Raw genomic sequence first — 114,667 nt, forward strand, 5'->3', positions numbered from 1 at the left:
GAATGCCCGTAACCGTGGGCTCTCGGTGGACAGAAACACGTCGTGGCGGGCGCCCTCGATGGGCACGATTGTCGTACGGTCGCCCAGGCAACCGGCCCAGCGGGCAATCTGGCGGACGTCGAGTACGGCATCTGCGGCGTCTACGGCCGAGCTGTAACGACGGGAGAAATGCGTCACCTTCGAGCGAAGTATCAGCGAGGGAATGCCGATGTCGAGGCCTCGGTGCAGCTCGGCGTGTCCGTGGCGGACAGCGCGAATCCACCCGAAAGTGATGGGGAAGCCTGCCAACGGTTTCCAGTCGAGGTCGTAGTCCCATTCGCCGTTCTCCGAGGCAGCGAGCGACAACCCATACGTGTCGAGCCCACTGCCGGGGACCTTCTTCTTGGACCCGAACCGGCCGATCACGTTGATCGCAGCCGTCCCGACAGTGCGAATTGCGGGCGGGCCCTGGAGGTCGAACCATGGGCTGTTCAACACGACGCCTGCCAAGCCCAACCCCGCCGACCCGCCCTCCCGACGATTGAGGCGGTTCAGCCACAGCGGCAGCACGAGGCCGCCTGTCGAGTGCGCCATCAGCAGTATCGGCATATCCTCGCGCTCGGTGCGAACCAGGCTCAGCGCCTCGTTCAGTTCGGCGTCGTACAACGCCAGATCGGTCACGAAGTGCGCAGTCTGTCCCTCGCGGCGCGAACGCCCGCACTTACGCAGATCCAGAGCGTAGAACGCATATCCCTTCGCCGCGAAGTGCTCGGCGATGTGCCGCTGGAAGAAGTAGTCGGTGAAACCGTGGACGTAGATCACCGCGCGCTCGAAGTTGGCGGTGCCGGGCGGTTGATACCGCACGAGAGTGGCCTCGACCTGCCCTTCGCCGTCCGGATCGTTGCCGAGAGGAATGGTCGTCTGTTCGTAGCCGTCGCCGAGGACGTCGGGCACCCAGGTAGTCACAGATCACAACTGTAGTGGGCGCCGCAGACGTCGTCCGAGGAGCACAATCGACAGCGGGTTGACGTGGTGTCCGATGGGGTAGGCCCAGCTAGTAACCTGACCGCATCGGGTGAACAACCCTCGAACAGCAGAGTTCTCCGGTCGAGACCGCCACAGACAAGGAAGTCGATTCTCCAGTGTCCACAGAAGAGCAGGGTAAACGGATCAAGACCGACGTCGTTCTGGTCGGTGCCGGAATCATGAGCGCCACCCTCGGTGCGCTGCTCCGTCAGCTCGAGCCGAACTGGTCGATCGACGTCTACGAGCGGCTCGACGCGGCGGCCGCCGAGAGCAGCGACGCGTGGAACAACGCGGGTACCGGTCACTCGGCGCTGTGCGAACTGAACTACACCCCGCAGAACAAGGACGGCAGCGTCGATATCTCGAAGGCGCTCAACGTCAACGAGCAGTTCCAGGTATCGCGGCAGTTCTGGTCGCACGGCATCGAGGCGGGCGTGCTCTCCGACGCCAAGAACTTCATCAACCCCATTCCGCATGTGAGCTTCGTGCACGGAGCCGACAACGCGAAGTACCTGCGTGCGCGGTACGAGGCGCTCGTGGGCAACCCGCTGTTCGCCGGTATGGAATACATCGATTCGAAGGACGAGTTCTCGGCTCGACTGCCGTTGATGGCGAAGGGCCGTGACTTCTCGGATCCGGTAGCCCTCAACTGGAGCCAGGAAGGCACCGACGTCGACTTCGGTGCGCTCACCAAGCAGCTGCTCAATTACCTGTCGGCCGCGGGCGGCACCGTCCACTTCGGCCACGACGTCCGCAACATCACCAAGCAGTCCGACGGCACCTGGGACGTCAAGGTCGCCAACCAGCGGACGGGCGTGAAGAAGACCGTCAACGCCAAGTTCGTGTTCGTCGGGGCAGGCGGCGGCGCACTGCACCTGCTGCAGAAGTCCGGCATCGCGGAGATCAAGGGCTTCGGTGGTTTCCCGGTCAGCGGCGAGTGGCTGCGCTGCACCAACCCCGAACTCATCGCGCAGCATTCGGCCAAGGTGTACGGCAAGGCTTCGGTGGGCGCTCCACCCATGTCCGTGCCCCACCTCGACACCCGGGTGATCAACGGTGAGCAGGGTCTGCTGTTCGGTCCGTACGCCGGGTGGTCGCCCAAGTTCCTCAAGCAGGGCAAGATCACCGACCTGCCCGGCTCGGTCAAGCCCGGCAACCTGATGTCCATGCTCGGTGTCGGTGTGACCGAACTCGGCCTCGTCAAGTACCTCGTCAGCGAGCTGGCGCAATCGCAGGCCGATCGGGTGGAGACTCTGCGCGAGTTCGCACCCACGGTGATCGCCAAGGACTGGGAGCTGGTCACCGCTGGTCAGCGCGTCCAGGTCATCCGTAAGAAGGGACGCGGCGGTGTGCTCGAGTTCGGCACCGCTGTGGTCAACGCAGCGGACGGCACGATCGCCGGCTTGCTCGGAGCCTCGCCCGGTGCGTCCACCGCGGTCCCGGCCATGCTGGACGTACTGCAGCGGTGCTTCGGCGACAAGTACGACGCCTGGCAGCCCAAGCTGAAGGAAATGGTCCCGTCACTGGGGGTCAAGCTCGCCCAGAACAGCTCGTTGTTCGACGAGGTCTGGGCCTGGACCTCGAAGACACTGGAGCTGGAAAATTCGCGTGAGCTCGCACAGCCCACGGGTGTGTGATAGCAAAAGGTATGAATACGCAAGCAGCAGCTCTCAAACGATCATGGGCACTAGACCTGTCCAACAACACGTTGTACGACCTGTTGAAGCTGCGCGTCGAGGTGTTCGTGGTGGAGCAGGCATGCGCGTATCCGGAATTGGACGGGCGCGACCTGCTGACCGAGACACGACACTTCTGGCTCGAACGAGACGGGGAGGTGGTGTGCACGCTCCGTCTGCTCGAGGAGCACGACGACGGCGAGAAGGCGTTCCGTATCGGCCGCCTCTGCACCCAGCGATCGGCCCGAGGACAGGGCCACACCACGCGGATCCTGCGGGCAGCGCTCGCTGAAGTGGGCTCCGCGCCGTGCCGCATCAACGCTCAGAGCTACCTCGTCGACATGTACGCCAAGCATGGCTTCCTGCCCGACGGTGAGGAAGTTCTCGAGGACGGTATTCCGCACACCCCGATGCGTCGGGGTGGCGGCACCGCCTGGAGCGAGGCCTGACCTCCTGCACGACTCGATATTCGGTGAGGTCGTTCCGTAGGCTCCACTCCCGGAACGAATGCCACACACGGACCTACCGTGTGTGGCATTCGTTCGTTCGGCGGTAGTGTTCCGTTCGAAGTCGGTTGCGGAGAAGTCCTGTACGAATCAGGCGCGGTCCCGCCACTGTGTTCAGGAGTTCCTTCGTTCAGCAGTTTCTCCTGTCAGCCAGATCGCCGCCCGGCTTCGCTTTTATACCGAACGCCCGGCGCGGAACTCCGGGCACGAAGGGACATAGCTGTGCAGCAAGGTGGAAGTGTTCCCGAACCGGGATATCCGTTCAGTGCGATCGTCGGTCAGGACCAACTGCGCCTGTCGTTGATTCTGTGCGCCGTGCATCCCGGCATCGGAGGTGTGCTGGTCCGCGGCGAGAAGGGCACCGCCAAATCGACGGTGGTGCGTGCGCTCGCGACGCTGCTGCCGGCAGTGGACGACGAGGACGGATCCCGACCGGCAAAGCTCGTCGAACTTCCGGTGGGAGCCACCGAGGATCGAGTGGTCGGGTCCATCGACCTCGAGAAGGTGCTGCGTGACGGCGAACGCGCCTTCCAGCCCGGCCTGCTCGCAGCTGCGCACCGCGGAGTTCTCTACGTCGACGAGGTCAATCTGCTGCACGATCATCTGGTCGACGTACTGCTCGACGCGGCCGCAATGGGCCGCGTACACGTCGAGCGTGACGGTGTATCACATTCGCACCCAGCACAATTCGTCTTGGTCGGCACGATGAACCCCGAGGAGGGTGAGCTGCGACCGCAGCTGCTCGACCGGTTCGGTCTCGCAGTGGACGTGACGGCCTCGCGCGATGTGGATGTTCGGATGAACGTCGTCCGCCGCCGGATGAACTACGAGCGCGATCCGCACGCGTTCGCCGCCCAATTCCGCGACGACGACATCGCGGTGGCCGAGCAGATTCTGGCCGCCCGGAAGATCCTCGACGATGTGGAGTTGAGCGACAAGGAACTTCGGCGCATCGCGGCCCTGTGCGCGTCCTTCGACGTCGACGGCATGCGCGCCGATTTGGTGCTGGCACGCACTGCGGCCGCACATGCCGCGTGGCGGGGTGCGAGCGAGGTGACCGAGGAGGACGTGCGGGTCGCCGCCGAACTCGCGCTCCCGCATCGGCGCAGACGTGATCCGTTCGACGAGCCGGGCATCGACGACAAGCAGTTGGACGACGCCATGCGCGATGCTGCGGAACAGGCCGAGCAACAACCGGATCCAGATCCCGACCCGACGCCCGACGGCGACGGGGGAGCGCCGGCGCCGGACAGTGCCGAAGGGACCGAGAGTTCGGAGTCGTCCCCGTCGTCGCCCGACGCCGAAACTACGGGTGCTCCTGAGCCGCAGGCCTCGGGCGCGGGCAAGAACAAGCAAGCAGGAACTCCGGGTGCTCAGTTCAAGGCTCGGTTGCTCGAGGTTCCCGGAGTGGGCGAGGGTGCGCCGGGTCGACGCTCGCGGTCCCGCTCCTCACACGGTCGGTCGGTACGGCCCACAACCGAGCGAGGCACAGGGCTGCATCTGGTCGGGACTCTGTTCGCCGCCGCCGAGCATCAGGTCGTCCGCGGCCGCACGTCCGGCCGGTTGATGCTGGAGCCTGGGGATCTACGGGGCGCGATCAAGGAGGGCCGAGAGGGCAACTTGATCGTCTTCGTCGTCGATGCCTCGGGATCGATGGCTGCCCGAGATCGACTCTCCGCGGTGACCGGTGCGGTGCTGTCGCTGTTGCGCGATGCGTATCAACGCCGTGACAAGGTCGCCGTCATCACCGTGCGCGGCACGGAAGCCGAGACGGTATTGCCGCCGACGTCGTCGGTGGATGTGGCCGTGACCCGGTTGCGCAACATGAAGACCGGCGGTCGGTCTCCTTTGGCGCAGGGATTTGTGAAGGCGCGGGATCTGGTTCTGCGAGAACGGGTTCGTGACCCGCTGCGTCGTGCATTGGTGGTTGCCTTGACCGACGGCCGAGCGACCGGAGGCACGGACCCCGTCGGCCGAGCACGCATTGCCGCAGCCCGTATAGCGTCGGACAAGATCGCCTCGGTTGTCGTCGACTGCGAATCGGGAATGGTCCGCCTCGGCCTGGCCGCCGATTTCGCGGCCCGTCTCGGTGGCGGCTACGTGGCGCTGGAAGATCTGTCTGCCGAACAGGTCACCGCCGTCGTCCGAGCAGCGGCGTAGGGGGCCCGAGATGCCTCAGGGTGTACCCGCTCCCGGAACCGTTCCGCAGGACGGACTCACGACGCGTCAGCGCCGCAATCTGCCAGTCCTCGCCGTCCACACCGGCCCAGGCAAGGGGAAATCGACCGCAGCGTTCGGCATGGCGTTGCGGGCGTGGAACCAAGGGTTCGACGTAGGAGTGTTCCAGTTCGTCAAGAGTGCCAAGTGGAAAGTCGGCGAGGAAGCGGCATTCCGGACTCTCGGCGATCTGCACGAGAGCACCGGTGTCGGCGGAGCCGTCGAATGGCACAAGATGGGCGAGGGCTGGTCGTGGACTCGCAAGAAGGGCAGCGACGTCGATCACGCCGAGGCAGCGGCAGAGGGCTGGCGGGAGATCGCCCGGCGGATCGAACAGGAGTCACACCGCTTCTACGTGTTGGACGAGTTCACCTATCCGCTCAAGTGGGGTTGGGTCGATGTCGCGGAAGTGGTGGAGGTTCTGACCCATCGACCGGGCAACCAACACGTCGTCATCACCGGACGGGACGCGCCCCCCGAGCTGATCGAGGCCGCGGATCTCGTCACCGAAATGGACAAGGTCAAGCATCCGATGGATGCCGGCCGCAAAGGGCAGCGAGGAATCGAATGGTGAATCCGTCGTGCCCCGCCGTGGTCATTGCGGCCCCCGCGTCGGGCAGCGGTAAGACGACGGTGGCCACCGGGCTGATGGGCGCACTACGTGCCGCAGGCCGAAAGGTCGCACCGTTCAAGGTGGGTCCGGATTACATCGACCCCGGGTATCACGGTCTGGCAGCCGGGCTGCCCGGACGCAATCTCGATGCGGTCATGGTGGGTGCCGATCGAATCGGGCCGCTGTTTCGGCACGGCAGCCGGGGCTGCGACATCGCGGTCGTCGAAGGCGTCATGGGACTGTTCGACGGCAAGATCGACATGACCGGGCCCGGGGAGGCGTCCGCCGAGGGATCGACCGCACGGGTGGCGGCGATGCTCGGTGCTCCGGTGATTCTAGTGATCGATGCCCGTGGCCACAGTCAGTCGTTGGCGGCTGTGCTGCACGGGTTCTCGACCTTCGACCCCAGCGTGCGCATAGGCGGTGTGATCCTCAACCGGGTCGGCAGCGAACGCCACGAGGATGTTCTGCGTCAAGCATGCGAGCGGGTGGGTGTGCCGGTGCTCGGCGCGTTGCCGAGAATGAGCGAACTGGTCGTGCCGTCACGACATCTGGGTCTGATCACTGCCGTCGAACACGGTGGGGCCGCCACCGAAGCGGTCGACGCGATGAGCGCACTGGTGGCGCAGTTCGTCGATGTCGAGGCAGTGAGCGCCTTGGCGCGCTCGTCGATACTCGCACCGGAGTGGAATCCGGCCGACGAGGTTCGTAGGTCCGAGGGATCGCCGGTCGTCGCAGTCGCAGGTGGTCCCGCATTCACCTTCGGCTACACCGAGCACGTGGAACTTCTGCGCGCCGCCGGCGCCGACGTAGCGGTGTTCGACCCCCTTCGCGACGGATTGCCGACCGGCACAGCAGCAGTCGTGCTGCCCGGCGGATTCCCAGAGGAGCACGCGGCCGCGCTGGCGGCGAACGAACTGTTGCTGGCCGATATCAGGACGGCCGCGGCCCGCGGTCTACCCGTTCATGCAGAATGCGCCGGATTGCTGTATCTGGCGACACAATTGGACGGTCATGCAATGGCGGGAGTCGTCGACGTCGACGCGGAATTCGGGAACACGCTCACCCTCGGGTATCGCGACGCGGTCGCCCTGGAAGCGTCGCCTCTCTTCGACGCGGGAACCCGCGTCACCGGCCACGAGTTCCATCGCACGAAGCTCGTCGCAGTGCGCGAGGCCGCCTCGGCGGCCTGGGGTTGGCATCGGCAGCGACCGGACGGCAGAACCGCCGCTCGCGAAGGCTTCGTCCGCGGCGGAGTTCACGCGTCCTACCTGCACACGCACGCCGCGGGCAATCCGGAGTCCATCACCCGATTTGTCTCTGCTGCAGTCGATTACGCACGCGTATAGAACTCGTCGGCGATGCGGGTGGTGGTCGGAATCGGGGCCCGAAAGGGAGTCACGGCCGCTGAGGTGGTGCGGGTGATCGCGACTGTGCTGCAGCCGGACTGGTGGGTCGAGGCCATCGCGTCGATCGACCGGAAAGCGGATCTGGTGGCGGCGGTGGCGTCGAGCATGGGGGTTCGGGGGGTGACGTACTCGGCGATGGAATTGTCGACCGTGGTGACCCCCACCGTGTCGGTTCGCGTGCTCGATGCCGTCGGAAGTGCCAGCGTCGCCGAAGCCGCGGCGCTTCTGGCCGGTCGTTCTACGGAGTTGACGGTACCCAGGTTCGGTCTCCGAGGTGTCACCGTTGCCGTTGTCGAGCTCTGCCTTGACGGTGGACAGGGGGTTCGGGCCATCCTGTAGGTATGACCGAGACGATGAAAGCCGTTGCCTACACCCGCTCGCTTCCGATCGACGATCCCGCCAGCCTCACCGATGTGGTCATCGACGTGCCCAGCGTGCGACCGAGGGACATATTGGTAGACGTCAGAGCGGTGTCGGTGAACCCCGTGGACGTGAAGGTTCGTGCCGGCAACGATCCGCACGGTGTCCCGAAGGTTCTCGGGTTCGACGCCGCCGGTGTGGTGCACGCCGTCGGTGCCGACGTCACCTTGTTCGCACCGGGGGACGAGGTCTACTACGCGGGAGACATCGGCAGACCCGGAACCGACTCGCAGTTTCATGTGGTGGACGAACGCGTCGTGGCGAAGAAGCCGACCAGCCTCGATTTCGCCGAGGCCGCGGCATTGCCGCTGACTGCGATCACTGCCTGGGAAGGGTTGTTCGACAAGCTGCGCATCACTGCCGAGACCACCGGAACATTGCTGATGGTGGGGGCCACTGGAGGTGTGGGATCGGTTGTACTGCAGCTGCTTCGGGCCCTCGTCCCTGGCGTGCGCGTGATCGCGACGGCCGCCGACGAGGATGCGGAGAAGTGGGTCCGTTCTCTCGGTGCAGCCGAGGTAGTGAATCATCGGCGCGATCTTCGGGGCGAAGTACGCCGAGTCGCACCGGACGGCATCGATTACGTGTTCACCGCTCATTCCGAAGGGCAGGTCGAGATCTATGCGGATCTGTTGACGCCGTTCGGGCAGATCGTGGCAATCGACGACCCCGAGACACTCGACGTTCTCCCGCTCAAGTCGAAAGCGCTGTCCTGGCATTGGGAGTTCATGTTCGCACGTCCGATGCACGACACTCCGGATCTTGTTCGCCAGCACGACTTGTTGACCAGGGTGGCCGAACTCGTCGACGCAGGTTCGGTCCGGACGACCGCCTCGACCGTCCTTTCTCCGATCGATGCCGAGCAGCTACGCGAGGCGCATCGGTTGATCGAGACCGGGCACGTACGGGGAAAGGTCGTGGTCGCGGCCCGCTCGTGAGGGCGGATCCGCGCCACTGACTGGCGAAAGCGGGCCGACGCGGGCAATGTGGATCCAATGACTTCCGACAGCCTTGTCCTGCTCGGCCCGATCGTCCGGTACGTCGGCACCGAGACTGCGACCCTGTGGTTCGAGATGGCCGAATCGACGACCGTCACTGTTGTCACCGATGCCGGCGTCCGCGGCGCAGAACGAACCTGGGGTGTGCACGGCCACCACTACGCGTTGGTTCCACTCGAAGGGCTGCCCGCCAATTCTGCGGTGCACTACGAGGTGTTCGTCGACGAGCGGAAGGTGTGGCCGCGTGAAGGTCATCGGGCGGCCATCCACACTGTCGACGCTCAGGGGCCCGTCACATTGGCGTTCGGATCGTGCCGGCGAGGCGACAACTACAGCGACGAATCTCTGAAACAGATCGGGGCCGACGCGCTGGCCGGACTGGGCAACGCGCTGATCGAGGAGGATCCGAGCCGGTGGCCACAAGCATTGCTGCTTCTGGGTGATCAGGTTTACGCCGACGATCCGTCGCCGGAGATCGTCGAACGGCTGCAGGCTCGGCGTCGATCCGGCGAGGGCCCTCGAAGTGCCGTCGGAACCGACGCGGAGAACGAGATCTGCGACTTCGAGGAGTACTCCTGGCTGTACCGGGAGTCGTGGGGACTCGAGCCGGTACGGACGCTGATGGCGAGTATCCCGTCGTGCATGATCCTGGACGACCACGATCTACGCGACGACTGGAACTCGTCCGCGTCCTGGCGTCGGGACATCGAAACTCGGCCGTGGTGGAACGAGCGCGTGATCGGCGCGTACTCGTCGTACTGGGTGTACCAACACCTGGGCAATCTGTCGCCGAAGGAATTGGCGCAGGACGAGATGTACGCCGCAGTCCGGTCCGCTGCAAGCGACGCGGATCGAGAGAAGTTGTTGGCCGACTTCGCATTACGCATCGACCGCAATCCCGAGACAGGGCGCTGGAGCTTCTATCGCGATTTCGGGGACACCCGTCTGATCATGATCGATTCGCGGTGCTCGCGAAATCTGGATCCCAACAATCGAGAAATGGTGGACGAGAAGGAATGGGCGTGGGTACGCGAGCGCGCGCTCGAAGCCACTCCACGACACCTGCTGTTCGGTTCGTCGCTGCCCTATCTGATGCTGCCCGCCCTGCACTACCTCGAACAGTGGAACGAGGCCGTGGCGCAGGGGAGTTGGGGTGCCATGCCGGCCAAGGTGGCCGAGAAGATGCGCATCGGTCTCGACCTCGAACACTGGGCCGCCTTCACCAATTCGTTCAACGACATGGCGGCATTGACGCGTGAGCTCTCTCGCGGGGAGAACAAGCCCGCCTCCATCATGTGGCTGTCGGGCGACGTGCACTGCTCCTACGTGGCCAACGCGAACTTCGGCGTCGGTGGGCGAGATGTCCCTGCCACCTATCAGCTGACCATGTCTCCGTTCCGCAATCCGCTCGATCTTCCCATCCGCGCGGTGAACAAGCTGGCCATCAAACGTCCGGCCGCCCGGATCCTGTCGAAACTCGCCCGAGCCGCGCACGTGGGTCCGTCCGGAGTCGAGTGGGAAGCCGAGGCGGGACCGTGGTTCGACAACGGCGTCATGTTGCTGACTCTGCACGGTGATTCGGCGCGGCTGCAGGTGCGGCACGCTCACGTCGACGATGCCGGCGAGCAGGTGCTGACCGAGACATCGACCCTGGCCCTCGCCTAGAGAAGGTTCGGCCCTCGCCTAGAGAAGGTTCGGCCCTCGCCTGAAAGACAGGCGCAGTCGTAAACGATTGGCCATCGAGGGGCCGATGAGGTTGGCTGGTTCGTTGTGGCCCACCTCGAACTCAACGACATCGTGTACTTCCTGCCCGACGGTCGGCAGCTGTTGAACGGAGTCGGATTTCGCGTGGGCGACGGTGCCAAGACGGCGTTGATCGGCCCGAACGGAACCGGAAAGACGACACTGACGCGGATCATCGCCGGCGACGAGACCCCCGACGAGGGCTCGGTGTCGAGTTCCGGCTCGCTCGGAGTGATGCGGCAGTTCGTCGGTCAATTACGCGACGACTCGACCGTGCGTGACCTGCTTCTCTCTGTTGCGTCGCCGGCCGTCCGCACGGCGGCTGCGGCACTCGACGATGCCGAGAACACGATGATCGAGATCGACGACGAGAAGACCCAGATGAGGTACGCCCAGGCACTGTCGGATTGGGGTGACGTCGGCGGTTACGATCTCGAGCCGTTCTGGGACAAGGTCACCACCGCCGCACTCGGCATGCCGTTCGACCGGGCCAAGTGGCGTGCCGCGTCGACGCTCAGTGGCGGTGAACAGAAGCGTCTGGTGCTCGAAGCGCTTTTCGCCGGACCCGACAACCTGTTGCTTCTCGACGAGCCGGACAACTATCTGGACGTGCCGGGCAAGCGTTGGCTCGAGGCGACCATTCGAGACTCCGACAAGTCGGTGCTGTTCATCAGCCACGATCGCGAGCTGATTGCCAACGCCGCGAACCGAATCGTGACCCTCGAACCAGGCGTCAGCGGTGCGACGTCCTGGGTGCACGGCGGGGGATTCGCGACCTATCACGCCGCACGCGAGGACCGGAATGCTCGGCTGGACGAACTCCGGCGGCGGTGGGACGAGGAACTGGTCAAACTTCGGGCGCTGGTGTTGCGACTGCGTGAGAAGGCGAAGTTCAACGACGGAGTGGCCGCGCGCTATCACGCGTCCCAGACCCGCTTGGCCAAGTTCGAGGAGGCCGGCCCGCCGGAAGCGGTGCCGCTGAAGCAGCACGTCACGGTTCGGCTGCGTGGAGGACGGACGGCCAAGCGTGCGTTGGTGTGTACGTCGTTGGAACTGACCGGCCTGATGAAGCCCTTCGACACCGAGATCTGGTACGGAGACCGCGTTGCGGTGTTGGGGTCCAACGGTTCCGGCAAGTCGCATTTTCTGCGGCTGCTCGCCAACGGTGGTACCGACCCGGAGAAGGAGCACAAGCCGGTCCAGGAACTGGCACTGGACCCGGTGCCTCATACCGGCACTGCGGTTCTCGGTGCGCGAGTGCGGCCGGGCCTGTTCGCGCAGACCCACACTCGCCCGGATCTCGCGGGCAACACGCTGCTCGACATCCTGCACATGGGCAACGAACACCGTGACGGCATGGGCCGGGAAGCCGCGGGCAGGGCATTGGACCGGTACGGTCTGGCCCGTGCTGCCGAGCAGTCCTACGACAACCTCTCGGGAGGTCAACAGGCCCGCGTGCAGATCCTGCTTCTCGAACTGTCGGGTGCAACGCTGTTGCTGTTGGACGAGCCGACCGACAACCTCGACCTCATGTCCGCCGACGCCCTGGAAGACGCGATTGCAGCGTTCGAGGGCACTGTGATTGCAGTCACTCACGACCGCTGGTTCGCCCGTAGTTTCGACCGGTTTCTGGTGTTCGGCAGTACCGGGCAGGCGTACGAATCCGGTGAGCCCGTATGGGACGAAAGGCGAGTGCAGCGCGCGCGGTAGCGTTTCTTCCCGTGAACGCGACTGACTCTCCCTATCTGGTGGGCCTGAATCTGGACGGTCGACGCGTCGTCGTGGTCGGAGGCGGCACCGTCGCGCAACGCCGATTGCCGCTGCTCATCTCGTCCGGTGCCGTAGTGCACGTCATCACGCGCGACGCCACCCCTGCTGTCGAGGCAATGGCGACCGCAGGCCAGGTGACGCTCGAGTTGCGGGACTACCGCGAGGGTGACCTCGCCGACGCCTGGTACGCCATCGCCTGCACGGACGAGGCCGACACCAACGTCGCGATCGTCGCCGAGGCCACCGCGTCCAAGATCTTCTGCGTCCGAGCCGACATCGCCAAGGACGGAACGGCGGTCACGCCGGCCTCCGCCGAGTGGGACGGCCTGACGCTCGGTGTGCTCGCCGGTGGCGAGCATCGCCGTTCCGCGGCGGTACGCAATGCCGTGATCGAGGCTCTGCAGTCCGGGGTCGTCGCCGACTCGGCCCACGCGCCGATGACCGGCGTCGCGCTGGTCGGGGGAGGCCCGGGCGATCCGGATCTCATCACTGTCCGAGGTCGCAGACTGCTTGCCTACGCCGATGTCGTGGTCGCCGATCGCCTTGCTCCCCCCGAGCTGCTCGCCGAATTGGGACCGCACGTCGAGGTCATCGACGCCTCGAAGATTCCGTACGGCCGTGCCATGGCGCAGGAAGCGATCAATCGGGCCTTGATCGACGGCGCGAAAGCCGGCAAATTCGTCGTTCGGCTCAAGGGCGGTGACCCCTACGTGTTCGGTCGGGGATACGAGGAGCTCGAAGCGCTGGCCGCCGAGGGAATCCCGGTGACCGTGGTTCCGGGCATCACCAGTGCCATCTCGGTGCCCTCGTCCGCAGGAATTCCGGTGACGCATCGCGCCGTCACTCACGAGTTCGTCGTCGTCAGCGGTCACGTGGCACCGGATCACCCCGATTCGTTGGTCGACTGGGACGCGCTGGCCAAACTCAAGGGCACGATCGTGTTGCTCATGGCCGTAGAGCGGATCGGCAAGTTCGCCGACGTACTGATCGCAGGCGGCCGGGCGTCCGACACTCCGGTCATCGTCGTACAGGAGGGCACCATGCGCACTCAACGTGAAGTTCGAGCGGATCTGAGCACTGTCGCCGAGGCCGTGAGCGAAGCAGGCATCAGGCCTCCTGCCATCGTGGTAATCGGTACCGTTGCCGGTTTTTCCGTGAACGCCGGTAACGTGAACGCTCGTGCCTGAGTCATCGATGTCCGAAACGTCCGCCACCGAGATCAAATATCCGGTGACGACCCGAGCGTTCGGGATGGCGATCATCGTCCTGAGTGGCCTGCAGCTGATGGTGGTGCTCGACGGCACCGTCGCCAACCTGGCCTTGGCGCCGTTGCAGGCGGACCTCGGATTGTCCGACGCGGGTCGCAACTGGGTGCTGACCTCGTACGCCTTGGCGTTCGGTGGACTGATGCTGCTCGGCGGTAGGCTCGGCGATGCGTTCGGCCGAAAGAAGATGTTCCTGGCCGGCGTCGTGCTGTTCACGATCGCCTCGCTGCTGTGCGGTCTCGCGGTCAACGAAGCCACGCTCGTGGCGGCCAGGGCCCTGCAGGGCGTCGGAGCCGCGGTGGCGTCGCCCACGGCGTTTGCGCTGGTCGCCACCACCTTTGCGCCCGGCCCGGTGCGAAATCAGGCGATTGCGATTTATGCGGCCATGACAGGCGTCGGCTCCATTGCCGGGCTCATCATCGGCGGCGCGTTGACCGAGGTGTCCTGGCGCTGGATCTTCCTGATCAATGTCCCGATCGGCGTGGTCATCGTGGTGCTCGCGGTCGTGTCGCTGCAGGAGACGGTAGGCGCGAGATTGCCCCTCGACGTTCCCGGCGCGATTCTGGCCACACTCGGCTGCACCGGCGTGGTCCTGGCTCTGAGCGAGGGCACCGAACTGGGCTGGACCAACCCGATCGTCATTGTCTCGCTGATCGCCGGGTTGCTCTTTCTCGGGTTGTTCCTTCTGGTCGAGCGTCGTGCCGACAATCCACTGCTGCCGTTCTCGCTGTTCCGCAACCGGGATCGGGTCGCTACCTTCGTGGCCATATTCTTCGCCGGCGGAGTGATGTTCTGTCTGGCCGCGTACGTGGCCCTGTTCGTCCAGGACATCCTGGGATACAGCCCGCTCAATGCCGGCTTGGCGTTCGTGCCGTTCGCCTTCGGACTCGGTGCCGCGGCGTTCCTGGCGTCGCAACTGGTGACCCGAATCGCTCCTCGTTGGTTGATTCTGAGCGGCGCGGTCATCATGGTCGGCTGGCTCATGGTGTCGGTCGCGACGATGAACGCGGATTCGTCGTACTTCCCCGGGTTGTTCTTTCCCGTCATCGGCATCGGCTTCGGTGTCGGGCTGACGGTGGTCCCGCTCCCGCTGTGCGCCATCGCCGGGGTGAGCCCCACCGAGATAGGGCCGTTGACGGCGATCTCCCTGGTTGCCCAAACACTCGGTGGCCCGTTGGCCCTGGCCGTCATCGGCGCGCTGGTCACCTCGCGCACCCTGTCGCTGGGTGGAATATCGGGGCCGGCGACACTGATGAACGAAAGCCAACTCGATGCCCTGAGCTCGGGCTACATGTTCGCTCTGTTCTGCTGCGCCGTCTGCGCCGTGATAGCAGGCTTCGCGGCCCTCTTCATCCGATTCACCCCGCAGCAGGTCGCCCAGGCCCAGGCAGCTCAGGAAGACGCCCAAAAGGGCTGATCCCTCAGCGTTCGCTCACCAATTATTCAATTGTGCACCTGTACAGGTGGGGAGCTGAATATTCGGCGGGCAGACAAGGTGTGGTACTCGCGTCCCACTATTCATCCACAGGGGCCGAGTTGTCCACAATTGCCGTTCGGCTCAGTTTTCGGAGTCGTTGTCGGTGCACGATCGGTGCATGCATCCTGACGCCAACGGTCTGATTTCCCGCGCCACAGCGTTGAGGGCCGGCTACACGAACACAGATCTGCAACGGCTGTGCGCCCGAGGCGAATTGGTCCGGATCATTCCCGGAATGTATGCACAGCGGCAGTTGTGTTCGACACTCGATCCGCAGGGAATTCATCGTCTGACGACCATCGCCTCCCTGGCGACCAATGCCGACGCCGCAGTGGCCAGCCATGTCTCCGCCGCTGTTCTGCACGGACTCGACCTGTGGGACACCGATCTCGGGCGCGTACATCTGACGATCCCCGGCGGGAAAGGCCGCACGACAGCTCGATTGCACGTCCACTCGACACCTCTACCGAACGAGTTCGTGACCACGGGGCTGGGAATACCAGCGACCTCTCCGGAGCGCACCGTGGTCGACTGTGCGCGGCTGCTCGATCTCGACCATGCAGTAGTCATAGGAGATTCGGCGCTGCGATCGAAGAAGGTGTCGATGGATCGGCTGCGAGCAGCGTTGGAGGTATCTGCTCGCATGAACGGTATCGGCGCGGCCCGGCGGGCGATCGCGGCAATGAGTGGGCTGAGCGAAAGCCCGGGAGAATCCATCAGCAGACTGCGGATGAAGGAGTACGGTTTCCCGGATCCAGTACTGCAGCAGGTACTGCGGGTGGGATCCCAGTTCCTCGCCCGAGTCGACTTCTACTGGAGACGATGGCGGCTGGTAGGCGAATTCGACGGCATGGGCAAGTACGAGACCGGTCGGACGTTGACGCAGGAAAAGTTTCGCGAGGATCGACTACGGGACCGAGGGCTCGAGGTCTTCCGGTGGACGTGGAAAGACCTATGGCAGTTCGACATGGTGCGCGAGCGATTCGATCGTGCGTGCGCCAGGGCTGAGCGTCGACGTGAGTGTGCCGACAGGATGTTCAGATGACCACCTGTACAGGTAGGCAGCTGAATATCCGGTGGGCAGGTGTCAGCGCGAGAGATCGGCGCGATCCGCAGCCGCCTGGCCCGAGTCCCAGCCTTCCGCGTCCAGACGCGGACCGCGCATCGGCCTCGCCGTCGGGAACAACCTGTCGAATTCGGCTTCGACGGCGACGGTCTGCGCCGCCAATATAGGGAGTAGATCACCGGATTCGTGGCGCGCTTCCTCGAGTGCGTGCGCATCGGCGTCGGTCAGGCGATCTCCGATTCGTATCGCATACGCATACAGGAAGGCCTTGCCGAAGGCAGCCGAGCCGGCTTTCTTGCGCTTCTTCGCTTCCGGTGAATGGCCGAGGGCTCGGGTTGCCTGAACCAGTAGCGAGGTGAACAGCAATTCGGTCTGTTCCACATCCACTGGGGCACCCACCAATGTCGCCACGGCGAACTCGGAGTCCCAGATGGCCTTGACCCGGTTGGCGCTCCCGACGACGTGCAGCAGTTGCGCTTTGGCTGGTGCATGGGGGCCGTCGACATGTACCCGCCGGCCGTGAATGTCGATGTGGCCCTGGGAGAGCAGCATGGTGTCGATCGAGTAGCGCGTCATCAGCTCCTGCGCCTTGGCCGTCAACGTCTCGGCCTCCTCCTCGAAGTCCGTGGCGTCGGCTTTGGCCAACAGACCGCGAATCTTGCTCAGCATCTTGGTGTTCGGCGAGTCGGATCCGGAAACACCCTGCAGCGTGGGACGAACGCGCGGCCACTGGGACGGCTTCGGTCCGAGCTGAGGCCACCGGGGGAGTGTCTGCCATTGACCGAGCAGGGTCAGCACGTCGAGCCACTGATCACTGGCAGCGATGTAATCGGTCTTACCGGAAGAGGTCAGGTACGCGGTCAGGAAGTCGGGGGTGGACTCGACCCTCGCCGCGATTTTCGGAAACTGTTCGCAGATGGAGGACATCTGATCCACCCAGTCCTGCGGGGCCCGCGAATCCGCATCGGTCAGATCGGCTTGATGCAGCAGGGCCGCCGCCGCGAGGGTGGATACGGCGATCGTGTGTTGGCGCCGCACAACGTGCACCAAATCCAGCGGTTGCCAACCGTTTTCGTACAGGGTCTCGATCATGTTCGTCAGCGCCCGCGTGCCGACCTCGGTCGCGTCCATCGACACCAGCCGGTCGGCGACGTCGTCGGCGACGCGTTGGCTCTTGGTCTTGCCCACGGACGCGTCGGCTCCCGTGCGGAGCAGACCGGGGATATCGCTCATTCGGTGAGCACGATCAGTTCGGTCGTCGACGCCACTTCGACTCGAAGACCCGCTTTCGATGCCACGCGCGCAACGGCTTTCACGTCTTTCGGCTCGGCGGTGGTCAGGGTCAATGCACGTGCCAGCAGTCCCTTGTGATGCTTGTTGAAGTGGCTCACTACCGAACGCGTTCCATTCGGCTTCTCGGTGAGGACCGTCGCGGTGATCGCGCCCGGAACGGGACCGAGCTGTTGGTAGGTGCCGGAGCGAAGGTCGACGACGATGCCTTCGTCTTCGGCGAGGATCGCGTCGGACAGTTCCGGCTTCCAGTGCGATCGCAGGGTGCCGAAGTTCGGAATCGTCGATCCGCCGGAGAGCCTGTAGGACGGAATCGGATCGGCGGCGCGGACGGCCCCGAACAGCGCTGATCCGATCCACAACCGCGCATGGGCTCGGGCGCGACCGGCTCTGGTGAACGACTGCGCATCGAGTGCGTCGTAGAGCACGCCGGTGTACCGCTGCAGCGCGGGCGTGGTGGGGGAGGTCCACAATCGGGCGTTGCGTTCGATCTCGTCGACCTGGGTAGGGCCGAGGCCGAGTGCGGTGACGGAGGCGTCGACGTCCCCGGAGAGCTCTACCAGCGCATCGGCGAGTTTTCGGCGAAGAGGCAACAACGACGGCAACGCCAGTCGGTCCAGATCGAGAGGTGCTCCGGAACCACCATCGGACTTCGTCTCGGAGGGAGGAAGCAGAATCAGCACGATAGTCAAGGCTACTCACTGCACGGCCACCTGCTCACAGGTGCTGCACAACCGACTAGTCTGACAACCCGTGATCACCCGTCTTTCGCAGCTGTTCCTCCGTACCCTTCGCGACGACCCGGCCGACGCCGAGGTCGACAGCCACAAGCTGTTGGTTCGCGCCGGCTACGTTCGTCGTATCGCACCGGGTGTCTACTCGTGGCTGCCCCTCGGTTTGCGGGTCCTTCGGCAGGTCGAGCGCGTGGTGCGCGAGGAAATGAACGCCATCGGTGCGCAGGAGATCTCACTGCCCGCCCTGCTGCCGCGCGAGCCCTACGAGACCACCAATCGGTGGACCGAGTACGGCGACGCATTGTTCCGGTTGCAGGACCGCAAGGGCAACGACATGCTGCTGGGGCCCACCCACGAAGAGCTGTTCGCGCTCACGGTGAAGGCCGAGTACAACTCGTACAAGGATCTTCCGGTCACGCTGTACCAGATCCAGACCAAATACCGCGACGAGGAGCGTCCCCGTGCAGGAATTCTGCGCGGGCGCGAATTCGTGATGAAGGACTCGTACTCCTTCGACATGGACGAGGACGGACTGAAGAAGTCCTATGCCGCCCACCGTGAGGCCTACCAGCGCATCTTCGCCAGGCTCGGCGTCTCGTACGTCATCGTCGCGGCGACGTCCGGTGCCATGGGCGGCAGTGCATCCGAGGAATTCCTCGCCGAAAGCGACATCGGCGAAGACACCTATGTGCGATGCGTCGAGTCGGGCTATGCGGCCAACGTCGAGGCCGTCACGACGACGGCACCCGACCCGCTCCCCATCGAGGGGCAGCCGGCTGCCGTCGACCACGAGACAGGCGATACCCCGACCATCGCCACTCTCGTCGAGTGGGCCAACGGTGCCGATCTGGGCCGCACCGTCACCGGGGCCGACACTCTCAAGAACATTCTGCTCAAGGTCCGTAATGCCGAGGGGGAGTGGGAGTTGCTCGCAGTCGGGCTGCCCGGCGACCGCGAGGTCGACGAGAAGCGGCTCGAGGCATCGCTCGAACCCGCCGAGTTCGCCTTGCTGACCGACGCGGATTTCGCGGCCAACCCGTTCCTGATCAAGGGGTACATCGGACCGCGGGCGTTGCAGGCCAACGGAGTTCGCTACCTCGTGGACCCGAGGGTCGTCGATGGGACCTCGTGGATCACCGGCGCCGATATCAAGGGCAAGCATGTGGTGAACCTCGTGGCCGGTCGTGACTTCGTTCCCGACGGCACCATCGAAGCGGCCGAGGTACGCGACGGTGACATGTCTCCCGACGGTCGTGGTCCGCTCGTCAGTGCCCGTGGCATCGAGATCGGCCACATCTTCCAGCTCGGGTACAAGTACACCGACGCGTTCTCGGTCGATGTCCTCGGCGAGGCCGGTAAGCCCGTCCGCCTGGTACAGGGATCCTACGGCGTCGGTGTGTCGCGTCTGGTCGCCGTGATTGCCGAGCAGATGCACGACGACAAGGGCCTGCGGTGGCCGTCGGAGGTTGCACCGGCAGACGTCCATCTGGTGATCGCGAACAAGGACGACGCCGCCCGGGCAGGTGCGGAATCCATTGCAACGCAACTGGATACGCAGGGGATCGAGGTTCTGTTCGACGATCGCAAGGCGTCGCCGGGAGTGAAGTTCAAGGACTCGGAACTGATCGGCGTTCCGCTCGTGGTCGTACTCGGCCGCGGCTGGGCCGACGGCAAGGTCGAGATCCGTGACCGCTTCTCCGGTGAGAGTCGCGAACTGGACATCGATTCGGCGGTCGAGGAGATCGTGAAGGCCGTACGGCACACCCCGTAGGACTTCTCTCGCGATCTTTCTGCGCGGTCGTGTACCCGCTGGTAGCTTCGGGGCAACGACTAGGAGAGGTCACACCGTGGCTCAGTATGCGCTGTTCGATCCGACGACCTTTGACCCGACCGAACTCGACGAAGACTCCCGCCGACAGTTGCGCGCACTGATCGACTGGTTCGAGAGCCGCGGCAAAGGCAGGCTGTTGGCGGATGATCTCGACAGCGTCTGGCCCGCCGACTTCCTGGAATTCGTCGCCGAGCAGAAGTTGTTCGCAACGTTCTCCACCCCCGCCGCGTATGCCGACGGACTGCCGAACACACGGTGGGACGCCGCACGTAACGCTGCGCTGAGCGAAATTCTCGGGTTCTACGGGCTGGCGTACTGGTACACCTGGCAGGTCACCCTCCTCGGTCTCGGCCCGATCTGGATGAGTGCCAACGACGACGCCAAGCGCCGTGCAGCAAAGGAACTCGACCGCGGCGGAGTCATGGCGTTCGGCTTGTCCGAGCGGGCGCACGGTGCCGACGTGTATTCCACCGACATGTTGTTGACGCCCTGCACCGACGACGCCGACCTCGACTTCACCGCATCGGGGGAGAAGTACTACATCGGAAACGGCAACGTCGCGGGGATGGTGTCGGTGTTCGGTCGGCGCACCGATATCGAGGGACCGGATTCCTACGTGTTCTTCGTAGCCGACAGCGCGCATCCTGCCTACCGGTTGCGTGAGAGTGTCGTACACGGCCAGATGTACGTCAGTACGTTCTCGCTCGAGAACTATCCGGTCCGCGAGCAGGACATTTTGCACACCGGTGCCGACGCCTTCTCGGCGGCGCTGAACACGGTGAACGTCGGCAAGTTCAATCTCTGCACCGGTTCGATCGGGATCTGCGAGCACGCGTTCTACGAGGCGATCACCCACGCGAACAACAGAATTCTGTACGGCAATCGCGTCACCGATTTCCCGCACGTGCGCAGCGCATTCGTCGACGGTTACTCACGCCTGATCGCGATGAAACTCTTCAGCGCCCGGGCAGTCGACTACTTCCGCGCAGCCGGACCCGAGGACCGGCGCTACCTGCTGTTCAATCCGATGACCAAGGCCAAGGTCACCTCGGAGGGCGAAACCGTCGTCCGGCTGTTGCACGACGTCATCGCGGCCAAGGGGTACGAGAGGAACACGTACTTCCGCGAGGCTGCCCAGCTGATCGGAACACTTCCCAAGCTCGAGGGCACCGTGCACGTCAACGTTGCCCTGATGCTCAAGTTCATGCCGGCCTACATGTTCTCGCCCACCGACTACCCCGACGTCGGCACCCGAACCGAGCCGGTCGACGACAGTTTCTTCTTCGCACAGGGTCCGGCCAGAGGCGCGAGCAAGGTTCGGTTCCACGACTGGAATCCGGTGTACCAGAAGCACTCCGGTATCCCCAACGTCGGACGGTTCTACGAGCAGGCGCAGGCGTTCAGGTCGTTTCTCGCCGAGTGCGCGCCCGACGAAGCGCAGCAGAAGGACCTCGACTTCCTGCTCGTGGTGGGGCATCTGTTCTCACTCGTGGTCTACGGTCACCTTCTGCTCGAGCAGGCCGACGAGATCTCGAACGAGATGCTGGACCAGATCTTCGATTTCCAGATCAGGGACTTCTCCGGTTACGCCGTCGCGCTGTACGGCAAGCCGTCGTCGACCGAGGCTCAACAACAATGGGCGCTCGATGCCGTTCGCAAGCCGGTGGTCGATGCGAGCCGTTTCGAGACCGTCTGGAACGAGGTCGTCGCGTACGACGGTCGGTACGAGATGCGCCCCTAGGCGAGAGCGGTCACGGCTGACCGGGAAAGGCCGTCGACGAGGGTGTGACTCCCAGGATCTGTTGCCACATCGCGAGCCGAACCGCAGCATCGGTCAACGCCTGCACACCCATCTCGCGGGTGCCACCGGACTGGCTGCGTTCGATCAGCGAACGCCACGCCACGCACGTGTCGATCTCGGCCTGCGCTGCCAACCGAGTGGCCGAGACTGCGTCGGTCACCGGAAACGGTGATGCGTATGCCGGATCGGGAAGGGGCACGGTGACACTGGCCGCCTGGAGCGCATCGATGGTTGCGTCTCTGCGGGCACGATGGGCAGCTGTGTTCGATGCAACCAGATCGGCGCGCGTGGGGTTGGAGAACGCCGCGACGACGCCGTAAGCGAATACCGCCGCGTACTCGGCTTCGAGCGCGTCGACCAGCCCTTGCTGTTCCGGACCGAGATCACTCATGCCAGTACCACCAGAGCGGACACCGTGCACGACGCGCTGATCGAACCGAGAAGACCGGCCCGATAATCGCTTTCGTTTCGAGCCGCGTCTGCTGCACTGCGAGCCGACGCGGTCAACATCTCCCGCACCGCCGCGATATCCGGTGGCGGAGCGACGGGTGCGACGGTAGTCGTGATTGCCGACGGGGAGGTGTCTGTCGATGCACCGGTGGCGCGGGCGATCTCGGTGTCGAGCGCAGCCGCGTGCTCAGTTCGCTGAGCCGCCACGATGCCGAGCGCAGCTGCGTAGTCGGCTATCACCGTCGATGCCGCGGTGGCATCCGCTGCGTCGCTGCGGGCAGCACGCAGTTGTGCGGTCAGGGAATCGAGAGCTGGGCCGGAGATCTCGTCGTCGGCGCAGGCCGCAACGGTGGAGACGGTGGCCGCAGACAGCGCTGCGGCACCGGCGAGTCGGAACAACCCGCGGCGACTGAGCGCAAAGGGGGCGATCGGCGTGGGCACCCCGACATCGTGCCAGACCGCAGCACCTGCACGTGCCATGCCCGCGTGTCGTCGAGGCGTAGGTGGTCACGAGCAGTGTCTGCGGGGCGGTAGTCTGTTGGTTCGGCAAACGCAGTCCGGCTGCCGCTCGCCGGATCGCCCACAACTACACACGAGGAGTTCGCGACATGCCTGTTCCGTCCAAGGAGAGGGTTGTCGAACTACTCGGCGACCTCGTTCGAGAACGGGGCTACGACCTCGAAGACGTGAACGTCGTCGCAGCAGGCAAGCACAGCGCGGTGCGCATCATGGTCGATCGAGAAGAGGGCATCGACCTGGACGCGCTCCCGGACCTCAGTCGCGAGATCTCCGACGCCTTCGACGCCGTGCCGGATTTCGGTGAGGCGCCGTACACGCTCGAAGTCACCACTCCCGGAATCGACCGGCCGCTGACCGAGGCGCGGCATTGGCGTCGGGCACGTGGACGCAAGGTGCGCATCGAGTTGGCCGAGGGCAAGCTCGACGCTCGGGTCGGGGTACTCGACGGTGATTCGGTCACCGTGGTGATCAAGGAGAAGGGCATCCTGTCGACTCGGTCGATCCTTCTCAAGGATGTTATGAAAGCTGTTGTGCAGGTGGAATTTTCGAAGCCCACCGCCGAGGAGATGGACTTGGCGGGTGGTGTGGTCGGTAGCAGGCCGTCGCCTGCGAACACCGATGAAATCGTGGATGTGGAAGCACCGGAAGAAGGGTCTGACAAGTGAATATCGACATTGCCGCACTGCGGGCGATCGAGGCGGACAAGGGAATTCCGATCGAGATGGTCATCTCGACGATCCAGACCGCATTGCTGACCGCATACCGACACACCGAGGGGCACCAGTCCAACGCGTGGATCGATGTCGATCGCAAGACCGGCTCCGTTCGAGTGATGGCCAAGGAGATCGACGCCGACGGCAACGTCATCTCGGAATGGGACGACACCCCGGAGGGGTTCGGGCGTATCGCAGCCACCACTGCACGCCAGGTCATTCTCCAGCGCCTGCGCGACGCCGAACACGAGCGGTCCTTCGGTGAGTACTCCACTCACGAGGGTGAGATCGTCAACGGTGTCATCCAGCGCGACACGCGCGCCAATGCAAAGGGCACCGTCATCGTGCGCATCGGCAGCGACACCAACGGGGCCGACGGACTTTTGCCTCCCGCCGAGCAGGTTCCGGGCGAAACATACGAGCACGGCGAACGCATCAAGTGCTATGTCGTCGGAGTCGCCCGGGGCAACCGGGGTCCGCAGATCACGCTCTCACGCACACATCCGAATCTGGTGCGCAAACTGTTCGCCCTCGAGGTCCCCGAGATCGCCGACGGTTCGGTCGACATCGTGGCGGTCGCACGCGAGTCGGGTCATCGGTCGAAGATCGCTGTCGCCTCCACGGTGTCCGGCCTCAATGCCAAAGGTGCGTGTATCGGACCGATGGGGCAGCGGGTACGGAATGTGATGAGTGAACTGGCGGGCGAGAAGATCGACATCATCGATTTCGACGAGGACCCGGCCACCTTCGTGGGGAATGCACTCTCGCCGTCCAAGGTTGTGTCTGTGACGGTCGTGGATGCCGCTGCTCGTGCCGCGCGTGTGGTGGTTCCGGAGTACCAGCTTTCTCTCGCGATCGGTAAAGAAGGACAGAATGCTCGACTGGCCGCCCGACTGACCGGTTGGCGTATCGATATCCGCAGCGATGCGGCGGCACCCGAGACGACCAGCGCATAGGGCCGGAATGCGGAGTTCGAGGCAATACAGCGGTAGAGTGGTCGTTGGTTCGGTAACGAACTCTCTTCCCAGAAGCACGAATGCGAGTATCCGGTTGTGAAAGCCCGGCCGATTCGTACGTGCGTCGGGTGCAGGGAGCGAGTTCCGGCCGCCGATCTGTTGAGGATCGTGGTTCGAGAAGCTGGTTCGCACGAATTCGCTCTCGTCCCCGACGTCCGGCATTCGATGCCCGGCCGTGGTGCGTGGTTGCACTACAGCCGAGAATGCCTGCACAATGCGGAGCGGCGCCGAGTTTTCGGTCGCGCGTTTCGGATATCGGGAAATGTGGAATCGTCCGCAGTGTCAGCCGTGCTCGATGAGCGCGACCAGCTGCCGGTCGAGGACACGACAAGAGCAACACCCGTCGACAAGAACAGGCAACAGCACTGATGAGCACACCGTGAAGCACCAACGATGAACGTCCATCGGAGATAACCCGAGGTCGTGCGGGCACCAAGCCTCGCTCGGCCTCTCAGTGAGGAGAGCAGTGGCAGGCAAGGCCCGCGTGCACGAGTTGGCAAAAGAACTCGGTGTCACCAGTAAGGAACTACTCGCACGGCTCAAAGAGCAGGGCGAGTTCGTCAAGTCCGCATCATCCACAGTCGAGGCCCCCGTGGCTCGTCGACTTCGTGAATCCTTCCCGTCCCAGACTGCAGATGCGCCCGCACCCAACGGTCGCGCAGCAGCCGATCGCGCTGCCGGCAGCACCGCGAAGCCGGGCGCAGCAAAGCCCGGTGGACCCCGTCCGGGCCCCAAGCCTGCACCCCGCCAGGCAGAGCCGGAAGCACCCGCAGCCCCGGTCGTACAGGCTCCCGTCGAAGCAGCCCCGGCTGCTCCCGCTACTCCTGCACCTGCCGCGCCCGCCCCGCAGCCCGCTGCTCCGGCCGAGCAAGCACCGGCAGCACCAGCAGCGTCGGCCGACACCGCCGATGCAACACAGGCTCCGGCAGCACCCAAGCCCGCAGGTCCCGGCCCCAAGCCCGGCCCCAAGGCTCCGCGCGTCGGCAACAACCCGTACTCCTCGGCCCCCGTGGAACGACCGGCTCCGCGGCCGGCTCCCGGTGCCCCGCGCCCCGGCGGCGGACGTCCCGCTCCCGGACAGGGTGGGCCTCGTCCCGCCACACCGTCGGCCGGCAGTCGTCCAGCTCCCGGTCAGGGTGGGCCTCGCCCCGCTCCGGGCCAGGCCGGACCTCGTCCGAGCCCGGGCTCGATGCCTCCTCGGCCCAATCCGGGTGCCATGCCGACCCGTTCGGCTCGTCCGGGACCCGCAGCAGGACGCCCCGGTCGCCCCGGCGGCGCACCGGGCGGACGTCCGGGTGGCGGCGGCGGTGGTGGCTACCGCGGTGGTGGCGCTCCGGGCGCTCCCGGTGGTGCTCCCGCAGGCGGCGCTCCCGCAGGGGGCTTCCGTGGTCGTCCCGGTGGCGGTGGCCGTCCCGGTCAGCGCGGCGCAGCAGCAGGTGCATTCGGTCGTCCCGGCGGAGCAGTCCGTCGCGGCCGTAAGTCGAAGCGGGCGAAACGCGCCGAGTACGAGAGCATGCAGGCTCCCGCAGTCGGCGGCGTCAGGCTGCCCCGCGGCAACGGTGAGACCATTCGTCTCGCTCGCGGCGCATCGTTGTCGGACTTCGCGGACAAGATCGACGCGAACCCGGCCGCACTCGTGCAGGCCTTGTTCAACCTCGGCGAGATGGTCACTGCGACGCAGTCGGTCAACGACGAAACGTTGGAGCTGCTCGGCGGCGAGATGAACTACGTCGTTCAGGTCGTCAGCCCCGAGGACGAGGATCGTGAACTGCTCGACTCGTTCGACCTCACCTACGGCGAGGACGCCGGCGGCGAGGAAGATCTCGAACAGCGTCCCCCGGTGGTCACCGTCATGGGCCACGTGGACCACGGCAAGACCCGCCTGTTGGACTCGATTCGTAACACCACGGTGCGCGAAGGTGAGGCCGGCGGCATCACGCAGCACATCGGTGCCTACCAGGTGCTGACCGAGCTCGAGGGCAACGAGCGTCTCGTGACGTTCATCGACACCCCCGGTCACGAGGCCTTCACGGCCATGCGTGCTCGTGGTGCCAAGGCCACCGACCTCGCGATCCTCGTGGTTGCGGCTGATGACGGCGTCATGCCACAGACGGTGGAAGCCATCAACCACGCCCAGGCGGCCGATGTGCCGATCGTGGTCGCGGTGAACAAGATCGACAAGGAAGGCGCGAACCCGGACAAGATCCGGCAGCAGCTGACCGAATACGGTCTGGTCGCCGAGGAATACGGCGGCGAGACGATGTTCGTCGACATCTCCGCCAAGCAGGGCACCAACATCGATGCCCTCCTCGAAGCGGTACTGCTGACGGCCGACGCATCGCTCGATCTGCGCGCAAACCCGGACATGGAGGCTCAGGGTGTCGCCATCGAGGCGCATCTCGACCGTGGTCGTGGTCCGGTCGCGACTGTGCTCATCGCCCGCGGAACGTTGCGTGTCGGTGACTCGATCGTTGCCGGCGACGCGTACGGACGTGTCCGCCGCATGGTCGACGAGCACGGCGAGGATGTCACCGAAGCGTTGCCGTCGCGGCCCGTTCAGGTCATCGGCTTCACGTCGGTGCCCGGTGCAGGTGACAACCTCCTGGTTGTCGACGAGGACCGGATCGCTCGTCAGATCGCCGATCGTCGCAATGCACGCAAGCGCAACGCGCTCGCAGCCAAGAGTCGTAAGCGCATCAGCCTCGACGATCTCGATGCAGCTCTGAAGGAGACTTCGCAGCTCAACTTGATCCTCAAGGGTGACAACTCGGGAACCGTCGAGGCCCTCGAAGAGGCGCTGCTCGGAATTCAGATCGACGACGAGGTCGAACTGCGGGTCATCGACCGCGGTGTCGGTGGCGTCACGGAGACCAACGTCAACCTGGCGTCGGCATCCAACGCGATCATCATCGGCTTCAACGTTCGAGCGGAAGGCAAAGCCACCGAGCTGGCCAACCGCGAAGGCGTCGACATCCGGTACTACTCGGTGATCTACCAGGCGATCGACGAGATCGAGAAGGCCCTCAAGGGCATGCTCAAGCCGGTATACGAGGAGGTTGCCCTCGGGCAGGCCGAGATCCGTGCGCTGTTCCGTTCTTCCAAGGTCGGAAACATCGCCGGTTGCCTCGTCACCTCCGGTACGATCCGTCGCAACGCGAAGGCACGGCTCATCCGAGACAGTGCCGTTGTTGCGGAAACCGTCACGATCTCCTCGCTACGGCGCGAGAAGGACGACGCGACGGAGGTCCGTGAAGGATACGAGTGTGGTTTGACGGTGACGTATTCCGACATCAAGGTGGGCGATGTCATCGAGGCGTACGAACTCCGTGAAAAGCCGCGCGACTAGAACAGATGCGGAGCCTCCGGGCTCCGCATCCGGTCGCGTCGGCTCGGTGGTGAAGCCAGGGGAGTGACACTGCGCTCCGACTTTCGAGCCGGTGGTGGTACGACATCTGTACCGCCACCGGCTTTGTCGTCGAAGCCGATCGAAGGACGTCAGCGTGTATCTGGGTGCTCTGGAGTTGGACGTGTTGTTGGGGGACGTACGTTCGCTGGCCGAGAAGCGGTCGATGATGGAACCGGTTCTGGGTGATCTGCAGAGGTTGGGCGTCTCGGCGGCGGAAACCGGTGAACGAGAACGTATTCGACGGTCGTTGCTGGGGGTCGCCGCCGCAGGTACCGATGTGGACCTGCTGCACGACAAGCTGGACGAATGCGAGCGGCACGTCGCCGAACGCCACGATCTGGAATTGTTGGCAGTACGTCGGAGAATATTCGGACCCGAGGATTGATTCGGGAAGTCCTGTCGAGCACTGCTCGGCAGGCGTGAACATCGCAGCCGCCGGGATGTCGCACTTCGGTCGACGTCCGGCCATGAAAGAGGAGTGTGATTGTCGTGGTGGACCAGGCCAGGGCTCGTAAGTTGTCCAAGCGAATCGCTGCCATCGTTGCAACGGCGATCGATCACGAGATCAAAGATCCGCGGCTGGCGTTCGTGACCATCACCGACACCAAAGTCACCGCAGACCTGCACGACGCCACGGTGTACTACACCGTGATGGGTGAAGACCTCGATACTCCACCCGATCTGCAGGCTGCCGCGGCAGGCCTGGAGAAGGCCAAGGGTGTGTTGCGCTCGAAGGTCGGAGCCGGAACGGGTGTCCGATACACACCGACGTTGACGTTCGTGACCGACACGGTGCCCGACACCGCTCGGCACATGGAAGACCTTCTCGAACGCGCCCGCGTGGCCGACGAGGAACTGGCTCGTGCGCGTGCGAACGCCACACCTGCCGGAGACCCGGATCCGTACAAGGCTCCGCGCGAAGTGGCAGACGTCGAGCCCGCCGAAGCCGACTGACATGTCCGATGGTTCGGGGGCAGAGTCGCCGCAGGACGAGGATTTCGCACGGGCGATCGAGATGTTGGAACACGCATCGTCGGTGACCGTTCTGTGCCACGTCCAGCCCGACGCGGACACCATCGGTAGCGGGCTTGCGCTCGGTTCGGTACTCGAACGCCGCGGCACCGATGTGCAGGTGGCATTCGCGGCACCGGCATTTCTGCCCGAATCCATGAACGCGCTGCCGGGCCGGCACCTGTTGGTCGACGCCGACAAGGTGGCCGAAACTGTGGATCTGGTCGTCACTGTCGACGCCGGCAGCCGGGGTCGGCTCGGTTCGCTGGGCGATCGACTCGATTCTGCGTCGGCCAGCCTCGTCATCGATCATCACCGAAGCAACACCCGTTTCGGAACTGTCAACGTGGTGCATGCGTCAGCGGAATCGACCACTGCTGTGATCGCGCGGCTGTTGGACCAGTGGGGTGTCGAGATCGATGCAGATCTGGCGCATCTGCTGTTCGCCGGCCTGGTCACCGACACCGGTTCGTTCCGTTGGGTTCGCCCGGGTTCGCATCTGCTGGCCGAGAGACTGTTGGCGACAGGTATCGACGGCGCACACATCGCGCGCAAGCTGCTCGATACTCACCCGTTCGATTGGCTGCCGATGCTCGGGTCGGTGCTCGGTTCGGCATCGCTGATTCCCGAGGCGGCCGACGGGCGCGGATTGGTCTACGCGGTCATCCGGAGCGAAGACTCGGCCGGGTTGCGCTCGGAGGAGATCGAGAGCGTTATCGATATCGTCCGCACCACGTCCGAAGCCGAAGTGGCCGCGGTGTTGAAGCAACAGGACTTCGGCGCGGTCTGGGTGGTGTCGTTGCGGTCCAAGACCGAGGTCGACGTGTCCGCCGTGGCGTGCGTCCTCGGCGGTGGCGGACACCGCAACGCGGCCGGCTACACCGCAACCGGTGAGCTCGCCGACGTGATCGACGCTCTGCGCGGGGCCCTGTCCACGTCGTGAGTGCCTCGCCGGTCACCGCTCGTCGAATTCTCGGCCTGTCCCTTCCCTCTCTCGGCGTGCTCGCCGCCGAGCCCCTCTATCTGCTGTTCGATGCCGCTGTCGTCGGCCGACTCGGTGCGCTTGCGCTCGCCGGCCTGGCGATCGGTGGTCTGGTACTGGCGCAGGTCAGCACCCAGTTGACCTTCCTGTCCTACGGCACGACGGCGCGAGCCGCACGTATGCACGGTGCCGGGCGCGAACACGACGCCGTGGGTGAGGGAGTCCAGGCAACCTGGTTGGCATTCGGACTCGGGGTCGTCATCGTGGCGGTCGTGCAACTCGCGGCCGGGCCTGTGGTGTCGGTCCTGACCGGAGGTGGGGACATCGCCGCCGAGGCGATCGCGTGGCTGCGTGTCGCGCTGTTGGGTGTGCCGTTCATCCTGATCTCCTTGGCCGGAAACGGGTGGATGCGCGGTGTCCAGAACACCGTGACACCGCTACGTTTCGTTGTGCTCGGCTTCGGTGTGTCGGCGGTTCTGTGCCCGCTTCTGGTTCACGGATCGTTCGGATTCCCGCGGTTGGAGCTGGTCGGGTCGGCCGTGGCAAATGTGATCGGTCAGGGCGTCGCCGGTGCCTTGTTCGTGCTCGCGGTCGTTCGGGAAAACACCGGACTGCGTCCGAGATGGTCGGTGATGCGTGCGCAGTTGGTACTCGGTCGCGATCTCATCGTGCGTAGCCTCGCTTTTCAGGCCTGCTTCCTCTCCGCCGCCGCGGTCGCGTCGAGGTTCGGGGCTGCCTCGGTTGCTGTGAACCAGGTGGTGCTGCACATGTGGAACTTGGTGTCACTCATGCTCGATTCGTTGGCAATTGCGGCGCAGACCCTCGTCGGGGCTGCGTTGGGAGCCGGCCGGACCGAGGATGCCCGCGCACTCGCATGGCGCTTGACCGCATGGTCGACGGTATTCGCCGTGGTCCTGGCCGGCGTGTTCGCCGTCGGACGCTCGTTCGTCCCAGGCCTGTTCACCAACGATGCGTCGGTCGTCGATCAGATGCATGCGATCTGGTGGATCTTCGTTGCGATCATTCCCATTGCCGGCGTGGTGTTCGCGTTGGACGGAGTGCTGCTCGGCAGTGGCGATGCAGCATTCCTACGGAACGCCACCATGGCATGTGCCGTCGCGGGGTTCCTGCCGTTCATCTGGTCCGCTCTGGTCTTCGACTGGGGGTTGGTGGGAATCTGGATCGGACTCGGCGTCTTCGTCTCCCTGCGCATGTTCGCGGTGGCCGGGCGGGTGCTGTCCGGTAAATGGCTGGTGATCGGCAGCGATCGTCAATTACGGGGATGACGGCAACGCTGGATGCAATGCCACCTCGAGGCTCTTCACCACGAAGTACACGCTGCGCCCCGGCTCGAGCTCGAGATCGGAGACCGCAGCGGGGGTGATGTCGGCGGCCATGCCGGGCGAGCCGTCGGGATGCGGACGGGACCGAACGCGAATGCCGGAGCCCTGCACCTCCATCTCGTCGATCACTACTTCGAAGACGTTCCGCGGACTGGCGTGGGGGGCTGTCGGGTGCACCGAGACCGCGGCGGGGGAGAAGACTGCGACCAGCGAGGTTCCGGCGACGTGTTGCCCTGACCCGTGGACCGTCAGGCCCCAGCTCGTGGTCAGCGCGGTCGTTCCGTGATCATCGGCCGCGCGGCCTGAGAGCAGGTTGACTCCGGCGATGCGAGCACCGAATTCGCTTCGCGGAGCGGCGAGTACCTCCGCAACCGACCCTCGCTCGACCACGCGCCCGCCGTCGACGATCGCGACGGAGTCGGCCAGCGCGACGACGTCGAGCAGATCGTGAGTGACGATCAGCGCCGTACGAGAGCGTTCGCGCAGTACCGAGCGCAGCACTCTGCGGATCGCCGGCGCGGTCTCGACGTCCAGCGCCGCAAGGGGTTCGTCGAGCAGTAACAGCCGCGGATCGGCGGCGAGGGCACGCGCGATCGCTATGCGTTGGGACTGGCCACCGGACAATTGGCCCGGGCGACGACCGGCGAGATGAGAGGCTTCTACCGCGGCCAGCCACCTGTCGGCCACAGTCTTCGAGGACTCTCGACTCGCACCCGCGCTCCGCGGCGCGAAGGCGACATTCGTTCGAGCGTCCATGTGGGGAAACAGCAGCGCGTCCTGCGCGAGGGTGGCGACTCCTCGTGCGTGTATCGGGACGAAGGTTCTCGTCGACGTGTCGGTCAACATGTCCTCGCCGAGTCGGACAACACCGTCGTCCGGTCTCACCGAGCCCGATACGAGCTGCAGCAGTGTCGATTTACCGGCCCCGTTGGGTCCGAGGATGGCAACGGTCTCGCCCTCTTCGACGTCGAGTTCGAGATCGATGCCACGGACATCGAGAGTGGCACGCACGTGCAGCGAGCTCACAGCGACGACGATCGAGTACCGCGCGCGGTGACCACGACGAGGGCCGCAACCAGGATCAGCACCAGCGACAGAGCCACCGCGGCATCCGGATCGGCCTCGCGCTGCAGATAGATCTCCAATGGCAAAGTCCGGGTTACTCCTTCGAGCGAGCCGGCGAAGGTCAAGGTCGCTCCGAATTCGCCGAGTGCGCGGGCGAACGCGAGAACGGTACCGGAGATCAATCCGGGCAAGATCAGGGGAACGGTGACGCGTCGCAGAACGGTGGTCGGAGTTGCCCCCAGAGTCGCCGCAACCACGTCGTAGCGACTTCCGGCCGTACGCAGTGCGCCTTCGACGCTCACGACGAGAAACGGCAGCGACACGAACACCTGCGCCAACACGACGGCGGAGGTGGTGAACGCGATTCTGATACCGAACGCATCGAGATGTTCGCCCAGCAATCCCTGGCGTCCGAAGGTGTAGAGCAGCGCGATGCCGCCGACGACCGGCGGCAGCACGAGGGGGAGTACGACGAGAGAGCGAAGCACCGAGATTCCTCGAACAGCGCTGCGCGAGAGCACGAGTGCCATCGGCACGCCCAGCAGTAAGCACACCACGGTGCTGGCTGTGGCCGTCTTCAGGCTCAGGATCAGCGCTGCGACTGCAGACTCCGAGGTGACGAGACCGACGAAGTTCGACCAGTCGATCCGGGTGAACATCGCGGCCAGGGGTGCCACGACGACGAGCGCGCCGACGGCCGCCGGAACGAAGATCCACAGCGGTACCCCGACCGCCGACCGCCCGCCATCGGCGGCGCGCACGGTCACGGAGCGGCGAAGCCGGCTCGGGCGAGGACGTCTCGGCCCACCGATCCGGTGACGAACTCGGCGAACGCGCGAGCGGTGGCCTCGTTCTCGGACCCGCTCAGGGTCGCAATCGGATAGGTGTTGACGGCTTCGCTCGATTCCGCGAACGGCACGGCGGTCACGGCGTCACCCGCCCCTGCTGCGTCGGTGACGTACACCAGCCCGGCATCGGCCTGACCCGACGTGACTTTGCCCAGTACGTCGGTGACGGACGATTCCTCGCTCACCGCCGGGATGTCTGTGCCGGTTGCAGTTTCCACGGCTGCCGTCGCCGCACCGCACGGCACCTGAGGGGCACAGATCACCGTCAGAAGGTCGGTATTCGCCAGATCGGCGAAGGATGTGATGCGATCCGGGTTACCCGGCGCGGTGACGATGGTCAGGGTGTTGGAGGCGAAGTCGACGGGATCGCCCGCGACCACGCCGGCATCGACCGCCTTCGTCATGTTCTTCGTATCAGCCGAGGCGAAGACATCGGCCGGCGCTCCGGCGATCAGCTGCGTGACCAGGTCGGAGGATCCCGCAAAGCTGAACTCGACCGAGGTACCGGGATGCTCGGCCTCGAAGCGCGGACCGAGTTCGGTGAACGTTGCGCGCAGCGATGCAGCAGCAAAGACGGTGATGTCACCCCCGATGGCAGCACCGGTCGCGGCCGTATCGGAGGCACCGGATTCGGACGCCCTGTCGCATCCGGCGAGGACAAGAGCGACGGCACCGAGAGCCGCGAGTACCGGTCCGAGTTTCTGCACTGAAATCTCCTGCGATCTAGGGTGTCTCGACGATGACGGTGGTGGCCTTGACGACCGCGACGGTCACCTTGCCGGGCTCGAGGCCGAGTTCACGAACGGACCCGGTACTCATCAGAGACACGATGGAGAAGGGCCCACATTGCATGGTGACCTCGCTCATCACCGTGTCCGAGACGACCTCGGTCACCAGCCCGACCAGTCGGTTACGGGCGGAACTACCGCCGGACGCCACTTCGGGTGGGGGCGCGGCATGCTGGCGGGCATAAGCGGCGAGGTCATGCCCGGCGATCACCTTGCGCCCGGTCTCGTCCTCGAACGAGGCGAGTGTGCCGCTGTCGATCCACCTCCGCACGGTGTCGTCACTGACGCCGAGAAGTGCAGCCGCGTCTCGGATACGGACCGGGGGCACCGTCATCGTTGCACCTGAGATGCCACGTAAGTCCGCAAAAAAGTCATGAGAGGCACCATATACCCGAATCTGCGGTTGCATCGACAGATTACTTCCAGGGTGGCCAGAACCGACGGCCATGACAGGGCTATCGCGTCACCCCGCCTGGATGCACCGCGGAATCTCCGTGGAGGATTGAGCGTTGATACGTTCTCGGGCGGTTCGGCGACTCGACGTCGACGGCCCAACGGATCGGAAGGGGTCATCAGTGGCAGCGAAGCTGTGGGCAGTGAGCGACATTCATGTCGGACATCGGGGCAACAGGCCCGTCACCGAGGACATCTTCCCCGAGTCTCCCGAAGACTGGCTGATCGTGGCCGGAGACGTCTCGGAGAAGACCGACGACATCAAGTGGGCGCTCGAACTGCTGCGTAGTCGTTTCGCGAAGGTCATCTGGGTTCCCGGAAACCACGAGCTGTGGACGACGGTGAAGGATCCCGTCCAGATCCACGGAGCGGCCCGATACGAGTATTTGGTCAACCTGTGCCGTGAGATCGACGTCGTCACTCCGGAGGATCCGTACCTGCTGTGGGAGGGGGAGGGTGGTCCGGCGACGATAGTGCCGATGTTTCTGCTGTACGACTACACCTTTCTGCCGCAGGGAGCGCGGGACAAGGAGCACGGGCTGGCGATCGCACGAGAGAAGAACGTCGTCGCCACGGACGAATTTCTGCTGTCCTCGCAGCCGTACGCCACACGTGACGCCTGGTGCCACGCGCGTATCGAGACCACTCGCGAGCGTCTCGATGCCCTCGACACCACCGTTCCCACGGTGCTGATCAACCACTTTCCGATGGTCCGTCAGCCGACCGAGGTGCTCTTCTACCCGGAGTTCGCGCTGTGGTGCGGGTCGACTCTCACGGCGGATTGGCACACCAGGTACAACGCGATCTGCTCGGTGTACGGGCACCTGCACATTCCGCGGACCACCTACTACGACGGCGTCCGCTTCGAGGAGGTGTCGGTGGGATATCCACGCGAGTGGCAGCGCCGTGGATTGCCGAAAAATGTTCTGCGACAAATACTTCCGGTCCCCGAGTATCCGCCGGGTTCGTTGAACAAATGGGGCGGACATTTCACCGTGACCCCCGAGATGGAGGCAGAAGTAGAGAAGATGAGGGCGGGCAAGTGATCGAATCCATACTTCCGAACGGTGTGGTCTCCGCCGAACTGTTCGCCGACCCACCGGACCTGGTGCCCCACCCGCTCGAAGCGCCGCTGGTCGCCAAGGCGGTGGACAAGCGCAAGCGTGAGTTCACCTCGGCTCGGCACTGTGCTCGCGTCGCCATGGGGAAGTTGGGTGTGGAGCCCGCACCGATCATGCGGGGCAAATCCGGTGCGCCACAGTGGCCGAAGGGTGTGGTCGGATCGTTGACGCACTGCGACGGTTATCGGGGTGCCGTGTTGGCCTACTCGATGCAGGTGCGATCGGTGGGTATCGACGCCGAGCCGCACGGGCCGCTACCCGACGGTGTGCTCGAGGCAGTGAGCCTGAAGGCAGAGCGAGACTGGCTCGCGACGGCGGGCCGTGAGGACGTGCATTGGGATCGAGTGTTGTTCTGCGCCAAGGAAGCCACGTACAAGGCCTGGGAACCGCTGACCGGGCGGTGGCTCGGTTTCGAGGATGCGCACATCACCTTCGAGCGCACCGGCTCCGGTGACGACATCTCCGGGACGTTCCGATCCGAACTGCTGGTGCCCGGCGATACCGTGTCCGGGCCTCCGCTGACGTCGTTCGAGGGTAGATGGATGGTGGCCGGCGGGCTGGTGATGACGGCGATCTCGGTGATGTGACGACCGGCTCGTCCCGCCTGGCACAATGCTCTCTCGTGAGTGCTCGCGAAAAGATTTCGTCCGGTCTCGTCGGTGCCGGCTTACTGGTGGTCGACAAGGGACAGGGCGTGACGAGTCACGATGTGGTGGCGTCGTGTCGAAAGCTGTTGCGCACCAGAAAGGTCGGCCACGCAGGAACTCTCGATCCGATGGCTACCGGCGTACTGGTGCTCGGTGTGGAGCGGGCGACCAAGATGCTCGGCCTGCTCTCGCTCACCACCAAGTCGTACACCGCGACGGTGCGGCTCGGCCGTAACACGACGACGGACGACGCCGAGGGCGACGTGCTGACGGACGTCTCGGCCGCGCACCTCGCCGATTCGGACATCGCGACCGCGATCGCCGCGTTGACCGGTGACATCGAGCAGGTACCGGCGAGCGTCAGCGCCATCAAGGTCGACGGACAGCGAGCACACAAGTTGTCTCGCGCCGGCGAGGAGTTCACCCTCGCCGCCCGGAAGGTCAGTGTCACCCGATTCGACGTGACGGCCAGGCGTGATGTCGTCGAACACGACGCCACCTTCGTCGACCTCGATGTCGAGGTGGACTGCACGTCGGGGACGTACGTGCGGGCTCTGGCCCGTGATCTCGGTGCAGCACTGGGTGTCGGCGGTCATCTGACCGTGCTGCGCCGCACCCGCGTAGGTCCCTTCACGCTCGAGCATGCCCGGACGCTCGAGGAGTTGGCCGAGAATCCGGCCGTCAGTCTGGATATCGACGAGGCCGCACGTACCGCTTTTCCGCACCGACAGATCGATGCAGGCGAGGCGGAATCACTGAGCCAGGGGCGCTGGCTGGACCCGATCGGAATCGACGGGGTGTACGCGGCCGTCGATCCGACCGGTCACACCATTGCTCTGCTTCAGGAGAAGGGCAAGCGCGCCAGCTCGGTCATGGTCGTGAGGCCCGCGACGTTGCGCGGGCACTGAAACATTCGGCACGGGTGCGGCACGGACCCGAAGATCAGTTCGTTGGAACCATCCAGATCGCCTCGGCGGCGCGATGGCCGAGGTCGATGGAATCGGTGGTGCCGGTGCGAGCCAGCTCGATGGCGACGGTGCCGGCGTAGTCGCGTCGTTCGACGACCGTGATCGGCAGATCCAGCGTGATACCGACGGAATCGAAGTATCGGAGCATCGCCGGGTCGGAGTCGGAAATTCTGGCGACTCGGCCGGATTGTCCATCGAGGTACTCGCTCAGGCGGGTCGCGGACGGAGTTTCGATTGCGCCGTCGACCGAGGGAATCGGGTCGCCGTGCGGATCCCGTTCGGGGTGGCCCAGTTTGGCGTCGATTCGATCCATCATCAGATCCGAGACTGCGTGTTCGAGAATCTCCGCCTCGTCGTGCACTTCGTCCCAGCCGTAACCCAGTTCTCGAACCAGGTAGGTCTCGATCAGACGGTGCCGACGCACCATGCCGATGGCAGCCAGGCGACCTTTCTCGGTGAGCGAGATGGCTCCGTAACGGGCGTGGTCGACCATGCCCTGATCGGCCAGCTTGCGAATCGCCTCGGACACCGTGGAGGCAGAGACGCCGATGCGCTCGGAGAGCATCTTGGTGCTGACGGAGTCCTCGCTCCATTCACTGGCCGTCCAGATGACCTTGAGATAGTCCTGCGCAACCGCGGACAGCTGGACACCCTCGTCGGCCGGTGCGGGATCGGTTTTTTGTTGCGCCACGGTGCCGAGCTTAGGCAATCCAATGGAAAAAGACATCTCACCCGGCCGGAGCCACCGGCACCCGACCGCGCTGCCTCAGAGCGCGGGTGACGATGCCCTGCGAGGGGCTCAGCAGGTAGGCGAGCACGAAGACGAGCCCTTGGGTGAGTACGACGCTGCCACCGGAGGACACGTCGAGGTAGAAGCTGGCGTAGATCCCCACCAGCGCGCACCCGACCGAGATGAGTGGTGCCAGCACCAGCATGCGGCCGAAACTGTGTGTGAGCAGGTACGCGGACGCACCGGGAGTGATGAGCATTGCCACCACCAGGATGACGCCCACGGCCTGTAGTGCGACCACGGTGGTCAGCGCCAGCAGGGTCAGCATCACGGCCGAGATCACGGTCGGATTGATTCCGACGGCGCGTGCTTGGGTGCGGTCGAAGGCGAAGAGCGTGAAGTCGCGACGCTTGACGATCATGATGATCAGCGCGATTCCGCCGAGGACGAACACCTGCACCATGTCGGCCTGCGAGACGCCGAGCAGGTTGCCGAACAGGATGTGATTGAGGTCGATCTGGCTGGGAAACTTCGAGATCAATACCACGCCGAGCGCGAACAAGGTGGTGAAAACGACGCCGATCGCGGCGTCCTCCTTGACGATGGTGGTGTTGCGGACGACTCCGATGGCACCGACCGCGATGAGGGCGAACAGTAGCGCCCCGATCGCAAAGGGTGCACCGAGCAGGTACGACAGCGCGACACCGGGCAGAACGGCGTGCGAGACCGCGTCGCCCATCAGAGACCAGCCGATGAGGACGAGCCAACAGCTCAACACCGCGCACACGATCGATGCGGTGACCGTCACCAGGAGCGCCCGTTGCATGAAGGTGTATTCGAGTGGGTCCACGAGAAAGTCGATGACGTACACGGTTCAGCTCGCTTCCGCGGTTCGAGTTGCCGGTCGTGAGGTGCCCGCGCCCAGTTCGTCGATCTTCGACGGATCGATGCCGAAAGCCAGAGCGAGGTTCTCGGGGCGAAGTACCTCGGCGGGACTGCCGTGCATCAGGACCCGCTGCTGGAGCAGGATCGCCTCGTCGCACAGGTCGGGCAAGGCATGCAGATCGTGCGTGGACACGAGAACCGATGCACCGTGTGCGGCGAGTTCCCGCAGCAGCCGGGTGATGGTTGCCTCGGTCTTCTTGTCCACTCCGGCGAAGGGTTCGTCGAGCAGGAGCAACGACGCCTCCTGGGCAATGGCGCGGGCCACGAACGCGCGCTTGCGTTGGCCACCGGAGAGCTGGCCGATCTGTCGGCCCGCGAGATCGGCGAGGTCGACGCGGTGGAGGGCCTCGTCGACGGCGCGCCTATCGGCTGCTCGAGGTGTGCGAAGAAAATTCTGCTTTCCGTATCGCCCCATCATCACCACGTCCCGCACACTGATCGGGAACGTCCAGTCGACCGATTCCGCCTGGGGTACGTAGCTGACGGTGCCTGCCTTGCGCGCCTGGGCGGGGTCGCCGCCGAACACGGTGATCGAGCCGGAGTTGGGCTTGACCACGCCCATGACGGCCTTGAACAGCGTCGACTTGCCCGATCCGTTCATGCCGACCAGTCCGCACACTCGTCCCGGTGCGAGAGTGAGGCTGGCATCGACGAGAGCTACGACTTCGCGGTATCGCACGCTGACGGTGTCGACCGACAGCGCTGCTCCGTTCCCGTCGGGCTGGGTTCCAGGGTTTCGGGTCATCGGTCTCCTACCAGTGCGTCGGCGATCGACCGCGCGTCGTAGCGCAGAAGATCCAGGTATGTGGGAACGGGGCCGGCCGCATCGCTCAGCGAGTCGACGTAGAGCTTTCCTCCGAATCGAGCGCCGGTGTCCTCGGCCACCTGCAGCTGCGCCTTGTCCGAGACGGTCGACTCGCAGAAGACGGCGGGTACGGCGTTGTCGCGAACGAAATCGATGGTGCGCACCACCTGCTTCGGCGTTCCTTCCTGCTCGGCGTTGACCGGCCACAGGTACGCCTCCTGCAGGTCGAAGTCGCGGGCCAGATAGCCGAATGCACCTTCACAGGTGACCAGTGCGCGCTGACGTTCGGGCAATGCCGAGAGGTCGGCGTCGAGTTCGGCACCGACCTCGCGGAGTTGTCCGATGTACGCGACCGCATTCGCGCGGTAGTCGTCAGTGTTGGCGGGATCGAGCTCGACGAACGCGTCGGCGATGTTCTGCACGTAGGTCTCGGCGACGACCGGCGACATCCAGGCGTGCGGGTTGGCCTTTCCCGCGTAGGCATCGTCGCGAATGTAGACCGGTTCCACGCCCGCACTCACCACCTTGTGTGGTGCGGGAACACGTTCGACGAACTTCGCGAACCACGACTCGAGTCCGAGTCCGTTGTCGAGAATCAGTTCGGCTTGCTCGGCAGTGCGTAGGTCTCCCGGTGTCGGCTCGTAGCCGTGAATCTCGGCACCGGCCTTTGTGATCGATTCCACTCGCAGGTGTTCGCCGGCGACGTTCGCGGCCATGTCGGCGAGAACGGTAAACGTCGTCAGGACGAGTGGTCTGCCGTCGTCGGACGCAGCCCGATCGTCGTCGCCCACGGCGCGGGCGCAGCTGGTCGACGCCACGACCAGGAGGCCGGCCAGCACCCAGCTCAGCGCTACGCGTCGAGTGCGAAATCCACTCGGGCGAAGAAAAAAGTTAGGCACTCCGAAATATTTACCGTGGGGATACCTTTTTGTCCATAGCTGCCATTCGCGACACGCCTGGCCGAGGATGACCGAGCGGCCGTCGGGCCGTAGGCTTCGCGGTGTGCAGAGATGGCGAGGTCTCGACGATGTACCTGCCGACTGGGGTCGGTGCGTGCTCACGATCGGCGTCTTCGACGGCGTCCATCGCGGACATGCGCAACTGATCGGTCGGGCGGTGGCTGCAGCGAAGACGCGCGGCGTTCCCAGCGTGCTCATGACGTTCGATCCGCACCCGATGGAAGTCGTGCGGCCGGGGAGTCACCCTGCTCAGTTGACCACCCTGACGCGGCGAGCCGAACTCGCCGAGGAGCTGGGCATAGACGTGTTCTGCGTCATGCCGTTCACGCCCGAGCTGATGAAACTCACCCCCGAGCGATACGTACACGAGATCCTGATCGAACGTCTGCACGTCGCCGAAGTGGTCGTCGGTGAGAACTTCACCTACGGGAAAAAGGCACTCGGCACCGTACCCATGCTGCGCAAGATCGGTGAACGGTCCGGATTCGCAGTCGACGGCGTCAATCTGCTCGCCGAGCATGCCGTGACGTTCTCCTCGACGTACATCAGATCGTGCGTGGACGCCGGTGACGTGGCCGCAGCCACGGCCGCGCTCGGGCGACCGCATCGGGTCGAGGGCGTGGTTGTGCACGGGGACGGTCGAGGCCGCCAAATGGGTTATCCGACAGCCAATGTCGCGCCGCCCATGTACTCGGCCATTCCTGCCGATGGCGTCTACGCGGCATGGTTCACCGTGCTCGGGCCGGGTCCGATCATGGGGACGGTCACGCCGGGGGAGCGACATCCGGCTGCCGTGTCGGTGGGCACCAACCCCACGTTCTCGGGTCGTACCAGGACCGTCGAGGCGTTTGTGCTCGACGGTGAGGCAGACCTGTACGGGCAGCATGTGGCGGTCGATTTCGTCGAGCGGCTGCGCGGGATGGAGAAGTTCGATTCGATGGAGGCGCTCGTGGAGGAAATGGGCCGCGACGCCGACCGTGCCCGCTCCATTCTGGCGTCGAGCACAGCCTGATAGGCTGTCCCCTCGGTGCTCGCTGCGGTCCGTGGCGGCTGTACCGGCTTCGGTCCCGCTCGCTCGATCGGCGGGACGCGTTGCTTCCTTTCACGCGGACGTCATTGATCAGGAGTAGTACCAGTGGCATTGACCACCGAACAGAAGAAGGCCGTTCTCGGCGAGTACGGCTTGCATCCCACCGACACGGGCTCGCCCGAGGCGCAGGTTGCAATGCTCACCAAGCGCATCGTCGACTTGACCGAGCACCTCAAGATGCACAAGCACGACCACCACTCCCGCCGCGGCCTGCTGCTGCTGGTCGGACGTCGTCGTCGCCTGCTCAAGTACATCGCGAAGGTCGACGTCACCCGCTACCGCTCGCTCATCGAGCGTCTGGGTCTGCGTCGATAATTCGCAACGACGCGAGGATGTCACCTCGGCACGGTTCGACGCGCCGGTGTACACCCGACTCGCAGCAATAGTGCAGTAGCCAACGAGGCAGTGCTTAGACTGGTCCTCGTTGGCTATCTGTGTTTGTACCGCAAGAACAGTTTCGCCAGCACGACAAAAGCGGATGCACGGCATCCGCACACCGCCGTGTATGCCTGTCACGCCGTGGTGACGGTCTTCGGTAGTGGCCTCTCGGATACGAGATCCGGTGGGCTTCGATCGATGGCCGCCTCCGCGCAGCCGCGTCCCGAGAGAAGCTCGGAGATGGACGGCGCAGGTATGCCGCCACAGCCAGGAGGGCTCGTGGTGTGTCCACGCGGGCACGGCAAAGACGAGAGGACGAGAACAGAACACATGTCGGAAACCACAACCTTGGACGTCGAAGAAGGCGTCTACGAAGCAACCGCGATCATCGACAACGGCACGTTCGGCAAGCGGACCATCCGCTTCGAGACCGGCCGCCTCGCACAGCAGGCCGCAGGCGCAGTCGCCGCGTACCTCGACGAGGACACCATGCTGCTGTCGGCAACGACCGCAGGCAAGCACCCCCGTGAGGGATTCGATTTCTTCCCGCTGACGGTCGACGTCGAAGAGCGCATGTACGCCGCGGGCCGGATCCCCGGATCGTTCTTCCGCCGTGAGGGCCGTCCGTCCACCGACGCCATCCTCACCTGCCGCCTGATCGACCGGCCGCTGCGTCCGACGTTCGTCGACGGACTGCGAAACGAGATCCAGGTCGTCATCACCGTCCTGAGCCTCAACCCCGCCGACCTCTACGACGTCGTCGCGATCAACGCGGCATCGGCCTCGACACAGATCGCCGGCCTGCCGTTCTCCGGCCCGATCGGTGGCGTCCGCGTCGCTCTCATCGACAAGCAGTGGGTCGCCTTCCCGACCAACGAGCAGCTCGAGAAGGCCGTGTTCAATATGGTTGTCGCGGGCCGCATCGTCTCCGGCTCCGGTGCCGACGCCGACGTCGCCATCATGATGGTCGAAGCCGAGGCAACCGAGAACGTCATCGAGCTCATCGAAGGTGGCGCTACCGCACCCAACGAAGCCGTCGTCGCCGAGGGCCTCGAGGCTTCGAAGCCCTTCATCGCTGCCCTGTGCACCGCCCAGCAGGAGCTTGCGTCCAAGGCCGCCAAGCCCACCGGCGACTACCCGGTCTTCCCGGCGTACCAGTCGGACGTCTTCGAGGCCGTCGAGAACGCCGCGAAGATCCCGCTGAACGAGGCGCTGACCATTGCGGGCAAGGCCGAGCGCGAGAGCAAGCTCGACGAGGTCAAGGCTCAGGTTCTCACCTCGGTCGGAGACAGCTTCGCCGGCCGCGAGAAGGAGATCGGTGCCGCATTCCGTGCACTGACCAAGAAGTCGGTTCGCCAGCGCATCCTCACCGATCACTTCCGCATCGACGGACGCGGCATCACCGACATCCGGTCGTTGTCCGCCGAGGTCGCGATCATCCCGCGTACCCACGGATCGGCTCTCTTCGAGCGCGGCGAGACCCAGATCCTGGGCGTCACCACCCTCGACATGGTCAAGATGGCGCAGCAGGTCGACTCGCTCGGGCCCGAGACGTCCAAGCGCTACATGCACCATTACAACTTCCCGCCGTACTCCACCGGTGAGACCGGCCGCGTCGGTTCGCCGAAGCGTCGCGAGATCGGTCACGGCGCGCTCGCCGAGCGCGCTCTGCTGCCGGTGCTGCCCAGCCAGGCAGAGTTCCCGTACGCCATCCGCCAGGTCTCCGAGGCACTGAGCTCCAACGGCTCGACCTCGATGGGCTCGGTCTGCGCATCGACCCTGTCGCTGCTCAATGCCGGTGTGCCGCTGCGTGCCCCGGTTGCCGGTATCGCCATGGGCCTCGTGTCCGACGAGGTCGACGGCGAGACCCGTTACGTCGCCCTCACCGATATCCTCGGTGCCGAAGACGCGTTCGGCGACATGGACTTCAAGGTCGCCGGAACCAAGGACTTCGTCACGGCGCTGCAGCTCGACACCAAGCTCGACGGCATCCCCTCCAAGGTGCTCGCCGGCGCGCTGTCGCAGGCCAAGGATGCTCGCACCACGATCCTCGAGGTCATGGCCGAGGCCATCGACACCCCGGACGAGATGAGCCCGTACGCACCTCGCGTCACCGCGATCAAGGTGCCCGTCGACAAGATCGGCGAGGTCATCGGGCCCAAGGGCAAGATGATCAACTCCATCACCGAGCAGACCGGTGCCAACATCTCGATCGAAGATGACGGCACTGTCTACGTCGGTGCAGCGGACGGCCCGTCCGCACAGGCCGCGATCGACATGATCAACGCCATCGCCAACCCGCAGCTGCCGAAGGTCGGCGAGCGATTCCTCGGAACCGTCGTCAAGACAACGGCATTCGGTGCATTCGTCTCGCTGCTCCCGGGCCGCGACGGACTGGTGCACATCTCGAAGCTCGGTAACGGCAAGCGCATCAACAAGGTCGAGGACGTCGTGAGCGTCGGATCCAAGTTGCGCGTCGAGATCGCCGATATCGACAACCGCGGCAAGATCAGCCTCGTTCCCGTCGAAGACGACAACGCTGCTGCTCCCGCCGACGCTCCCGAGGCACCCGCCGAGGTCAGCGCTGAGTAAGAAGCAACCGAGCCGAACGGTACGTCCCTTCGGGTCGTACCGTTCGGCCGTTACGGACAACGTCGCCATGGATTCCGGAGTGCAGCGTACGACTCTGCCCGGCGGGCTTCGGGTCGTCACCGAGTTCGTGCCCGGCGTTCGCTCGGCCTCGGTCGGCGTGTGGGTCGGAGTGGGCTCACGGGACGAGCAACCCAGTGTTGCCGGAGCCGCCCACTTCCTCGAACATCTGTTGTTCAAGTCGACTCCCACCCGCAGTGCACTCGAGATCGCGCAGGTGATGGACGGTGTCGGGGGAGAGCTGAACGCGTTCACCTCCAAGGAGAGCACGTGTTTCTATGCGCACGTACTCGACGAGGACGTGGCACTCGCCATCGATTTGGTCAGCGATGTGGTGCTCCGCGGTCGGTGTAGATCGGCAGATGTGGACGTCGAGCGGCAGGTGGTTCTCGAAGAGATCTCCATGCGCGACGACGATCCCGAGGATCTGCTGGGAGATGCCTTCCTGGAAGCGATGTTCGGTGATCACCCCATCGGGCGTCCGATCATCGGATCCGTCGAATCCATCGAATCGATGACGCGTTCCCAACTGCACTCGTTTCACGTTCGCCGCTACACGCCGCAGCGCATGGTCGTTGCCGTCGCGGGCAACGTCGATCACAAGCAGATCGTCTCGCTGGTGCGCCGCGCATTCTCCGGCCATCTGGCGAAGGGCGAACGACCGGCCGAAAGGCGAGGTGGCACAGCGCGATTGCGCAATGCGCCCACGTTGAGTCTGACCACCCGTGACAGCGAGCAGGCGCATCTGTGCCTGGGCGTGCGGGCGTTCGGCAGACACGAAGGGCATCGCTGGGCGTTGTCGGTGCTCAATTCGGCTGTCGGCGGTGGCCTCAGTTCTCGCTTGTTCCAAGAGATCCGGGAAGAGCGGGGCTTGGCGTATTCGGTGTACTCCTCGGTGGACACCTTTGCCGACAGCGGCGCGTTCTCGGTGTACGCGGGATGTCAGCCGGAGAACTTGGGCGAGGTCACCACGATGATTCGCGAGGTGTTGGCCAAGGTTGCGGCCGAGGGCATCACCGACGCCGAGTGTGCTCGCGCGAAGGGCTCGTTGCGCGGCGGACTCGTTCTGGGCCTGGAAGATTCGGGTTCCCGGATGAACCGCATCGGTCGCAGTGAACTGAACTACGGCAACCATCGCGACATCACCGATACGCTCTCGCGTATCGACAGCGTCGGGAACGACGAAGTGCGCGAGGTCGCTGCCGTGTTGCTCGATCGTCCGTTCGGAGCCGCGGTGGTCGGTCCGTACAAGAACGTCCGCCAACTGCCGGCGTCGGTCAAGTCCCTGGTTCGGTAGCGTCGGCCATCGCATCGCGTACTGCGCGGCGGGTCAATTCCGTCACCGCTGGCGTGTCGATGATCGGCTCGAATGCGTGAGTGGAGTTGAGCGCGGCGATTCCGTGCACGGAGGTCCACAGTCGTAGGGCGGTGAACTGTGGATTCTCCGGCGCGACGGCAGCGAGTGTCGCGGTGAGAGCTTCGAACAGCTGTCGCGATTCTTGTCGCAGATTCTCACCGGAGCCATCGAGCAGGTCGTGCCTGAAGACGAGAGCGAACATCGCCGGCCGCTGTGCCGCAAACTGCACATAAGCGTACGCCATCGCATCCAGTGCATCTCGGGGTGAATCCGACTGTTGTGCAGCAGAATTCAGTGCGGTCGAGAGATCGACCAGACCGACTCGGGCCACGGCCGCGGCCAGTGCGTTCAGTGTCGGAAAGTACCGCCTGGGAGCGCCGTGTGAGACCCCGGCCTCGCGAGTGACCGCTCTGATGGTCAACCCTTCCGGCCCTTCGCTGTCGAGTAGGCGTACACCCGCGTCGATCAGTCGCGTCCTGAGGTTGTCCGGCACGTAGACATTGTCTACTCTCAGCCGTGACGATGTCCAGCCGAGAGGATCGATCAATGTGGTATCTGCTTTTCAAGTACGTGTTGATCGGACCGATTCTCCGAGTTCTCGGGCGTCCGTCGGTGGTCGGTCGAGGCAATCTCCCGACGACGGGACCGGTGATCATCGCCGGCAACCACCTCACCGTCGTCGACTCGTTCTTTCTCGTCCTCCTGGTTCGTCGCCGGGTCACGTTCATCGCCAAGAGCGAGTACTTCACCGGCGGAGGGGTCAAGGGGGCGGTGCTCCGCTGGTTCTACTCGGCTGCGGGTCAGGTTCCCGTCGATCGACGCGGTGCCGACGCGTCGGCTCCAGCGCTCGAGGCCGCGAAAAGCGTTCTGCGACAGGGAAAGGTGTGGGCGGTGTATCCGGAAGGAACTCGATCTCCGGATGGCCGGCTGTACAAGGGCAAGACCGGCCTGGCTCGAGTGGCAATCGAGACGGGTGCTTCGGTCGTGCCTGTGGTGATGCAGGGAACGCTCCGAGTCAATCCGGTCGGTTCTCGAATGTGGCGACCGGGAAAAGTGCGGATGGTCGTCGGTGAACCGCTGCATTTCACGAGATATGCTGGGGGAGAGAACAGTAGAGCCATTCTGCGGGCCGTCACCGATGAGGTGATGACGGCGCTGGCCAACCTGTCGGGGCAGGAATACGTCGACGTGTACGCCGCGACAGTGAAGGACGCGGCATGACCTCGGACGCGCAGGCACGCGGCAGAACAGTCCTCGTGACCGGCGTCGGTCGGCGCGAGGGAATCGGCTTCGCCATCACCCGACGACTGTTGCGTGACGAGAGCACGCGTGTCTTCGCGCACTCGTGCGATGGCTACGACGTCACCGAGCCGTGGGGAGTCGGCACACCGGGAGCAAGGGAGGTGTTGGCCGAGTTGTCGACCGCCTCGGACAGACTCGGCCACCTCGACATCGACTTCGTAGACCCGACAGCACCGGCGACCCTGTTCGACGCGGCCGAATCCAGGCTCGGCACCATCGATTCTCTGGTGGTCAATCATGCGCGATCGCAGCTGGGTGATCTGAATTCGACGACGGCGGAGTCGCTCGACCTGACCTGGGCGGTGAACGTGCGCGCGTCTCTGCTTCTGGTGCAGGAGTTCGTGCGGCGTTACGAGGATCATCCTGACGGTGGCCGGGTCGTACTGTTCACCTCCGGCCAGGACGAGGGGCCCATGCCGTCGGAAATTCCGTACGCGGTGAGCAAAGGTGCCATCGCGTCGATCACCCCGACCCTGGCCGATGCGGTGATCGAGCGAGGCATCACCGTCAACACGATCAATCCGGGACCCACCGACACCGGCTGGGCCGGCACAGATCTGAACGAATTCGTAGGACGCCACATGCCGCGCGGTCGGTGGAATTCACCGTCGGAGGCCGCGGCCGTGGTGGCGATGCTGCTCTCGCCCGATTCGGGCTCGATCACCGGTCAGGTCATCGGTGCCGAAGGCGGATTCAGACGCTTCACACCGTGATGGCCGCCGGTGCGTAGGTCACAGTTTCTTCTTGCCCAGCAACAATTTCCAGGGCACCAGGGCCGATTCGAGCTGTACCGACAGGCTCATCTTGGATTCGCCCTCGCTACGCTCCTCGAACGTGATCGGCACTTCGGCGAGCGTCAGTCCGTGCTTGACGGTCCGATAGTTCATCTCGACCTGGAACGCGTACCCGTTGCTCTCGACCGACGCCACGTCGATGGTGCGGAGAGTGCGCGCGTGCCACGCTTTGAATCCTGCAGTCGCGTCCTTGACGCCGAGTCGCAGGATCGTGTTGACGTAGAAGTTCGCCCAGGCGGACAGCGCCTTGCGGTGCCAGGGCCAATCTGCGGCAACCGCTCCGCCGGGAACGTATCGCGATCCGAGAACCACTGCTGCATCGGTGGTGTTCAGCTTGTCGATCATTGCCGGGATCACCTCGGTGGGGTGCGAGAGATCGGCATCCATCTGGATCACGATGTCCGCGCCTTCGTCGAGAGCCCGCGTCATACCCGCGACGTATGCGCGGCCGAGTCCGTTCTTCTCGGTGCGGTGGAGAACACTGATGTCGAGAGGGCCGTCGATGGCCAGTTTGTCCGCCAAGTCGCCGGTACCGTCGGGTGAATTGTCGTCGACGACCAGCACGCCGAGCCCCTCCAGCTTCAACCCGGCGAGCAACTCGACGAGCTTGGGGAGGTTCTCGCGCTCGTTGTACGTCGGTACAACGACGGTGGTCTTCGGGGCGACTCGTTCCGTACTCACCACCGTATGATCCGTGATCAGAGGTCCCGATCCAAATATCGGACACGATCGGCCGTGTCGAATGGGCGATTCAGCCCTCTGTCGAACCTGCGATCGTCCGTCGACGAGTGGCGTCGACGAACATTCCGTCGCGCACGATCGGAACGCAGCCACTCGAGCCGGTCTCGGCGGCGATCACCACGTCCTCGGGATGCCCCATCGCGATCAGCTCCTGTCCGGACGCGCATCGCCGCAGCTCGGAGGCCACATCCTGCTTCACGGCTCGCCACGCCGCCGCGGCCGCCACCGCTTCCGCAGACGCATCGACTGCCCCGGAATCGAGAAGTTCGGCGATGACCGCACCCGCACCCCACAGGTCCTCGACGGCGGGACGCATGGACGCATCGGGCCACCGTTCACCGGACGCTATGACGGCAATCACGGCGGTCGGGTTCTCGGCACGTATCCACTTCGCGACCGCCGCGGCATTTCTCAACGATGCGCCCACACACAAGTCTGCCCGGCTCGCGAGCTCGTGCGCGATGGTGGAGCCATTGGGTGACGGCAACACCAGACGGGCGGGTGGTGGACTGTTCCGGATACTGGCCGGGCACAGGCTGATCCGGCCCGGTGAGCCCACCGAACGGCCGACGGCGAGAACTGCGTCGAACTCTTCGGCCAGCTGCGAGGCTCGGTCATCGCGCCAGCGGGACGGAATCACATCGATACCCGCATCCATCGCCACTGTCAGCGTCGTCGTGAACGACAGGACGTCGACGATCACGGTGATGTCCGACCCGTCGACGATCGCATCGGCCCCCGAGAGACCCCACTCGAATCGGACTCCCTGTGCGCGCTGAGACAGTTCGGGGTCGACAAGCATTGCCGAACGGTAGCAAAGCAGGCGACGGTGCTACCTTCGGCGCGTAATCGAGTGGGGGAGTCGAAGATGCAGTTGGCGCTGGATACAAGGGTGATCGTCCTGGCGGCAGGTCTTCTGTTGCTCTGGGCTCTGGGGTTGGGGGTGTTGAAATACCGCCAGATGTCGACCTCGGCGGACGGGGCGGCGCATCGGTACGTCGACATCGCTCACCGGGCGGCGCTGATGTACTCGTTCGCCGCGCTGGTCTTGGCCGTTCTGGCGCAGTTCAGTGCCTGGCCGGTTCTGGTCGACCTGGCCGCCGCGTCGGTGGTGTTGCTGTTCTTCGTGGGTGCGATTGCCGGATACACCGTACATGGGGTCCGCCGGGATACCGAGAACCAGTTCGTCGATCCCGTCCCGGGGACGCATCTGTTCATGGTGGCGTTGATCGTCGGCGAAATCGGCGGTACAGCCGTACTGCTCACCGGTTTCGCAATCCAGCAGTTCGGTTCGAGCTGAAACCGAGAGCTACCGAGGGTCCAGATACAACTCGGCGGTCTCGGTGGCGACCGCGGACACCGCAGCAGCAAGACCCGGCTCCAGGTCCAGCGCAGCGGTGAGTCGTTCCCCTCGCAGTCCCTGCGTTCGCAGCAGCTCCCAGGCTTGTTCTACGAGGCGTACCGAGGTGGGGTGGTCCAATTCGGGGCGGTTGGAGCGCAGTGCAGTCGCAGCCCAGTCCGCGTCGAACGTCCCGTTGGGCGGACCGAACACACGCTCGCCTGACGAATAACTTCTCGGCTCCATATACCGACGCTAGCAGCATCGACCGTCGGTGTGATCGTGACCGAATAGCGTCGGAGCAGCACTACCGAACCGATCGGTTTGTTCGGTAGGTTACGGCGATGTACGAAGGTCACCACAGCAAGCCGGGTGCGTCCATAGCGGCCTGGTCACTGGTGGCTGTTGTGCTGACGGGCTGCTCCGGTACCGACGTCGCCACCGGGATCGACGAGGTCCCGGCCGGCACGAACTACACCACGGTCACGGGTTCTTTGGTGGTCGGAGACCCGTTCGCTGTTCCGGGTTCCACCGCCGCTCCAACGGCCGTGATTCCCTACGCCGACGAGCTTCCCCCGAATCTCGAAGGTGCCCGATACCCGGGAATGTCGCCGGTCGGTGTCGCCGATGTCGTGTTCGTGGGGTCCTCGGCCGTCGAATATCGGCTGGCGGGCAACGGTCCGGTGTCGTACACGGTTCGTTATGTCGACGAGGCGGTGCGATACGCCACGAGTGAACCCGTCGCGGTGCCGGGAAAGTCCGTACTGCAGGTCGATCTGTCCGGGACGTCGACAGAACCGAACGATGCCGTCCCGGCATACGCCGGGCCCGAGCGGATACGCAACGATGCGAATTCGGCCGTGGTCTCGGTTGACTTTCTGGCCGATCCCGGCGGAATTTCGCAATCGTTCATCGGGGTGGGTGCCGATCGGCCCGAATTCACGGTGACCACGACGGAAAGTCCTGCCGCAGTGATCGTCAGCATCGCATCCTGACGAACGCGTGAACGTCGAATGCACCTCGGCCCTGGCTGTTTCGGTCCGTCTGCGTCGGCCGAGCGGTAGCATCCCCGGTGTGTCCGACGCCACTGCGAGAGAGAATCTGCCGGCTCGACTGCGGGTGCTCGTCTACAGCAGCAATGCCGAGACTCGCACTCGGGTGAAGTCTGCCGTGGGAACGCGACCGGATCCGGTGCTCGGCGAGATCGACTACGTCGACATCGCCACGGCAGCTGTCGTCATCGAGCACATGGATGCCGGCGAAGTCGACTTGGCCATTCTCGACGGTGAGTCCTCACCCGTCGGAGGGCTCGGCTTGGCGAAGCAGCTCAAGGACGAGATCGATCCGTGCCCGCCGGTGCTGGTACTCATCGGCCGCCCCGACGACAGGTGGTTGGCGGACTGGTCACGCGCCGAGGCTGCCATCGCGCACCCGCTGGATCCCATACGTCTCGGGCGTGCGGTGGTGGATCTGTTGAGGCAACACTCGGTTCACGTCGACGGGGTCTCCCAACGGCGTTAGGTCAGACCGTCTTCTCCGATGCAGGCACCGTCAGCACGAACCGGTGGATCGAACCGGCGATGACGGCTCCGAGCACAGGGAACACCACGAACACCCAGAGTTGAGACAGTGCAGGACCGCCGGCGACGAGCGCAGGTCCGAAGGACCGAGCCGGGTTGACCGAGGTCGAGTCGATGCCGATGCCGAGCAGGTGAACCACGGTCAGGGTCAGGCCGATCGGGATGCCGGCCGCGACGACGGGGTGAACGGTAGGAGCCGTGGTGGCCAGTACGACGAGGACGAGTAGGCCGGTCGCGATCGTCTCGAACACCGCCACCGACATCAGCCCGTACGCTCCGGGCGAGGCGCTGCCGAACCCGTTGGTGCCCAGTCCGTCCGACGACATGTCGTACCCGGGGCGGCCGGACGCTACCGCCAGAACGATCAGCGCGCCGATCAGTGCACCGACGGCCTGGGCGGCGATGTAGAACGCAGCTTTGATCGGGGTGATTGCGCGAGCGATCAGCGCTCCGATCGTCACGGCCGGGTTGATGTGGCAGCCCGAGACAGGGCCGATCGCGTACACGAGGGCAAGCAGTGTCAGCCCGAAGGCCAGAGCGATGCCCGGGGTTCCGACGGTGTCGCCCGCTATGACGGCGGTGCCGACGCCGAAGATCACGAGCAGGGCAGTTCCCAGTCCCTCGGCGGCGAGCGCCGAGACGGAAATCGATTTCATCGTTTCTCCTTCTTGATCACGGCGGCCCGTGCTCGGGCGGCCGGCAATATTCGATGGTTTGTCGTCGACCGCTGCTCGGAGCGCATGCGATCGAGGTGGTGATACGGAACACACCGGCGGTGGCACTCGGGGACGGGCCGCCATGGGTGTCAACGGTGTAGGAAACTGGACCGCTCGAAATCCCGCGAGATTCGCACCGAACCCATACTGTGTGGTTCAGGTCACATTGGTACGGCCGTCGCATTTACTTCGCGTCGGCGCGGACGTCGATCGAGGGAGCGGATGCCCGAATGAACGCCTACGTTCCGATTCTCGTTCTCGGTGTCATTGCGATCGTCTTCGCGGTGTTCTCGGTGATGGTCGGCACCATGGTGGGGCCCGCACGATACAACCGCGCGAAATTCGACGCGTACGAGTGCGGTATCGAGCCCACGATGCATGCGCCTACGGGGCAACGGTTTCCGGTGAAGTTCTACTTGACCGCAATGCTCTTCATCATCTTCGACATCGAAATCGTCTTTCTCTATCCGTGGGCCGTCCATCTCGATGTACTGGGCGCGTTCGGGCTGGTCGCGATGGCGCTGTTCGTCGTCAACGTGTCGGTCGCGTACGTATACGAGTGGCGGCGGGGCGGACTCGGTTGGGATTGATTCGACGATGAACCGTGCTTGTTCTCATTTCTGCGGAAGCGAAAGAGCGTGATCGATGGGACTCGAAGAAAAGCTACCCAGTGGATTTCTGTTGACCACCGTCGAAGGGTTGGCCGGATACGCCCGTAAAGGTTCGCTGTGGCCGGCCACGTTCGGTCTCGCGTGCTGCGCGATCGAGATGATGGCCACCACGTCCGGGCGGTTCGACCTTGCCCGATTCGGTATGGAAGCGTTTCGCGCGTCTCCGCGGCAAGCGGATCTGATGATCGTGGCGGGGCGCGTCAGCCAGAAGATGGGTCCGGTGCTGCGGCAGGTGTACGACCAGATGGCCGAACCCAAATGGGTCCTGGCGATGGGGGTCTGCGCGTCCTCCGGCGGGATGTTCAACAATTACGCGGTGGTCCAAGGCGTCGATCACATTGTTCCTGTCGACATCTATCTGCCGGGTTGCCCGCCGCGACCGGAGATGTTGCTCAACGCAATTCTGGAGTTGCACAGAAAGATTCAGCAAATGCCGCTCGGGGTCAATCGCGAGCAGGTGCGCGCGGCCGCCGAAGCCGCGGCGCTGTCGTCCACCCCGACGATCGACCTCAAGGGCCTGCTGCGATGACTGCGCACGGGCCCCGCGGGATGTTCGGTGTCCAAGGCACCGGTGACACATCCGGCTATGGCCGACTGCAACCGCCGGTGGCAGCGATCGATACCGCCGTGCGGCCCTACGGCGGTTACTTCGATGCAGTGGTCGACCGGCTGGCCGCAGTTCTCGAAGCCGGTGCAGTGCCGTACGAGGACGCCGTCGAACGCGTCGTGAAGCATCGTGGCGAGTTGACACTCCATCTCACTCGACAGTTTGTGCCCGTCGTGGCGCAAACGCTGCGCGACGACGACGAGCTGCGATTCGAACTGTGCACGGGCGCATCGGGTGTGCACTATCCGGATCAGACCGGCCGCGAATTGCATGCGGTGTACCACCTTGTCTCCATCACACACGGACGTCGCCTGCGACTCGAAGTCGCCGTACCCGATGCGGATCCACACACGCCCTCACTGTGTGGGGTGTATCCCACCAACGATTGGCACGAACGCGAGGTCTACGACTTCTTCGGCATCGTGTTCGACGGCCATCCTGCATTGACGCGTATCGAGATGCCCGACGACTGGGTCGGTCACCCGCAGCGCAAGGATTATCCGCTCGGCGGAATTCCCATCGAGTACAAGGGCGCTCGGGTTGCGCCCCCGAACGAGCGCAGGTCGTACAACTGATGAGCGCAACAGACGAAACCATATATGCGGTATCGGGGCAGGATTGGGACGACGTCGTCGAACTGGCGCGCGGGTCCAGCACCGAACGGATCGTGGTCAACATGGGTCCGCAACACCCATCCACTCACGGAGTGCTGCGGTTGATTCTCGAAATCGAGGGCGAGACCGTTACCGAGGCTCGGTGCGGAATCGGCTACCTGCACACCGGAATCGAGAAGAACCTCGAGTATCGGAACTGGACTCAGGGCGTCACCTTCGTCACCCGCATGGACTACCTGTCGCCGTTCTTCAACGAAACTGCGTACTGCCTCGGTGTGGAGAAGCTGCTCGACATCACCGACGACATCCCCGAGCGCGCAACGGTGATCCGCGTGATGCTGATGGAGCTGAATCGCATTTCGTCCCACTTGGTTGCATTGGCAACGGGCGGAATGGAATTGGGTGCGGTGACGGCGATGCTGTTCGGCTTCCGCGAGCGAGAGCTGATCCTCGATGTCTTCGAGGCCATCACCGGGCTCCGAATGAATCATGCATACATCCGTCCTGGAGGGCTGTCTCAAGATCTCCCGGACAATGCGATCGACAAGGTGCGCGAGCTTCTCCGAGTGCTGCCAGGACGCCTTCGAGATCTCGAACTCATGCTCAACGACAACCCGATCTGGAAGGCCAGAACCGAGAACGTCGGCTACCTGGACCTCACCGGATGCATGGCCCTCGGCGTCACCGGCCCGGTGCTTCGGTCGACCGGGCTGCCCTACGATCTGCGCCGTTCCGATCCCTACTGCGGATACGACAGCTACGAGTTCGACGTGGTGACCGACACCGGAAGCGACTGTTACGGGCGCTATCTGATCCGGGTGGAGGAGATGAAGGAATCACTCAAGATCGTCGAACAGACCCTCGATCGCCTGCGACCGGGACCCGTCGTCATCGACGACAAGAAGATCGCCTGGCCTGCCGATCTGGTGTCGGGACCCGATGGCCTGGGAAACTCACAGGATCACGTGCGCACCATCATGGACACCTCGATGGAATCGCTGATCCACCACTTCAAACTGGTGACCGAGGGGATGCGGGTACCGGCGGGGCAGGTGCTGTCGTCGGTGGAGTCTCCACGAGGTGAGCTGGGCGTCCACATCGTCAGCGACGGCGGAACACGGCCGTACCGAGTGCATTTCAGAGACCCTTCCTTCACCAATCTGCAGGCAGTCGCCGCGATGTGCGAGGGCGGCATGATCTCCGACGTGATCGCTGCGGTTGCCAGCATCGATCCGGTGATGGGTGGGGTGGACCGATGACCGCGCAGTCGCACTCGGAGCCGGTTCTGATTCAACTCGGGGCCCGCCCGGACGAAGCGGTGCAACTGGCCGGGCCGGGTGCGCGAACGTCGTATCCCGCCGAGGTGCTCACCCGGCTGCGAGCCGACGCCGAGATCGTTGTCGCACGTTATCCGCAGGCACGATCGGCGCTGCTGCCGTTGTTGCATCTCGTGCAATCCGAGGACGGCTACCTCACCCCCGCCGGGATCGGATTCTGTTCCGACGTACTCGAACTGACCGGCGCGGAGGTCACTGCCGTCGCAACGTTCTATTCGATGTATCGCCGCGAGCCCACGGGGACGTATCGCGTCGGCGTGTGCACCAATACGCTGTGCGCCGTCATGGGCGGTGACGCCATCATGGAGACCCTGCGCGACCACCTCGATATCGACCACGGCGAGACAACCGGGGATGGCACCATCACCCTCGAACACATCGAATGCAACGCCGCCTGCGACTACGCACCGGTGATGATGGTCAATTGGGAGTTCTTCGACAACAGCACCCCGTCGTCTGCGCGGGATCTGGTCGATGCACTTCGATCCGGTGCTCAGGTCGCCCCGACGCGTGGAGCACCACTGTGCACGTTTCGTGAGACCGAACGAATTCTCGCCGGATTTCCCGACGACCCCCGCGATGCGGTCGAATCATGCAGTGGCGCAGGTGAAGCCACTCTCGCCGGTCTGCGCTACGCCCGCGAGCACGCCATGTCTGCCCCCGAGGTCGCATCGGACCCGGACGACGGGCACCCCGATGTCGAGACCCCCGATGTCGGAGCCGAAGCAGTTGCGGACACGGTGCGAGACAAGCCTGCCCCGGCGCCCTCGGCCACCGTGCCACCACAGCCGAACACCACCGAGACCGATCCATCGACGAAGGGGGAGTGACATGGCCCTGACGCCGGTCTTGAGCGAGTTCTGGGACGAAAAGGACTCGTGGACCCTCGACAGCTACCGAAGTCACGACGGATACGCGGGGCTCGAGAAGGCTCTCGCGATGGACCCCGACGACCTCATCGCCTTCGTCAAGGAATCCGGCCTACGAGGCAGAGGTGGTGCGGGCTTTCCTACCGGAACGAAGTGGAGCTTCATACCCCAGAACGACGGCAAAGAGCACTATCTGGTGGTCAATGCCGACGAGTCCGAGCCGGGTACCTGCAAGGACATGCCGCTGCTGATGGCGAGTCCGCATACGCTGATCGAGGGAATAGTGATCGCCGCGTACGCAATTCGCGCGTCCCACGCCTTCGTGTATGTCCGCGGTGAAGTGGTGCCGGTGTTACGCAGGCTGCAGGCCGCGGTCGCCGAGGCCTACTCGGCGGGCTATGTGGGACAGGACGTTCTCGGATCGGGCTTCGACCTCGAGTTGGTGATTCACGCCGGGGCCGGCGCATACATCTGCGGCGAAGAGACAGCCCTGCTCGATTCGTTGGAGGGTCGGCGTGGGCAACCTCGGCTGCGGCCACCGTTCCCCGCAGTGGCGGGCCTGTACGCGCGCCCGACCGTGGTGAACAACGTAGAATCGATCGCCAGCGTTCCGGTGATCCTGCGCAAGGGAATCGAGTGGTTCCGGTCGATGGGCAGCGAGAAGTCACCGGGGTTCACGCTGTATTCCATGTCGGGCCACGTCTGCCGTCCGGGACAGTACGAGGCACCGCTGGGGATCACGCTGCGGGAGTTGCTCGGCTACGCGGGCGGGATCAGACCGGGACACGAACTGAAGTTCTGGACGCCGGGAGGATCCTCGACACCGATGTTCACCGGCGAGCATCTCGATGTCCCACTCGACTACGAAGGCGTCGGTGCCGCCGGATCGATGTTGGGTACCAAAGCACTGCAGATCTTCGACGACACGACGTGTGTGGTGCGAGCGGTGTTGCGGTGGACCGAGTTCTACGCACACGAATCCTGTGGAAAATGCACACCGTGCCGGGAGGGGACCTACTGGCTGGTGCACATCCTCAGGCGTCTCGACGGTGGTACCGGCACCGAGGGCGACCTGACCACGCTGCTCGACATCGCGGACGGTATCGCGGGAAAGTCCTTCTGCGCGTTGGGAGACGGTGCCGCGAGTCCCATCGTGTCCTCGCTGAAGTACTTCCGCGACGAATACATCCGTCACGTCACCGAGCAGGGATGCCCGTTCGACCCGCACCGATCGACCCTGATGGCAGAGGAGCTGACGTCATGACGCTACCCCCGGGTCGTTCCGCAGGCTCCACTCCTGAATCCCCGGGTCGTTCCGCAGGCTCCACTCCTGCACAGCCTGAGCAGTCGGTCACCGGAGTCGAGATGGTGACATTGACCATCGACGACCACGAGGTCAGTGTTCCCGAGGGCACGTTGGTGATTCGTGCTGCGGAATTGATGGGAGTGCAGATTCCGCGCTTCTGTGATCATCCGCTGCTCGATCCGGTGGGGGCCTGCCGGCAATGTCTCGTCGATGTCGAGGGGCAGCGGAAGCCGCTGGCCTCCTGTACGACGACGGTGGCCGACGGCATGGTCGTGCGCACACAGGTGACGTCGGAGGCGGCGAACAAGGCGCAACGAGGCGTGATGGAACTATTGCTCATCAATCATCCGCTCGACTGCCCGGTGTGTGACAAGGGCGGTGAATGTCCACTGCAGAACCAGGCAATGGCTGCGGGCCGCACCGAGTCCAGGTTCACCGAGACCAAACGTACCTATCCCAAGCCGATTCCGTTGTCGGCCGAGGTTCTGCTCGATCGAGAGCGCTGTGTGCTCTGCGCTCGGTGTACTCGTTTCGCGGCTCAGGTTGCCGGAGATCCCTCCATCGAGTTGCTCGAACGAGGTGCGGTGCAACAGGTGGGCATCTTCGGTAACGAACCGTTCGACTCCTACTTCTCGGGAAATACGGTTCAGATCTGTCCGGTGGGGGCACTGACGAACACCGAGTATCGATTCCGGGCCCGACCTTACGACCTGACCTCGTCGCCGAGCGTGTGCGAGCACTGCGCAGGCGGCTGCGCTCAACGTACCGACCACCGACGCGGCAAGGTTCTTCGACGTCTGGCCGGAGACGATCCCCAGGTCAACGAGGAATGGAACTGCGACAAGGGCCGCTGGGCGTTCCATTACGCCACCGGGACCGACCGCATCACCGCGCCGATGGTCCGTGACGAATCGGGCGTATTGGTCGAGACGTCGTGGTCGGCTGCCCTCGCGGCCGCAGCAACAGGATTGGCCGCGTCCATCGGTCGTGCGGCGGTACTCGTGGGTGGAAGATCGACCCTCGAAGACTCCTACGCGTACGCCAAGTTCGCTCGAACGGTATTGCATACCAACGATATCGACTTTCGTAACCGTAGCCACAGCGCAGAGGAAGCGGACTTCCTAGCCGGTCGCATCGCTGGGACCGGATTGGGAGTCACGTATACCGACCTCGAGAATGCCCCCGTGGTTTTGCTCGTCGGGTTCGAGCCCGAGGAAGAATCGCCGTTGGTGTTCCTGAGACTGCGCAAGGCACACCGAACTCGGGGCCTGGTGGTGGCTTCGGTCGCGCCCTGGGCCAGTAGAGGCCTACGCAAACTCGATGGCGTTCTGCTGCAATCGGTTCCAGGAGAAGAGCCGCAGTGGCTCGACGCCTTGCACGTCGGTGATCGAGGCACCGAATCGATTGCGCAACTCCTCCGCGAGCCCGGATCGATCGTTCTCGTCGGAGAGCGGCTCGGCGCTGTCTCGGGTGGACTGTCCGCAGCGTCGACGTTGGCCGACGACACCGGAGCGAGGTTGGCGTGGATTCCGCGGCGCGCGGGAGAACGTGGCGCGCTCGACGTCGGCGTGCTGCCGAATGTGCTGTCGGGCGGGCGGCCTGTGGCCGACGCGTCGGCGCGCGCCGAGGTGGCAGCCGTGTGGGGAGTGGCCGAACTCCCCGCAGACGTGGGCCGCGATACCGCCGCCATATTGGCGGACGCCGGTCCCGATCGCGTACTTATCACGGCCGGCATCGACCCTGACGATCTACCCGATCCGCGCGGTGCGCTCGCCGCGGTGGACCGATCGGCATTCGTGGTCAGTCTCGAACTTCGACACAGTGCCGTCACCGATCGCGCCGACGTGGTGTTCCCGGTGGCTCCGGTGGTCGACAAGCAGGGAACCTTCGTGGACTGGGAGGGACGACCACGCGCATTCGACACTGCACTCGGCGCAGGCGCGGTCTTACCCGACCAGCGCGTGCTCGATGCCATCGCCGAACAGATGGGGACAGAGTTCTCGCTGCCCGACGCGGCTGCAGCACGCGCTGAGCTGGCTCGCCTCGATGGCTGGAACGGATCGCGGATCCCCGTGCCCCGAGTGACTCCGCGTCAGGACACGCCACCGCTCGCGCCAGGGGAGGCGATTCTCGCCACCTGGCGGATGCTCATCGACTCGGGGCGGATGCAGGACGGCGAGGTCGATCTCGCGAAGACCGGTCGCCCGCCTACGGTCCGACTGTCCGCGGCGACTGCGTCGACGATCGAGGCGCAGGCCGGTGACTGGGTGCGGGTCGAGACGGACGGCGGCTCGATCACGCTGCCGCTCGACATCTCCGACCTACCCGACAACGTGGTGTGGGTGCCGATGAACTCGCCCGGTTCCTCGGTGTACCGCTCGCTCGGCGCAGAGTCGGGTGCGGTGGTGAAGATTCGCAGGGCACAGCCTGCGGAACGACCCGGGGGTGAAGCATCGTGATCGTCGCCGCACCGACCGATCTGTCTATGTTCGGCACCGACCCGTGGTGGTTGGTGATCGGCAAGGCCTTGGCGGTCTTCGTATTCCTGGTTCTCACACCGCTCGTGGCGATCTATGCCGAACGCAAGATCATGGCGTGGATGCAGATGCGCGTCGGGCCCAATCGAGTAGGCCCGTGGGGACTGTTGCAGTCGCTGATGGACGGGATCAAGCTCGCACTGAAGGAGGGAATCACTCCGACCGGCGTCGACAAGCCGATTTACATTCTGGCTCCGATCATTTCGGTGGTTCCTGCCTTCATGGCCTTCGCGGTGATTCCGTTCGGGCCCGAGGTGTCGGTGTTCGGTACCACGACTCCGCTACAGATGACCGATCTGCCGGTGGGGGTTCTGTACATCCTCGCGGTCACCTCGGTGGGTGTGTACGGGATCGTCTTGGCCGGTTGGGCGTCGGGTTCGACCTACCCGTTGCTGGGCGCACTGCGGTCGACGGCGCAAGTCATCTCCTACGAAGTTGCGATGGGTCTGTCCTTCGCTGCAGTCTTTCTGTACGCGGGGACCATGTCGACCTCCGGGATCGTTGCTGCGCAACAGAACACCTGGTACGTTTTCTTGCTCCTGCCGTCGTTCCTGGTGTACGTGACGGCGATGGTCGGGGAGACCAACCGCGCGCCCTTCGACCTACCCGAGGCCGAAGGGGAATTGGTGGGCGGGTTTCACACCGAGTACTCCTCCTTGCGTTTCGCGATGTTCATGCTTGCCGAGTACATCAACATGGTCACGGTGTCCGCGCTCGCCACCACGTTGTTCCTGGGCGGCTGGCGGGCTCCGATTCCGTTGAGTCTGTGGAGCGGTGCGAATTCCGGATGGTGGCCGGTGCTGTGGTTCGTCGTCAAGGTGTGGGTGTTCCTCTTCGTCTTCATCTGGTTGCGTTCGACGTTGCCGAGGTTGCGTTACGACCAGTTCATGAACTTCGGCTGGAAGATCCTCATTCCCGTCGCTCTGGTGTGGGTGATGGTGATCGCGACGGTTCGGGTACTCGGGGCCGGTCGATACGACGTGCCTGTGGTCACGTTCGTCGCGTCGACGATCTTCGCGGTCGTCGTTCTGGGTTCTCTGCTGCTCATGCTTCGGAAGCGGTCGCGTGTCCGGAACGTTCCACCGCCGGCGTCCACCGAGAAATTCGACGCTGCGGCGGGCGGATTCCCGGTTCCTCCCATCCACCCGCAGGGCACGAACATCGCGAGCCGGCATGCCGGAGCACGGTCACACCCGGCCAGGTCACTGAAGGAGAACGCCGATGCCTGAATTCCTCGGTCCCATAGCAGGATTCGGCGTCACCTTCGCCACCATGTTCAAGAAACCCGAGACCGAGCTGTATCCGGAGGAGAAGAAGCCGACCGAGGTTCGCTATCACGGTCGGCATCAGCTCAATCGGTACGCCGATGGCCTCGAGAAGTGCATCGGGTGCGAGCTCTGCGCGTGGGCGTGCCCCGCCGACGCCATCTACGTCGAAGGAGCGGACAACACCGAGACCGAGCGGTTCTCGCCCGGCGAGCGATACGGCGGGGTCTACCAGATCAACTATCTGCGGTGCATCGGCTGCGGATTGTGTGTGGAGGCCTGTCCGACACGGGCTCTGACGATGACCAACGAGTACGAACTCGCCGGTGACAACCGAGCAGACCTGATCTACGAGAAGGATTCGCTGCTGGCACCGCTGGAGCCGGACATGGTGGCGCCACCGCACGCGATGGCACCGGGGCGTTCGGCCGAGGACTACTACCGCGGCACCGTCACCGGTGCCGAGAGCGAGGCCGAAACCGATCGCGGTCCGGTTCGATGACTGCCACGGTGCAGCTGGCCCTCGAAGCAACCTCCACCGGTGAGGCCGTGCAATTCTGGACCCTCGGTGTTGTCGCGGTCATCGGTGCTCTGGGTGTGGTGATGAGCACGAAAGCTGTCTACTCTGCACTGTTTCTCGCCGCCACCATGGTGGTGCTCGCCACCTTCTATATGGCGCAGGGGGCGCTGTTCCTCGGTGTCGTGCAGATCGTCGTCTATACCGGCGCGGTCATGATGCTGTTTCTGTTCGTCCTGATGCTCGTCGGGGTGGACTCCTCGGAGTCGCTGACCGAGACATTACGAGGGCACCGTATCGCGGCCGTCGTCATCGGAATCGGCTTCGGGCTGTTGATCATCGGGGTACTACTACGTGACTCGGCCCGCGCCGGTCGACTCGATTTCGTCGGGCTCGACGCGGCCAACTCCACCGGTAACGTCGAAGGCCTGGCCGAGCTGATCTTCGTCGAGTACGTATGGGCGTTCGAGCTGACCGGAGCGCTGTTGATCACGGCCACCATCGGGGCCATGATCCTGGCGCACCGGGAAGCGCTGGGACCGGTGAAGGGTCAGCGAGAGATGTCGCAGGACCGGTTCCGTGACGGCTCGAGGGTGACTCCGTTGCCGAGTCCCGGTGTGTTCGCTCGTCACAACGGCGTGGATCGCCGGGCTCTGCTGCCGGACGGAAGCGAGTCGGAGTCGTCCGTCAATGCACTGTTCGCGGATCCACGGAGCCAGTACAAGGTGGACGGGGGTGACGAGCGATGAATCCCGAGAACTACCTCTACCTGTCGGTGCTGCTGTTCACGATCGGCGCAGCGGGAGTCATCGTCAGGCGCAACGCCATCATCGTGTTCATGTGCATCGAATTGATGCTCAACGCAGTCAATCTCGCGTTCGTCACCTTCTCCCGCATGCACGGCAATCTCGACGGGCAGTTGTTCGCGTTCTTCACCATGGTGGTCGCTGCTGCCGAGGTGGTGGTGGGCCTGGCGATCATCATGGCCATCTTCCGTTCTCGTCGCTCGATCTCGATGGACGAGAACTCTCTGATGAAGAACTGACGGGGGAGCAGAAACGATGTCGATCCTGTGGCTTCTCCCGGCTCTGCCGGCCTTGGGTGCAGCCGTCCTGCTGCTCGGTGGCCGGCGCTGCAACCAGTGGGGGCACCTTGCTGCGACAGCCGCAGCGGTGTCGTCGTTCGTCGTCGCCGCACTGGTGTTCGCCTCGATGCTCGGGCGTGACGAGCAGAACAGAGCGATCGCCGAGACTCTGTTCCGCTGGGTTCCCGTCGACGAATTGCAGGTCGACTTCGGACTGCGTGCAGATCAACTGTCGATTTGTTTCGTCCTGTTGATCACCGGAGTCGGGTCACTCATTCACGTGTACTCGATCGGATACATGAGCCACGACGCGGAGCGTCGGCGCTTCTTCGCGTACCTCAATCTGTTTCTCGCCGCCATGCTGCTGCTGGTGCTGTCCGACAACTTCCTCGGCCTGTATCTGGGTTGGGAGGGTGTCGGTCTCGCGTCGTACCTGCTCATCGGATTCTGGCAGCACAAGCCGTCGGCCGCCTCGGCAGCTCGAAAAGCGTTCGTGGTCAACCGCGTCGGCGATATCGGCCTGGCGATCGCCCTGATGATCATGTTCGTGAACTTCGGATCGGTGCAGTACGACGTGGTGTTCGCCGGAATCGGGGATGCGAGTGAATCGGTGGCCACCGCGATGGCGCTGATGTTGCTGCTGGCGGCCTGCGGAAAGTCGGCGCAGGTCCCGCTGCAGTCGTGGCTCGGCGACGCGATGGAGGGCCCCACTCCGGTCTCCGCACTGATTCACGCGGCGACGATGGTCACCGCCGGTGTGTATCTCATCGTCCGATCGGGGCCGATCTTCGAGGCCTCGCCGGCCGCCCGAGCAGCGACCGTCGCCGTCGGCGCAGTGACGTTGCTGTTCGGTGCCGTGATCGGTTGTGCGAAGGACGACATCAAGAAGGCGCTTGCAGCCTCGACGATGAGCCAGATCGGCTACATGGTGCTCGCCGCCGGACTCGGACCGGCCGGCTATGCCTTCGCCATCGTCCTGTTGCTCTCGCACGGATTCTTCAAGGCCGGACTGTTCCTGGGCGCCGGCTCGGTGATGCACGCGATGAACGACGAGACCGACATGCGAAAGTTCGGCGGGCTCCGCGCCGCGATGCCGATCACTTTCGTCACGTTCGGTCTGGGCTACCTCGCCATCATCGGCGTACCGCCGTTCTCGGGTTTCTTCGCCAAGGACCCGATCATCGAGGTTGCGTTCGCGGCCGGGGGAGTGACAGGTGCGGTGCTCGGCTGCGTGACACTGCTCGGTGCGGGACTGACCGCGTTCTACATGACTCGGGTGATGCTGATGACGTTCTTCGGGCCGAAACGGTGGGCAGCGCAGGCACATCCGCACGAGGCGTCGGCGACGATGACGGTGCCCATGATTCTGTTGGCCGTCGGCTCGGTGGCATCGGGAGCCTTCCTCGCGGTGGGCGGACGCCTCGAGACGTGGTTGGAACCGGTGGTCGGATCGGCGCACGAGGAACACGCGATACCTGCCTGGGTCGTCACGGTCGCAGTTCTGGGAGTGGTACTCGTGGGTGCAGGCGTCGCGTACCGGAAGTACATCGCCCGCGACGTTCCCCCGACTCCACCCGAGGACGTATCGGCGCTGACCAGAGCCGCACGCGCCGATCTGTACGGCGACGCCTTCAACGAGGCCGCGCTGATGCGGCCAGGTCAAAAGCTCACTCGCACATTCGTATACGCCGACAATGCGGGCATCGACGCCGTCGTGGACGGGGTGGGGAGATCGATCGGCGGAGTATCGACTCGATCTCGGCGGCTGCAGACCGGATTCGTACGGTCCTATGCGTTGGCGATGTTCGCGGGGGCCGTTCTCGTCGTGTTGATGGTGGTGGTCCTGTGACGTTCCCCTGGTTGACCGTCCTGTGGGTTCTGCCGATTCTCGGCGCGATTTTCGTCGCCCTCGTCCCGGCCGATCGTCCGACGATCGCGCGTGGCGTCGCCGTCGGGTTCGCGACCGGCACACTCGCGCTGTCGGTGGTGCTCGCGATCGCCTTCGACTCCGGTGGCGATCGCGACCAGTTCCTCGAAGATCATTCCTGGATAGCGGCATTCGGCGCGCGCTACACACTCGGCCTCGACGGAATCGGGCTCGTGCTCGTGTTGCTCACCACCGTGCTGACCCCACTGCTGCTCGTTGCGGGCTGGCACGACGGCAGCCGCGTCGCGAACTACGGATCGCGTCGGGTCTCGCACACCTACATGGCGTTGATCCTGGTGGTCGAGTCCATGGTGATCGTCTCGTTCCTCGCCTTGGACGTACTGCTGTTCTACATCTTCTTCGAGGCCATGCTCATTCCGATGTACTTTCTCATCGGTGGCTTCGGCGGCACCGAGCGCACGCGCGCCGCAGTGAAGTTCCTGCTGTACAACCTGTTCGGTGGCCTGGTGATGCTGGCTGCCGTCATCGGGTTGTACGTCGTCACCGCCCGGCCCGACGGTCCGTTCGACGGCGGCACGTTCGATCTACGCGCAATCGCGGATGCAGCGGCATCGGGCGGGCTCGGTGTGGATCCGGCAGTGCTCAACGCGCTGTTCCTCGGTTTCATGCTCGCGTTCGCGATCAAGGCACCCCTGTGGCCGTTCCATACGTGGTTACCCGACGCCGCAGTGCAGTCCACCCCGGCGACGGCAGTGCTGATGATGTCGGTGGTGGACAAGGTCGGCACCTTCGCGATGCTGCGCTTCTGCCTCGAGCTCTTTCCCGGTTCGTCGCAGACGTTCGCCCCGTGGATCATCACGCTCGCAGTGATCGGCATCGTGTACGGCGCGATACTGGCGATCGGTCAGACCGACATGATGAGACTCATTGCCTACACCTCTATTTCGCACTTCGGATTCATCATCCTCGGCATCTTCGCGATGACCGGCCAGAGTCAGGCCGGTGCCACGCTGTATATGGTCAACCATGGAATCTCGACCGCCGCATTGTTCTTGATCGCAGGCTTTCTCGTGTCCCGTCGTGGTTCACGAGCGATCGCCGACTACGGCGGCGTCCAGAAGGTCGCGCCGGTGCTCGCCGGAACCTTCCTGATCTCGGGTCTCGCTACGCTCTCGCTGCCCGGTCTCGCCCCGTTCATCAGTGAATTCCTGGTGTTGATCGGCACATTCGGGCGCTACGGTGTGGCCGCGATCGTGGCCACCGGTGCGCTCGTGCTGTCGGCGATCTACATTCTCTGGCTCTACCAACGAGTGATGACTGGGCCGGTCCGAGAGGGCAACGAGAAGATCTCCGATCTCGTTCCCCGTGAGGCGTTGGTGGTGGTCCCGTTGCTCGCGTTGCTGATCGTGTTCGGGGTGTACCCGAAACCGGCTCTCGACGTGATCACTCCGGCAGTGCAATCCACGATCGTCGACAGTGCAGGAGGTCAACCATGACCACTCCCGAGGTGCAGTACGGACTGCTGTCGCCCATGTTGATCGTCTTCGGTGTCGCGGTTCTCGGGGTCCTGGTCGAAGCGTTTGTGCCGGTGCGGGCACGTCGTGGCGTCCATCTCGGCCTTGCGCTGGCCGGTTTGGTGGTGGCTCTCGCGGCCGTTCTCGGGCTGGCCGGCACCGAGGCATATGCGATGAACGGGGCCGTGGCGATAGACGGGCCAACTCTGTTCCTGCAGGGAACCATTGTGCTGGTGTCGATTCCGGCAATCGCACTGCTTGCCGAGCGTACCGTCGCCGTCACCTCCACCGGTACCGAGCGCCGCATCGATTCGTTCACTCCGCAAGCGTCCACCACTCCGGGCAGCGTGGCGGAGAAGGAGGCCATCGATGCAGGCGTCGCTCAGACCGAGGTCTTCCCGCTGGCAATGTTCGCGATCGGCGGCATGCTGTTGTTTCCGGCGTCTACCGATCTGCTGACGATGTTCGTTGCGTTGGAAGTGCTGTCGTTGCCGCTGTATCTGCTGTGCGGACTGGCGAGACGACGACGGCTGCTCTCTCAGGAAGCAGCCCTCAAGTACTTTCTGCTGGGCGCGTTCTCGTCGGCGTTCTTCCTGTTCGGAGTGGCGTTCCTGTACGGCTACGCCGGGACGGTCCGGTTGGACGGAATCGCCGACGCAATCGCTGTAGACGGACAGGGCAAGTCGTTGGCACTGATCGGAACCGCCCTGCTGGCCGTGGGGTTGCTGTTCAAAGTCGGTGCGGTGCCCTTTCATTCGTGGATTCCAGACGTCTACCAGGGTGCCCCCACGCCGGTGACGGCGCTGATGGCCACCGTGACCAAGGTGGCCGCCTTCGGTGCGATCCTGCGGATCTTCGGAATGGCGCTACCCGGTCTCGAGTCGAGTTGGCGTCCGATGCTGTGGGTGATCGCTATCGCGACGATGGTGCTCGGTTCGGTTGTCGCGGTGACGCAGACCGACGTCAAGCGCATGCTGGCCTACTCGTCCGTGGCACATACCGGGTTCATTCTCACCGGAGTGACCGCGCTGGGTAGTGCAGAGGATTCAGGGGTTTCGGGCACGATGTTCTACCTGCTCGCCTACGCCTTCAGCACGCTGGGTGGATTCGCCGTGATCGGTCTGGCCCGAGACGAGCGCGGTGAGGTAGGCGACCTGGAACGGTGGGCCGGTGTCGGTCGACGCTCACCGCTGGTTGCCGCGGTGTTCGGGTTGTTCCTGCTCTCGTTCGCGGGTATCCCACTCACCAGCGGCTTCATCGGCAAGTTTGCGGTGTTCAGCGCGGCCTCCGGTGCCGGGGGAGCTGCACTGGTCGTGGTCGGAGTGGTGTGCAGCGCTGTTGCGGCGTTCTTCTACGTGCGCGTGATCGTGCTGATGTTCTTCACCGAGCCCACGGATCGGACCGTCACCATGGTGCGTCCTACCGCATCGGTGTCGTGCGCGATCGGGGTGTCGGTGGTCGTCACCGTGGCACTGGGAGTCTTTCCCCAGCCCGTTCTCGATATCGCCGCGCGAGCGGGGAACTTCCTCTAGCTCGTCAGGCGTGTTGGGCGGACTTCATTCGCTGCTTCCACGTGTGCGAGCCGGTGCCGACCGGAATCGAACCGATGGCTCCCGCGAGGCCGAACGGCGGCATGTTCACGTAGATCGCTTCACTGTTCTGCGCTGTTGCGGTGTAGGTTTCGTGCCATACGCCGACATTGCCGGTCGCAGCGACCGACCGGTTGAACGCGCGCCAGGCCGGTGCATGGGGTGCCTCGGGATCGGAGGCGAATCGCGTGAGGTCTTCCGCGTTGCGCCAATAGCTGACCAGCATGGTGGTGCGTCCCAACCATGAGTGGTAACCGAGCAGTCCTGAGGCAGGATCCTGTTCGAGATGGCTGAGCATCCGTGGCATCGCGCGCACCGCGGGAAGCCAGGAGCGAACGGCAAGGGGATTGTTGATACGCATCCCGATGAGAAAGACCGTGACAGTGTCGCGGTCGGCTTCGACCGTGCTGCGGCCGTCGATGATGGGTTGCATGACGTGTTCCCGTCTGTTCGGGGGTCGAGCATTGCTGTGACACTGTTATAAAACACCGTTGTGGTAAGTTTCGCAAGTGGCGAGACCGAGAATTCACGATGCCGAACTTCGTACCCGGCTACTCGGGGCCGCGGCGGAAAGCGTTGCCCAACACGGCGTCGACTCGCTGTCGCTACGTAAACTCGCCGCCGCGCAGGGCACCTCGACCACGGCCATCTACTCACTGTTCGGCGGTCGCGCGGAACTGCTGGTGGCTCTGTTCGCCGCGTCGTTCTCCAGTTTCGGTGACGCCCAGCGGCAGGTGCCGGTCACCAGCGACCCAGAGGTCGATCTGCGCGAACTCGGCGTTGCCTACCGGCGCTGGGCTCTGCAGAACCCTCATCTGTACGCCGTGATGTTCGGCGGCCTTCTCGGTTCGGTCGATGTATCCGAAGAGGCGAAACTTGCGGCTGCAGCGATGGATCCGCTCCGGGCGGCGGTAGGGCGAGCCGTCGCGGCCGGCACCATGAGCGGCGCATCGGTCGAGGTGATCAGCCATTCGTTCTGGGCGATCGTGCACGGGTTGGTGTCGCTGGAGTTGGCGATGCCGATGAAGTACGACGACGAAAGTCGACGTGCGGTGTTCGATGCCGGGACTGCGTCGGTGCTACGAGGGTGGACGCGTCAGTAGGTGCGCGGTATCCCGAGGATCTTGGTGGCATCGACGGTCATGCCCAGCCGCGCGGTTGGAGCGAGTGCAGGGAGTTCCGGAAGATCGTCGGGGGTAGAAGTCGCGGCGCCGATCACGTCGGAGCCGGCGATTTCGAAGTCCGATATTGCACGCCGCAGGTGACTGGGAGTCGTGGACAGAACCAGATTCTCGACGCCGATCTCCGCCGCCAGCGAGGTGGCGCGCTGCGCGTTCTGCACGGTCGAATTGGCGGTGGGCTCGGTGTGAATACGGTCCCCAGCGACCTTGTTGTCGATCAGCCATTTCTTCATCACGTCGGCCTCGGTGATGCCGCTCTGCGGATTTCCGCCGGTGACGATGATGGGCGATTCGGGGGAGCGCTCTGCGACAGAGACGGCAGAATTCAGTCGCTCCACCAATTCCGGGGCCATGCTGCCGTCGCCGTTCAGCCCCAGGCCGAGTACCACGATCGCGGTGCGGGGCCCGTCGGTGACCGGTGCGAAGTCGATCGTTTCGGTCGCGGCGTCGTCGATTACGGCAATGGCCCGCTCCACCGCATCGGCGAGCGAGGGAGACAGGGTGCGCAGGCGGGCCGAGTGCTGCGTGCGAGCGGCGGCATCATCGGTTGCGTTGGCGTAGAACGTCTGCAGCGCTGCCACATTGGCATCGTCCGGTGCGGCCGCGGCAACCGCGTCCAGTGCCGCGAACCCGGCGTCGTAGCGACCCTTGACCAAAGCGTTCTGCGCATCGTTGTACTGCTGCGCGTCGGCCGAACGGACTGCCTCGGTGACTGTTGCCGGGGCGTGCTGGGCCGTCGCCGCGCCCATGCCCGTGCCGAGGGCAAGTGCAGCCGCACAGGTGACAACGGCAACACGGATCATCGGTTGTGCTCGGCCGGATCGCACTGTCGGTTGCCCTTCTGAGCGGTGACGGGTTTCCGCCACCATAGCTCAGTTCGGTACCAGTGTGACTGGTGTGATCCAAGTTTCTCGAGTTACACCGATGTACTTCTGAGCAGGCAATTTCCGCTCGTCACAGGGTGACGGGGGCGCGTCCTCGATCGGCCGGTTCGATAGTGACCTCGGCGTCGGGGAGAAAAACGCGCTCGGTAGTCGTGGTGCCGTCGACGCCGTCGGTCACTGTCACCGCCACGTTCTCGGCAACCTGTCCGGCGCTTTCGATGAACCCGGTCGCAACGCCCTCCTCGATGAGGAGATGATCACCCACGAGCAAAAGGAGCTCGTCTGCCGTCACCGTTCGTCTGCCGCCCACATCTTCGATAGTCATGACCCCACCGTAATGCGCTGCGCTGCACGGTGCCGTCGCATGTTCGACAATCGCCGTATGAGCTTCACAGCGCCCGTGCCCGATCCCGTCGACGGTCCGCTCGTCGGTGACGAGAGACCGATTCTCGAGGGAGTGCTGCGCTGGCATCGAGCCACATTGCTGAACATCTGTGCCGGTGCCGATGCCGAACAGCTTGCGCGCCGCCCCTTCTCGCACTCGACGCTCTCCCTCCTCGGACTCGTCCGTCATCTCGCGAAGGTCGAACGTATCTGGTTTCGAGAGCGTCTGGCGTCGATGTCGTTCGAGCCGATGTACGACGCGGCCCTGGGGAAGGACTCCGACTTCCTGGGAGCGACGGCATCGAGCGCAGAGTCGGACTTCGCGCGATTCGCTGCCGAGTGTGCGGCCTCGGACGAGATCGCTGCCCGTCACTCGTTCGAGGATCCGGTCGACTGTCGAGGCGGGCCGATGTCACTGAGGATGGTCTACGTACACATGATCGGCGAATACGCGCGGCACAATGGGCACGCGGACATCATTCGCGAACAGATCGATGGAGTCACCGGCCGCTGAGGGCATAACGTAGACACACGATCAGGCCCACTCACGGAAGAAGGTGTTTCGGTGACCGACTCCGACGCAGGATTCGATCCGACCGCATTGCGCCCCTCGTTGTACGTCGACGGGCAGTGGCTGGGGTCCGGTGACGGTGGGACCCGCGACATCGTCGATCCGTCCGACGGCAGCACGGTGGCCGTCGTGGACGAGGCCACGCCCGACGACGCGTTGCGCGCGGTGGCCGCGGCGCGGTCCGCGTTCGACGACGGACCGTGGCGCTCGGTGACGGTGGGTGAGCGCAAAGACCTGCTCAATCGCATCGCAGACTTGCTCCAGCGCGACAAGGCGAAGTTGGCGCTCATCGAGACCCTCGATACCGGAAAGACGTTCGGCGAGAGCGAGATCGACATCGACGACGTCACGTCGGTGTTCCGCTTCTACGCCGATCTCGCGGTGGTGCAGGCAGATCGACTGATCGATGTCGACCGGCCCGAAATCCTCAGCCGCGTGGTGCACGAGCCGATCGGTGTGTGCGTCATGATCGCACCGTGGAACTACCCGCTGTTGCAGATCTCGTGGAAGATCGCCCCCGCTCTTGCGGCCGGTTGCACGATGGTTCTCAAACCGAGCGAAGTGACCCCGCTGAGCACCATCGCATTCACCAGGCTGGTCGAGGAAGCAGGTGTACCTCCGGGTGTGGTCAATCTGCTGCAGGGTAGCGGCGCGGTCCTCGGAGATGCGCTTACCAGGAACCGCGACGTCGACTTCATTTCCTTCACCGGTGGGCTCGCAACAGGCCGGCACATCCTGGCCGCGGCGGCCGAGAACGTCACCAAGGTGGCCGTAGAACTCGGCGGCAAGAATCCCCACATCGTGTTCGCCGACGCGGTGGCCGACGAGCAGTCCTTCGCCGACTCGGTCGACAACGTGCTGACCGGAGTGTTTCTGCATTCCGGTCAGGTGTGTTCGGCCGGTACCCGCCTGATCATCGAGGAATCCGTGGCCGACCGTTTCGTCGCCGCCGTGGCAGAGCGCGCGAAGACCATCGTGATGGGGCCGGGTATGGACCCGGCCAGCGAGACCGGACCGCTGGTGTCGCAGGCGCAGCGCAAGAAGATCGAAGGCTTCGTCGCGGGCGGCATCGACGAGGGGGCGACGTTGGTCATCGGTGGAACGAAACCGGACGATCCTGCTCTGGAGAACGGTAGCTACTTCCTCCCCACGATTTTCGATCATTGCACTCGGTCGATGAATATCGTGCAGGAGGAGACATTCGGGCCCATACTCACTGTGGAGCGCTTCGACACCGAGGCCGAAGCGCTGCTGTTGGGTAACGATACGAATTACGGTCTCGCTGCGGGAGTTCGGACGTCCGACGCCGCACGAGGCGAAAGAATGGTGCGTGGGCTCCGCCATGGAACGGTGTGGCTCAACGACTTCGGTGTCTACACGGCGGCCGCGGAATGGGGCGGCTTCAAGCAGTCCGGGAACGGCCGCGAACTAGGTCCGTCCGGTATGTCCGAATATCAAGAAGCGAAGCATATTTGGCACAACACCTCACCTACCGCGGCGGGGTGGTTCGGTACCCGATAGAGCACGATGGGAAAGGCCACAGGCATGGCAATACTGAACGACAACTCGAGCGGGATGGACGATTTCGGGTACAAGGAATCGCTCGACCGCAGTCTCGGCAAATTCGCCAGCTTCGCCGCAGGCGTCAGCTACATCTCCATTCTCACCGGCACGTTCCAGCTGTTCTACTTCGGTTTCGGCACCGCCGGGCCGGCGTACCTGTGGTCGTGGCCTGCGGTCTTCGTCGGTCAGCTCTGCGTGGCACTGTGCTTCATGGAGCTGGCCGCGAAATACCCGGTGGCGGGATCGGTGTACAACTGGGCGAAGCTGTTGGGCCGCAGGATCGTCGGTTGGTCGGCGGGTTGGTTGATGCTCACGGCATCGATCGTGACACTGGCCGCCGTTGCCCTTGCTCTGCAGCTGAACTTGCCACGCATCTGGAGCGGATTTCAGATCATCGGTGACGGTTCGGGTGCCACCGACTTCGCGGCCAACGCAGTGCTGCTCGGTGCGATCCTGATCGCCATCACCACCACGATCAACGCACTCGGAGTTCGACTGATGGCGATGATCAACAGCGCGGGTGTGTTCATCGAACTCATTGCGGCCGTACTCATCGCGATCCTGCTCGCGGCCAACATCACTCGCGGGCCCGAAGTGTTCTTCTCCTCCAACGGCTACGGTGCCGGTGAGAGCGGCGGTTACCTCGGTGCCTTTCTGGTCGCGTCGCTGGCGTCGGGCTACGTCATGTACGGATTCGACACCGCGAGCTCGCTCGGGGAAGAAACCGTCGAACCGCGACGCACCGCCCCCAAAGCGATCTTTCGCGCCATCCTCGCCTCGTTCGTCATCGGCGGAGCCATCCTGGTGTTCGCCGTCATGGCCGCGCCCGACCTGAACGATCCCTCCCTCGGGAGCCCCGACGGCAGCCTGCAGTCCATCGTCGAATCGGTGATGTGGGGCCCGCTGGGTACCGTCTTCCTCATCTGCATCGTCATCGCCGTGTTCGTCTGCTCGTTGGCAGTGCACACCGCGGCAATCCGGCTCACGTTCGCCATGGCGCGAGACAACGCGTTGCCCTTCGGCGAGAGCCTGGCCAAGGTGAATCCCAAGACCCAGACCCCTGTGGTGCCCGCGGTGACCATCGGCGTGCTGGCCATCGTCATTCTCGTCGTCAACATCGGTCAGCCGCAGATCTTCACGGTCCTCACCTCGATCGCGATCATCATGATCTATCTCGCGTATCTGATGGTCACCGGACCGTTGCTGGTCAAACGCATCAAAGGCGAGTGGCCGCCGGAGGATCTGAAACCCGGTGGATATTTCACGATGGGTAAGTTCGGGCTGCCGGTCAACATCGCGGCCGTGGTGTGGGGTGCCGGAATGGCAATCAATCTCGCCTGGCCACGAGAGGCCGTGTACGGAACCCCCTGGTACAACACCTTCGGTGCGTTCGTCTATATCGGAGGCATCTTGGGCGTCGGCCTGCTGTGGTACGCAGTCAAGGGGCGCAAGCACATCGGCACTCTGAAATCACATGCCTCCACGGGCAACTAGAAGGAGCCTGCAGTGACAGACACCCAGTTCGATTACGTCGTCGCAGGAGGGGGCACGGCGGGATGTGTGCTCGCCGCGCGACTGAGCGAGGATCCCTCGGTCAGCGTCTGCCTTGTCGAAGCAGGGCCGACCGATGTCGGTGACAAGGCGATTCTCGAACTGGCGGAGTGGATGCATCTGCTCGACTCCGGCTACGACTGGGACTATCCCGTCGAACCTCAGGAGCGGGGCAACAGCTTCATGCGGCACGCGCGCGCGAAAGTGCTCGGCGGCTGTTCGTCGCACAACTCCTGCATCGCTTTTCATCCGCCCGCCGAAACCCTCGACGATTGGGCTGCAGCCGGCGCGACCGGATGGGGCGCGTCGGACATCCTTCCTTTTGTCGCCCGCGTGGAGAACAACGACACCGGCCGTGGACAGGACGGCCCCGTGCGAATCCGCGACGTGCCGCCGAACGATCCCTGCGGTGCAGCAGTGCTCGAATCGGCGGCCGGAATAGGGCTTCCCACCGTCGCGTTCAACCGCGGGACGCCGGTACTCAACGGTGCGGGTTGGTTTCAGATCAACGCGGGAGAAGACGGCTCGCGTATGTCGACCTCCCATGCGTACCTGCACCCGATCATCGGCTCACGGCCGAACCTGGAGGTGCGCACCGACTGCTGGATCAGTGAGATCCTGATCGACGAGTCGCTGACCGCGACGGGTGTGCGGTATCAACGGCCCGACCTGACCGGCTACGACACCGTGTCCGCGCGTCGCGAGGTGATTGTCACCGCCGGTGCCATCGACACGCCGAAGTTGTTGATGCTCTCCGGAATCGGGCCGGCGGCTCAGCTGCAGGAGATGGGAATCACGGTGCGAGTCGACTCGCCCGGCGTGGGCGAGAACCTCGACGACCACGTCGAAGGGCTGGTGTTCTGGGAGGCGAGCAAGCCCATGGTCACCACCTCCTCGCAATGGTGGGAGATCGGAGTGTTCGCCCAGACCGACTCGTCGCTGAACTATCCCGACGTCATGATGCATTACGGCAGTGTGCCGTTCGACATGAACACCCTGCGGTGGGGCTATCCGACCACCGACAACGGCTTCTGTCTGACGCCCAACGTGACCCAAGGTCGCTCGCGCGGCACGGTTCGATTGCGCAGCAGGGACTTTCGCGATCGCGCCAAGGTGGATCCGCGCTATTTCACCGACGCAGACGGCCATGACGACGCGGTGATGCTCGCCGGTTTGAAGCTTGCTCGTCGGATCGCGTCGGATGGTCCGATGGCCGGCTGGATCGAACGTGAACTCGCGCCCGGGCCCGAGGCCGTCACCGACGACGATCTACTCGACTACGTGCACAAGACGCACAACACGGTGTACCACCCGGCCGGTACCGCCCGGATGGGATCGGTGGACGACGCGATGGCCGTGCTCGATCCCGAGCTTCGCGTGAAAGGAATATCACGTCTGCGCGTCGTCGACGCGTCGGCGATGCCGAAGCTGCCATACGTCAATCCGAACATCACGGTGATGACCATGGCGGAGAAATGCGCCGACCTGATCCGTGGCGGATAGACCGGCGCTCACCGAGTTCCTCGGCGCACACCCACCGTTCCAAGGCGCGTCACCTGCGTTACTGACCGACATCGCCCGAGCAGCTGTGGAACGCGACTATGCCGGTGGCGCATGGGTTGTGGGCCCGACTCCCACGCCCGACGTGGCCGACACCGTATGGGTGGTGCGTACCGGTCGAGTGGTGATCGTGCACCCCGACGACACCTCGCCCGCCGACCGGCCGATCGACACCATCGGTCCAGGTGGGGTCTTCGGTTTCTCGGCATTGCTCGCCGGCGGGACGGTCGAATTCTGCGCGCGCGCCACCGAGCCGAGCACTGTCCTTCGATTGCCCGGGGAGCTGATCCGACCGCTGTTCGCAACGCCGACCGGGCTGGCGTTTCTGGCCGATGCCGTCACCTCGGCCACCACGCATCGCGGTGGGGCGGCCGAGGGTAGTTCCGGCCGTGCCGTCGGCGAACTGCTGTCGGCACCGCCGGTGTTCACATCCGCAGGTACTTCTGTCCGAGATGCGGTTCGGCACATGACCGAACAAGGCAGCTCGTACGTCCTGGTTCCGCTGCGCGGTTCACGCTACGGAATATTCACCGACCGTGACCTCCGAGTGCGTGTTGTCGCTGCCGGAATCGGCGTCGACACCCCGGTCGAGCGGGTCATGACGACGCCGGCCGAGACGGTCACCGCGGACCGGTCGGTCGGCACCGTACTGATGGACATGCTCGAGCTGGGGCTGCGGCACATGCCCGTGGTGTCCAGCCGAGGTGAGGTTCTCGGCGTCGTCGAGGATTCCGATCTGCATGCCGCGTCCACCCGTCGGAGCTTCGTGGTTCGTCGTGCGGTGACCTCGGCGTCGACTTCGGCCGAACTCGCCGACGCCGGAAAGCTCGTTCCGGGATTGGTGGCGGACCTGTTCCGGGGCGGGACCGACGCCGTGGCGGTCAGCGCGATCCTGTCCGTCGTGGTCGACAGCCTCGTCCGCCGTGCCGTCGAGATCGAATGGTCGGCGCGGCCGGAAGTGCCGCGCGACCGGTTCGCCTGGATCACCCTCGGCAGTGTGGCGCGTCGGGAAGCCATGCCGTCCTCGGACGTCGACAGTGCATTGACCTGGTCCGACACCACCGCGGACCCCGGCTCGCGAGGGAAATCGAGCGCGGTGTCGAGAACCCGCGACGAGGCGCTGATGGACTTGGCCGCTCGTGTCCACGTGAGCCTCGACGGTGCCGGGCTACCATCGGACACCAACGGGGCGGTCGCGAGCTCGCCTCGATTCGCACGCTCGGCCGGGCAGTGGCAAAGCGCCGCGGCTCACTGGCTCAGCAACCCCTTCGGTGAACGTGGCAATCCGGCTGGGGACTCCGGTCTCATCATGTCCTCGCTGATGATCGACGGCAGGGTGGTGTGGGGCCCACGAGAGCTGAACACCGTGCCCGAGGCGTATCGCCGGCTCCTGGTCGACAACCCCGATGCACTGCGGCTGCAGCTGCGGGATGCCCTCGCAGGCCGGGCCCGGTTGCGCTCCCTGCGAGACGTGCTGGCTCGGCGCGGCGGGACGTTCGATCTCAAGGCCCATGCCCTGACGCCCATCGTCAACCTCGCTCGGTGGGGTGGGTTGTCGGTCGGCATCGCCTCGTCCTCCACCCCCGCGCGGCTCGCGGCGGCGTCGGGCAACGGCATGCTCTCCGAACGCGATGTCGCCACTCTGACCGAGGTGTTCGAGATGCTGCAGCGTCTGCGACTGTCGCATCAGATCGATCAGATCACGGCAGGGCATCGGCCCGGTGACGTGCTGGTCATGGCCGATCTGTCACCCCTCGAGCGCAGTCTGCTCACCGACGGAGTCCGAGAGATCGCCGCGGTGCAACGCCGGGTCGGCTACCTGGCTGCCAATGTCGGCGTGCATCGCTGAGCGTCAACCACCAGACTGTGTGCCGTGACCACCAATCCCGTGAGCGTCCCTACCCCGTCCACCGTCGAGCACTCTCGGTTGGCGGAATCGCCCGGCGTCAGCGGCCCGTGGCGCCAGTGGGGGCCGTACCTGGCAGGACGGCAGTGGGGCACGGTGCGCGAGGACTACTCCGAGGACGGGAACGCGTGGGCGTCGTTCCCGTTCGATCAGGCGCACAAGCGGACGTACCGCTGGGGTGAGGACGGAATCGGGGGAATCTGCGATCGTTTCGGGTTCCTCAATTTCTCGTTCGCACTGTGGAACCGCAAGGACCCGATCCTCAAGGAACGGCTGTTCGGTCTCGCCAACGAAGAGGGCAATCACGGCGAGGACGTCAAGGAGTACTTCTGGGCGGTCGACGGAACACCGACGCACAGCTGGATGCAATGGCTCTACCGCTACCCACACGCGGAATATCCCTATGCCCAACTGAGGGAAGAGAATGCCCAACGCGGCCGTGACGACCGTGAGTACGAGCTGGCCGACACCGGGATCCTCGACGAGAACAGATTCTTCGACGTCCAGGTCACGTATGCGAAGGCATCACCCGACGACATCTGCATCACCATCTCCATCACCAACCACGGACCGGAGGCAGCGTCGGTCGATCTGCTGCCGCACCTGTGGCTGCGCAACACGTGGTCGTGGGGCCGCGACGACCGCGGCGGTGTCCTGGATCGGTTGACCCCACCGGACCTACTGGCCGGTGGTCTCGAAGCCATTGCCGTCGACCATGGATTTCTGGGACGCTACTACCTGAGCGCCGAGGGAACGCCGTCACTTCTGTTCTGCGACAACGAAACCAACGCTCAGGCGCTGTGGGGTCAGGAGAACGTCTCGGCCTATCCCAAGGACGGAATCGGGCGGCGAGTGGTCGACGGTGACGTGGATGCCGTCAACCCCGAGCAGACCGGAACGAAGGCCGCATTCTGGTATCGGTTCGACGACATCGCATCCGGTGCAACGGAATCGGTCAAACTGCGCCTGTCGCCCAACCGGCCGGACGAGCAGACGTTCGGGACCGGATTCGACGCGGTCACCCTCGATCGTCGAGTGGAGGCGGACGAGTTCTACGGTGCAGTGATCGGTGCGGAGCTCACCGACACCGATCGGCACGTGGCGCGGCGCGCGTACGCGGGACTGTTGTGGACGAAGCAGCTCTACCGGTACGACGTCGAAGAGTGGATCGAAGGCGACAAGGTGGGGGCACCGGCCCCGGATTCGAGGCAGGACCCGCGCGGTCGAAACGCGCACTGGCGTCACCTCGCGTTGGCCGATGTGATCTCGATGCCCGATGAGTGGGAGTACCCCTGGTTCGCAGCCTGGGACTTGGCATTTCACGCGATTCCGCTGGCGCATGTCGACGCCGATTTCGCCAAGGAACAGTTGGTTCTGATGTGCCGAGAATGGGCCATGCACCCCAACGGTCAACTCCCGGCGTACGAATGGGAATTCGGTGACGTCAACCCGCCGGTGCACGCGTGGGCGGCATGGCACGTGTATCGAATCGACGGCTATCGGGATCGCGAATTTCTGGTTCGAGTGTTCACCAAGCTGCTACTCAACTTCGCGTGGTGGGTCAACCGCAAGGACTCGGAGGGGTCCAACATCTTCGAGGGCGGCTTCCTCGGAATGGACAACATCGGATTGTTCAATCGTTCCGCACCGCTGCCCCCGGGGTTTCGCCTCGAGCAGTCCGACGCAACGAGTTGGATGGCGTTCTACTGCCAGCAGATGTTCAAGATCGCCTTGGAGCTCGCGCGGCACGACAGCGCCTGGGACGACGTCGCAACCAAGTTCTTCTCGCACTTCCTCTCCATCGCGAAAGCGGTCAATTCATTCGGTTCGCAGCACATTTCGCTGTGGCACGAGGAAGACGGGTTCTTCTACGACGTCCTGGTTCAACCCGAGGGCGATGCGGTACCGATGCGGGTGCGATCCATGGTCGGACTCCTTCCCATTCTCGGTGCAACGGAAATTCCGCCCTGGGTCGAGGCCGAATGCCCGGATCTTGCCGCGCGGCTGCGGTGGGTGCAGCATCGTCGGCCCGAAATGGTCTCGCCGCTGCTGGCGCGGCGAGAAGGCAACGAGGTGCGTCTTCTGCTGACGCTCGTCCAGCCCGAGCGTCTGAAGCGGATCCTGGCGCGCATGTTCGATTCGGAAGAGTTTCTGTCGGAGTTCGGAATTCGATCGCTCTCGGCCTCGTACCGCGAGCCGGTGACCTTCGACGTCGATGGCCGCAGTCTGTCCATCGAGTACGAACCGGGGGAGTCGCGAACCGGAATGTTCGGTGGCAATTCCAACTGGCGTGGCCCGGTGTGGTTCCCGGTGAACGTGCTGCTGGCCGACAAGCTCCGCGCCTACGGTCGGTACTACGGCGACTCTTTCACCATCGAGATCCCCACCGGATCGGGCAACCACCGCACTCTGACCGACGCGGCCGACCTGATCGACAACGGTCTCGCCGGACTGTTCCGGCCGATCGATGGCAAGAGGCCGGCGGACGGCAACCGGATCGAATCCAGTGCCGACCCACTGTGGAGCGAGCATCCCAGCTTCAACGAGTACTTCGACGGCGACACCGGAGAGGGACTCGGGGCCACGCACCAAACCGGGTGGACGGCGCTGGTCGCGCACCTGCTCAGGCCACGTTTGCCGCTGTGAGGGCCTGCGGCCCACGTGCACGGAAATTCGTAGCCCACTACGAAGTTCCGCGCACATGCGGCGTAGCCGCATAGTCTGGCGGGATGAAGATTCGCGGCGCAGTACTCGAAGAAATCGGCCGATCACGTCCCTTCGCGGACTCGCATCCCATTACGGTCTCCGACCTCGAGCTCGGCTCGCCGGGTGACGGCGAACTGCTGATCAGAATCGAAGCCGCCGGCCTGTGTCACTCGGACCTGTCGGTAGTCGACGGCAATCGAGTGCGTCCGGTCCCGATGTTGCTCGGCCACGAGGCCGCAGGCCGCGTCGAGGAGGTGGGCGCGGGTGTCGAGGACATCGAGGTCGGGACCCGTGTCGTCATGACATTCCTGCCGCGCTGCGGTGACTGCGCAGGGTGCGCCACCGACGGCCAGATGCCCTGCGTCGTGGGAAGCGCGTCGAACAATGCCGGCACGTTGCTCGGCGGAGGCATCAAATTGCACCGCGACGGTGCCGAGGTCAAGCATCACCTCGGAGTGTCCGGATTTGCGACACACGCGGTGGTCAGCCGAAAGTCGGTGGTCCCGGTGGACGACGACATCCCGGCCGATATCGCAGCCGTCCTCGGGTGTGCGGTACTCACAGGCGGCGGTGCAGTCCTCAACGCGGGAACTCCGAAGCCAGGGCAGTCGGTGATGGTGGTCGGCCTCGGCGGAGTAGGAATGGCGGCGGTCCTGACGGCGGTGTCGGTCGGTGCCGGTGAGGTGATCGGGGTCGACGGTGTCGCGGACAAGCTCACCACCGCAACCGATCTCGGCGCAACTCAGGTCTACTCGCCCGCCGAGGTCGCCGAGAATGGCATCAAGGCCGACATCGTCATCGAGGCCGCAGGTAATGCCCGCGCCTTCGAGACTGCCGTCGCGGCAACCGCTCCCGGTGGTAAGACCATCACCGTGGGACTCCCCGCACCCGACGCGCGGTCGTCCATCTCGCCCTTGGGGCTGGTGGCGGAAGCGCGCACGATCATCGGCAGCTACCTGGGCTCGGCCGTCCCGGCACGCGATATTCCGACGTACGCCCAGATGTGGCGCGAGGGTCGACTCCCCGTCGAGAAGCTGATCTCCTCGCGTATCACGTTGGACGAGATCAACCGCGGCATGGACGAATTGGCCGACGGTAACGCAATCCGTCAGGTCATCGTCTTCGACTGAGCATCAGCTCTGCGAGGCCGTCGCCACCCAACGGCCACGTTGCTTCGAGATCTCGATGGGATGGTCGAAACAGGCACTGATGTTGTCGGTGGTCAGCACGGTGTCGACGGTCCCTTGCGCCAGCACTTGTCCGTCGCGGACCAAGAGTGCATGAGTGGTCGAGACCGGAATTTCCTCGAGGTGGTGCGTTCCCAGGATGCTCGCCAGGTCCGGGTGCTCGGCTCGCAGTGCGTCGAGCGCGGTCAGAAGTTGTTCGCGGGCAGCGAGATCGAGCCCCGTGGCAGGCTCGTCGAGCAGCAACACCGCAGGATCGGGGAGCAGGGCGCGCGCGATGAGCGCTCGGCCACGTTCTCCCTGCGAGAGCGTGTGCCAGGACGCTTCCGCGCGATGGGTGACGCCGAGGGACTGGATCAGCCGGTGCGCTCGGGTGATCTGAGTCTCGGTGGCCGACCACCTCGGGATCAGGTCTGGAGTGTTGGTCAGACCGGTCAGCACCACCTGGAACAACGTCAGTGGAGCGTCGATCCTCAGCCGTGGATCGACGTGCCCGATGTGCGTCCGCAACTCCCGCATGTCCACCCGGCCGAGGCGATGACCCAGAACGTGGACGGCCCCGTGGGTGGGATGGACGACGGCACCCAGCAAACTGAGCAGGGTGCTCTTACCGGCTCCGTTGGCACCGAGCAACACCCAGTGCTCGCCTTCGTCGACCCTCATCGTTGCATCGCTGAGCAGGTATCGGCCCCCGCGGACCAGATCGACTCGGTCGGCGAACAGAACAGTGGACGTCACCGGACGACCGTAGCTGCCGGTGTGGAGCGCGGGGAAAGTAGGCTCTGAGGTCGGTAAGGCCTCGAGACGACGAAGAAACGAGTGTGGGTACGACGTGAGTGCAACGGCACCTGTTCGAGTAGGGGTACTGGGATCGCGCGGCAAGGTCGGGCAGGCTATCTGTGCTGCCGTCGACGCAGCCGACGACCTCGAGCTCGTGGCCACCGTCGACCAAGGCGATCCGCTGGCAAACTTCGTCGATTCCAGTGCGCAGGTGGTGGTCGATTTCACTCACCCGGATGTGGTGATGGACAACCTGCAGTTCCTGATCGAGCACGGCATCCATGCCGTTGTCGGCACCACCGGTTTCGACGAGCCGCGGCTCGAGCAAGTACGGGAATGGCTGGCCGGATCGCCGGACACGGGAGTGCTGATCGCCCCGAACTTCGCCATCGGTGCTGTGTTGTCGATGCGATTCGCTCAGCAGGCCGCTCGGTTCTTCGACTCGGTCGAGGTGATCGAACTGCATCACCCCAACAAGGCCGACGCGCCGTCGGGCACTGCCTATCGCACTGCTGCGCTGATCGCCGAAGCACGCGCCGCGGCAGGCAATGCGCCCAGCCCCGATGCGACGACGACCGAATTGGACGGTGCACGCGGTGCAGACGTCGACGGGGTTCGGGTGCATTCGATCAGGCTCGCGGGACTCGTTGCGCATCAAGAGGTTCTGCTGGGGACGCAGGGCGAGACGCTGAGCATCCGGCACGATTCGCTGGACCGTACGTCGTTCGCTCCGGGCGTGCTTCTCGGAGTCCGAGAGATCGCCGCTCGACCGGGTTTGACCGTCGGTCTCGACCCGCTACTGGATCTGTGAGCTGATCGACTGTGAACAAAGCGACCAAAGTTCTCGCCATCATCGCGGTGATGGTGCTGATCCTCGGCTTCTACTTCTTCCTTCTCGGCCAGCGCGGAGTGACTCTGATCCAGAACGGTGGGGTAGCCAGTATTGCCCTGGGTATCGGGGTCATCCTCCTGCCGATCGTCGGATTGTGGATCGTGTGGGCGACGCTCAAAGCGGGGTTCGACCATCAGCGGCTGGCGTCACGGATGCGGGAGGAAGGGCTCGAACTCGACGTCGACGACCTCCCGCGGATGCCGTCGGGACGGATCGAACGCTCTGCCGCGGACGAGATGTTCCAGCAGATCAAGGCCGAGTGGGAAAAAGACCCGGACAACTGGAGAAGCTCGTACCGGCTTGCGCGTGCCTACGACTACGCGGGCGATCGCGGGCGAGCTCGCGAGACCATGAAACGCGCTGTGGCACTGGAACGGGCAGAGAGCTGACGGCCGATGGCGCGCACTCTGCTGGTGGTTCATCACACTCCGAGCCCGCTCACTCGCGAGTTGCTCGAGGCCGTTCTCTCCGGCGCGCGTGATCCGGAGATCACCGGTGTGGACGTCCGCAGCGTTCCGGCCCTGGGTGCGACGGTCCCGGATGTACTCGACGCAGACGGTTTCCTCTTCGGCACGCCGGCGAATTTCGGCTACATGAGCGGGGCGCTCAAGCACTTCTTCGATACCGTCTACTACCCGTGCCTGGACGCCGTCGCCGGAAAACCCTATGCCGCATGGATTCACGGGAACAACGACACAGTGGGTGCCGCACGCGGTGTCGAGGCCATTACCTTGGGATGGGGACTCGAGAAGGTGTTCGGCACCCTGCACCTCGCAGAAGGAGGCAAGGCTGCTCGCGAGCGGTGCTACGAACTGGGCGGCACGGTCGCGGCGGGACTGTCCGACTGACGGAGTCAGTCGGAATCGGCGGGGGAGTGGGGTCGCAGCACGTCGTCGGCCGGGATCGACAACGGAATTTCCAGAAGCCGTTCCGGCCAGCTCGGGTACGCGGGTCTGATCCACACTCGGTTGTCGTCGAGTTGCGTCATCAGCACCCGACGCCACTGCCAATCATCTTGCGGGGTGAGGAGATCGGTCTCGAGCTGCAGAGGCAGCGGGGCTTTTGTCCAGTGCGGCAACGACAGTGATGCCAGTCCACGTTCCTCCAGGGCGGAAATCGCGTCTTCCAACGACACACCCTGTGCAACAGTGATTCCCACCGGATTGACGGCATCGACCAGATATCCCTCGTCGTACTCGTCCTGTGGGTTCGATTCACGCGAGCTGTGGGCGACGGTCCAGCCGATCACCTCACCGTCCGAGGCTCGCTTCACCGGCAATCTGCTACGCCACCGTTCGATGTCCACTGTCCCTAGAATACGCGGCCTCGAGGATACGCGGCTCGAGGTAGTGAGTTCGGTGAAAGAACTATGTCCGGTTGTGAGCAGGCAGGGCGGTCCTCGTGTTTGACTGCATGGGTTAGTTGATCTTTGTACCGCTCTCCATACCAAGGGATTTCGATGACCCTCCCCATTCTCGACCGCTCCAGAATCGTTGCTACGCCCGAGTGGAGTCGCTGGTTGATACCACCGGCAGCACTGTCGATCCACCTCGCGATCGGGTCTGCATACGCATGGAGCGTCTTCAAGAACGCCATCTCACAACCCGACGCGCTCGGACTCAGTGGAACCGTCACTGCTATTCCGTTCCAGCTGGCCATCGTGATGCTCGGCCTGTCTGCCGCAATCTTCGGGACCAGAGTGGAGAAGAACGGTCCGCGCTGGGCGATGGCCGTTTCGTTGGTCTTCTTCGTATCCGGCCTGCTCATCTCCGCCCTCGGCATGGCCCTCGGCCAGTTCTGGCTGGTGATCTTCGGTTACGGGTTCGTCGGCGGTATCGGCCTCGGAATCGGATACATCTCGCCCGTGTCGACGCTGCTGAAGTGGTTTCCCGACAGGCCGGGAATGGCCACCGGCATCGCCATCATGGGCTTCGGCGGTGGTGCGCTCATCGCGTCACCGCTCACCAGTCAACTGATGGTGAACTTCGGCGGCTTCACCGATGGTTCGATCGCCAAGACGTTCCTCACCTTGGGCGTCGGCTACGCGGTGTTCATGGCGCTGGGGGTCGTGCTCATCAGAGTGCCCGCCGAAGGGTGGACACCGGCAGGATGGACCCCGCCCGCCTCGTCGGCGATGATTTCCACGCACAACGTCTCGGCCGCGAATGCCGTCAAGACACCGCAGTTCTGGTTGTTGTGGGTCGTGTTGTGCTTCAACGTCACCGCCGGCATCGGAATCCTCGAGCGAGGCTCGGGTATCTATCAGGACTTCTTCCCCGACGCGACCTCGCCCCAATCTCTGGCTGCTGCGGCCGCCGGTTTCGTTGCCTTTCTCTCGCTGACCAATATGATCGGACGATTCGTCTGGTCGTCGGTCTCCGATGTGGTGGGCCGCAAGAACATCTACAGGATGTACCTGGGCGTGGGCGCGCTGCTTTATCTCTACATCGCGCTGTTCACCAATACGAACAAGATCCTCTTCATGGTCGCGGCACTGTTGATCCTGTCGTTCTACGGCGCGGGATTCGCGACCGTTCCGGCCTACCTCAAGGACCTCTTCGGCACGTACCAGGTGGGCGCAATCCATGGACGACTGCTCACCGCATGGTCGGTGGCGGGTGTTCTGGGACCACTGATCGTCAACGCCATCGCCGACGCCGGAGAGCCGGGAACCACCGGCCGATACCTCCCGGCCTTCTACGTGATGATCGGATTGCTGGTCGTCGGGTTCCTGGCCAACGAAGCCATCAAACCGGTGGCATCGAAGTACCACGAATCCGATCACACGGATTCTGCAGCCACCACGGGAGCGAAGGCATGAGCGGCGCACAGAAGCAGGTCACGATGGCGGTCGCATGGGCGTGGGTTGCCGTGCCGTTCGCCTACGGACTGTTCGAGCTGATTCTCAAGGCGAAGAACCTCTTCAGCACCTGACACCGTGTGTCGGTGACTCGTGACAGGGTGGATCGATGCGAGACATGAGCGCTGCGATGGCGCGCCGCACTGCTTTGGCCGCCCAAGGTCTGGCTTCGCGTCGTAGCAGGAGCGCCCCTGCCGGCCGAGCGGCAGTGCATGACGCGATCGACACAACCGGGCTGTTGCAGATCGACTCCGTGTCGGTGGTGGTGCGCGCGCACTACGCGCCGGTGTTCTGTCGCGTCGGTGCCTACGACAGGAAATTCGTCGACGACGCCGCGTGGACCGACACCACCCGGCGTCCCAGGCGATTGGTCGAATACTGGGCGCACGAGGCGGCGTTGCTGCCGGTGGAGGACTGGCCGCTGATGCGCTGGCGCATGGAGTTGTATCGGCACGGTCGATGGGGCGGAGCCGCTCGCATTCTCGACCGAGAACCGACCCTGGTGGACGATGTTCTCGCTGTGATCGGAGATCACGGTGCATCCAGTGCGGGTGAGATAGAGACGCATCTGGACGTCGAGAAGCCCGGGCGCAAGGGTCCATGGTGGGATCGAAGCGACGTCAAGGTCGTCTGCGAGCAACTCTTCGCTGCCGGGGTGGTGAGCGTACCGGCACGCTCCGGGTTCGTCCGGCAATACGAGCTCAGCGAACGGGTGCTTCCCGACGCCGTTCTGCGCAGACAGATCGACGAACCGGATGCGGTGCGGGCTCTGATCGAAAAGTCCTCTCGTGCACTGGGAATCGGGACTGAGCCGGACCTGCGAGATTACTATCGGCTGTCCCAGAAGCAGTCCAAGGCAGCGATCGCCGACTTGGTGGAAGACGGTGTTCTCGAGCAGGTGTCGGTTCGAGGATGGAATGCGCCGGCCTACATGCATCGAGACGCCAGAACACCGCGAACGGCCACCGCGGCCGCCCTGCTGTGCCCGTTCGATCCGATGATTTTCTTCAGGCCTCGGGTGGAGCGGATCTTCGGCTTCCACTACCGCATCGAGATCTACACCCCGCAGCACAAGCGGGTTCACGGCTACTACGTCTTCCCGTTTCTGCTCGACGGCCATTTGGTGGCACGTGTCGACCTGAAGGCGGTGCGCGCCCTGTCCGAACTCCACGTCATTGCGGCCTACGTCGAGGGGGACCGCGACGCCCGCGACATCGCCCCACGCCTGCGTGATGTTCTCCGAGAGATGGCCGACTGGCTCGAACTCGAACGTGTGGTGGTGGGGGAGCGCGGCGACCTCGTAGCAGCGTTGCGCTGAATTCTGCCCAGGTGCGCCAATTCTGCCGAAGTGCACAGTTCTGCCGAAGTGCACGTCGACAGAATCGGTGCCACTATTTCCAGTGTGACTTCGCGCCGGACAGACACCGACTCCGAACTTCCGCCCCAGGTCGTCGTGCTGTTCGGCGCGACGGGGGATTTGGCCAAACGAAAACTTCTGTCCGGAATGATGCACTTGGCATTGTCCGATCTCGCGCCGAACATCCGCGTCGTCGGTACATCGCTCGAAGAGATGTCGACCGATGAATTCCGCACTCTCGCTCGCGAATCGATCAACACCTATTCGAGTCGTAAAGTCGGCGACGATCAATGGAGTCGCTTTGCTTCACGTCTGACCTACGTGTCGCAGAAGGCAGGACCGGCGGCGCTGGGGGAGGCCGTGGCAGAGGCCGAGATCGAACTGGGAGGAAGCGCCAAACGGCTGCACTACCTATCCGTTCCACCGAGAGCTGCTCTCGCAGTGGTGGATACGCTCGCATCGGCAGACCTGGTCAAGCGTTCCCGGATCATCATGGAGAAGCCGTTCGGCACCGACCTCGACAGCGCGATCGCCTTGAATGCACGGGTGCACGAAACGTTCGACGAGGACCAGATCTTCCGGATCGATCATTTTCTCGGGAAGGAGCCGGCGCAGAACATCCTGGCGTTTCGTTTTGCCAACGGCTTGTTCGAGCCGATCTGGAACCGTAATTTCATCGATCACGTGCAGATCGACATACCGGAGAAACTCGCCCTCGACGGTCGAGCAGGGTTCTACGAGTCCACCGGCGCGTACAAGGACATGGTCGTCACCCATCTGTTCCAGGTGCTGGCTTTCATGGCGATGGAACCGCCGACGGCACTCGAACCCCGCGCGATCAGTGAAGAGAAGAACAAGGTTTTCCGATCGATGGTGCCGCTGGAACCGAAAAACGTTGTGCGAGGTCAATACACGGGATATCGATCGGAGGAAGGCGTGGCACCGGATTCCGACACCGACACCTTCGTGGCCCTCAAATGCGAAATCGACAACTGGCGCTGGGCCGGGGTGCCGTTCTACCTCCGTAGCGGGAAACGTCTCGCCGAAGGCCAACGCATCATCTCGATAGCGTTCCGAGAGCCACCGAAGAGCATGTTCCCGGCGGGTTCCGGGGTCGGCGCCCAAGGCCCGGATCATCTGACCTTCGACCTGGCGGACGCATCCAAGGTGTCGCTGTCGTTCTACGGCAAGCGGCCCGGGCCCGGGATGCGCCTGGACAAACTCAGTATGCAGTTCGCCATTCACGAAACCGAACGCGCCGGCGACGTACTCGAGGCCTACGAGCGGCTCATTCTCGACGCCATGTACGGCGACCACACACTGTTCACCACAGCCGAGGGCATCGAACGATTGTGGCAGGTATCGGAGCCGTTGCTGGCGGATCCACCTCCGGTGCGACTGTATTCACCGGGATCGTGGGGCCCCAACGCAATTCATCAACTCATTGCGCCGCACGCCTGGCGGCTCCCGTTCGAGCGGGAGTGGCGCGAGAAGAAGTAGCGCTCCTCAGTTGTTCCAGCCGCGATCCTTGCGCATCTGATCGCGCAGAGCGCCCTGAACCGCTTGTGACAACCACGAATTGAGAGATACGCCGCTGTTGTTGGCCGCATCTTCGGCGCGTTCCTTGATCTGTTCGACCAAGCGAAGCGTCACCCGTCGTACTTCGCCGGACACGTCGTCCATCGTCGGGTAGTCCTCGGCTTCGGGTGCGTCGGTCACGCCCATGTCCACGATCGGGGTGTCGTGTCGAACGTCGGCGTGCGCCTGCGTCCCGTCCAGTCGGACGGTAACGGTGTGGCCGTCCAGGTCGTTCGACACCTCGGCCGCAAAATCCGACAGCGCGGTCAGCAGCATCAATCTGGCCGAGGCCTCCGCGGTCTTTCCGAGCGCCTCCGCCGTCTGCCGGGTGTGCTCGTCTCCCAGGGCCGCAGCCGCAAGAAGATCGGTCCGTAGCGACTCGGTGTACTTGTCCAGTTCCATGACGCCAGTGTGGCGTCATAGATGACGTCAGTCAAGGCGCTTCTGTGGCGTCGATCGATCCGTGATGACGTCACGCGTCGCCGAATGCCGTGGACCGCACTTAGTGTTGTGCGGTGTCATCAGAAATCGAACGTAGAGCGGTGCCCCGAACGGTCGCGCTGAAAGTGCAACTCGTTGCTCGGACCGAATTCGTCCCACCGGCGGACATCCCGTGGGATACCGACGCCGACGGCGGACAGGCTTTGGTCGAGTTCGCTGGACGTGCGTGCTACCAGAGTTGGTCCAAACCCAATCCCAGGACGGCCACCAATGCGTCGTATCTGCGCCATCTGCTCGATGTCGGCCACCTGTCGGTGCTCGAGCACGCGAGCGTGAGCTTCTACATCACCGGTATTTCTCGGTCGTGCACGCACGAGCTGATTCGCCACCGACACTTCTCGTATTCCCAGCTCTCGCAGCGTTTCGTTCCCGAGCACGACGCCAATGTCGTTCTGCCACCTGCGATCGAAGGGGACCCTGAGCTCGAAGCGCTGTTCGCGTCCGCGACCGAGGCCAGTCGTGCGGCGTACACCGAACTGCTCGGTGCCCTCGAAGGCAAGTTGGAATCGGTCACCAATGCTGCGCTGCGCGGCAAGCAGGCGCGGCAGGCAGCAAGATCGGTACTCCCGAACGCGACCGAGACGCGCGTGGTGGTGAGCGGAAACTACCGCGCATGGCGTCATTTCGTGTCGATGCGTGCCTCGGAGCATGCGGACGTCGAAATTCGCCGCGTCGCCGTCGAATGTCTGCGTAAGCTCGTGGCAGTGGCCCCGGACGTGTTCGGGGACTTCGAGATCTCCACGTTGCCGGACGGTACGGAAGTGGCCCGCAGCCCGTTCGTGACCGAGGTGTAGAGGCAAGGTTCGGTTCGGGCCTGAACCGGGTACACCCGTGAGGTGTCAGCCGGGAGTCCCGCTGCGCGAGAGTGGGTAAAGCACCGGGTAATCTGCTGCCATGACCTACGGTGACGCCGCTCCTTCCGTTGCGCCTGTGTTCGGTACGGTGCTCACTGCGATGGTGACCCCGTTCACAGCGGACGGAAAGTTGGATATCGACGCCGGTGTTCGCCTGGCGCATCACCTCGTCGAGCAAGGCAACGATGGGCTGGTTCTGGCCGGAACGACGGGCGAATCACCCACCACCACAGAGAACGAGAAGCTCGAGCTGCTGCGCGCCGTGATCGCCGCGGTAGGTCACCGAGCTCGCATCATTGCCGGAGCCGGAAGCAACGACACGGCGCACAGTGTGGAATTGGCCCGCGATGCCGCTCGTGCAGGTGCGCACGGTCTCCTTGTCGTCACCCCGTACTACTCCCGGCCACCTCAGGCCGGGTTGTACGCCCACTTCACCGCGGTTGCGAACGCCACCGACCTGCCCGTGATGCTCTACGACATCCCTCCCCGCTCCGTCGTTCCCATCGAGACCGAGACCTTGCGCAGACTGGCCGAGCACCCCCGGATCCTCGCGGTCAAGGACGCCAAGGGAGACCTCAATGCAGGCGCGGAACTGATCGCCTCGACGGGCCTGCAGTTCTATTCGGGCGACGACCCACTGAACCTTCCGTGGCTTTCGGTCGGGGCGACGGGCTTCGTCAGTGTCATCGGCCACCTCGTCCCCGCTCGGCTCCGCGAACTGCACACCGCCTTCATGATGGGCGACATCGCGCGGGCGCAGGCAATCAACGTCAGCCTCATTCCGGTCATTCGCTCGGTCGCACGCCTCGGCGGCGTCAGCGCCTCGAAGGCCGGCCTCCGCCTCATCGGAATCGATGTCGGCGAACCACGACTTCCCCAGGTGCCACCGAGCATCGATCACATCGAATTGCTCGCAGCGGAGCTGCGGGCGGCAGGAGTTCTTGTATGACACGACCGAACAGATCGCGCGGACGCGCAACCCGAAACGCCGGACCGCCGTCCGAGCGGCCGGCTCCTACGCAGGGCCGGCCGTCGGGTGCCCGGCAGGGTAAGCCGATGGTGCAGAATTTGGCGCGGACTCAACGTCCCGACAAGCGCCGTGAATTCGACCCGACACAACGACTCGGCACTCCGCCCAAGGCACCGTTCAAGGGCCTTCGAGTGGTTGCGCTGGGCGGTATCGGCGAAATCGGCCGCAACATGACCGTGTTCGAGCACCAGGGCAAGTTGCTGATCATCGACTGCGGCGTGCTCTTTCCCGAGGACCAGCAGCCGGGTGTCGACCTGATCCTGCCCGATTTCCGCCACATCGAGAACCGTATGGCCGATGTCGAAGCAGTGGTGCTGACACACGGTCACGAGGACCACATCGGAGCGGTCCCGTTCTTGCTGCGCCTGCGGCCCGATCTCCCCGTCGTCGGATCCAAATTCACGCTCGCACTGGTCGCTGCGAAGTGCCGTGAGCATCGGCTACGACCGAATCTCGTCGAGGTCATCGAGGGACAACACACCCAGCACGGTCCGTTCGACTGCGAATACTTCGCGGTGAATCACTCGATTCCCGACGCATTGGCCATTGCCATCAGGACCGACGCCGGTCTCGTCCTGCACACCGGGGACATCAAGCTCGATCAGCTGCCGCTCGACGGTCGTCTCACCGACCTCGCCGGTTTCTCGCGTCTGGGCGACGAGGGTGTCGACCTGTTTCTGGTCGACTCCACCAATGCCGAGGTGCCCGGATTCGTCACGCCCGAACGTGAGATCGGCGGAGTGCTCGACACCGTCATCGGCAAGGCGAAGCAACGCGTCATCGTGGCGTCGTTCGCCAGTCACGTGCACCGCATCCAACAGGTCATCGACGTCGCCGAGCGATACAACCGTCGTGTCGCGTTCGTCGGACGCTCGATGGTGCGCAACATGCAGATCGCCCAGGATCTGGGTTATCTGCGGGTGCCCGACGGCCTCGAGGTGACTGTCGACACCGCCGCAACACTTCCCGACGACCGGTTGGTGCTCATCTCCACCGGCTCGCAGGGCGAGCCGCTGTCGGCGCTGTCCCGGATGGCTCGGGGCGAGCACCGCCAGATCAACGTCAAGGCCAACGATCTCGTCGTTTTGGCGTCCTCGCTCATTCCCGGCAACGAGAACTCGGTATTCGCCGTCGTCAACGGCCTCGCCAAGCGCGGCGCGACCGTCGTGACGCAGCAGAACGCGAAGGTCCACGTCTCGGGACACGCGTCGGCGGGAGAACTGCTCTACCTGTACAACGCGGTTCGACCGACCAACGCCATGCCGGTGCACGGCGAGTGGCGTCACCTGCGCGCCAACGCCGCGCTGGCGAAGGCAACCGGTGTACCCGAGGACCGCGTGGTGCTCGCAGAGGACGGCGTGGTGGTCGACATGGTCGACGGCCTCGCCGAGATCGTCGGCCAGGTCCCGGTCGGTCACGTGTACGTCGACGGCCTCTCGGTCGGTGATGTCGGCGATTCGACGCTGTCGGATCGTCTCGTACTGGGCGAGGGCGGCTTCATCGCGATCAGCGTCGCCGTGGATTCGGCCACCGGCCGTGCAGTGACCGCGCCCGAGGTGTCCGGTCGGGGCTTCTCCGACGATCCGGCGGCCCTCAAGGAGGCCGGACAACTCGTGGAGGCCGAACTGCAGCGGCTTGCCTCGGACGGGGTCTCCGACACTCATCGCATCGCACAAGCAGTGCGCCGAGTCGTGGGTCGGTGGGTAGCGGACAAGTATCGCCGCAAGCCGATGATCGTTCCGACGATCATTGCGGTCAAGCCGCAACCGCAGTCGAGCTAGTTCATCTAGACCAGCAGTCGCCACAGTCCGATCAGTCCGAGGACGACGATGGCACCGCGTAAGGCCGCCGGCGACAGCCGGCGGCCGTACCGGGCTCCGACGGCACCGCCGATCAGGGAGCCGACGGCGATCAGACCGGCGGCCTGCCAGCTGATGTCGTCGAATCGAAAAATCGTGAATGCCACTGCTGCAACGATATTGACCACGAGCGACAGTAAGTTCTTGGCTGCATTCATCCGCTGCATCGTCTCGGGGAGCAGGGCTCCCATAACGCCGATGAGCAGGATTCCCTGTGCTGCAGTGAAATAGCCGCCGTAGATGCCGACGAGCAGAGTGCCGATGGTTACCAGTGCCATTCGGCCGCGACCGATCTGGTTCGCCGCCTTTCCGGCCGCTTCCGACCGCCGCTTGGCCCAGGCTTGGATCTTCGGTTGTGCGACAACGAGAATCAGCGCACCGATGAGCAGAACCGGAACGACCGAGGCGAACACCTTTTCGGGCAGGTGCAGCAGCAGCCAGGCCCCACCGAGCGCTCCGAGAAACGATGCGGGCAGTTGCCATCGAAGTCGGTGCCATTGCCCGCGCAGTTCTCGGCGATACCCCCACGTGCCCGAGACGCTTCCCGCTACCAGCCCGATGGCGTTGGACATCGTGGCGACCACCGGGGGATACCCGAACGCGACCAGCGTTGGAAACGTGATCAACGTTCCGGAACCGACGACGGCGTTGATTGCACCGGCTCCGAGGCCGGCAAGCAGGATGACGAGGATTTCCGATACCGGCACTGTTGGGAGGTTACCCAGACAAAGGATGAGATCCTGCGGCAGGATGCCGCTGGTTCCGTCTGGCCGTAGCCTGGAGCGCGTGAGCCTTGCCCAGGATGAACGTTCCCAACTTGTTCAGACCCTTCTCGACGTGGGTCCCGATGCACCGACGCTGTGTGGTGAGTGGACCGCTGCCGATCTGGCCGCGCACCTCGTCGTCCGCGAGCGACGGCTCGACGCGTCGCCGGGGATCCTTCTGTCGCCGTTCGCCGGGTACACGGAGCGGGTCCAGCGTTCCGTCGCGAACCGACCGTTCGCGGCCGTGGTCGAGGATGTTCGCACCGGGCCGCCGATGTGGTCGCCGTTCGCGCTCCTCGATCCACTGATCAACCTCGGCGAGATGTTCGTGCACCACGAGGACCTGCGCCGCGCGACCGGGAGTTGGACACGACGACTGCTGCCGGCGGCGGTGGAGAAACGATTGTGGCCGCAGGTCCGGTTCATCGGGCGCGCAGGCCACCGCTCCGCGCCGATTCCGGTACACGCTCGCACTTCGGACGGCCGCTCGGCCACGTTCAAGGGCGGCTCCGGTGCCGGTGTGACGGTGGTGGGGGAGCCGTCCGAACTGCTCCTCTACGCGTTCGGCCGGGACCAGCTCGACGTCGAGTTCGAGGGTTCGGCGGACGACATCGCTGCGGTGAAGGCGCTCGATCTGAGCTTCTGACACACAACCTCTTCGCTGTTACTGGTGTTGCGGATGGTTTCGACGGGGCTGTTGCGACTAGCCTGGGTGCATGGCAGGAAAGACCAGCACCTCCACCGCCAGGGCCGGATCCAGCGGATCCGGTTCTTCGCGCGCGTCCGGCACCGCTCGTAAGTCCGGCACCGGCCGCACCGCACGCACAGTTACGACGCCGAAGAAGCCCACCGCGCCGCGCAACCCGGCGACCTCCCGGGCGAGCGCGTCGTCTCGCGGTAAGGGGCCGGCGAGAGGATCGGCGTCGCGTCGACCACCCACCAAGAAGAAGTCACGCGGTGCGCTCGACGCGATCGGCCGCGGAATCGCGTCCACGTGGTCGATGGCGGCGCGAGGTGTCGGTGCCACGACCAGGACGGTCGGTAAGGCCGCCGACATCGAGCACGGACACCGTCGCGACGGGATCGCGCTGGGGCTGATTGCCGTCAGCGTGGTTGTTGCCGCGAGCGTGTGGTTAAGCGCCGGCGGGCCAGTCGGTGAATGGATCGAGGTGGGCATTCGCGCCGTCATCGGAGAGGCCGGTTTTGTGGCCCCCGTTCTCGGTGTTGCCATCGCGGTCGTTCTCATGCGGTCCGAACCCCGTCCCGAGGTGCGCCCTCGGCTCGTTCTGGGCTCGATTCTTCTCGGCCTCCCGATCCTGGGCCTGTGGCACATGGCCGCAGGCTCGCCGACCGACGCTGCCGGCAGGTCCGAGGGTGCGGGCTTCGTGGGGTACGTGGCGGGCGGTCCGATTGCCGACGGTCTCACCGTCTGGTTGGCAGTACCTCTGCTTCTGCTCGCGGGCCTGTTCGGGGTGCTGTTGCTCACCGGTACCACCGTGCGCGACGTACCGGACCGGATGCGTGCGCTGTTCGGCACCGACAGTCGGGGTGACGAATACGAGGACTACGACCCGGCCGACTTCGGTTCCGAATTCGGAGACGAGGGCTACGGCGACTACGACTCCAACTTCGATGCCGACGGTTATCCGGTCCACGGCGGCGCGGATCCCTACGACAACTATCCGACCGAGGAGTACATCCCGGTCGCGAAGCCGCCGCGCGCCCGTAGGACCCCGGCCCCGGAGGCCGCGACCGAGGTCATTGCGCCTGCGGCTGCTGCAGTGCCGGTGCCGGAAGCGCCTGCCGCGCCTGCGCGGCCGAAGCCCAAGCCGATCGTCAAGGCGGCCGAACCGAAAGCGGCAGCCGAGGACGACAAGATCGTCGTCGACCGCGTCGTCGACGGGGATTACACGCTCCCGTCGTTGTCCCTGCTCATCGACGGCGACCCGCCCAAGACGCGGAGCCAGGCCAACGACGCCATGATCGAGGCCATCTCGGAGGTGCTCGAGCAGTTCAAGATCGACGCCGCGGTAACCGGATTCACCCGGGGCCCGACGGTCACCCGCTACGAGGTCGAACTCGGGCCGGGCGTGAAGGTCGAGAAGATCACTGCGCTCGCGCGGAACATCGCATATGCGGTGGCGACCGACAACGTACGTCTGCTCGCACCGATCCCCGGCAAGTCCGCGGTCGGTATCGAGGTACCGAACTCGGACCGTGAGATGGTCCGATTGGCCGACGTGCTGACTGCGCCGTCGACGCGAAAGGATCACCATCCGCTGGTGATCGGCCTCGGCAAGGACATCGAGGGCGATTTCGTCAGTGCCAACCTCGCGAAGATGCCCCACTTGCTGGTGGCCGGATCCACCGGTTCCGGTAAGTCGAGCTTCGTGAACTCGATGCTGGTGTCGTTGCTCGCGCGGGCGACGCCGGACGAGGTTCGGATGATCCTGATCGACCCGAAGATGGTGGAGCTGACGCCGTACGAGGGCATTCCACACCTCATCACCCCGATCATCACGCAGCCCAAGAAAGCTGCCGCGGCGCTGGCCTGGCTCGTCGAGGAGATGGAGCAGCGCTACCAGGACATGCAGATCAACAAGGTCCGGCACATCGACGACTTCAACAAGAAGGTGCGTTCGGGTGAGATCACCGCACCCCTCGGCAGTGAACGCGTCTACCGGCCCTACCCGTACATCCTCGCGATCGTCGACGAGCTTGCCGACCTGATGATGACCGCCCCGCGCGACGTCGAGGAAGCGATCGTGCGGATCACGCAGAAGGCCCGCGCCGCCGGTATCCACCTGGTGCTCGCCACCCAGCGACCCTCGGTCGACGTCGTGACCGGTCTGATCAAGACGAACGTCCCGTCGCGTCTTGCCTTCGCGACATCGTCGTTGTCGGACTCCCGGGTCATCCTCGATCAACCGGGTGCCGAGAAGCTGATCGGTATGGGCGACGCTCTGTTCCTGCCGATGGGTGCGGGCAAGCCGACACGTCTGCAGGGTGCGTTCATCACCGACGAGGAGATTGCGGCGGTCGTCGACTTCGCCAAGAACCAGGCCGAGCCGGAGTACAACGACACCGTCACCGCAGCGAAGGTCTCGGACAAGAAGGATGTCGACCCCGATATCGGCGACGACCTCGACGTGCTGTTGCAGGCGGTCGAACTCGTCGTGACCAGCCAGTTCGGTTCGACCTCGATGCTGCAGCGCAAACTACGCGTCGGCTTCGCCAAGGCCGGTCGCTTGATGGACCTGATGGAGAACCGCGGTGTGGTGGGGCCGAGCGAGGGATCGAAGGCTCGCGAAGTGCTCGTCAAACCGGACGAGCTCGACGGTCTGCTGTGGTCGATCAAGGGTGGCGACCCGGACGAGCAGCCTGCGTCGGACGAGTTCTAGGGCTCATACAGCGCTCCCGGTACGCGTGAATGGACCATTGCAGCCGTCTCGGCGGTGCAATGGTCCATCGACGCGGTCGGGGTGAGCGCGGTGAGAGGGGAAACTCAGGACGTGAACGTGCCCATCACCGGAGTCCATTCGTCGAACGTTGCCGACTCGATCAGGTTCTCGATCGCGAACGGATCCTGCGCGAAGAGCGTTTCGACGGTCGCGGCATCCGGCCCCTCGACCAGCAGCAGTGCCCCGCTGCCGTCGGCGTAGGGACCACTCGAGACCAGAGTCTTCTGCTCGAGCAGGTCGGCCAGCCATGCGCGGTGGGCTGCGCGATGGGTGTCGCGCCCGTCCGTGGTGGCGGGGGAGTAGGTGTACCTGACGGCAATGAGGGGCATGGAGCTCTCTTCCGAATTCGAGGGATGTCCGGAGGATTCTGTCAGAGAGACAGCAGCATTCGGGTGTTGCCCAGAGTGTTCGGTTTGACGTAGCTCAGATCCAGGAACTCCGCCACGCCGGTGTCGTACGACCGGCACATCTCCGCGTAGACCTCAGCGGTGACGGGCGTTCCCTCGATTTCCGCGAATCCGTGCCGGGAGAAGAAGTCCACCTCGAACGTCAACACGAACACTTTCTGCAACGCCAGATCGCGCGCGACCTCGACGAGTTTGGCGACGATGAGATGCCCGGCACCATGCCCTTTCGCGGCGGGATCGACGGCGACTGTTCGCACCTCACCGAGATCGGCCCACAGCACGTGCAATGCCCCGCACCCGATGACCTCGCCGTCACGTTCGGCGATCCAGAATTCCTGCACGGCTTCGTAGAGCGTCACGAGGTTCTTCTCGAGCAGAATCCGACCGGCGTAGATGTCTATCAATCGCTTGATCTCGGGAACGTCCGAGGTCCTGGCACGACGCACGGTGAGTGTTCCGTCGGGTGCGGAGAGGTGGTCCGTGGTCTCGTGGTGTGCGTCGGATTCGGGATTCGAGGTGTCGCGACTCGCCCGACTCGGCCCAGAAGTCATGGGGTGAACAGTAGTCAGTACCGCAACCGATAAACTTTTCGTGTGTCCTTCAGTGAGCTGTGTCCCCGTCTCGGCGGGTGGACGCTGCGCGAAGGTGTACCTACCGCCGGATCCGGCGCTGTCGGCTCGCGAGTTCCACGATGACCGGCCCGGTTGCGCCTGATCAGGGCGTCCCGTCGAGCAGTGGTAAGCCGAACGGCCGAGCCCCGGTCAGCGGTGCTTCGCGCTCCGGAAGCGGCGCGCGCAGTGCAGATCTGCCACACGGAAACGCAGTCCCCGGTGGTACGGACGAAGTGCCGTTGCTCAACATCGCCAACATCTTGACCGTCCTCAGAATCGCGCTGGTGCCGGTGTTCCTCGCGGCGTTGTTCGTGGGTGACGGCCATGACGCCACCTGGCGCCTGACAGCCACCGCGGTCTTCGCCGTTGCTGCCATCACCGACCGGATCGACGGCCAAGTGGCGCGCAAGTACGGTCTGGTTACCGACTTCGGGAAGATGGCAGACCCCATCGCGGACAAGGCTTTGATCGGTGCCGCGCTGGTCGGTCTGTCGATGTTGGGAGATCTGTCCTGGTGGGTGACCGTGATCATCGGGGTGCGGGAGATCGGCATCACCGCGGTGCGCTTCGCAGTCATCCGGCACGGCGTCATCCCCGCCGGTCGCGGCGGGAAGGTCAAAACTCTGGTACAGACGTTCGCCATCGGTGTGTACTTGTGCCCGCTGCCCACTGCGGTCGATCCGGTTGCGATGGGGCTGATGGCTCTCGCGGTGCTGCTGACCGTCTACACCGGAATCGACTACGTGGTGCAGGCCGTTCGGTTGCGCCGAGGTGTGTCCGCCTCGTGAGTGTGCCGGCGGGATACAGTCGTGGCAAACGTGTCGGAGCTGCTTCGGCGCGTGTTGGAGTGAACGGGCATATAGGGTCGGGAACCAATCGGACCGACTGGGACGTTGAACAACATGACGGCTCCGGACAAACGAGATATGAACGTTGTCGTCTCGACGGCTCGGCCGTCGGTACGGACACCAACGAGGAGGAGCGAGATGGCGCTGCTATTGCGTGAAGCACTCGGCGACAGTTTGCGGCGTACTCGCGTCGCACAGAGCCGAACCCTGCGTGAAGTCTCGAATACTGCACGCGTGAGCCTGGGGTATCTCTCCGAGGTGGAGCGTGGCCGCAAGGAGGCGTCGAGCGAACTGCTCGCCGCGATCTGCGATGCGCTGGCCGTGCCGCTCGCCGATGTGATGAGCGACGTCAGCGTGACACTGTCCGACGCGTCCATCGCAGCCGCCCGACTCGACGATGCGGCTGTCGCCACCCGCATCGACGGCGATACCCGTGTCGTGATTCCCGCACCTGCTGCCAGAGCTCTCGCTGCCGCCTAAGATCGGGAACGTACGCCGTTTCCACTCCTGACCCAGACCAGACACCCGACTTTTTCAGCACGGACAGGTTCATTTCGGTCACTGCGAGAGCAGCCGACCCGTACGCGGCCACCGCGGCGCAACAGATGGAGGCAGGACCACCCCATGGCTAATCCTTTCGTCAAGGCCTGGAAATACATGATGGCGCTCTTCAATTCCAAGATCGACGAGAAGGCCGACCCCAAGGTTCAGATTCAGCAGGCGATCGAAGATGCACAGCGGCAGCATCAGGCTCTGTCTCAGCAGGCTGCGTCCGTCATCGGCAATCAGCGCCAGCTCGAGATGAAGCTCAGCCGGCAGCTGGACGAGGTCGAGAAGCTCAATGCGAACGCCCGACAGGCAGTCACACTGGCAGATCAGGCCGCTACAGCGGGCGATATCGAGAAGGCCACGCAGTACACCAATGCTGCCGAGGCGTTCGCTGCGCAGTTGGTGACCGCCGAGCAGAGCGTCGAAGACCTGAAGGTTCTGCACGATCAGTCTCTGCAGGCCGCCACTCAGGCGAAGAAAGCCGTCGAGCAGAACGCGATGGCGCTGCAGTCCAAGGTTGCCGAGCGCACCAAGCTGCTGAGCCAGCTCGAGCAGGCGAAAATGCAGGAGAAGGTCAGCGAATCACTGCGTTCGATGGACAGCACGCTGTCCGCGCCCGGCAACACTCCGAGCCTGGACGCTGTCCGAGACAAGATCGAACGCCGCTACGCCGATGCTCTCGGTTCGGCGGAGTTGGCTCAGAACACCGTCTCGGGTCGCATGCTCGAGGTACAGCAGGCGTCGGTTCAGATGGCCGGCCACAGCCGGTTGGAGCAAATCCGGGCGTCGATGGCAGGCGACTCGCTGCCGTCCGGCGATTCCGCAGCCAAGCCGTCGATCGCCAAGTCGCCGAACGCAACGCCCGAGCCCCCGGCTCAGGCGTGATCGTCCAAACGAACACGCCCGTCGACTGACACCACTGTCGGCATGGGTAGGAAAGAACACGAATCGGGCCGGTCGCGTAAGCGGCCGGCCGTTTCGCTCGATCGGAACTCCATCGTAGCGGCGATCGCGGAGTCCGGAGCGGTGGTCAGGTCCCTCGCGGAATCCGCGCGCAGTGTCGGCACGTCTGTGTTCGATGCCGCCGGACGTCGAAAAGACCCGCGGGCCAAGCATCTGAGGAAGATTCGTCGAGCCAGGCGACGAGGAATCCGGTTCGGTGCTGCATCCACCACCACAGCAGCCGGCACAGCAGGACTGGCCGTACTGTCTGCTCCTGAGTGGTCGCTGTTCGTCGGCGGCGGAGGTGCCGCACTCATGGCCGTCCCGGCTGTATTCGCGGTCACCCGGTTGCGACGGCTTCGATCCCAACCGGTACCCGTGGGAATACCGGCACGACGCTTGTTGCCGGAACGCGGGTCTGCCGCCTACGAACCGATGGCCCGGCTGGCAGGAGCCGAGAAGAGTCTGTTCGAGCTGTTGGGAATCCTGGCGAGATCCGAGAGGATCGGGACCGACGAGGTCGAAGAGACGATCGGCGTCGCCTCGGAGGCAGCTCAGGGGCTCGAGGGCGTCGCCGTCGACATCGCCGCACTGGAACGAGCAGGCGCAGCAAGCCTCGCAACGCGAGAACACTTGCGCAACGGAATCGATTCGGCTGCAGCGGACCTCGCGGCCGGAGTCGATCAGTACGAACAACTCGTGGCAGCCGCCGCTCACATGACCGGACCGTCTGCCTTCACATCGTCGACGGTTGTGGATGTCCACCGCCGCGAGCTGGAGTCGGCCACCGACCGACTGCAAGGGTGGGCCGAGGCCCTCACCGAAATCGATCGGATCAGGGCGCGGCACCGCTGACACAATTCAGGGTTCACCCCGATGTGCTCGAAGCGCACCGATGTCAAGATCGATATACGCGACACGACACGGTGCGCGTCTACGGTTGGAGTTTCACATGTTCTGGAAAGTACTCGGATTCATCGTCCTGATCTGGATCGCGCTCGCACTGCTGGGCACCATCATCAAGGGTGTGTTCTGGCTGGTGGTAGCCGGTGCCATCGTGTTCGGACTCGTATGGCTGTACAAAGCGATCTCATCGAACAGTGACCACACTTCACTGAAGTACTGACACGTCGGTCGCTCACGCCCATGACGAGCGATCCCGGTCCACGAACACCCGCAGAGCACCAGGTACGGACTGCACGGTGACAGGCAGTTCACCGACGCGTTCACCGTCCGCATATGCGACGATTCCCTCGCACCTCAGGGTGACCCGCTCCGATGTGTACGTGTCGACCTCGGGCAGATCGATATGCGATCCCCGGTAGAGGGTAGGCGACATCCTGAGAAGTCGGGTTCGGCTCACTCCGCGCACGACGGTGATGTCGAGCAGACCGTCGTCGACCTGAGCAGCGGGGCAAATCGCCATCCCGCCGCCGTAGCAACGGCCGTTCCCGATGGCTACCAGCGTGGCGTCGACCCTGAGTTCGGCATCGTCCAATTCCAGGACGTACGAAAGGTTTTCGAGCGCGGCCAACTGCAGAATCATGGCCACGTTGTAGCGCAGGGGACCGCCGAACCATCGCAGTCGACCGGCTCTCTCGGTAACCAGGGAATCGAAACCGCTGGAGAGAACGGTCGCGAACCACCGGTCGCCGGCTCGGCCCAAATCGATTGTTCGAGTGAGATCGTCGACGACGAGGTCGGCTGCTCGGACTGCATCTTCCAGAGGTATCCCCAGATCGCGGGCCAGATCGTTTCCGGTGCCTGCAGGGATGAGACCCATCGGGGTCTCGGTGCCGGCGAGCACTTGAATCACGAGATTGACGAGCCCGTCGCCTCCGACGGCGACCACGGCGTCCGTTCCGCTGTCGACCGCTTTGTTCAACAATGCCAACGCGTCTCCCGGGGTACGGCCTTCGATCGCCGTGACGTGAATTCCGCGCTCGCGGAGTCGGGCCACGGCGCGCCGACCGGTCTGTGCTGCGCGCCCACCACCGGCCGTCGGGTTGGTCAGCACCGTTACCGATCGGGTCATGGTCGTCCGGATTCGTCGGTCACGTCGATCAGCTTGCCAGGGTTGACGATTGCAGTGTCGGTGACCGGCGCTATTCCCCGTCGACAGTCTTCGGCGTAGATTGCCGATTCATGTTCTCGCCGACTTCGGGACCGAATGTGACCGAATCCGTGAGGTACAGTAACGAAATTACTTGCTTCGGCCCGCGATTCAGATCTTCGGCCCATAGTGTGAAGGGTGGCACGTGACCGAGCGACCGGTGTCGAGTCCTGCCTCGTCTCAGTCCGCGCATCCGTCCGAGACGGACGCGCCGGAGAAGTCGATCGAAGACTCCGTGCTCGATGCGGCCAGATCGTGCATCCTCGAACATGGTGTCAGACGCACCACCCTGGCCGAAATCGCTCGCCGAGCCGAGGTCAGCAGGCCGACCGTCTACCGGAGATGGACGGACACACGAGCAGTGGTCTCCAGCCTTCTCACTCGCGAGATCGGCGCACTCATTCCGAGCTTCGATGCGACCGCGTCCGGCCGAGAGCAGATCGTGACCGCCGTGGGTCAGGCGGCCGACCGGATCCGAACTCACCCGCTGTTCGTGAAAATTCTCCGTTCCGATTCCGATGTGCTCGCCACGTACATCCTGCATCGGCTCGGAACCAGCCAGGCGCTGATCATCGATACCCTGACCTCATTGATCGTTGTGGGACAACGTGACTCGTCCATTCGTTCGGGAGATCCCACGGCGCTGGCAACCATGTTGCTGTTGATGGTGCAGTCGGCTGTCCAGTCCGCCGAGATGGTGTCCGAGCGCATCTCCGGTGCCGAAGTGATGCGCCAGATGACGTACGCGGTCGATGCCTATCTGCGTCCCCGGAGCGCGTGACGGGCGTTCCTTCACCTGTGGTGTTCTCGATACGCGTCGAGCTCGTCGAATCCGGTGTGGCACGCTGAGTCGGTGAGAGTTGCAGTGGTGGCCGGGCCCGATCCGGGGCATGCGTTTCCGGCCATTGCCCTGTCCCTGTTGTTTCGTGAGGCCGGTGACGAGCCGGTCCTGTTCACCGGAAGTCGATGGGTGCCCGACGCCCGTGCGCTCGGGCTGCGGGCCTTCCCGTTGGGCGGGCTGGCACCGAGGCCGGAGGACGACGATCTGGACGCCGGGCAGCGTATCCACTCTCGTGCCGCGTTCGTCTCCACCGAGTTGTTGCCCGACCTCGCTCGGGAGAACGTCGACCTCGTGGTGTCCGACATCCTCACTGCAGGGGGCGGTATGGCTGCCGAACGACTCGGTACACCCTGGGTCGAGCTCTCGCCCCATCCCCTGTATTCGCCCTCGAAAGGATTGCCGCCCATCGGAAGTGGGTTGGCTCCGGGCACCGGTCTTCGTGGCAGGCTCCGCGATACCGTGATGCGCGCGTTGACGGCGCGCTCGATCGCGCAGGGACGCACTCAACGTTCCCTCGCCAGGACGAGTATCGGTCTGCCGGCCCGGGATCCGGGTCCTAGCGCTCGACTGATTGCCACGATTCCCGCGCTGGAGGTGCCGCGTCCCGACTGGCCCGAGGACGCGCATGTGATCGGTCCGTTGCTGTGGGAGCCGACCGACGATCTGCTCGAGCTACCCGACGGCGAATCACCTGTGGTGATGGTCGCACCGTCGACGGCGTTCACCGGTGCCGAGGGAATGCTCGAGATGGCGCTGAAGGGGTTGGACGGCACTGGGGTTCGGGTAGTGGCGTCGGTTCTCGACGGGGTCCCCGACGCGTTGCCGAGGTGGGCGAATGCGGGCCTCGGTCGGCAGGACGAACTTCTGCGTCACGCCGACGTGGTGGTATGCGGGGGTGGTCATGGCATGTTGGCCAAAGCGCTCATGCACGGAGTTCCGGTGGTGACCGTGCCCGGTGGCGGTGATCAGTGGGAACTGGCGAATCGGGCTGCGCGGCAGGGGAGCGCCGTGATCGTGCGACCCCCGACGGCAGCCTCGATCGCCGGCGCGGTGGCCGACGTTCTCGCCGATCCTCGATTTGCCCTGGCTGCGGCCGAGGCGGCGGCCGGCGCGAAGTCCGTCGGGGATCCGGTGGCGGTATGTCACGAGGTCCTCGCTCGGAGCGCGCGCCGGACGGGGCGTTAGGGTTGTCGATGTGCGTCTGACCGAATTTCGTGAACTGCTCACCGAGGAGTTCGGCTCCGTTCGAGGCAATTCCCTGCTGACCGATCATGTGCTGTCCGGGATCGGACGAACCGGGGCACAGGCCATCGAGGAGGGCGTCGACCCGAGGGAAGTGTGGCGCTCGATCTGCTACGAGTTCGATGTTCCGAAAGAGCGCTGGTAGCTCTTCGCGGGTCGAATCCAGTTTGCTCGGCGTGTCGAACGCGGGGGTAGTTGACTCGAACACGTGTTCCCCTATGCTGGTGACAACGGTTGCTGAGCGGTCCAGAGAAACTTCTTGTCGGTACCCCGTTCTAGCGTTACCGACGACCAAGCTGATCGACACGACACAGCTGAACGACACGACACAGGGAGCTCACGATGGCTGCATACGATCGCGACAAAGCGCTCGATCTCGCACTCGCGCAGATCGACAAGAACTTCGGCAAGGGTTCGGTGATGCGCCTCGGTGACGAGGTTCGCCAGCCCATCGCCGTCATTCCCACGGGATCGATCGCGCTCGATGTAGCACTCGGCATCGGAGGGTTGCCGCGTGGACGTGTCATCGAGGTCTACGGCCCGGAATCCTCGGGTAAGACCACCGTTGCCTTGCACGCGGTGGCCAGTGCTCAGCGCGCCGGCGGCATCGCCGCCTTCATCGACGCCGAGCACGCACTGGATCCGGACTATGCGAAGAAGCTCGGTGTCGACACCGATGCACTGCTGGTCTCGCAGCCCGATACCGGTGAGCAGGCCCTCGAGATCGCAGACATGCTGATCCGTTCGGGCGCACTCGACATTCTCGTGATCGACTCGGTGGCGGCACTCGTACCGCGCGCCGAGATCGAAGGCGAGATGGGCGACAGTCACGTGGGTCTGCAGGCTCGCCTGATGAGCCAGGCGCTGCGCAAGATCACCGGCGCGATGAGCAATTCCGGCACCACCGTCATCTTCATCAACCAGTTGCGCGAGAAGATCGGCGTCATGTTCGGCTCTCCCGAAACCACCACCGGTGGTAAGGCATTGAAGTTCTACGCCTCGGTTCGCCTCGACATCCGCCGCATCGAGACCCTGAAGGACGGAACCGATGCCATCGGTAACCGCACCCGGGTCAAGGTCGTCAAGAACAAAGTCGCGCCGCCGTTCAAGCAGGCCGAGTTCGACATCATCTACGGCAAGGGCATCAGCCGCGAGGGCTCGTTGATCGACATGGGCGTCGAGCACGGCTTCATCCGTAAGTCGGGTTCGTGGTTCACCTATGAGGGCGATCAGCTCGGTCAGGGCAAGGAGAACGCCCGCAAGTTCATGCTCGAGAACCCCGATGTGCGAGACGAGATCGAGAAGAAGATCATGGAAAAGCTGCAGATCGGCGCGGACGTCACCGCGGAGGAGCCCGCAGCCGCTCCGGTCGACTTCTAACCTGGTGCCGCTGTGCAGCAGCGAGACGAGGGTGGCGGCACCGAGGCGCAGGCGAAAGATGTCTGCCTTCGGTTGCTGACCGACCGAGCGCGTAGCAGGCACGAACTCGAAACGAGTCTTGCCAAAAAAGGATTCACTGCCGAGATCGCGAACGCAGTTCTCGACCGGCTCGAGAAAGCAAAGCTCGTCGATGACGAATCCTTTGCTGAACAGTGGGTCCAGTCCCGGCACAAGTACTCGGGCAAGGGCAAACGCGCACTCAGCATGGAGCTGCGGAACAAAGGCGTCAGCAACGAGTTGGCCGTGAACGCCCTCGATCTGATCGATTCCGAAGACGAACTCCAACGTGCTGCGGAGTTGGTGCGCAAACGATTTCGATCGTTACGTCTGCCAGACCCGAACGGGCCCGACGCACGGGTCGAACGAGACAAAGTAGTGCGCAAGCTGGTCGGTATGCTGGCTCGCCGCGGATACTCGCAAGGAATGGCATTTGCGGTGGTCAAAGATCAACTCGACCGCGTAGGTGCAGACACCGAAGACTTCGACGGCCCCGACACGATGTGATCGTCCACCTCGAGTAGGAGGCGTCGAGAAACAGTAAGGCCCGCAACACCATCGGTGTTGCGGGCCTTACTTGTCGAGGGCCTCGACCAGTTTCAGTGTCGTGTAGTCAGGCTGCCTGGCCACCGTCGAGAGCCGGAACCACTTCAGTCGCGCCGGCCTTACGCTTGCGAGAACGCAGACGACGCTCGACCACGGTGGCCAGCTTGGTCAACAGCGAGTTGATGATGATCATGATCACGGCGACGATGATCAGCGACGGCAGGTAGTTGCTGTAGAACGCGCCCACCTGCTGCCCGGAACGGACGACCTCGACGTAGCCGATGACGTAACCCAGCGCCGAGTCCTTCAGTGCCACCACCATCTGCGAGATGATCGCCGGAAGCATGGCGGTGACGGCCTGGGGGAGCAGAACCAGGAGCATGACCTGGCTCTTGCGCATGCCCAGCGCCGACGCTGCTTCCCGCTGGCCCTTCGGCAACGAATTGACACCGGCACGCACGATCTCGGCGATCACCGAACCGTTGTACAGGGTGAGGCCGGTGACCACGGCGGCCAGGGCCAGGTACTTGACCTTGAAGACCTCGTAGTCGGCGTAGACCGCGTACAGGAAGATCATCAGGATCAGCACGGGCACTGCGCGGAACAATTCGACGATTGCACCGCTGACCATGCGTACCGCGCGGTGATCCGAGAGCCTGCCGATGCCCAGGACAGCGCCGAGGATGAGGGCGAACACGATCGACAGCGCGGCCGCCACCAGGGTGCCCTGGATGCCTGGTATCAGGTAGGTGGTCCAGGTCGTCGATTCGAGGAACGGGTCCCACTTCTCGGCGGTCAACTGCCCCTTCGAGTCGAGCGCCCGGTAGATCAGAAACGCGATCCCCAGCGAGACGACTGCAACGACCACGGTCAGAATGCGGTATCGCAGTACCGCTTTCGGGCCCGGGACGTCGTACAGAACTGCTACTGCATCACTCATCATGACACCGCCAATCGCTTGCTGATGTAGCCGAACAGCAACCCGGTCGGGAGCGTCAGGATCATGAAGCCGAGGGCGAAGATGCCACCGACGACGAAGATCGCGGCTTCGTTCTCGATCATGTTCTTCATCAGGAACGACGCCTCGGCGACTCCGATGACCGATGCGATGGTCGTGTTCTTGGTCAATGCGATCACGACACTGCCCAGCGGTCCGACGACGGCGCGAAATGCCTGTGGGAGAACGACGATGGAGATGTTCTGGGTGAATGTCATGCCGAGCGATCGGCCTGCTTCGGCCTGACCGACCGGGACCGTGTTGATGCCCGACCGTAGAGACTCGGCCACGAACGACGCGGTGTAGACACTCAGACCGAGGATAGCCAAGCGAAAGTTGTTGTCGTCGAGGAACGTCGACGACGACTCGGATGCCAGGGAGACGCCCATGGTCTGGTAGAGACCGAACGAGGTGAACAGGATGATCAGGGTCAACGGGGTGTTACGGAAGATGGTGACGTACGTCGCGGCTATGCCACGTGCGATCGGGATGGGGGACACCCGCATCGCGGCAATGATCGTTCCGATGACCAACGCGCCGACGAGTGATGCCAACGTCAGATAGATGGTCGAGAGGAACGCGTCGATCAATTGATCGCCGTACTTGCTCAATAGGTTCACGGTGCTTGTTGATCCTCACGGCTCGGCGAGATCGAACCGCCGTGTTCCGCGTGCACGCGCACGCGGAACACGACGACAGAGTCGATCAGTAGCGGTCGACGGTGGGCTCGGCGGGAAGCGGGTAGCCCGATGCGCCCACAGTGTCGTTGAACGCCTGCTCCCAGGCACCGCTCGACACCATCTCCTCGATGGCGTCGTTGATTTTGTTGCGTCCGTCGGTGTCGTCCTTGTTCAGGCCGATGCCGTAGTTCTCCGTCGTGAACGGCTCGCCGACCACCTTGAACTGTCCGGGTGACTGTGCGGCGTAACCGGCCAGGATGATGTCGTCGGTGGTGACGGCGTCGACGGTGCCGTTACGCAGGGCCTCCACGCACGCGGAGTAGGTGTCGAACGGCTGCAACTGAACGCCCGGGTACTCGTCGGCGATGTTCTGGGCCGGGGTGGAGCCGGTGACCGAGCACAAACGCTTACCGTCGTTGAGCGAATCGGCACCGGTGATGTCGGTGTTGTCCTCGCGGACGAGCAACGATTGACCCGCCACGAAGTACGGTCCGGCGAAGCCGACCTTTTCCTTGCGGGTGTCGGTGATCGAATAGGTGGCGACGATGTAGTCGACCTCACCGTTTTCGATCAGGGTCTCGCGCTGTGCCGAGGGGGACTCCTTGAACTCGATGTTCGCCTCGTCGACGCCGAGCTTGCCGGCGACGTACTTGGCGACCTCGACGTCGAATCCGCTGAAGGTGCCGTCCGGATTACGCAGACCGAGGCCGGGCTGGTCGAACTTGATGCCGACGATCAGGTTGCCGGATTCGGCGCTGCTCGAGATGGTGCGGGCTTCCTCTCCGCCGCCGCAGGCGGTGGCGACGATGGAGAGAGCGGCGATGGCGACACCGAAGCGAAGCGGTCGGGTGATTCTCACAGTGAATGTCCTTCGGGTAGGTCGTGCGTATGGAGACGAGCGGTGAATCGGGTCAGTGACCGAGGATCTTGCCGAGGAAGTCCTTGGCGCGTTCGGACTTCGGAGACTTGAAGAAGGTCTCCGGATCGGTGTCCTCGACGACGGCTCCGTCGGCCATGAAGATGACGCGGTCGCCTGCCTTGCGTGCGAAGCCCATTTCGTGGGTGACGACGAGCATCGTCATCCCCTCCTTGGCAAGCGAGGTCATGACGTCGAGTACTTCGTTGACCATTTCGGGGTCGAGGGCCGAGGTCGGCTCGTCGAACAGCATCACCTTGGGGTTCATGGCGAGAGAGCGAGCGATCGCGACACGCTGCTGCTGACCACCGGAGAGCTGAGCGGGGTACTTGTCGGCCTGGTTGGCGATGCCCACGCGTTCGAGCAGTGCCAACGCGCTTTTCTCGGCCTCGTCCTTCTTCTGCTTGCGCACCTTCATGGGCGCGAGCATGACGTTCTGCAGAATCGTCTTGTGCGCGAACAGATTGAACGACTGGAACACCATGCCCACGTCGGCACGCAGTGCCGCGAGAGCCTTGCCCTCGGCGGGGAGTAGATCTCCGTCGACCTCGATGGCACCGGAATCGATCGGCTCCAACCGGTTGATCGTTCGGCACAGGGTCGACTTGCCCGATCCGGAAGGACCCACGACGATGACGACCTGTCCGGCCGGCACTTCCAGGTTGATGTCCTTGAGGACGTGCAGATCACCGAAATGTTTGTCGACGGATTTGAGCGAGATCATCGAAGGTGCGCCCGGCGGGGGTGTCGATGCCGGCGCGTCGGTGGCGTGCGTCATAAGACGAAACCCTATGCGTAGTTTCCTCGCCGACCGGTGTTTTCGCCTGCCATCTTCGATTATGTAATGGAAACTTTACTGTCGGCTCGCATCGGCCCTGCACAGTCTGCGGTGGAGCCCGCGACCCCGGCGGGCCGGTCGGTGCGATGGACGTACCCTGGAGGGGTGCAGACGAGTGTTTTTCCGACCGTGGACGTGGCCGATCGCGGGAGTACCGATCCCGTATCGGTGACCGACCCGTCGGCGGCAGTTCCCCGTAGCTACGAGGTGCGCACGCACGGTTGTCAGATGAATGTCCATGATTCCGAGAGGCTGTCGGGACTGTTGGAGGAGGCCGGCTACGTCCCAGCGGACGCCGGCACCGATGCCGACCTCGTCGTCTTCAACACCTGTGCGGTGCGTGAGAACGCCGACAACAAGCTCTACGGCAACCTCGGCATGCTGCGGCCGGCCAAAACGCGAAACCCCAATATGCAGATCGCCGTCGGCGGCTGCTTGGCGCAAAAGGATCGCAATACCGTCGTGGAGAAGGCGCCCTGGGTCGACGTCGTCTTCGGCACCCACAACATCGGGTCGCTGCCGGTGTTGCTCGAGCGCGCCCGGCACAACGAGCAGGCGCAGGTCGAGATCCTCGAGTCGCTCGAGGCTTTCCCCTCCACCCTGCCCGCGAAGCGAGAGTCGACCTATGCAGGCTGGGTGTCGATCTCCGTGGGCTGCAACAACACCTGCACGTTCTGTATCGTGCCGGCGCTGCGCGGCAAGGAGATCGACCGCCGACCGGGCGACATCCTTGCCGAGGTGCAGGCTTTGGTGGACCAGGGTGTACTCGAGGTGACCCTGCTCGGCCAGAACGTCAATGCCTACGGTGCCTCGTTCGCCGATCCGGACATGCCTCGCGATCGCGGCGCGTTCGCATCGTTGCTGACCGCCTGCGGCTCGATCGAGGGACTCGAGCGAGTGCGGTTCACGTCTCCGCACCCGGCCGAATTCACCGACGACGTCATCGAGGCGATGGCGTCCACCCCGAACATCTGCCCGACCCTTCACATGCCGCTGCAGTCCGGATCGGATCGAATCCTCAAGGCGATGCGGAGGTCCTATCGGCAGACGAAGTTCATGGGCATCATCGACAAGGTGCGCGCGGCTATGCCGCACGCGGCCGTCACCACCGACATCATCGTCGGTTTCCCGGGCGAGACCGAAGAGGACTTCCAGCAGACCCTCGACGTGGTGCGACGCGCGAAGTTCGCCAACGCCTACACCTTCCAGTACTCGAAGCGTCCGGGCACACCGGCTGCCGACATGCCCGACCAGGTACCCAAAGAGGTTGTGCAAGAACGGTATCTGCGATTGATCGCGTTGCAGGAAGAGATCGTTCTTGCTGCCAATCAGGCAATGATCGGTACCGAGGTCGAACTGCTCGTCGCCACCGGTGAAGGGCGCAAGAATGCTGCGACGCATCGGATGAGCGGTCGAGCACGAGACGGTCGACTCGTGCATTTCGCCGTCGACGTCGACAGAGCGAGCGAGATTCGCCCGGGTGACGTCGTCACCACCACCCTCACCGCGGCCGCCCCGTACCACCTGATCGCCGATGCCGGAGTGCTCACGCACCGCCGCACGGCAGCGGGCGACGCGCACGAACGCGGCGTCATGCCGAAGACGGCACCGATCGGCGTCGGCCTCGGACTTCCCTCGATCGGCGCACCGGCGCCGCTTCCGGTTCAGACAGGATGCAACGCATGACCGAGAAAGACGGACCCGACCGCGTCGTATCCTCCCGATCTGCAGAGGAACTCGGACGAACAGAGAGAGCGGTGATGACCGAGTTGGACCCTGGCGCACGGGCCATGGTCGTGGCTGGGCTGGTGCTGGTCCTGCTCGTCACGTTCGCGTTGCCGCACACCGGATCTGCGAGCGGATTCGACGTGCTCTCGGGGAGCGACGCGGCAGTCGCCGAATCGATTGCACTGCCGTCGCGCATCTTCGTCGTGCTGGTGCTGACGTTCGGTGTGGTCATGTCCGTGCTCGCGCTGGTGACCCGCATGTGGGCGTTGGCCTGGGCGGCGCTCGCCGGTTGCGCAGTGTCGTCGGTGTTCGGGATGCTCTCGATCTGGTCGAGGCAGACCGTGCCGGACAACCTGCAGGGCGGCGGGCCGGGCATCGGTCTGATCGTCGCGTGGATCGCCGTGATGGCGTTGACATTCCACTGGCTCAAAGCAGTGTGGAACAAGACGAACGCGCAACTCGCCGCTCAGGAACAACGGCGCATCGCGGCCGCGTCGGGCGAGCAGAAGCTGCGCCTGTGGGACGGCCACTCGGCCCCGTAGACCGATTCGGCCACCTACCCAGGGTTCAGAAGGGCAGGCGGCCGGATCGGCTCGAGTTATCGAGTCACAACTCGTCGACGGCGCTCTCGGCGGCGTCGGCCCACTCACGCCACTGCTGGGCCTGGGCCAGCGCACGCTCGGCGTCCTTCGTCTTCCCTGCTGCGGTTGCCTTCGCCGCCTGGTCCTCGAACTGGGCCACCCGTTCGCGGAACTGAGCAGCGCGGGCGACGGCTTCCGGGTCGGAACGACGCCACTGCGACTCCACTGCGTCGTGGACGGACTTCTCGATCGCCCTCAGTTTGCCCTCGAGTTCCTGCATCTTCTCGCGCGGAACCTTGCCGATGGCATCCCACTTGTCCTGCAGATCGCGCAGTGCCGAACGGGCAGCATCGAGATCCTTGCTCGGATCGATGTGAGTCTTCGCCAGCAGGGCTTCCTTGGCTTCGGCGTTGGACTCGAACTCGGCATCCCGCTCGGACGCCGCAGCGTTGCGGGCAGCGAAGAACACGTCCTGGGCGGCCTTGAAATTCTTCCACAGCGCATCGTCGGCATCGCGTGGAGCACGACCGGATGCTTTCCACTCCACCAGGAGATCGCGGAACGCGGCCGCCGTGGGACCCCAGTCCGTCGACGAGGACAACGCCTTGGCGCGCTCGACCAATTCTTCCTTACGAACTTTCGCGGCCCCTCGCTCGCGATCGAGATCGGCGAAGTGCGCGCCGCGGCGGCGGTTGAAGTTCTCCCGAGCCTTGGAGTAGCGCTTCCACAGGGCATCGTCGATCTTGCGGTCGACCCCGCGAATAGTCTTCCACTCGTCGAGAATTTCTCGTAGCCGATCTCCGGCCTGCTTCCACTGCGTCGATTCGCCGCCGATCTGCTCGGCCTCGGTTGCCAGAGCCTCCTTGCGAGCCGTGTGCTCTGCTCGTTCGAGTTCTTTCTCGTGCTTGGCCACGGCCGCTGCGGCGTCGGAGTGCTCGATGACGGCGTCGAGTCGTCGAGCGAGCAGGTCGAGGTCGCCGATGACCGCCGCGGTCGGCAGACTCTCCAACAGTGCGGCGGCAGCGGCCTTCGTCTTCTTGGCATCACCGGTGCCAGAGGTCAATCGAGCCTCGAGCAGAGCGACCTCCGTGGCCAGGTCGTCGTAGCGCCGACCGAAATGTGCGAGGCCCTCGGTTGCATCGCCTGCCTGCCAGGAACCGATCTGTCGCTCGCCGTCAGCGGTCGTCACCCACGCGGTGCCGTCCTCGTCGACTCGGCCGAACTTGCTGGGATCGCTTGCCGGGGCCACCGCGGGGACCACAGTGGCGACGTGCGAGGACGCCGGGTGGGGCTTGGCCGCGGCGGAACCGCCGGGACGAGGAGAACCGGCACCGGGACCGCCGGGCCTGGGTCCGCCACCGGGTTTCGGCCCTCCGCCTGGCTTGGGGCCTCCGCCTGGCTTGGGGCCGCTACCGGCTGTCGAGGTGCCGGGCTGGGCGGCACCGGGGGTCGGGGCAGGTGCATCCCAGGATGTGGCCTCGGTGGGCGTGCCGGCATTCGGGTCGGTCATTGTTCCTCATCTCTGCCGCGCGTCACGGCTGCCTTCACTCGCGATCTGGACACCATTGAACTAGGTGACGACCGATCGGACCATTGAAACAGCTCAGACGACTCGAGGTGGACTCGTCCGC

At 64.3% G+C, this 114,667-nt stretch carries 113 protein-coding genes (1 of these 113 cut by a window edge); 80 read left to right on the plus strand and 33 right to left on the minus strand.

Annotation, left to right across the window (positions count from 1 at the left end; all coding sequences use genetic code 11):
• On the minus strand, positions 1-945 hold the 5' portion of the coding sequence (locus tag AC5WEY_RS13085; protein ID WP_495646173.1) for an alpha/beta hydrolase. The gene continues 96 nt to the left of window position 1, outside the view; 945 of the gene's 1,041 nt are visible here — the first part of the coding sequence; its start codon is at positions 943-945; its stop codon lies off the left edge, out of view.
• 176 nt (positions 946-1,121) lie between these two features.
• On the opposite strand from AC5WEY_RS13085, the gene mqo reads away from it, so the two are divergent.
• The 12 genes from mqo (at position 1,122) to AC5WEY_RS13145 (ending at position 16,144) form a co-directional block, all read left to right on the plus strand.
• The gene (gene mqo, locus AC5WEY_RS13090; protein ID WP_495646174.1) at positions 1,122-2,642 is read left to right on the plus strand and encodes a malate dehydrogenase (quinone); all 1,521 of its coding nucleotides are present in this window, start codon (positions 1,122-1,124) and stop codon (positions 2,640-2,642) included.
• 11 nt (positions 2,643-2,653) lie between these two features.
• Positions 2,654-3,130 carry a GNAT family N-acetyltransferase gene (locus AC5WEY_RS13095; protein ID WP_032377066.1) on the plus strand — a complete coding sequence of 159 codons (477 nt, stop codon included), beginning with the start codon at positions 2,654-2,656 and terminating at the stop codon, positions 3,128-3,130.
• A 273-nt stretch (positions 3,131-3,403) separates the two neighbouring features.
• On the plus strand, positions 3,404-5,347 hold the full coding sequence (locus tag AC5WEY_RS13100; protein WP_495646560.1) for a magnesium chelatase subunit D family protein: 1,944 nt from the start codon (positions 3,404-3,406) through the stop codon (positions 5,345-5,347).
• A gap of 10 nt (positions 5,348-5,357) precedes the next feature.
• Entirely contained in the window at positions 5,358-5,978 is a 621-nt protein-coding gene (gene cobO / locus AC5WEY_RS13105; protein ID WP_057477638.1) for a cob(I)yrinic acid a,c-diamide adenosyltransferase, read from the plus strand.
• A complete protein-coding gene (locus tag AC5WEY_RS13110) occupies positions 5,972-7,366 on the plus strand; it encodes a cobyrinic acid a,c-diamide synthase CobB (protein WP_495646175.1) in 1,395 nt (464 codons plus the stop codon). The genes cobO and AC5WEY_RS13110 overlap by 7 nt, the downstream gene beginning before the upstream one ends.
• Before the next feature lie 12 nt (positions 7,367-7,378).
• The gene (locus AC5WEY_RS13115; protein WP_495646176.1) at positions 7,379-7,765 is read left to right on the plus strand and encodes a cobalamin biosynthesis protein; all 387 of its coding nucleotides are present in this window, start codon (positions 7,379-7,381) and stop codon (positions 7,763-7,765) included.
• A 2-nt stretch (positions 7,766-7,767) separates the two neighbouring features.
• Positions 7,768-8,784 (plus strand): zinc-binding alcohol dehydrogenase family protein, encoded by a 1,017-nt coding sequence (locus AC5WEY_RS13120; RefSeq protein ID WP_495646177.1) that lies wholly within the window; start codon positions 7,768-7,770, stop codon positions 8,782-8,784.
• Between the two features lie 57 nt (positions 8,785-8,841).
• Positions 8,842-10,509 carry a DUF7800 domain-containing protein gene (locus tag AC5WEY_RS13125; protein WP_495646178.1) on the plus strand — a complete coding sequence of 556 codons (1,668 nt, stop codon included), beginning with the start codon at positions 8,842-8,844 and terminating at the stop codon, positions 10,507-10,509.
• 105 nt (positions 10,510-10,614) lie between these two features.
• Entirely contained in the window at positions 10,615-12,297 is a 1,683-nt protein-coding gene (locus AC5WEY_RS13130; RefSeq protein ID WP_495646179.1) for an ATP-binding cassette domain-containing protein, read from the plus strand.
• Complete coding sequence (gene cobA, locus AC5WEY_RS13135) at positions 12,264-13,544, plus strand: uroporphyrinogen-III C-methyltransferase (RefSeq protein ID WP_057477644.1); 1,281 nt, start codon at positions 12,264-12,266, stop codon at positions 13,542-13,544. The genes AC5WEY_RS13130 and cobA overlap by 34 nt, the downstream gene beginning before the upstream one ends.
• Positions 13,545-13,551: 7 nt before the next feature.
• Positions 13,552-15,039: an MFS transporter gene (locus tag AC5WEY_RS13140; protein WP_495646561.1), complete on the plus strand. Its 1,488-nt coding sequence runs from the start codon at positions 13,552-13,554 to the stop codon at positions 15,037-15,039.
• Between the two features lie 178 nt (positions 15,040-15,217).
• A complete protein-coding gene (locus AC5WEY_RS13145) occupies positions 15,218-16,144 on the plus strand; it encodes a type IV toxin-antitoxin system AbiEi family antitoxin domain-containing protein (RefSeq protein WP_495646180.1) in 927 nt (308 codons plus the stop codon).
• Between the two features lie 42 nt (positions 16,145-16,186).
• On the opposite strand, the gene AC5WEY_RS13150 is transcribed toward AC5WEY_RS13145, so the two are convergent.
• Both AC5WEY_RS13150 and yaaA read right to left on the minus strand, forming a co-directional pair.
• On the minus strand, positions 16,187-17,398 hold the full coding sequence (locus AC5WEY_RS13150; RefSeq protein ID WP_495646181.1) for a DUF2786 domain-containing protein: 1,212 nt from the start codon (positions 17,396-17,398) through the stop codon (positions 16,187-16,189).
• On the minus strand, positions 17,395-18,138 hold the full coding sequence (gene yaaA / locus AC5WEY_RS13155; RefSeq protein WP_495646182.1) for a peroxide stress protein YaaA: 744 nt from the start codon (positions 18,136-18,138) through the stop codon (positions 17,395-17,397). Before yaaA ends, AC5WEY_RS13150 begins: the two co-directional genes overlap by 4 nt.
• Positions 18,139-18,208: 70 nt before the next feature.
• Here yaaA and AC5WEY_RS13160 point away from each other — a divergent pair, with 70 nt between their 5' ends.
• On the plus strand, positions 18,209-19,960 hold the full coding sequence (locus tag AC5WEY_RS13160) for a proline--tRNA ligase (protein ID WP_495646183.1): 1,752 nt from the start codon (positions 18,209-18,211) through the stop codon (positions 19,958-19,960).
• Between the two features lie 76 nt (positions 19,961-20,036).
• Positions 20,037-21,761, plus strand: coding sequence for an acyl-CoA dehydrogenase family protein (locus tag AC5WEY_RS13165; protein ID WP_495646184.1), 1,725 nt, complete (start codon positions 20,037-20,039; stop codon positions 21,759-21,761).
• Between the two features lie 10 nt (positions 21,762-21,771).
• Here the strand turns inward: AC5WEY_RS13165 and AC5WEY_RS13170 are convergent, their stop codons facing one another.
• Both AC5WEY_RS13170 and AC5WEY_RS13175 read right to left on the minus strand, forming a co-directional pair.
• Positions 21,772-22,212, minus strand: coding sequence for a ferritin-like domain-containing protein (locus AC5WEY_RS13170; protein WP_057477651.1), 441 nt, complete (start codon positions 22,210-22,212; stop codon positions 21,772-21,774).
• The gene (locus AC5WEY_RS13175; protein WP_495646185.1) at positions 22,209-22,751 is read right to left on the minus strand and encodes a hypothetical protein; all 543 of its coding nucleotides are present in this window, start codon (positions 22,749-22,751) and stop codon (positions 22,209-22,211) included. Before AC5WEY_RS13175 ends, AC5WEY_RS13170 begins: the two co-directional genes overlap by 4 nt.
• 128 nt (positions 22,752-22,879) lie before the next feature.
• Here AC5WEY_RS13175 and rimP point away from each other — a divergent pair, with 128 nt between their 5' ends.
• The 8 genes from rimP (at position 22,880) to AC5WEY_RS13215 (ending at position 31,204) form a co-directional block, all read left to right on the plus strand.
• Positions 22,880-23,455: a ribosome maturation factor RimP gene (rimP, locus tag AC5WEY_RS13180; RefSeq protein ID WP_495646186.1), complete on the plus strand. Its 576-nt coding sequence runs from the start codon at positions 22,880-22,882 to the stop codon at positions 23,453-23,455.
• Positions 23,452-24,459 carry a transcription termination factor NusA gene (gene nusA, locus AC5WEY_RS13185; RefSeq protein ID WP_057477652.1) on the plus strand — a complete coding sequence of 336 codons (1,008 nt, stop codon included), beginning with the start codon at positions 23,452-23,454 and terminating at the stop codon, positions 24,457-24,459. Before rimP ends, nusA begins: the two co-directional genes overlap by 4 nt.
• 96 nt (positions 24,460-24,555) lie before the next feature.
• The gene (locus AC5WEY_RS13190; protein WP_495646187.1) at positions 24,556-24,888 is read left to right on the plus strand and encodes a YlxR family protein; all 333 of its coding nucleotides are present in this window, start codon (positions 24,556-24,558) and stop codon (positions 24,886-24,888) included.
• Positions 24,889-24,985: 97 nt separating this feature from the next.
• On the plus strand, positions 24,986-27,865 hold the full coding sequence (gene infB, locus AC5WEY_RS13195; RefSeq protein WP_057477653.1) for a translation initiation factor IF-2: 2,880 nt from the start codon (positions 24,986-24,988) through the stop codon (positions 27,863-27,865).
• Between the two features lie 154 nt (positions 27,866-28,019).
• Entirely contained in the window at positions 28,020-28,310 is a 291-nt protein-coding gene (locus tag AC5WEY_RS13200; RefSeq protein WP_032377081.1) for a DUF503 domain-containing protein, read from the plus strand.
• Between the two features lie 104 nt (positions 28,311-28,414).
• On the plus strand, positions 28,415-28,879 hold the full coding sequence (rbfA, locus tag AC5WEY_RS13205) for a 30S ribosome-binding factor RbfA (RefSeq protein WP_057477786.1): 465 nt from the start codon (positions 28,415-28,417) through the stop codon (positions 28,877-28,879).
• A 1-nt stretch (position 28,880) separates the two neighbouring features.
• Complete coding sequence (locus AC5WEY_RS13210) at positions 28,881-29,879, plus strand: DHH family phosphoesterase (protein ID WP_057477654.1); 999 nt, start codon at positions 28,881-28,883, stop codon at positions 29,877-29,879.
• Positions 29,876-31,204: an MATE family efflux transporter gene (locus AC5WEY_RS13215; RefSeq protein WP_495646188.1), complete on the plus strand. Its 1,329-nt coding sequence runs from the start codon at positions 29,876-29,878 to the stop codon at positions 31,202-31,204. The genes AC5WEY_RS13210 and AC5WEY_RS13215 overlap by 4 nt, the downstream gene beginning before the upstream one ends.
• Here the strand turns inward: AC5WEY_RS13215 and AC5WEY_RS13220 are convergent.
• Genes AC5WEY_RS13220 through AC5WEY_RS13235 form a run of 4 tightly spaced genes read right to left on the minus strand, consistent with a single transcriptional unit; the run spans position 31,193 to position 34,296 of the window.
• Complete coding sequence (locus AC5WEY_RS13220) at positions 31,193-32,287, minus strand: sulfate/molybdate ABC transporter ATP-binding protein (protein WP_156399514.1); 1,095 nt, start codon at positions 32,285-32,287, stop codon at positions 31,193-31,195. The two genes, AC5WEY_RS13215 and AC5WEY_RS13220, sit on opposite strands and share 12 nt — an antisense overlap.
• Positions 32,284-33,093 carry an ABC transporter permease gene (locus tag AC5WEY_RS13225; protein WP_200936581.1) on the minus strand — a complete coding sequence of 270 codons (810 nt, stop codon included), beginning with the start codon at positions 33,091-33,093 and terminating at the stop codon, positions 32,284-32,286. The genes AC5WEY_RS13220 and AC5WEY_RS13225 overlap by 4 nt, the downstream gene beginning before the upstream one ends.
• Positions 33,090-33,881, minus strand: coding sequence for a molybdate ABC transporter substrate-binding protein (gene modA, locus AC5WEY_RS13230; protein ID WP_495646189.1), 792 nt, complete (start codon positions 33,879-33,881; stop codon positions 33,090-33,092). The genes AC5WEY_RS13225 and modA overlap by 4 nt, the downstream gene beginning before the upstream one ends.
• A 16-nt stretch (positions 33,882-33,897) precedes the next feature.
• Complete coding sequence (locus tag AC5WEY_RS13235; RefSeq protein WP_057477789.1) at positions 33,898-34,296, minus strand: TOBE domain-containing protein; 399 nt, start codon at positions 34,294-34,296, stop codon at positions 33,898-33,900.
• Between the two features lie 241 nt (positions 34,297-34,537).
• Between AC5WEY_RS13235 and AC5WEY_RS13240 the strand changes: the two genes are divergently transcribed.
• Genes AC5WEY_RS13240 through truB form a run of 3 tightly spaced genes read left to right on the plus strand, consistent with a single transcriptional unit; the run spans position 34,538 to position 37,091 of the window.
• Entirely contained in the window at positions 34,538-35,461 is a 924-nt protein-coding gene (locus tag AC5WEY_RS13240) for a metallophosphoesterase family protein (RefSeq protein WP_057477657.1), read from the plus strand.
• A complete protein-coding gene (locus AC5WEY_RS13245; RefSeq protein ID WP_057477658.1) occupies positions 35,458-36,123 on the plus strand; it encodes a 4'-phosphopantetheinyl transferase family protein in 666 nt (221 codons plus the stop codon). The genes AC5WEY_RS13240 and AC5WEY_RS13245 overlap by 4 nt, the downstream gene beginning before the upstream one ends.
• 35 nt (positions 36,124-36,158) lie before the next feature.
• Complete coding sequence (gene truB / locus AC5WEY_RS13250) at positions 36,159-37,091, plus strand: tRNA pseudouridine(55) synthase TruB (RefSeq protein ID WP_495646190.1); 933 nt, start codon at positions 36,159-36,161, stop codon at positions 37,089-37,091.
• Between the two features lie 34 nt (positions 37,092-37,125).
• Here the strand turns inward: truB and AC5WEY_RS13255 are convergent, their stop codons facing one another.
• The 4 genes from AC5WEY_RS13255 to AC5WEY_RS13270 are packed head-to-tail and all read right to left on the minus strand — an operon-like array spanning position 37,126 to position 40,530.
• Positions 37,126-37,860, minus strand: a complete 735-nt coding sequence (locus AC5WEY_RS13255) for a metal-dependent transcriptional regulator (RefSeq protein ID WP_495646562.1) — start codon at positions 37,858-37,860, stop codon at positions 37,126-37,128.
• A 19-nt stretch (positions 37,861-37,879) separates the two neighbouring features.
• Positions 37,880-38,752, minus strand: a complete 873-nt coding sequence (locus AC5WEY_RS13260; protein WP_057477660.1) for a metal ABC transporter permease — start codon at positions 38,750-38,752, stop codon at positions 37,880-37,882.
• A 3-nt stretch (positions 38,753-38,755) separates the two neighbouring features.
• The gene (locus tag AC5WEY_RS13265; RefSeq protein ID WP_495646191.1) at positions 38,756-39,571 is read right to left on the minus strand and encodes a metal ABC transporter ATP-binding protein; all 816 of its coding nucleotides are present in this window, start codon (positions 39,569-39,571) and stop codon (positions 38,756-38,758) included.
• Positions 39,568-40,530 carry a metal ABC transporter substrate-binding protein gene (locus AC5WEY_RS13270; RefSeq protein WP_495646192.1) on the minus strand — a complete coding sequence of 321 codons (963 nt, stop codon included), beginning with the start codon at positions 40,528-40,530 and terminating at the stop codon, positions 39,568-39,570. The genes AC5WEY_RS13265 and AC5WEY_RS13270 overlap by 4 nt, the downstream gene beginning before the upstream one ends.
• Before the next feature lie 103 nt (positions 40,531-40,633).
• Here AC5WEY_RS13270 and AC5WEY_RS13275 point away from each other — a divergent pair, with 103 nt between their 5' ends.
• The 4 genes from AC5WEY_RS13275 (at position 40,634) to AC5WEY_RS13290 (ending at position 46,004) form a co-directional block, all read left to right on the plus strand.
• On the plus strand, positions 40,634-41,602 hold the full coding sequence (locus AC5WEY_RS13275) for a bifunctional riboflavin kinase/FAD synthetase (RefSeq protein ID WP_495646193.1): 969 nt from the start codon (positions 40,634-40,636) through the stop codon (positions 41,600-41,602).
• A gap of 123 nt (positions 41,603-41,725) precedes the next feature.
• On the plus strand, positions 41,726-41,995 hold the full coding sequence (gene rpsO, locus AC5WEY_RS13280; protein ID WP_027496764.1) for a 30S ribosomal protein S15: 270 nt from the start codon (positions 41,726-41,728) through the stop codon (positions 41,993-41,995).
• A 393-nt stretch (positions 41,996-42,388) separates the two neighbouring features.
• Complete coding sequence (locus AC5WEY_RS13285) at positions 42,389-44,650, plus strand: polyribonucleotide nucleotidyltransferase (RefSeq protein WP_032377091.1); 2,262 nt, start codon at positions 42,389-42,391, stop codon at positions 44,648-44,650.
• A 67-nt stretch (positions 44,651-44,717) separates the two neighbouring features.
• A complete protein-coding gene (locus AC5WEY_RS13290) occupies positions 44,718-46,004 on the plus strand; it encodes a M16 family metallopeptidase (RefSeq protein WP_495646194.1) in 1,287 nt (428 codons plus the stop codon).
• On the opposite strand, the gene AC5WEY_RS13295 is transcribed toward AC5WEY_RS13290, so the two are convergent.
• The gene (locus AC5WEY_RS13295; protein ID WP_495646195.1) at positions 45,985-46,557 is read right to left on the minus strand and encodes a TetR/AcrR family transcriptional regulator; all 573 of its coding nucleotides are present in this window, start codon (positions 46,555-46,557) and stop codon (positions 45,985-45,987) included. The genes AC5WEY_RS13290 and AC5WEY_RS13295 overlap by 20 nt on opposite strands.
• Before the next feature lie 53 nt (positions 46,558-46,610).
• Here AC5WEY_RS13295 and AC5WEY_RS13300 point away from each other — a divergent pair, with 53 nt between their 5' ends.
• Together AC5WEY_RS13300 and AC5WEY_RS13305 are read left to right on the plus strand one after the other, a co-directional pair.
• Positions 46,611-47,285, plus strand: a complete 675-nt coding sequence (locus AC5WEY_RS13300) for a lysophospholipid acyltransferase family protein (protein WP_495646196.1) — start codon at positions 46,611-46,613, stop codon at positions 47,283-47,285.
• Positions 47,282-48,079, plus strand: coding sequence for an SDR family oxidoreductase (locus tag AC5WEY_RS13305; protein ID WP_495646197.1), 798 nt, complete (start codon positions 47,282-47,284; stop codon positions 48,077-48,079). Before AC5WEY_RS13300 ends, AC5WEY_RS13305 begins: the two co-directional genes overlap by 4 nt.
• Before the next feature lie 18 nt (positions 48,080-48,097).
• On the opposite strand, the gene AC5WEY_RS13310 is transcribed toward AC5WEY_RS13305, so the two are convergent.
• On the minus strand, positions 48,098-48,841 hold the full coding sequence (locus AC5WEY_RS13310) for a polyprenol monophosphomannose synthase (RefSeq protein WP_495646198.1): 744 nt from the start codon (positions 48,839-48,841) through the stop codon (positions 48,098-48,100).
• A 70-nt stretch (positions 48,842-48,911) separates the two neighbouring features.
• Positions 48,912-49,703: a 2-phosphosulfolactate phosphatase gene (locus tag AC5WEY_RS13315; RefSeq protein ID WP_495646199.1), complete on the minus strand. Its 792-nt coding sequence runs from the start codon at positions 49,701-49,703 to the stop codon at positions 48,912-48,914.
• 66 nt (positions 49,704-49,769) lie between these two features.
• Here AC5WEY_RS13315 and AC5WEY_RS13320 point away from each other — a divergent pair, with 66 nt between their 5' ends.
• Positions 49,770-50,201: a hypothetical protein gene (locus AC5WEY_RS13320; RefSeq protein WP_495646200.1), complete on the plus strand. Its 432-nt coding sequence runs from the start codon at positions 49,770-49,772 to the stop codon at positions 50,199-50,201.
• A gap of 9 nt (positions 50,202-50,210) precedes the next feature.
• Here the strand turns inward: AC5WEY_RS13320 and AC5WEY_RS13325 are convergent, their stop codons facing one another.
• Positions 50,211-50,486: a hypothetical protein gene (locus tag AC5WEY_RS13325; protein WP_495646201.1), complete on the minus strand. Its 276-nt coding sequence runs from the start codon at positions 50,484-50,486 to the stop codon at positions 50,211-50,213.
• A gap of 98 nt (positions 50,487-50,584) precedes the next feature.
• Here AC5WEY_RS13325 and AC5WEY_RS13330 point away from each other — a divergent pair, with 98 nt between their 5' ends.
• The gene (locus AC5WEY_RS13330) at positions 50,585-51,235 is read left to right on the plus strand and encodes an AMIN-like domain-containing (lipo)protein (RefSeq protein ID WP_495646202.1); all 651 of its coding nucleotides are present in this window, start codon (positions 50,585-50,587) and stop codon (positions 51,233-51,235) included.
• Between the two features lie 79 nt (positions 51,236-51,314).
• Positions 51,315-51,761: a hypothetical protein gene (locus AC5WEY_RS13335; protein ID WP_495646203.1), complete on the plus strand. Its 447-nt coding sequence runs from the start codon at positions 51,315-51,317 to the stop codon at positions 51,759-51,761.
• 1 nt (position 51,762) lies between these two features.
• Here AC5WEY_RS13335 and AC5WEY_RS13340 read toward each other — a convergent pair whose 3' ends face one another.
• On the minus strand, positions 51,763-52,476 hold the full coding sequence (locus AC5WEY_RS13340) for an aquaporin (RefSeq protein WP_495646204.1): 714 nt from the start codon (positions 52,474-52,476) through the stop codon (positions 51,763-51,765).
• Positions 52,477-52,766: 290 nt separating this feature from the next.
• On the opposite strand from AC5WEY_RS13340, the gene AC5WEY_RS13345 reads away from it, so the two are divergent.
• From AC5WEY_RS13345 to nuoN, 14 genes are read left to right on the plus strand one after another with little or no spacing between them, the layout of a single operon-like run.
• Positions 52,767-53,126, plus strand: a complete 360-nt coding sequence (locus tag AC5WEY_RS13345) for an NADH-quinone oxidoreductase subunit A (RefSeq protein ID WP_057477794.1) — start codon at positions 52,767-52,769, stop codon at positions 53,124-53,126.
• Positions 53,127-53,181: 55 nt separating this feature from the next.
• Positions 53,182-53,736 carry a NuoB/complex I 20 kDa subunit family protein gene (locus AC5WEY_RS13350; protein WP_495646205.1) on the plus strand — a complete coding sequence of 185 codons (555 nt, stop codon included), beginning with the start codon at positions 53,182-53,184 and terminating at the stop codon, positions 53,734-53,736.
• On the plus strand, positions 53,733-54,389 hold the full coding sequence (locus AC5WEY_RS13355; RefSeq protein WP_495646206.1) for an NADH-quinone oxidoreductase subunit C: 657 nt from the start codon (positions 53,733-53,735) through the stop codon (positions 54,387-54,389). The genes AC5WEY_RS13350 and AC5WEY_RS13355 overlap by 4 nt, the downstream gene beginning before the upstream one ends.
• Entirely contained in the window at positions 54,389-55,687 is a 1,299-nt protein-coding gene (gene nuoD, locus AC5WEY_RS13360) for an NADH dehydrogenase (quinone) subunit D (protein WP_057477675.1), read from the plus strand. The genes AC5WEY_RS13355 and nuoD overlap by 1 nt, the downstream gene beginning before the upstream one ends.
• Complete coding sequence (gene nuoE, locus AC5WEY_RS13365) at positions 55,684-56,595, plus strand: NADH-quinone oxidoreductase subunit NuoE (RefSeq protein WP_495646207.1); 912 nt, start codon at positions 55,684-55,686, stop codon at positions 56,593-56,595. Before nuoD ends, nuoE begins: the two co-directional genes overlap by 4 nt.
• Position 56,596: 1 nt before the next feature.
• On the plus strand, positions 56,597-57,898 hold the full coding sequence (nuoF, locus tag AC5WEY_RS13370; RefSeq protein WP_495646208.1) for an NADH-quinone oxidoreductase subunit NuoF: 1,302 nt from the start codon (positions 56,597-56,599) through the stop codon (positions 57,896-57,898).
• Positions 57,895-60,399: an NADH-quinone oxidoreductase subunit G gene (locus AC5WEY_RS13375; RefSeq protein ID WP_495646209.1), complete on the plus strand. Its 2,505-nt coding sequence runs from the start codon at positions 57,895-57,897 to the stop codon at positions 60,397-60,399. The genes nuoF and AC5WEY_RS13375 overlap by 4 nt, the downstream gene beginning before the upstream one ends.
• 26 nt (positions 60,400-60,425) lie before the next feature.
• Positions 60,426-61,706 (plus strand): NADH-quinone oxidoreductase subunit NuoH, encoded by a 1,281-nt coding sequence (gene nuoH, locus AC5WEY_RS13380; protein WP_057477796.1) that lies wholly within the window; start codon positions 60,426-60,428, stop codon positions 61,704-61,706.
• Positions 61,699-62,244 (plus strand): NADH-quinone oxidoreductase subunit NuoI, encoded by a 546-nt coding sequence (gene nuoI, locus AC5WEY_RS13385; RefSeq protein WP_057477678.1) that lies wholly within the window; start codon positions 61,699-61,701, stop codon positions 62,242-62,244. The genes nuoH and nuoI overlap by 8 nt, the downstream gene beginning before the upstream one ends.
• The gene (locus AC5WEY_RS13390; protein ID WP_495646210.1) at positions 62,241-63,008 is read left to right on the plus strand and encodes an NADH-quinone oxidoreductase subunit J; all 768 of its coding nucleotides are present in this window, start codon (positions 62,241-62,243) and stop codon (positions 63,006-63,008) included. Before nuoI ends, AC5WEY_RS13390 begins: the two co-directional genes overlap by 4 nt.
• Positions 63,005-63,304 carry an NADH-quinone oxidoreductase subunit NuoK gene (gene nuoK / locus AC5WEY_RS13395; protein WP_008717020.1) on the plus strand — a complete coding sequence of 100 codons (300 nt, stop codon included), beginning with the start codon at positions 63,005-63,007 and terminating at the stop codon, positions 63,302-63,304. Before AC5WEY_RS13390 ends, nuoK begins: the two co-directional genes overlap by 4 nt.
• Positions 63,305-63,320: 16 nt before the next feature.
• Positions 63,321-65,192 (plus strand): NADH-quinone oxidoreductase subunit L, encoded by a 1,872-nt coding sequence (gene nuoL / locus AC5WEY_RS13400; protein WP_495646211.1) that lies wholly within the window; start codon positions 63,321-63,323, stop codon positions 65,190-65,192.
• Entirely contained in the window at positions 65,189-66,727 is a 1,539-nt protein-coding gene (locus AC5WEY_RS13405; protein ID WP_495646212.1) for an NADH-quinone oxidoreductase subunit M, read from the plus strand. Before nuoL ends, AC5WEY_RS13405 begins: the two co-directional genes overlap by 4 nt.
• A complete protein-coding gene (nuoN, locus tag AC5WEY_RS13410) occupies positions 66,724-68,277 on the plus strand; it encodes an NADH-quinone oxidoreductase subunit NuoN (protein ID WP_495646213.1) in 1,554 nt (517 codons plus the stop codon). Before AC5WEY_RS13405 ends, nuoN begins: the two co-directional genes overlap by 4 nt.
• 4 nt (positions 68,278-68,281) lie before the next feature.
• Here nuoN and AC5WEY_RS13415 read toward each other — a convergent pair whose 3' ends face one another.
• Entirely contained in the window at positions 68,282-68,767 is a 486-nt protein-coding gene (locus AC5WEY_RS13415; RefSeq protein WP_495646214.1) for a DUF4188 domain-containing protein, read from the minus strand.
• Between the two features lie 76 nt (positions 68,768-68,843).
• On the opposite strand from AC5WEY_RS13415, the gene AC5WEY_RS13420 reads away from it, so the two are divergent.
• The gene (locus tag AC5WEY_RS13420) at positions 68,844-69,437 is read left to right on the plus strand and encodes a TetR/AcrR family transcriptional regulator (protein WP_495646215.1); all 594 of its coding nucleotides are present in this window, start codon (positions 68,844-68,846) and stop codon (positions 69,435-69,437) included.
• Here AC5WEY_RS13420 and AC5WEY_RS13425 read toward each other — a convergent pair.
• Positions 69,431-70,318: a YdcF family protein gene (locus AC5WEY_RS13425; protein ID WP_495646216.1), complete on the minus strand. Its 888-nt coding sequence runs from the start codon at positions 70,316-70,318 to the stop codon at positions 69,431-69,433. The two genes, AC5WEY_RS13420 and AC5WEY_RS13425, sit on opposite strands and share 7 nt — an antisense overlap.
• A 151-nt stretch (positions 70,319-70,469) precedes the next feature.
• A complete protein-coding gene (locus tag AC5WEY_RS13430; protein ID WP_032398387.1) occupies positions 70,470-70,724 on the minus strand; it encodes a hypothetical protein in 255 nt (84 codons plus the stop codon).
• Positions 70,725-70,781: 57 nt separating this feature from the next.
• Here AC5WEY_RS13430 and AC5WEY_RS13435 point away from each other — a divergent pair, with 57 nt between their 5' ends.
• From AC5WEY_RS13435 to AC5WEY_RS13465, 7 genes are all read left to right on the plus strand, one after another.
• Positions 70,782-71,297: a DinB family protein gene (locus AC5WEY_RS13435; protein WP_495646217.1), complete on the plus strand. Its 516-nt coding sequence runs from the start codon at positions 70,782-70,784 to the stop codon at positions 71,295-71,297.
• Positions 71,298-71,384: 87 nt separating this feature from the next.
• Positions 71,385-72,875, plus strand: a complete 1,491-nt coding sequence (locus AC5WEY_RS13440) for an aldehyde dehydrogenase family protein (RefSeq protein WP_495646563.1) — start codon at positions 71,385-71,387, stop codon at positions 72,873-72,875.
• A gap of 24 nt (positions 72,876-72,899) precedes the next feature.
• Positions 72,900-74,411, plus strand: coding sequence for an APC family permease (locus AC5WEY_RS13445; protein WP_235581659.1), 1,512 nt, complete (start codon positions 72,900-72,902; stop codon positions 74,409-74,411).
• A 12-nt stretch (positions 74,412-74,423) separates the two neighbouring features.
• Positions 74,424-75,971 (plus strand): GMC family oxidoreductase, encoded by a 1,548-nt coding sequence (locus AC5WEY_RS13450; RefSeq protein WP_495646218.1) that lies wholly within the window; start codon positions 74,424-74,426, stop codon positions 75,969-75,971.
• A complete protein-coding gene (locus AC5WEY_RS13455; RefSeq protein ID WP_495646219.1) occupies positions 75,961-77,877 on the plus strand; it encodes a putative nucleotidyltransferase substrate binding domain-containing protein in 1,917 nt (638 codons plus the stop codon). The genes AC5WEY_RS13450 and AC5WEY_RS13455 overlap by 11 nt, the downstream gene beginning before the upstream one ends.
• 24 nt (positions 77,878-77,901) lie before the next feature.
• The gene (locus tag AC5WEY_RS13460; protein WP_495646220.1) at positions 77,902-80,580 is read left to right on the plus strand and encodes an MGH1-like glycoside hydrolase domain-containing protein; all 2,679 of its coding nucleotides are present in this window, start codon (positions 77,902-77,904) and stop codon (positions 80,578-80,580) included.
• A gap of 83 nt (positions 80,581-80,663) precedes the next feature.
• A complete protein-coding gene (locus tag AC5WEY_RS13465; RefSeq protein ID WP_495646221.1) occupies positions 80,664-81,770 on the plus strand; it encodes an alcohol dehydrogenase catalytic domain-containing protein in 1,107 nt (368 codons plus the stop codon).
• A gap of 3 nt (positions 81,771-81,773) precedes the next feature.
• Here AC5WEY_RS13465 and AC5WEY_RS13470 read toward each other — a convergent pair whose 3' ends face one another.
• Complete coding sequence (locus AC5WEY_RS13470) at positions 81,774-82,562, minus strand: ABC transporter ATP-binding protein (protein ID WP_495646222.1); 789 nt, start codon at positions 82,560-82,562, stop codon at positions 81,774-81,776.
• A gap of 94 nt (positions 82,563-82,656) precedes the next feature.
• Here AC5WEY_RS13470 and dapB point away from each other — a divergent pair, with 94 nt between their 5' ends.
• From dapB to AC5WEY_RS13485, 3 genes are read left to right on the plus strand one after another with little or no spacing between them, the layout of a single operon-like run.
• Positions 82,657-83,415, plus strand: coding sequence for a 4-hydroxy-tetrahydrodipicolinate reductase (gene dapB, locus AC5WEY_RS13475; RefSeq protein ID WP_495646223.1), 759 nt, complete (start codon positions 82,657-82,659; stop codon positions 83,413-83,415).
• Between the two features lie 11 nt (positions 83,416-83,426).
• Positions 83,427-83,885 (plus strand): OST5 family protein, encoded by a 459-nt coding sequence (locus AC5WEY_RS13480; protein ID WP_495646224.1) that lies wholly within the window; start codon positions 83,427-83,429, stop codon positions 83,883-83,885.
• A 6-nt stretch (positions 83,886-83,891) separates the two neighbouring features.
• Positions 83,892-84,344: a flavodoxin family protein gene (locus AC5WEY_RS13485; protein WP_495646225.1), complete on the plus strand. Its 453-nt coding sequence runs from the start codon at positions 83,892-83,894 to the stop codon at positions 84,342-84,344.
• Between the two features lie 5 nt (positions 84,345-84,349).
• Here the strand turns inward: AC5WEY_RS13485 and AC5WEY_RS13490 are convergent, their stop codons facing one another.
• A complete protein-coding gene (locus AC5WEY_RS13490; protein ID WP_495646226.1) occupies positions 84,350-84,802 on the minus strand; it encodes a hypothetical protein in 453 nt (150 codons plus the stop codon).
• Between the two features lie 153 nt (positions 84,803-84,955).
• Between AC5WEY_RS13490 and AC5WEY_RS13495 the strand changes: the two genes are divergently transcribed.
• The 4 genes from AC5WEY_RS13495 (at position 84,956) to zwf (ending at position 89,213) form a co-directional block, all read left to right on the plus strand.
• Complete coding sequence (locus AC5WEY_RS13495; protein ID WP_495646227.1) at positions 84,956-86,317, plus strand: OFA family MFS transporter; 1,362 nt, start codon at positions 84,956-84,958, stop codon at positions 86,315-86,317.
• On the plus strand, positions 86,314-86,430 hold the full coding sequence (locus tag AC5WEY_RS13500) for an MFS transporter small subunit (protein ID WP_442970944.1): 117 nt from the start codon (positions 86,314-86,316) through the stop codon (positions 86,428-86,430). The genes AC5WEY_RS13495 and AC5WEY_RS13500 overlap by 4 nt, the downstream gene beginning before the upstream one ends.
• 35 nt (positions 86,431-86,465) lie before the next feature.
• Positions 86,466-87,674: a winged helix-turn-helix domain-containing protein gene (locus tag AC5WEY_RS13505; protein ID WP_495646228.1), complete on the plus strand. Its 1,209-nt coding sequence runs from the start codon at positions 86,466-86,468 to the stop codon at positions 87,672-87,674.
• 84 nt (positions 87,675-87,758) lie between these two features.
• Positions 87,759-89,213, plus strand: coding sequence for a glucose-6-phosphate dehydrogenase (zwf, locus tag AC5WEY_RS13510; RefSeq protein ID WP_495646229.1), 1,455 nt, complete (start codon positions 87,759-87,761; stop codon positions 89,211-89,213).
• 6 nt (positions 89,214-89,219) lie between these two features.
• Here zwf and AC5WEY_RS13515 read toward each other — a convergent pair whose 3' ends face one another.
• Positions 89,220-89,693, minus strand: coding sequence for a hypothetical protein (locus AC5WEY_RS13515; protein WP_495646230.1), 474 nt, complete (start codon positions 89,691-89,693; stop codon positions 89,220-89,222).
• 140 nt (positions 89,694-89,833) lie between these two features.
• Between AC5WEY_RS13515 and thyX the strand changes: the two genes are divergently transcribed.
• The 3 genes from thyX (at position 89,834) to AC5WEY_RS13530 (ending at position 93,457) form a co-directional block, all read left to right on the plus strand.
• Positions 89,834-90,586, plus strand: a complete 753-nt coding sequence (gene thyX, locus AC5WEY_RS13520) for an FAD-dependent thymidylate synthase (RefSeq protein ID WP_057477699.1) — start codon at positions 89,834-89,836, stop codon at positions 90,584-90,586.
• 100 nt (positions 90,587-90,686) lie between these two features.
• Entirely contained in the window at positions 90,687-91,595 is a 909-nt protein-coding gene (gene dapA / locus AC5WEY_RS13525) for a 4-hydroxy-tetrahydrodipicolinate synthase (protein WP_032377140.1), read from the plus strand.
• Positions 91,596-91,702: 107 nt separating this feature from the next.
• The gene (locus tag AC5WEY_RS13530; protein ID WP_495646564.1) at positions 91,703-93,457 is read left to right on the plus strand and encodes a ribonuclease J; all 1,755 of its coding nucleotides are present in this window, start codon (positions 91,703-91,705) and stop codon (positions 93,455-93,457) included.
• A gap of 5 nt (positions 93,458-93,462) precedes the next feature.
• Here AC5WEY_RS13530 and AC5WEY_RS13535 read toward each other — a convergent pair whose 3' ends face one another.
• Positions 93,463-94,242: a sulfite exporter TauE/SafE family protein gene (locus tag AC5WEY_RS13535; protein WP_057477701.1), complete on the minus strand. Its 780-nt coding sequence runs from the start codon at positions 94,240-94,242 to the stop codon at positions 93,463-93,465.
• A 79-nt stretch (positions 94,243-94,321) separates the two neighbouring features.
• Between AC5WEY_RS13535 and AC5WEY_RS13540 the strand changes: the two genes are divergently transcribed.
• Together AC5WEY_RS13540 and AC5WEY_RS13545 are read left to right on the plus strand one after the other, a co-directional pair.
• On the plus strand, positions 94,322-94,945 hold the full coding sequence (locus AC5WEY_RS13540; RefSeq protein WP_495646231.1) for a TIGR03085 family metal-binding protein: 624 nt from the start codon (positions 94,322-94,324) through the stop codon (positions 94,943-94,945).
• A gap of 70 nt (positions 94,946-95,015) precedes the next feature.
• Positions 95,016-97,700 (plus strand): DNA translocase FtsK, encoded by a 2,685-nt coding sequence (locus tag AC5WEY_RS13545; protein ID WP_495646232.1) that lies wholly within the window; start codon positions 95,016-95,018, stop codon positions 97,698-97,700.
• A gap of 104 nt (positions 97,701-97,804) precedes the next feature.
• On the opposite strand, the gene AC5WEY_RS13550 is transcribed toward AC5WEY_RS13545, so the two are convergent.
• Both AC5WEY_RS13550 and AC5WEY_RS13555 read right to left on the minus strand, forming a co-directional pair.
• The gene (locus AC5WEY_RS13550; RefSeq protein WP_057477704.1) at positions 97,805-98,089 is read right to left on the minus strand and encodes a YciI family protein; all 285 of its coding nucleotides are present in this window, start codon (positions 98,087-98,089) and stop codon (positions 97,805-97,807) included.
• Positions 98,090-98,130: 41 nt separating this feature from the next.
• Positions 98,131-98,718: an amino-acid N-acetyltransferase gene (locus AC5WEY_RS13555; protein WP_495646233.1), complete on the minus strand. Its 588-nt coding sequence runs from the start codon at positions 98,716-98,718 to the stop codon at positions 98,131-98,133.
• 140 nt (positions 98,719-98,858) lie between these two features.
• Between AC5WEY_RS13555 and pgsA the strand changes: the two genes are divergently transcribed.
• The 5 genes from pgsA (at position 98,859) to AC5WEY_RS13580 (ending at position 102,243) form a co-directional block, all read left to right on the plus strand.
• Positions 98,859-99,566, plus strand: a complete 708-nt coding sequence (pgsA, locus tag AC5WEY_RS13560; RefSeq protein WP_495646234.1) for a CDP-diacylglycerol--glycerol-3-phosphate 3-phosphatidyltransferase — start codon at positions 98,859-98,861, stop codon at positions 99,564-99,566.
• A gap of 198 nt (positions 99,567-99,764) precedes the next feature.
• Positions 99,765-100,106 (plus strand): helix-turn-helix domain-containing protein, encoded by a 342-nt coding sequence (locus AC5WEY_RS13565; RefSeq protein WP_057477705.1) that lies wholly within the window; start codon positions 99,765-99,767, stop codon positions 100,104-100,106.
• 144 nt (positions 100,107-100,250) lie between these two features.
• On the plus strand, positions 100,251-101,060 hold the full coding sequence (locus AC5WEY_RS13570; RefSeq protein WP_057477706.1) for a PspA/IM30 family protein: 810 nt from the start codon (positions 100,251-100,253) through the stop codon (positions 101,058-101,060).
• 42 nt (positions 101,061-101,102) lie between these two features.
• Entirely contained in the window at positions 101,103-101,972 is an 870-nt protein-coding gene (gene pspM / locus AC5WEY_RS13575; RefSeq protein WP_495646235.1) for a phage shock envelope stress response protein PspM, read from the plus strand.
• A gap of 97 nt (positions 101,973-102,069) precedes the next feature.
• Entirely contained in the window at positions 102,070-102,243 is a 174-nt protein-coding gene (locus AC5WEY_RS13580) for a hypothetical protein (RefSeq protein WP_200936585.1), read from the plus strand.
• Positions 102,244-102,255: 12 nt separating this feature from the next.
• On the opposite strand, the gene AC5WEY_RS13585 is transcribed toward AC5WEY_RS13580, so the two are convergent.
• Complete coding sequence (locus tag AC5WEY_RS13585; protein ID WP_495646236.1) at positions 102,256-103,152, minus strand: diacylglycerol kinase; 897 nt, start codon at positions 103,150-103,152, stop codon at positions 102,256-102,258.
• Positions 103,153-103,390: 238 nt separating this feature from the next.
• Between AC5WEY_RS13585 and AC5WEY_RS13590 the strand changes: the two genes are divergently transcribed.
• From AC5WEY_RS13590 to AC5WEY_RS13610, 5 genes are all read left to right on the plus strand, one after another.
• Positions 103,391-104,011, plus strand: a complete 621-nt coding sequence (locus tag AC5WEY_RS13590; protein ID WP_495646565.1) for a TetR/AcrR family transcriptional regulator — start codon at positions 103,391-103,393, stop codon at positions 104,009-104,011.
• A 72-nt stretch (positions 104,012-104,083) separates the two neighbouring features.
• Positions 104,084-105,256 carry a glycosyltransferase gene (locus AC5WEY_RS13595; RefSeq protein WP_495646237.1) on the plus strand — a complete coding sequence of 391 codons (1,173 nt, stop codon included), beginning with the start codon at positions 104,084-104,086 and terminating at the stop codon, positions 105,254-105,256.
• A gap of 10 nt (positions 105,257-105,266) precedes the next feature.
• The gene (locus AC5WEY_RS13600; RefSeq protein ID WP_037189524.1) at positions 105,267-105,458 is read left to right on the plus strand and encodes a DUF3046 domain-containing protein; all 192 of its coding nucleotides are present in this window, start codon (positions 105,267-105,269) and stop codon (positions 105,456-105,458) included.
• 197 nt (positions 105,459-105,655) lie between these two features.
• Positions 105,656-106,693, plus strand: coding sequence for a recombinase RecA (gene recA / locus AC5WEY_RS13605; protein WP_008716921.1), 1,038 nt, complete (start codon positions 105,656-105,658; stop codon positions 106,691-106,693).
• 12 nt (positions 106,694-106,705) lie between these two features.
• Complete coding sequence (locus AC5WEY_RS13610) at positions 106,706-107,257, plus strand: regulatory protein RecX (protein WP_495646238.1); 552 nt, start codon at positions 106,706-106,708, stop codon at positions 107,255-107,257.
• A 106-nt stretch (positions 107,258-107,363) separates the two neighbouring features.
• Here AC5WEY_RS13610 and AC5WEY_RS13615 read toward each other — a convergent pair whose 3' ends face one another.
• The 4 genes from AC5WEY_RS13615 to AC5WEY_RS13630 all read right to left on the minus strand — a co-directional run bounded on the left by AC5WEY_RS13615 (position 107,364) and on the right by AC5WEY_RS13630 (position 110,613).
• A complete protein-coding gene (locus tag AC5WEY_RS13615; RefSeq protein WP_495646239.1) occupies positions 107,364-108,236 on the minus strand; it encodes an amino acid ABC transporter permease in 873 nt (290 codons plus the stop codon).
• Positions 108,236-108,913, minus strand: coding sequence for an amino acid ABC transporter permease (locus tag AC5WEY_RS13620; RefSeq protein WP_032377154.1), 678 nt, complete (start codon positions 108,911-108,913; stop codon positions 108,236-108,238). The genes AC5WEY_RS13615 and AC5WEY_RS13620 overlap by 1 nt, the downstream gene beginning before the upstream one ends.
• An 85-nt stretch (positions 108,914-108,998) precedes the next feature.
• Positions 108,999-109,832: a glutamate ABC transporter substrate-binding protein gene (locus AC5WEY_RS13625; RefSeq protein ID WP_057477712.1), complete on the minus strand. Its 834-nt coding sequence runs from the start codon at positions 109,830-109,832 to the stop codon at positions 108,999-109,001.
• A gap of 52 nt (positions 109,833-109,884) precedes the next feature.
• Entirely contained in the window at positions 109,885-110,613 is a 729-nt protein-coding gene (locus tag AC5WEY_RS13630; RefSeq protein WP_170944851.1) for an amino acid ABC transporter ATP-binding protein, read from the minus strand.
• Between the two features lie 219 nt (positions 110,614-110,832).
• Here AC5WEY_RS13630 and miaB point away from each other — a divergent pair, with 219 nt between their 5' ends.
• Positions 110,833-112,413: a tRNA (N6-isopentenyl adenosine(37)-C2)-methylthiotransferase MiaB gene (gene miaB / locus AC5WEY_RS13635; RefSeq protein ID WP_495646240.1), complete on the plus strand. Its 1,581-nt coding sequence runs from the start codon at positions 110,833-110,835 to the stop codon at positions 112,411-112,413.
• Complete coding sequence (locus AC5WEY_RS13640; protein WP_495646241.1) at positions 112,410-112,997, plus strand: Rv2732c family membrane protein; 588 nt, start codon at positions 112,410-112,412, stop codon at positions 112,995-112,997. Before miaB ends, AC5WEY_RS13640 begins: the two co-directional genes overlap by 4 nt.
• Before the next feature lie 64 nt (positions 112,998-113,061).
• On the opposite strand, the gene AC5WEY_RS13645 is transcribed toward AC5WEY_RS13640, so the two are convergent.
• Entirely contained in the window at positions 113,062-114,546 is a 1,485-nt protein-coding gene (locus AC5WEY_RS13645) for a DUF349 domain-containing protein (RefSeq protein WP_495646242.1), read from the minus strand.
• Positions 114,547-114,667 lie beyond the last annotated feature (121 nt).

The organism is Rhodococcoides sp. S146-33, assembly GCF_059489205.1.

Excerpts from the sequence above, each read along its gene's own strand:
- nuoF (WP_495646208.1), top strand. The coding sequence starts at position 56,597 with ATGGCCCTGACGCCGGTCTTGAGCGAGTTCTGGGACGAAAAGGACTCG.
- AC5WEY_RS13120 (WP_495646177.1), top strand. The coding sequence starts at position 7,768 with ATGACCGAGACGATGAAAGCCGTTGCCTACACCCGCTCGCTTCCGATC.
- AC5WEY_RS13150 (WP_495646181.1), bottom strand. The coding sequence starts at position 17,398 with ATGAGCGATATCCCCGGTCTGCTCCGCACGGGAGCCGACGCGTCCGTG.
- AC5WEY_RS13210 (WP_057477654.1), top strand. The coding sequence starts at position 28,881 with ATGTCCGATGGTTCGGGGGCAGAGTCGCCGCAGGACGAGGATTTCGCA.
- nuoL (WP_495646211.1), top strand. The coding sequence starts at position 63,321 with ATGTCGATCCTGTGGCTTCTCCCGGCTCTGCCGGCCTTGGGTGCAGCC.
- AC5WEY_RS13170 (WP_057477651.1), bottom strand. The coding sequence starts at position 22,212 with ATGAGTGATCTCGGTCCGGAACAGCAAGGGCTGGTCGACGCGCTCGAA.
- AC5WEY_RS13305 (WP_495646197.1), top strand. The coding sequence starts at position 47,282 with ATGACCTCGGACGCGCAGGCACGCGGCAGAACAGTCCTCGTGACCGGC.
- AC5WEY_RS13565 (WP_057477705.1), top strand. The coding sequence starts at position 99,765 with ATGGCGCTGCTATTGCGTGAAGCACTCGGCGACAGTTTGCGGCGTACT.
- nuoK (WP_008717020.1), top strand. The coding sequence starts at position 63,005 with ATGAATCCCGAGAACTACCTCTACCTGTCGGTGCTGCTGTTCACGATC.
- AC5WEY_RS13175 (WP_495646185.1), bottom strand. The coding sequence starts at position 22,751 with ATGGCACGTGCAGGTGCTGCGGTCTGGCACGATGTCGGGGTGCCCACG.
- AC5WEY_RS13265 (WP_495646191.1), bottom strand. The coding sequence starts at position 39,571 with ATGACCCGAAACCCTGGAACCCAGCCCGACGGGAACGGAGCAGCGCTG.
- AC5WEY_RS13430 (WP_032398387.1), bottom strand. The coding sequence starts at position 70,724 with ATGACTATCGAAGATGTGGGCGGCAGACGAACGGTGACGGCAGACGAG.
- AC5WEY_RS13325 (WP_495646201.1), bottom strand. The coding sequence starts at position 50,486 with ATGGAGCCGAGAAGTTATTCGTCAGGCGAGCGTGTGTTCGGTCCGCCC.
- AC5WEY_RS13550 (WP_057477704.1), bottom strand. The coding sequence starts at position 98,089 with ATGCCCCTCATTGCCGTCAGGTACACCTACTCCCCCGCCACCACGGAC.
- pgsA (WP_495646234.1), top strand. The coding sequence starts at position 98,859 with ATGACCGGCCCGGTTGCGCCTGATCAGGGCGTCCCGTCGAGCAGTGGT.
- AC5WEY_RS13530 (WP_495646564.1), top strand. The coding sequence starts at position 91,703 with ATGGTGCAGAATTTGGCGCGGACTCAACGTCCCGACAAGCGCCGTGAA.
- AC5WEY_RS13630 (WP_170944851.1), bottom strand. The coding sequence starts at position 110,613 with ATGATCTCGCTCAAATCCGTCGACAAACATTTCGGTGATCTGCACGTC.
- AC5WEY_RS13140 (WP_495646561.1), top strand. The coding sequence starts at position 13,552 with ATGTCCGAAACGTCCGCCACCGAGATCAAATATCCGGTGACGACCCGA.
- AC5WEY_RS13330 (WP_495646202.1), top strand. The coding sequence starts at position 50,585 with ATGTACGAAGGTCACCACAGCAAGCCGGGTGCGTCCATAGCGGCCTGG.
- AC5WEY_RS13300 (WP_495646196.1), top strand. The coding sequence starts at position 46,611 with ATGTGGTATCTGCTTTTCAAGTACGTGTTGATCGGACCGATTCTCCGA.
- AC5WEY_RS13495 (WP_495646227.1), top strand. The coding sequence starts at position 84,956 with ATGACCCTCCCCATTCTCGACCGCTCCAGAATCGTTGCTACGCCCGAG.
- AC5WEY_RS13125 (WP_495646178.1), top strand. The coding sequence starts at position 8,842 with ATGACTTCCGACAGCCTTGTCCTGCTCGGCCCGATCGTCCGGTACGTC.
- AC5WEY_RS13290 (WP_495646194.1), top strand. The coding sequence starts at position 44,718 with ATGGATTCCGGAGTGCAGCGTACGACTCTGCCCGGCGGGCTTCGGGTC.
- AC5WEY_RS13345 (WP_057477794.1), top strand. The coding sequence starts at position 52,767 with ATGAACGCCTACGTTCCGATTCTCGTTCTCGGTGTCATTGCGATCGTC.
- AC5WEY_RS13390 (WP_495646210.1), top strand. The coding sequence starts at position 62,241 with ATGACTGCCACGGTGCAGCTGGCCCTCGAAGCAACCTCCACCGGTGAG.
- AC5WEY_RS13415 (WP_495646214.1), bottom strand. The coding sequence starts at position 68,767 with ATGCAACCCATCATCGACGGCCGCAGCACGGTCGAAGCCGACCGCGAC.
- AC5WEY_RS13435 (WP_495646217.1), top strand. The coding sequence starts at position 70,782 with ATGAGCTTCACAGCGCCCGTGCCCGATCCCGTCGACGGTCCGCTCGTC.
- AC5WEY_RS13350 (WP_495646205.1), top strand. The coding sequence starts at position 53,182 with ATGGGACTCGAAGAAAAGCTACCCAGTGGATTTCTGTTGACCACCGTC.
- AC5WEY_RS13465 (WP_495646221.1), top strand. The coding sequence starts at position 80,664 with ATGAAGATTCGCGGCGCAGTACTCGAAGAAATCGGCCGATCACGTCCC.
- dapA (WP_032377140.1), top strand. The coding sequence starts at position 90,687 with ATGACCTACGGTGACGCCGCTCCTTCCGTTGCGCCTGTGTTCGGTACG.
- AC5WEY_RS13585 (WP_495646236.1), bottom strand. The coding sequence starts at position 103,152 with ATGACCCGATCGGTAACGGTGCTGACCAACCCGACGGCCGGTGGTGGG.
- nuoI (WP_057477678.1), top strand. The coding sequence starts at position 61,699 with ATGCCTGAATTCCTCGGTCCCATAGCAGGATTCGGCGTCACCTTCGCC.
- AC5WEY_RS13485 (WP_495646225.1), top strand. The coding sequence starts at position 83,892 with ATGGCGCGCACTCTGCTGGTGGTTCATCACACTCCGAGCCCGCTCACT.
- AC5WEY_RS13505 (WP_495646228.1), top strand. The coding sequence starts at position 86,466 with ATGCGAGACATGAGCGCTGCGATGGCGCGCCGCACTGCTTTGGCCGCC.
- AC5WEY_RS13645 (WP_495646242.1), bottom strand. The coding sequence starts at position 114,546 with ATGACCGACCCGAATGCCGGCACGCCCACCGAGGCCACATCCTGGGAT.
- AC5WEY_RS13285 (WP_032377091.1), top strand. The coding sequence starts at position 42,389 with ATGTCGGAAACCACAACCTTGGACGTCGAAGAAGGCGTCTACGAAGCA.
- AC5WEY_RS13110 (WP_495646175.1), top strand. The coding sequence starts at position 5,972 with ATGGTGAATCCGTCGTGCCCCGCCGTGGTCATTGCGGCCCCCGCGTCG.
- AC5WEY_RS13445 (WP_235581659.1), top strand. The coding sequence starts at position 72,900 with ATGGCAATACTGAACGACAACTCGAGCGGGATGGACGATTTCGGGTAC.
- AC5WEY_RS13355 (WP_495646206.1), top strand. The coding sequence starts at position 53,733 with ATGACTGCGCACGGGCCCCGCGGGATGTTCGGTGTCCAAGGCACCGGT.
- AC5WEY_RS13500 (WP_442970944.1), top strand. The coding sequence starts at position 86,314 with ATGAGCGGCGCACAGAAGCAGGTCACGATGGCGGTCGCATGGGCGTGG.
- nuoH (WP_057477796.1), top strand. The coding sequence starts at position 60,426 with ATGTTCGGCACCGACCCGTGGTGGTTGGTGATCGGCAAGGCCTTGGCG.
- AC5WEY_RS13515 (WP_495646230.1), bottom strand. The coding sequence starts at position 89,693 with ATGGAACTGGACAAGTACACCGAGTCGCTACGGACCGATCTTCTTGCG.
- rimP (WP_495646186.1), top strand. The coding sequence starts at position 22,880 with ATGCCTGTTCCGTCCAAGGAGAGGGTTGTCGAACTACTCGGCGACCTC.
- AC5WEY_RS13580 (WP_200936585.1), top strand. The coding sequence starts at position 102,070 with ATGTTCTGGAAAGTACTCGGATTCATCGTCCTGATCTGGATCGCGCTC.
- recA (WP_008716921.1), top strand. The coding sequence starts at position 105,656 with ATGGCTGCATACGATCGCGACAAAGCGCTCGATCTCGCACTCGCGCAG.
- AC5WEY_RS13315 (WP_495646199.1), bottom strand. The coding sequence starts at position 49,703 with ATGCTTGTCGACCCCGAACTGTCTCAGCGCGCACAGGGAGTCCGATTC.
- AC5WEY_RS13545 (WP_495646232.1), top strand. The coding sequence starts at position 95,016 with ATGGCAGGAAAGACCAGCACCTCCACCGCCAGGGCCGGATCCAGCGGA.
- AC5WEY_RS13115 (WP_495646176.1), top strand. The coding sequence starts at position 7,379 with ATGCGGGTGGTGGTCGGAATCGGGGCCCGAAAGGGAGTCACGGCCGCT.
- AC5WEY_RS13235 (WP_057477789.1), bottom strand. The coding sequence starts at position 34,296 with ATGACGGTGCCCCCGGTCCGTATCCGAGACGCGGCTGCACTTCTCGGC.
- AC5WEY_RS13425 (WP_495646216.1), bottom strand. The coding sequence starts at position 70,318 with ATGATCCGTGTTGCCGTTGTCACCTGTGCGGCTGCACTTGCCCTCGGC.
- AC5WEY_RS13555 (WP_495646233.1), bottom strand. The coding sequence starts at position 98,718 with ATGACTTCTGGGCCGAGTCGGGCGAGTCGCGACACCTCGAATCCCGAA.
- AC5WEY_RS13095 (WP_032377066.1), top strand. The coding sequence starts at position 2,654 with ATGAATACGCAAGCAGCAGCTCTCAAACGATCATGGGCACTAGACCTG.
- nuoN (WP_495646213.1), top strand. The coding sequence starts at position 66,724 with ATGACCACTCCCGAGGTGCAGTACGGACTGCTGTCGCCCATGTTGATC.
- pspM (WP_495646235.1), top strand. The coding sequence starts at position 101,103 with ATGGGTAGGAAAGAACACGAATCGGGCCGGTCGCGTAAGCGGCCGGCC.
- AC5WEY_RS13320 (WP_495646200.1), top strand. The coding sequence starts at position 49,770 with ATGCAGTTGGCGCTGGATACAAGGGTGATCGTCCTGGCGGCAGGTCTT.
- nuoE (WP_495646207.1), top strand. The coding sequence starts at position 55,684 with ATGACCGCGCAGTCGCACTCGGAGCCGGTTCTGATTCAACTCGGGGCC.
- AC5WEY_RS13145 (WP_495646180.1), top strand. The coding sequence starts at position 15,218 with ATGCATCCTGACGCCAACGGTCTGATTTCCCGCGCCACAGCGTTGAGG.
- AC5WEY_RS13640 (WP_495646241.1), top strand. The coding sequence starts at position 112,410 with ATGACCGAGAAAGACGGACCCGACCGCGTCGTATCCTCCCGATCTGCA.
- cobO (WP_057477638.1), top strand. The coding sequence starts at position 5,358 with ATGCCTCAGGGTGTACCCGCTCCCGGAACCGTTCCGCAGGACGGACTC.
- AC5WEY_RS13375 (WP_495646209.1), top strand. The coding sequence starts at position 57,895 with ATGACGCTACCCCCGGGTCGTTCCGCAGGCTCCACTCCTGAATCCCCG.
- AC5WEY_RS13570 (WP_057477706.1), top strand. The coding sequence starts at position 100,251 with ATGGCTAATCCTTTCGTCAAGGCCTGGAAATACATGATGGCGCTCTTC.
- AC5WEY_RS13615 (WP_495646239.1), bottom strand. The coding sequence starts at position 108,236 with ATGAGTGATGCAGTAGCAGTTCTGTACGACGTCCCGGGCCCGAAAGCG.
- AC5WEY_RS13340 (WP_495646204.1), bottom strand. The coding sequence starts at position 52,476 with ATGAAATCGATTTCCGTCTCGGCGCTCGCCGCCGAGGGACTGGGAACT.
- cobA (WP_057477644.1), top strand. The coding sequence starts at position 12,264 with ATGGGACGAAAGGCGAGTGCAGCGCGCGCGGTAGCGTTTCTTCCCGTG.
- nuoD (WP_057477675.1), top strand. The coding sequence starts at position 54,389 with ATGAGCGCAACAGACGAAACCATATATGCGGTATCGGGGCAGGATTGG.